Here is a 113,255-nt window from a genome sequence, read left to right as displayed (position 1 = left end):
CGGACGTGACCGGCGTGGGCCACGACCCGTACCCCGAGATCGTCACCCCGCCCACGCTAGTGCCTCGCCGGGGGACGTCGACATCGGATCGGCCGGGCAGCCGGGCGGGTCGGGCCGGGCTCACCGGCGCGCGGCGACCACGGTCTCGCGCAGCAACCGCAGCGCCGTCGGCAGCGCACCCGGGCGCAGCACCGGCGCGATCCCCAGCACCCCGCGCATCCCGGCCCACCAGCGCACCTGCCCGTCGGTGCGCAGCACACCGACCGCAGGCGCCCGGCAGGACCCGACGTCGGCCGGAAGGTTCGGGTAGATCTCGGCGAGGCGGGGTTCGCGGCAGGACCGCGCCCGGACCCGCACGGTCACGCAGCCGGGCAGCTCCTGCGCGATCCGCGAGCACGGCGCGCACGCCGCGTCGTGCACCACCACCAGCTCCCGGATCCGCGCGCGTGCCACCGGGACATCATCGCCGCCGTCCCCCGGCCGGTACGCCGGCGGTACCGCTCAGCCCGACAGGATCGTCCCGGCCAGCCGCGCCGGGTGCGACAGCATCGGGTGGTGCGACCCGGTGATCGCCTCGGGCACCGTCCCGCGCAGCCGCCGGGCCAGCATCGTCCGCACGAACGCCTTCGGGAAGAGCTTGTCCTCGCGGCAGAGCAGGTAGCGGGTGCGGACCTCCGGCCAGCTCTCCCGCGGCCAGGGCTGCTCGAACGCGGTGCCGGACTGGTCGAGCTCGTGGCGCAGCGCCTCGTTCGCGGTCTGCTCGGGGACGTCGTGGTAGAACAGCGCCACGATGTCGTCGGGGTCGCGGCCGTCCTTCGCGTCCTGCGCGGCGAGTGCCTGCGGGTGCCCGGTGGCCTCCCACCAGTCCGCGCCCGACTCCCCCGGCGCCGGGACCATCGCCGACACCAGCACCAGCTCCCGCACCGGCAGCCGGTCGCAGACCAGGGGCGCGGTGAACCCGCCGAACGAGTGCGCGACGACGACCAGGTCGTCCGGCTCGTGGCCGTCGCGGGTCACCGCCGCCACGACGGCGTCGGCGTAGTCCTCGAGACGGGCGTCGTCGTCGGTGCAGGGCAGGTCGACCGGGACGGCCCGGTGGCCGCGCCCGGTCAGCTCCCACGCCAGCGGACCCCAGTACCAGCTGTCGGCCCCGGCTCCGGGGACCAGCGCGAACGTCGTCATGTTCTATCCGACCGCTCCGCGCGGCCCTTCTCATCGCCTACGGTGGTAGGCGTCCCCACGAGGAGGCGTGATGAGCGAGCAGCCCACCGTCCCGGACCCGCTCGACCCGGGTCCCCCGCCCACCGGCTACACCGACGAGGGCGTGCCGACCTTCGAGCACGTCCGCGACCGGATCGAGGGCCGGGCGGCGACGGCCGCCGCCGCGGAGGAGCTGGCCGGGGGCGACACCCGCGCCCGGGAGGCCGAGGAGGCCTTCGCCCAGCGCGAGCGCAAGGCCGCCGACAAGCTGGCCGAGATCCGCCGCTCGATGGGCCGCTAGCCGGCGCTCCTCACGACCCCGGGCGCCGGAAGATCTTGTTCCCGAGCCAGACCAGCGGGTCGTACTTGCGGTCCACCGCCCGCTCCTTCATCGGGATCAACGCGTTGTCGGTGATCTTGATGTGCTCGGGGCAGACCTCGGTGCAGCACTTGGTGATGTTGCAGAAGCCCAGGCCGTGCTCCTCCTGCGACTCGACGGCCCGGTTGCCGTGCGCATCGAGCGGGTGCATGTCGAGTTCGGCCATCCGCATCAGGTAGCGCGGGCCGGCGAACTCCTGCTTGTTCTCCTCGTGGTCGCGGACCACGTGGCAGGTGTTCTGGCACAGGTAGCACTCGATGCACTTGCGGAACTCCTGGCTCCGCTCGACGTCGACCTGCTGCATCCGGTACTCGCCCGGCTCCACGCCCTCCGGCGGGGTGAACGACGGGATCTCACGGGCCTTGGTGTAGTTGAACGACACGTCGGTCACCAGGTCCCGGATCACCGGGAAGGTCCGCAACGGCGTGACCGTGACGACCTCGTTCTCCGCGAACGTGTTCATCCGGGTCATGCACAGCAGCCGCGGCCTGCCGTTGATCTCCGCAGAGCAGGAGCCGCACTTGCCGGCCTTGCAGTTCCAGCGCACCGCCAGGTCGTTGGCCTCGGTGGCCTGCAGCCGGTGGATGATGTCGAGGACGACCTCGCCCTCGTTCACCTCGACCGCGTAGTCGACCAGCTCGCCCTTGGTGTCGTCGCCCCGCCAGACCTTGAAGTGCTGCAGGTGGGTGCCGTTCTGGGTGCTAGTCATTGTGCTCCCTCCGCGCCGCCGGCGCTCGTGCTGATGCTCACTCCGCAAGCTCCGTTCGGTGCCCGCCGAGCTCCTCGCCGGTGTAGTACTTCTTCAGCTCGTCCATCTCGAACAGGTCGAACAGGTCCGCGCGCATCGCGATCTGGTCCTTGCGGGTCAGCTCGATGTCATCCTCGCCGAGCGCGCTGCACACGAGCAGCTGGTGCCGCCAGTCCGAGTCCATGACCGGGTAGTCGTCGCGGGTGTGCCCGCCGCGGGACTCCTGCCGCTCCAGCGCGGCCTTCCCGACGCACAGCGAGACCAGCAGCATGTTGCGCAGGTCCAGCGCGAGGTGCCAGCCCGGGTTGAACGTCCGGTGCCCCTCGACCGAGACGGTGCGGGTGCGGGTGGCGATGTCCTCCAGTTTCTTGAGGGCCATCTCCATCTCGTCTTCCTTGCGGATGATCCCGACGAGCTCGTGCATGGTCTTCTGCAGCTCCTGCTGCACCATGAACGGGTTCTCCCCGCCGTCGGTGGCGGTGGAGAACGGCAGCAGCGCCCGCTCGACCGCGTCCTGCACGTCGGACTCGGTGACGGCCGGGCGTCCCCGGTCGGCGTGCTGCGCGGCGTGCAGCCCGGCCCGGCGGCCGAACACCAGCAGGTCCGACAGCGAGTTGCCGCCCAGCCGGTTGGAGCCGTGCATGCCACCGGCGACCTCACCGGCCGCGAACAGGCCCGGCACGCTCGACATCGCGGAGTCCGGGTCGACCTCGACCCCGCCCATCACGTAGTGACAGGTCGGTCCGACCTCCATCGGCTCGGCGGTGATGTCGACGTCGGCCAGCTCCTTGAACTGGTGGTGCATCGACGGGAGCCGCTTGAGGATCTCCTCGGCCTTCAGCCGGGTGGAGACGTCGAGGAAGACGCCGCCGTGCGGGCTCCCCCGCCCGGCCTTCACCTCGGAGTTGATCGCCCGGGCGACCTCGTCACGGGGCAGCAGCTCCGGCGGGCGGCGGTTGTTGTCCGGGTCGGTGTACCAGCGGTCGCCCTCCTCCTCGGAGGTGGCGTACTGGTCCCGGAACACGTCCGGGACGTAGGAGAACATGAACCGCTCGCCGTCGGAGTTGCGCAGCACCCCGCCGTCACCGCGGACCGACTCGGTGACCAGGATCCCCTTCACCGACGGCGGCCAGACCATCCCGGTGGGATGGAACTGCAGGAACTCCATGTTGATCAGAGTGGCGCCGGCGCGCAGGGCCAGTGCGTGGCCGTCGCCGGTGTACTCCCAGGAGTTCGAGGTCACCGAGTAGCTCTTCCCGACCCCGCCGGTGGCCAGCACGATCGACGGGGCGTCGAACCGGACGAACCGGCCGTCGTCGCGGAAGTAGCCGAAGCAGCCCGAGATCGCGCCGCGTTCGCCCGGGCCCTCGCTGGTCGTGAACAGCTCGGTGATCGTGCACTCGGCGAACACCCGGATCCGGGACTCGTAGTCCCCGGTCTCGGCGAAGTCCTCCTGCTGCAGCGACACGACCTTCTGCTGCAGGGTGCGGATCAGCTCCAGCCCGGTGCGGTCGCCGACGTGGGCCAGCCGCGGGTAGGTGTGCCCGCCGAAGTTCCGCTGGCTGATCTTGCCCTCGGCCGTGCGGTCGAACAGGGCGCCGTAGGTCTCCAGCTCCCAGACCCGGTCCGGGGCCTCCCTGGCGTGCAGCTCGGCCATCCGCCAGTTGTTGAGGAACTTGCCGCCGCGCATGGTGTCGCGGAAGTGGACCTGCCAGTTGTCGTTCGGGTTGGCATTGCCCATCGACGCGGCGCAGCCACCCTCGGCCATCACGGTGTGCGCCTTGCCGAACAGCGACTTGGAGATGATCGCGGTCCGCTTGCCCTGCAGCCGCGCCTCGATCGCCGCCCGCAGGCCGGCCCCACCGGCCCCGATGACGACGACGTCGTAGCTGTGCTGCTCGATCTGTTCGGTCATCTCAGCTCACCCCACGATCCGCAGGTCGGAGATCCACCCGGCGGAGACGGCCATGACGTAGAAGTCGGTGATGGCCAGGCTGGCCAGCGTCGCCCACGCGTACTGGCTGTGCCGGGTGTTCAGCTTCGACACGAAGGTCCACATCTTGTAGCGGACCGGGTGCCGGGAGAAATGGTTGAGCCGCCCGCCGACGGCGCTGCGGCACGAGTGGCACGAGGCCGTGTAGCCCCAGAGCAGCACGACGTTCGCGACCAGGATGATGTTGCCCAGGCCCAGGCCGAACCCGCCGCCCGGCTTGGCGAAGGCGAGCACCGCGTCGTAGGTGTTGACCAGCGTGACGATCGCGGCGAGGTAGAAGAAGTAGCGGTGCGCGTTCTGCAGGATCAGCGGGAACCGCGTCTCCCCGGTGTAGCGCGCGTGCGGCTCGGCGACCGCGCAGGCCGGCGGCGACAACCAGAAGGCCCGGTAGTAGGCCTTGCGGTAGTAGTAGCAGGTCAGCCGGAACAGCAGCAGGAACGGCAGGGAGACCGCCGCGTAGGGCAGCCACCAGACGTCGGGCAGGAACGTCCCGAAGTGCGACGAGCCCTCGACGCAGCCGACCGAGACGCACGGCGAGTAGAACGGCGTGAGGTAGCCGTACTCGCTGACGAAGTAGTACTCCTGCATGAACGCCCGGACCGTCGCGTAGGCGACCCAGGCGACGAACGCCACGAACGTCGCGAGCGGCGGGAGCCACCATCGGTCGGTGCGCAGTGTGCGGGCGGCGATCGTGGCCCGGCCTGCGCCGGTCCGGCCGCTGGTGTCAGTGGTGGTTGACACGCGCGGGAGCTCCTGTCGTCTCACCGGCACCGCGGCCCCGTACGGGCCGGACACGGCGCCGTGTCTCGATGCTCTGTCGCCGGCCTGCAGGCACGGCGTCGGCAGAGCGTACGACGCACATCACATGTGATCTACGCGGACCTCGGGTCCGCAGCCGTATCGAGACACGGCTCACACCCGTCACAGGCGGTCGAGGGCCGGTGCGCGCAGCGTGACCCCGGCCCGGCCTGGGGGACGAGGCGTTCCGGACGACCCGGACACCACCCGGACGGGGCGGCGGCACGAGTCACATCCGCTCGACCCGATGGAGCGAGGAGTGTGCTCTACGACAAGTCGCTGCCATCCCGGTGGCGTCAGGCGGAACGGCTACCGGCCGGAGCGGGAAATAGACTGACCGAGGTGTCCGACCATTCCATGGGAAGGAACGTGAGCAGGGCCGATGCACGACAAGCTGGAGACGATCTACGAGCGGGTGCTGTCCCGCAACCCTGGTGAGACCGAGTTCCACCAGGCCGTCCGAGAGGTGCTCGAGAGCATCGGCCCGGCGATCGACAAGCACCCCGAGTACGCGCAGGCGCGGATCGTCGAGCGGATCTGCGAGCCCGAGCGCCAGGTGATCTTCCGGGTGCCCTGGGAGGACGACAGCGGCGACATCCACATCAACCGCGGTTTCCGGGTCGAGTTCAACAGCGCGCTCGGCCCGTTCAAGGGCGGGCTCCGTTTCCACCCGTCGGTGCTGCTGGGCACGGTCAAGTTCCTCGGGTTCGAGCAGGTGTTCAAGAACGCGCTGACCGGGCTCCCGATCGGCGGTGGCAAGGGCGGGTCGGACTTCGATCCGCGCGGACGCTCCGACCGCGAGGTCATGCGGTTCTGCCAGAGCTTCATGCTCGAGCTGTACCGCCACATCGGTGAGTACACCGACGTCCCGGCCGGTGACATGGGCGTCGGCTCCCGCGAGCTCGGCTACCTCTTCGGCCAGTACAAGCGGATCACCAACCGCTACGAGTCCGGCGTGCTGACCGGCAAGGACCTCGCCTACGGCGGCGCCCAGGTGCGCAAGGAGGCCACCGGCTACGGCTGCACCTACTTCGTCGACCAGGTCCTCAAGGCCCGGGGCGACTCGTTCGAGGGCAAGGACGTCGTGGTCTCCGGGTCCGGCAACGTCGCGCTCTACACGATCGAGAAGGTGCACCAGCTCGGCGGCCGCGTGGTCGCCGCGTCGGACTCCTCCGGGTTCGTCCACGACCCCAAGGGCATCGACCTCGAGCTCCTCAAGGACATCAAGGAGAACCGCCGCGAGCGGATCACCAGCTACACCGACGCGGTGCCGCACGCCGAGCTGGTCACCGACCGGTCGATCTGGCAGGTGCCCTGCCAGGTCGCGCTGCCCTCCGCCACCCAGAACGAGCTCGACGCCGACGACGCGGCCGCGCTGGCCCGCAACGGCTGCCTGGTCGTCGGCGAGGGCGCCAACATGCCGACCACCCCGGACGGCGTGCGGGTGCTCCGCGAGGCCGGTGTGCTCTTCGCGCCCGGCAAGGCCGCGAACGCCGGTGGTGTCGCCACCTCGGCGCTGGAGATGCAGCAGAACGCCTCCCGGGACTCCTGGAGCTTCCGCTACTCGGAGAACCGGCTGCGCGAGATCATGATCGACGTGCACGACCGGTGTCACGCCACCGCCGAGGAGTACGGCCGTCCGGGCGACTACGTCGCCGGGGCGAACATCGCCGGCTACTCGCGGGTCGCCGAGGCGATGCTGGCGCTCGGCCTGGTCTGAGCCGCCCGAGCCACGAAACGGCCGGGCCGGCCCGCCCCTTCGGGGAGCGGACCGGCCCGGCCGTTCTGTGCTGTGTGCGGGCTGCGGGTCAGCCCTTCTTCTTGCCGCCCACCGTCGCCGCGAGGTAGTCGCGGTTGAGCTGGGAGATCACGTCGAGCGGGATCTCCTTCGGGCAGGCGGTGGCGCAGGCGCCGGTGTTGGTGCAGCCGCCGAACCCGGCGTCCTCGTGGGTCTGCACCATCTCGACGACGCGCTGGTAGCGCTCCGGCTGACCCTGCGGCAGCTCACCGAGGTGGGTCAGCTTGGCCCCGAGGAACAGCGACGCGGAGCCGTTCGGGCAGGCCGCCACGCAGGCACCGCACCCGATGCAGTTCGCTGCGGCGAAGGCGCGGTCGGCGTGCTCCTTCTGGACGGCGTTGGCGTTGGCCTCCGGTGCCGACCCGGTGTTGGCCGAGATGTAGCCCCCGGCCTGGATGACCTTGTCGAACGCACCGCGGTCGACGATCAGGTCCTTGATCACCGGGAACGCGCCGGAGCGGAACGGCTCGATGACGATCGTGTCGCCGTCGTTGTAGTGCCGCATGTGCAGCTGGCAGGTGGTCGTCGCCCGCTGCGGACCGTGCGGCTGGCCGTCGATGACCATGCTGCAGGTACCGCAGATGCCCTCACGGCAGTCGTGGTCGAACGCGACCGGGTCCTCGCCGGAGGTGATCAGCTCCTCGTTCAGCACGTCGAGCATCTCGAGGAACGACATGTCCTCGTGCGCCTCGACGTCATAGGTGGCCAGGCGACCCTTGTCGATCGCGTCGCGCTGCCGCCAGACCTTCAGAGTCAGTTTCACGTCTGCTCGCCTTACTTGTAGCTGCGCTGGGTCGGGTGCACGTACTCGAAGACGAGCTCCTCCTGGTGCAGGACCGGTGCCTGCCCGCGGCCGGTGTACTCCCAGGCCGAGGTGAAGGAGAAGTTCTCGTCGTCGCGCTGCGCCTCGCCGTCCTCGGTCTGGCTCTCCGCACGGAAGTGACCACCGCAGGACTCGCGACGCACCAGCGCGTCCAGGCACATGAGCTCGCCGAGCTCGAGGAAGTCGGCCACCCGGCCGGCCTTCTCCAGGCTCTGGTTGAGCTCCGCACCCGTGCCGGGCACCTTCACGTTGCTCCAGAACTCGCGGCGCAGCTCGGGGATGCGGTCCAGCGCCTTGCGCAGGCCCTCCTCGGAGCGCTCCATGCCGCAGTAGTCCCACATGATCTGGCCCAGCTCGCGGTGGAAGGAGTCCACCGTGCGGGTGCCGTTGATCGACAGCAGCTGGTCGATCCGGTCGGTGACCGACTTGACCGCCTCCTGCACCTCGGGCGCGTCCTCGGGGACGTCGTCGAGGTTGTGCTTGGCGATGTAGTCGCCGATGGTCACCGGCAGGACGAAGTAGCCGTCGGCCAGGCCCTGCATCAGGGCGGAGGCGCCGAGCCGGTTCGCACCGTGGTCGGAGAAGTTCGCCTCGCCGCCGACGTAGAGCCCCGGGATCGTGGACTGCAGGTCGTAGTCGACCCACAGGCCACCCATCGTGTAGTGCACGGCGGGGTAGATCCGCATCGGGACCTCGTACGGGTTCTCGCCCGTGATCCGCTCGTACATCTCGAACAGGTTGCCGTACTTGGCCTCGACGGCCTTGCGGCCGAGCCGCTGGATGGCGTCGTCGAAGTCCAGGTAGACGCCGAGCCCGCCCGGGCCGACGCCGCGCTGCTCGTCGCAGACCTCCTTGGCGGCCCGGGACGCGATGTCGCGGGGCACCAGGTTGCCGAACGCGGGGTACTTGCGCTCGAGGAAGTAGTCACGCTCCTCGTGCGGGATCTCGTTCGGGCCACGGTCGTCGCCGAGCTTCGTCGGGACCCAGACACGGCCGTCGTTGCGCAGCGACTCCGACATCAGGGTCAGCTTCGACTGGTGGTCGCCGGAGACCGGGATGCAGGTCGGGTGGATCTGGGTGAAGCAGGGGTTCGCGAACAGCGCGCCCTTGCGGTGCGCCCGCCACCCGGCGGTGACGTTGCAGCCCTTGGCGTTCGTCGACAGGTAGAAGACGTTGCCGTAGCCACCCGAGCAGAGCACGACCGCGTCGGCGGTGTGCACCTCGATCTCGCCGGTGACCATGTCACGGGCGACGATGCCGCGGGCCCGGCCCTCGACCACGATCAGCTCGAGCATCTCGTGCCGGGTGAACATCTCGACGGTGCCGGCCTGCACCTGACGCTCGAGGGCCTGGTAGGCGCCGAGCAGCAGCTGCTGGCCGGTCTGGCCGCGGGCGTAGAAGGTGCGCGAGACCTGCACGCCACCGAACGACCGGGTGTCGAGCAGGCCGCCGTAGTCGCGGGCGAACGGGACGCCCTGCGCGACACACTGGTCGATGATCTGGCGGCTGATCTCGGCGAGCCGGTGCACGTTCGACTCGCGGGCGCGGAAGTCGCCGCCCTTCACGGTGTCGTAGAACAGCCGGTAGACGCTGTCGCCGTCGTTGCGGTAGTTCTTCGCCGCGTTGATGCCGCCCTGTGCCGCGATCGAGTGGGCGCGGCGCGGGCTGTCCTGGTAGCAGAACGTCTTGACCTGGTAGCCGGCCTCGCCGAGCGTGGCCGACGCGGCACCACCGGCCAGGCCGGAGCCGACGACGATGACCTTCTTCGACCGCTTGTTGGCCGGGTTGACCAGCTTCACGCCGAAGCGGCGGCGCTCCCAGCGGGTTTCGATCGGCCCGGACGGGACGGCCTTGTCGACGACCGGCTCACCGGTCGTGTAGTCCGAGTACAGGCCCGTCCCGCTGTCGGTGTCGCTGTGGTTCTGGTGGGAATTGGCGTCAGTCATGGGTCAGACCACTCCGAACGTGACGGCGAGGGGCACCGAGATGAAGCCCAGGGTGAGCACGACGGCGAACACGGTGGACACCACCTTGATGGTGCGTTCCCGGCTGTTGGAGGACCAGCCGAGGGTCTGGATGCCCGAGAAGATGCCGTGCTGGACGTGGAAGCCCAGCGCGACGACGGCCAGCACGTAGAACAGCGTCACGTACCAGCGCTCCGGGGCGAAGCCGGCGGCGATGTTGTCGTAGACCTCCAGGTGCACGCCGTTCGGGTTGGCGACACCGAAGGTCAGGTCGAGCAGGTGGTAGATGACGAACAGCGCGATGATGACGCCGCCCCAGCGCATGGTGCGGGCCGCGTAGCTGCCCTTCACCCGGTAGGAGCCACCCGCGTACTTGATCGGCCGGGCCCGGCGGGCGCGCAGGGTCAGCACCGTGGCCGACCAGATGTGCGCGATCACCGACACCAGCAGGACCACCCGGACGATCCACAGCATGCCCTCGTAGGGCAGTGCGGGCTCGAGGATGGTCCGCAGCCAGGACGCGTACTCGTCGATCGCCGCGGGACCGAAGAAGATCTTCAGGTTCCCGATCATGTGCAGGACGACGTAGAGCAGCAGGAAGACGCCGCTCACCGCCATCACGAACTTCAGCAGCGCACTCGGTGTGCGCGGGCGCCGGGGCGCGGCGGCGCCGCCGGCCCGGGACTTCTCGGACATGGTGACCACGGAGTCTAGTGGACATACCAAGGCTTGCGACCGTCCAATGCATCGAGCGGTCGAGTGCCATAGCACTAGGCTATGCCGGTGACACTTCAGCAGCTCATGTACTTCGTGGCTGTGGCCGACGTGCGCAGCTTCACTCGGGCGGCCGACCAGGTGGGTGTTACCCAGCCCACTCTCAGCCGCGCGCTGCGGTCGCTGGAGGACGAGCTGGGTGCCCCGTTGATCAACCGCGGTGCGGTGGTGACCCTGACCCCGGCCGGTGAGGCGGTGCTGCCCCTGGCCCAGCGGATGATCGCCGACTCCGACATGGTCCGGTCGACGGTCGCCGAGATGGTCGGGTTGCGCAGTGGCCGGGTGCGGGTCGGTGCGACGCCGTCGCTGTGCATCGGCGTGCTGGCGGACGTGCTGCGGGTGTTCCACGCGCGGCACCCGGAGATCGCGGTGGAGCTCGCCGAGGACGGCTCGCAGCCGCTGGAGACGTCCCTGGTGCGCAACGAGCTCGACGTGGCGCTGGTGATCGTTCCGCCGGACGGCGTGGACCCGGCGCTGCACTCCGCTCCCCTGCTGCGCGAACGGCTGTCGGTGGCGTCCCCGCGGGGCCGGCGGCCGCTGACCCCGCGCGGCTCGATCTCGGTGGCGGAGCTGGCCAAGCACGACCTGGTGATGGTGCGCCGGGGCTACGACCTGCGGGAGGTGACGCTGCGGGCGTACGCGGTGGCCGGGGTGACGCCGCGGATCGCGGTGGAGGGCGGCCAGATGGACGCCGTGCTGCGGATGGTGGAGGCGGGCACCGGGGTCGCGGTGGTGCCGGACCTGGTGTTCAGCGGGCGGCCCCGGCTGCGCCGGACCGTGCTGAACCCCGCCCTGCACCGGACCGTGGCGCTGGCCCGCCGCGCCGACATCGCGCCGACCCCGGCCGTCATCGCGTTCGCGGACACCCTGCTGGAGCACATGTCCGACACCTCGGCCACCCTGCGGGAGGGGACGAGCGACGTGCAGGTGCTGCACCGGCACCGCAGCGGTCGCGAGCTATTGGGGTGAGGGCGCGGGGCTCGCGGCTCCGGGGGCACCCCGGCGGGCGTTCGCTCGCCGGCGGTGGCCGTGCCGGTGCCGCGGCTCAGTCCTCGGGGGGATCCTCGCCGAGCTCCTCGGCGTCCGCGCCGGCGGCGGCGATCTCGTCCTTGACGACGCCGTAGGCGACGCCGGGACCGTAGCCCTTGCGCGCGAGCATCCCGACCAGCTTGCGGGCGCTCGCCTGCCGCTCCTCCCGGGTGCTGATCGGCAGGCCGCGCAGCCGCTTCGCGACGAGCTCGCGGGCACGCTCGCGCTCGTCGTCCTCGTCGATCCCGGTCAGCGCCTCGTCGGCGGTCTCCCGGTCGACTCCCTTGCGTTGCAGCTCGAGCGCGATCGCCCGTTTCCCGAGCCCGCGGAACCGGTGCCGGGAGCGGACCCACTGGTCGGCGAACGCCTTGTCGTCGACCAGGCCGACCTCGTCGAACCGCTCCAGGACGCGGTCCGCGACCTCGTCCGGGATCTCCTTGCGCCGCAGCGCGTCGCCGAGCTCCTTGACGGTGCGGGCCCGGTCGGTGAGCAGGCGCAGGCAGATCTCCTTCGCGCGTGCCTCCTGCTCCGCCGGGGTCTCGTCCCGCGGGGCGGTTGCCGCTCCGCCGCGGCGGCCACCGCGCCGGCGCCCGTCGCGTCCGGTGGCGCCGCGCCCGGTCTCGGGGTCGTCGCCGGGCCCGGTCGTGGGCAGCTCCTCCCCCGGGCTCGCGAGGGTGTCCGGCCCGGCCGTCCGCTCGCGGCGCCGGGTGCGGCCGCCGTCGGCCCGGCGTGGTGTGTCGCCGGTCCCGCGCGGGTGCCTGCCGCCGGTACGCGCGCCCCGGCCGGCTCCACCCGGGCGGCGCCGGGCGCCGGAGAGCTCGTCGAACGACACCGTGCGGGGTGCTTCCGGCCCGGCTCCGTCCTCGGTCCCCCTGTCGGTCCCACCTCCGGGCCCACTGTCAGGCCCACTGCCGGGCCCACTGTGGGTCCGGCTCCCGGTCCCGCGGCGGTCCCCGGTGCCGGGGACGGAGCGGTCCGGATCCGGGTCCGTGAGGGAGACGGTCCGCGGACCGTCCGCGGTGTCGGAGCGGTCCCCGGAATCGGTGCTCAGCTGCTCGAACGTGACCGTGCGCGAGGTGGGCCCCGGCCCGTCACCGGGTTCGCCGGCACCGACCGGTCCGTCGGACGCGGCGGTGGGGTCGACCGGCCGGTCCGTCCGGCCGGGGGCGTCGTGCGCTGCCTCGCCGGCGCGCGTCCCGTCGGTCCGGGCGCTGTCGGCCCAGCTCCCGGCCTCGACGTCCGCGCTCGCGCCGGCGTCGTCGGCGGCGCCGGCGGCCGGAGCGGGCTCGCCGAACAGCTCGTCCAGCGAGACGGCACGGGGTCCCGAGGTCTCCGTGCCGTCTGCGCCGTCCATGTCGGGTGTGCTCCGGGAGCCGCTGTGCGGGCCGGGCACACTCAGAAGTCGACCGGAGCCGGCAGCGGCTCGACCGGATCGGAGGTCTCCTCGGCATCGACGACCGCGCCGATCCCGAGCTTCTCCTTGATCCGCTTCTCGACCTCCGCGGCGACGTCGGGGTTCTCCTTGAGGAACTTGCGGGCGTTCTCCTTGCCCTGCCCCATCTGGTCGCCCTCGTAGGTGTACCAGGCCCCGGACTTGCGGATGATCCCCTGCTCGACGCCCACGTCGATCAACGAGCCCTCCCGGCTGATGCCGACGCCGTAGAGCACGTCGAACTCGGCCTGCTTGAAGGGCGGGGCCACCTTGTTCTTCACGACCTTGACCCGGGTCCGGCTGCCGACCATGTCGGTGCCGTCCTTCAGGGTCTCGATCCGGCGGATGTCCATCCGCACCGAGGCGTAGAACTTCAGCGCCTTGCCACCGGTCGTGGTCTCCGGTGACCCGAACATCACGCCGATCTTCTCGCGCAGCTGGTTGATGAAGATCGCGGTGGTGCCCGAGGTGCTCAGCGCGCCGGTGATCTTCCGCAGCGCCTGGCTCATCAGCCGGGCCTGCAGACCGACGTGGCTGTCACCCATCTCGCCCTCGATCTCGGCACGCGGCACGAGCGCGGCCACCGAGTCGATGACGATGACGTCGAGCGCGCCGGAGCGGATCAGCATGTCCGCGATCTCGAGCGCCTGCTCACCGGTGTCCGGCTGGGAGACCAGCAGGTCGTCGGTGTTCACCCCGAGCGCCTTGGCGTACTCCGGGTCGAGTGCGTGCTCGGCGTCGACGAACGCGGCCACGCCACCGGCGGCCTGCGCGTTCGCCACCGCGTGCAGCGCGACGGTGGTCTTACCGCTCGACTCCGGGCCGTAGATCTCCACGACCCGGCCACGGGGGATGCCGCCGACCCCGAGCGCCACGTCGAGCGCGATGGAGCCGGTGGAGATGGCACTGATCGGGACGCGGGTCTGGTCGCCCAGCCGCATCACCGATCCCTTGCCGTGGTTCTTCTCGATCTGGGCGAGGGCGAGTTCGAGCGCCTTCTCGCGGTCCGGAGCGGACATCTCTTGACTCCTCGCTGGTCGGCGATCGGGGCCTGCTGCTGTCTTTCGGGGGGGCACACCGCAACGGTATGGGGTCCCCCCGACAGTTTCGGCGACCGGATCGACGCCTGTGGACAACTCGTCGGGTTGTGCAGCGCCGTGTCCCACCCGGGACACTAGACGAACACGCGTTCGATCCGACAGCACGACACGCCGACCGGGCGTCGCGGGGAGCCGAGCGGTCGCCCCCCCGCCCCGCTCTCCCCGACCGCCCCCCGGTCAGCAGCCGGGTCAGCGGCGGGCGGGCGGGACCTCGTAGGCCTCGCAGACCGCGCGCCAGATCCGGCGCAGGTCGGCCCCGGACTCGATCGCCTCCTCGACGGTCTGCCCGTCCAGCTCGGCGAACACGTGGTCGCGAGACAGCGACGACGCCCGCATCGGTCCGAACTCGCCCTCCATCAGCTCCCGGAAGTGGCTCAGTCGCACGCCGCGAGGGTAGACGCCCCATCGGGGTGCGCGGTCCGGGCCCACAACCGCCCCGCGGTCGGTAGGATGGGGCATATGTCCGGACTGCTGGCCGCCGCGCCCGTCGACGTCGCCGACGAGGTCCTCGCGACCACCGGGATCGGGTCCCCGCTGGCCTGGCAGATCGTCTCGCTGCTGGCGCTGCTCTCCGCGCTGGCCGTGCTGGTGCGCTGGTGGTACCACCAGCGCAAGCGCTGAGCGGTCCCGGCCGCGACCGCCGCAGCACCGCCGGCTCCGCCGCAGGGCCGCCGGTCAGCCGGCCGGGCTCGCCGCGGGCCGGGAGCCCGCCGGACGGGCGAGCGGCAGCACCACCGGCAGGAACAACGCCGTGACCACCACCGCGACGACCCCGAGCACCGCGTAGGACGTCACCGTCACCAGCACCCCGGCCACGATGCCGGCCGCGGCGCCGCCGAGGTTCATCGCCACGTCCACCGTCCCCTGCACCCGTGGGCGGTCGGCCACCGGCACCGACGCCGTCAGCAGCGCGGACCCGCCCACCAGCGCGGCCGACCAGCCCAGCCCGAGCAGGACCAGCGCACAGGTGAGCAGCACGGTCGCGGTCGGCGCGGCCAGCGCGCAGAGCACGCCGGCCACGAGGAGCAGCACCGCCGCCGACGCCAGCACCCGGCCCGCGCCCACCCGGTCGGCCAGCCAGCCGAACACCGGGCTCAGCGCGTACATCCCGGCGATGTGCAGGCTGATGACCAGACCGACGACGGTCAGCGCGGCACCTCCGTGGTCCATGTGCACCGGCGTCATCGACATCAGCCCGACCATCACCGCGTGACCCAGCACGATCCCGGCCGCGCCGATCAGGGCGGGGCGGGAGCCGCGCAGCGTCGCCCACGGCCGTGCCGTCCCCTGCTCCGCCACGGCACCCGGCCCCGGGGCGGCCGCCCGTTCGCGGGCTCGGAATAGGGGGTCCGGCCGCAGGCCCAGCCAGCTGACCAGTACCGCGGCGGCGAAGGCACCCGCGCACAGCAGGTACGGGCCGGTCGCCGGGTCGAGTCCGAGCCCGGTCGCGGCGGACTGCAGCGGGCCGAGCAGGTTCGGTCCGGCCACCGCGCCCACGGTCGTCGCCCAGACCACCAGCGCCAGGGCACGCCCGGCCCGGTCCGGCGTCGCCAGATCGGTCGCGGCGTACCGCGCGGCCAGCCCCACCGCCGTCCCGGATCCGACCAGCAGCAACGCCGCGAGCAGCGCGAACGCACTGCCCGCCTCGGTCGCCAGGACGGCACCGAGCGCCCCGGCGAGCGCGAGCAGGTAGCCACCGGCCAGCGCCGGACGGCGGCCGCGGCGTTCGGCCACCCGGGCCACCACCGCGGCCGCGCCGGCGGCCCCGAGCACGATGGCCGTCGACGCGGCACCACCCACCGCCGGCGAGCCGGAGAGGCGCGCCGCGACCAGCGAGCTCACCGCGATCGAGGTCGCCACCGCCGTACCGCCGAGCACCTGGCCGGCGGCGAGCACGGCCAGCAGGCGGGGCTGGGCGGGATCCTGGACGTGCTGGTGCTCGGTCACGCCCGGATGCTGCCCCGGCCGGGCCCGGGACACCAGCGCGTTAGGCTGCCGGACCGATCACGAGGGAGGAGCGTCGATGGCGCGCAGGAAGGCCGAGGGCGGCCGTGGTGACGGTGCCGCCGACATCGAGGACGCCTACCGGCTGGTGTCCGACGTCCTCGAGGGTGCGGTCCGCGAGACGCTCGCCGCACCGGGGCCGGACCCGGCCCGGTTCGCCGTCGCCCAGCTGACCGCCGTCGATCAGGACGTGCCCGAGGACGCCACCCCGCCCGGCTGGTCGCTGGCGTTCCTGGTGCTCGCCGACTGGTACGACGCCGCCCGCACCGCGCTGGTCGAGCACGACGACCCGGCCGAGCGGGCACTGGCCTGGATCGCCGCCCACGTCGGGAAGCGCTTCGCCGCCCGCGCCCGCTACACGGTCACACCGCTGGTCGACCCGGAGAACGCCCGGGAGACCTCGCACTACGTCGAGGCGCTCGGCGAGGACTTCCTGGCCACCATGGTCTGGACCGTCGCGGGACTGGTCGCCGAGTTCCCCGCCGACGACCCGGACGAGATCTGGCCGCGCACCGGCGCCGACCGGGCCCGGACCGGGAGCTGAGCGCCCGCCGACGCGAAACTGTCGGTGCCCCGCCGCATGATGGTCGGCGTGAGCGCACTCGACGGCTTCTCGCCCGCCACCCGCCAGTGGTTCGAGGGCGCCTTCGCCGCGCCGACGGCCGCCCAGGAGGGCGCGTGGACGGCCACGCAGAACGGGCGCAACGCCCTGGTCGTGGCCCCGACAGGTTCCGGGAAGACGCTCGCGGCGTTCCTGTGGGCACTCGACCGGCTCGCCGCGGACCCGCCGCCGGAGGAACCGACGCGGCGCTGCCGGGTCCTCTACGTCTCGCCGCTCAAGGCGCTGGCCGTCGACGTGCAGCGCAACCTGCGCTCGCCGCTGACCGGAATCCGGCAGGCCGCCCAGCGCCTCGGTGAGCCGGTCCCCGACATCACCGTCGGGATGCGGACCGGCGACACCCCGGCCGACGAGCGCAGGCAGTTCCAGCGGACCCCGCCGGACGTGCTGGTCACGACCCCGGAGTCGCTGTTCCTGCTGCTCACCTCGGCGGCGCGGGAGTCGCTGCGCGGGGTGTCGACGGTCATCGTGGACGAGGTGCACGCCGTCGCAGGCACCAAGCGTGGCGCGCACCTGGCGCTGTCACTGGAGCGCCTGGAGGAGATCACCGGGTCCGCACCGCAGCGGATCGGGCTGTCCGCGACCGTCCGGCCGGTCGACGAGGTGTCGACGTTCCTGTCCGGCACCCGGCCGGTGGAGGTCGTCCAGCCGAGCACACCGAAGACGCTGCAGGTCGAGGTCCAGGTCCCGGTGCCGGACCTCGCCGCGCTCGACGAGCGGCCCGCGCCCGGTGGCACCGACGAGGAGGTCGTCGGGTCGGCCGCGGGTACCGCGCAGAGGCCGTCGATCTGGCCCGCGGTCGAGGAACGGCTGCTCGGGCTGGTCCGCGAGCACCGCTCGACGATCGTGTTCGCCAACTCCCGCCGGCTCGCGGAGCGGCTGACCTCCCGGCTCAACGAGCTGGCTGCCGACCAGGCCACCGCCGAGCAGGCCGCTGCCGAGCACGAGGCGGCCGAACACAAGGTGGCCGCCGAGGACGGGGCCGCGCCCACCGGACCGGCCGCGTTCCCGGCCGAGGCCGTCGGCCAGTCCGGGGTCGGCGGTGGCGCACCGGCCGCGGTGGCGAAGGCCCACCACGGGTCGATGTCGCGCGACCAGCGCACCCTGGTCGAGGAGGAGCTGAAGTCCGGGGTCCTGCCCTGTGTGATCGCCACGTCCAGTCTGGAACTCGGGATCGACATGGGCGCGGTCGACCTCGTGGTGCAGGTGGAGGCACCACCGTCGGTCGCGTCCGGGCTGCAGCGGGTCGGCCGGGCCGGGCACCAGGTCGGGGCGGTGTCCGAGGGCGTGGTGTTCCCGAAGTTCCGCGGTGACCTGGTATCCTGTGCGGTCGTCGCGGAGCGGATGACGGCCGGGTCGATCGAGTCGACCCGCTACCCGCGCAACCCGCTCGACGTCCTCGCTCAGCAGATCGTGGCCATGGTCGCGATGGAGCCGTGGTCGCTGCCGGAACTGGCCGCCACGGTCCGCCGGGCGGCGCCGTTCGCGGCGCTGCCGGACTCGGCGCTGCACTCGGTGCTCGACATGCTCGCCGGGCGCTACCCGTCGGAGGAGTTCGGCGAGCTGCGCGCCCGGATCACCTGGGACCGGGTGACCGACGAGCTGCGCGGCCGGCCCGGCGCGCAGCGGCTCGCGGTGACCTCCGGCGGGACGATCCCGGACCGCGGCCTGTTCACCGTGATGACGCCGGGCGGTGCCGACGGGGCGGGCTCGCGGGTCGGTGAGCTCGACGAGGAGATGGTTTACGAGTCCCGGGTCGGTGACACGTTCCTGCTGGGGACGTCGTCGTGGCGGGTCGAGGACATCACCCACGACCGCGTGATCGTCACCCCGGCGCCCGGGGTCCCGGCCCGGATGCCCTTCTGGAAGGGCGAGTCGATCGGCCGGCCGCTCGAGCTGGGTCGCGCGGTCGGCGCGTTCGTCCGGGAGATGTCCGGACTCGCCGAGGAGGCCGCGCGCGAGCGCGCCGCGGCCGCCGGGCTCGACGAGTGGGCCTGCGACAACCTGCTGTCCTACCTGCGCGAGCAGCGCGAGTCGACGCGGCACGTGCCGAGCGACCGGACGATCCTGGTGGAACGTTTCCGTGACGAGCTCGGTGACTGGCGCCTGGTGGTGCACTCGCCGTTCGGCGCGCAGGTCAACGGGCCGTGGGCGCTGGCGATCGCGGCCCGGATGCGGGAGCGGCGCGGCGTGGAGGTCAGCGCGTCCGGGGCCGACGACGGGATCGTGCTCCGGCTGCCCGACGCCGTCGACGACGCGGGGGCCGAGGTGGTCCCGACCGCCGAGGACGTGCTGCTCGAGCCGGGCGAGATCGAGCAGATCGTCGTGGCGGAGCTGGGGAACTCGGCGCTCTACGCGTCCCGGTTCCGCGAGTGCGCGGCCCGGGCGCTGCTGCTCCCCCGCCGCGACCCGCGCCGGCGCAGCCCGCTGTGGCAGCAGCGCCAGCGCTCGGCCCAGCTGCTGTCGGTGGCCGGGAAGTTCGAGCAGTTCCCGATCACGCTCGAGGCGATGCGCGAGTGCGTGCAGGACGTCTACGACCTGCCCGGACTGCGCGAGCTCATGAGCGACGTCGGCGCACGCCGGGTGAAGGTCACCGAGATCGAGACGCCGCAGCCGTCGCCGTTCGCGCGCAGCCTGCTGTTCGGCTACGTCGGGATGTTCCTGTACGAGGCCGACGCCCCGCTGGCCGAGCGGCGGGCGGCGGCACTCTCGCTGGACTCGACGCTGCTCGCCGAGCTGCTCGGCTCGGAGGCGATCCGGGAACTGCTCGATCCCGAGGTGCTCGCCGAGATCGAGGCCCAGCTGCAACGCACCGACCCGGAACGGCGCGCGCGGGACACGGAGGGGGCCGCCGACCTGCTCCGGTTCGTCGGCGACCTGTCCGAGGACGAGGGCCGGGCCCGGGGTGTCGACCCGGCCTGGTTCGCCGAGCTGGAACGCACCCGGCGGGCGCTGCGGGTCCGGATCGCCGGTGCCGAGCGGTTCATCGCGATCGAGGACGCCGGCCGCATCCGCGACGCGCTCGGCGCGGCACTGCCCGTCGGCGTGCCGGAGGCGTTCACCGAGCCGGTACCGGACCCGCTCGGGGACCTGGTGCTGCGCTACGGGCGCACGCACGGCCCGTTCACGGCGGCCGAGTGCGCCACCCGCTTCGGGCTCGGCGTCGCCGTGGTCACCGGCGTGCTGGACCGGCTCACCGGGACCGGCCGGCTCGTCAAGGGCGAGCTGCGCCCGCAGGTGGCGGTGCCGGCCGGGGTGCGCAGCGAGACCGAGTACTGCGACGCCGAGGTGCTGCGCCGGCTGCGGCGGGCGTCGCTGGCGAAACTGCGCCACGAGGTCGAGCCGGTGGAGCAGCGCGCACTGGGCCGGTTCCTGCCCGCCTGGCAGGGGGTGCAGGTGCACGCCGGTTCCGACCGTCGCGGGCGGGTCCGGCGGGCGCCCGGCGCCGACGACGTGCTGGGTGTGGTGGAGCAGCTGGCCGGGGCACCGCTGCCCGCGAGCGCCGTCGAGTCGCTGATCCTGCCCGCGCGGCTGCCCGGTTACACCCCGGCGCTGCTCGACGAGCTGACCGCGGCCGGTGAGGTGACCTGGGTCGGCTGCGGTGCACTCGCCGGCCAGGACGGCTGGCTGGCGCTGGCCCCGGCCGATGTCGCCGACCTGCTGCTGCCCGCGCCCGACCTGGACACCGCGGGCACCCCGCTGCACGCCGCGGTGCTCGCCGCGCTCGGGCTCACCGACCAGGCGGCGCTGACCGACCCGGATCTCGCCGCCGGGCAGGCGGGCGGGGCGCTGTTCTTCCGGGAGCTCGCCACCCGGGCCGGCCAGCTGCTCAAGGAGCAGGACGAACCCGTCCCCGGCGACGACGACGTGGTCGCCGCGGTCTGGGACCTGGTGTGGGCCGGGGCGCTGAGCAATGACACCCTCGGCCCGCTGCGGGCCCGGTTGTCCGGGGGCGGGAGCCGGCGCGGCGGCGCCGGCCGCCAGGGCGGGGCGCACCGCACGGGCCGCCGGGCGCCGCGCGGCCGCTACGCCCAGCTCCGGGCCGGTCGGCCGGCGATGCCGAGCCGGACCGGGCCGCCGTCGGTGGGCGGGCGCTGGTCGGTCGCGGTGCCGCGGGAGCCGGACCCCACGCGCCGGGCACACGCGGCGGCCGAGGCCTTCCTCGAACGGCACGGCGTCCTGACCCGCGGGGCGCTCGGCACCGAGCGGGTGACCGGCGGGTTCGCGGGCGTCTACAAGGTGCTGCGCGCGATGGAGGAGTCCGGGCGGTGCCGGCGCGGCTACATCGTCGACGGTCTCGGGGCCGCGCAGTTCGCGGTGCCCGGTGCGATCGACCGGGTCCGGGCGCTGGCCGGTACCGACGGCCCGGTACGCGACGACCGGTACGGCGACCGGCCGTACGGCGCCGTGTCCGACCGCGATGTGCCCGGTCACGCCGCGCCCGATCACGCCCTGCCCGAGGACGCCGTGCCCGAGGACGCCGTGCCCGAGGACGCCGTGCCCGACGACCTGCGCCGGCCCGGCATGTTCCCCGGCTCCGGTGCGGGCCGGCACGACGAGTTCGACGGCGGGGGCGCGGGCCGCGGGCCGCGCAGCGCCGGGGACGCCTGGCGGTCGCTGACTCGGGTCGTGCTCGCCGCTGCCGATCCGGCCCAGCCGTACGGCGCGGCGCTGCCCTGGCCCGACACCGTCGGTGAGACCCGGCACCGGCCCGGGCGGAAGGCCGGCGCGCTCGTGACCGTGGTGGACGGTGCACCTGCGCTGTACGTCGAGCGGGGCGGCAAGTCGCTGCTCTCGTTCACCACCGATCGCGACGAGCTGCGGGCCGGGGCCGAGGCCTTGGCCGGTGCCGTGCACGAGGGCTGGCTGGGTTCGCTCGCCGTGGAACGTGCCGACGGGCAGGACTCGCTGGCCTCGGAGCTGTCCGCGGTGCTCACCGAGGCCGGGTTCCGGGTGACGCCGAAGGGCCTGCGGTTGCGGGCCTGACGCCGGCGGGTCCGGCGGGCGGTGCGCCCGGCCCGGCACGGCGACACGCCCGGCGGGCCGGCACGGCGCCAGGCCCGGCGGGGCGGCGGGGCCGGGAGGCGTTCGGTGAGGCGGGGCGTCGGGTCGAGTGCCCGTGGCCGCCGACGCCCGGCGCTCGCCGCACCCGGATGGCACGATCCGGGGCATGATCCGCCGCTCCCCCGACCGCACCCGTCGCGACCGCCGTACGGCCCACGCCCTGGCCGGCCTGCTCGGCACCGCCGCCGTCCTGCACGTGGTGCGGCCGGAACCGTTCGACTCGATCGTGCCGGAGTCCCTGCCGGGTGAGCCGCGGTTCTGGACGTACGCGTCCGGTGCCGCCGAGGGCGCGGTGGCCGCGGCGCTCGCCTGGCCGCGGACCCGGCGGGCCGGCGGCTGGGCCGCGACCGCCCTGTTCGCGGCGGTGTTCCCGGCGAACGTGTCGATGGCACTGCAGTGGCAGCGCAAGCCGCCGGTGTACCGCGCGATCGCCTGGGGGCGGCTCCCGCTGCAGGTCCCGCTGGTGCTGTGGGCGCTGCGGATCGCGCGCGTCCGCCCGGCGCGATCGGCGGACCGGGTGCCCGCGCGCGGGTAGCGTCACCGGCGTGCCCGAGGGAGACACCGTGTACCTGGCCGGCAAGCGGCTGCACACGGCGCTGGCCGGGCAGCGGCTCGTCCGCGGGGAGCTCCGGCACCCGAGGCTGGTGCAGCACGACCTGGCCGGGTCCACCGTCGGTGCCGTGGTCCCGGTCGGCAAGCACCTGTTCACCCGCTTCGACGACGGTCGCAGCCTGCACAGCCACTTCCGCATGGACGGCGCCTGGCACCTCTACCGTCCCGGGATGCGCTGGCGCCGGCCCGCGCACGAGGCACGCGCCGTGCTGGAGACCGCGGACCGGGTCGCGGTCGGGTTCGCCCTGCACGACCTGGAGCTGCTGCCGACCGCCGACGAGCACACCCTCGTGGGTCACCTCGGGCCCGACCTGCTCGACCCGGCCTGGGGCGAGGAGCACGCGGCCGAGGCGCTGCGCCGCATGTCCGCCCGCGCCGACCACCAGCTCGGGCTCGTGCTGCTGGAACAGCGGGTCATGGCCGGGCTGGGGAACCTCTACCGCAACGACATCTGTTTCCTGCTCGGACTGACGCCGTGGGTCCCGGTGCGCGAGGCCGGGGATCTGCCGAGGGTGATCGCCTTGTCGCACCGGCTGCTGTCGTCCAACAAGGACCGTCCGGAGCAGACCACGACCGGGTCGCTCGCGGCCGGGGAGGCGCACTGGGTGTTCGAGCGGGCGGGGCGGCCGTGCCGGCGCTGCGGGGCCCGGATCCGGACCGCGGACCAGGGCGAACCGCCCTACGCGCGGGTGACCTACTGGTGCCCGCGCTGCCAGCAGGGCCCCGCACCCCGCCCGGTCCGCCGCAACACCGGCCCGCGGCGCGGTGCGCCGGGCCGCCCGCCCGCCGGTCGTTGAGCACGGCCGCCCGGCCGAGCTGCTGGAGAACGCCGGATTCGACACGGCGCGCCCGAGGGGACGAGCTCGTCGACCACATCCCGGAGCTGTCGGCGGGGCCGGCCCGGGCCTGGCGCACCGACCGGCCGGACGTGGTGCACGGCGGCACCTCGGATCGGTCCGCTCCGGCCTGCCGGCTCGTCCACCGCCGGTCCCCCACTGCCCGCCGCAGCGTACGGCTCGCCCGGAAGCGCGACGCAGCGGCGCCACCGGCCCCCGACATACGACGACGCCGCCGGACCGGGGTCCGGCGGCGTCGTTCGGTGCCCGGGTCGGGTCAGGCGGTACCGGGCTGCTGCTGGTTCTGCTGCGCCGGGTTCTGCTGCTGGGCCGGGGCCGGCGACGCCCCCAGCTGCTGGGTGCTCTGCTCACCCTGTCGGACCTGCGGGGCCTCCTGCCCGCCGGCGATCGGGGCGCCCGACATCGAGGCCCGGATCTGGTCGAGCCGGGACGCACCGGCCATGTCGGTGGTCGACTGCTGGACCTCGAGCATCCGGCCCTGCACGGAGTTCTGGGCGAGCTCGGCCGAACCGAGCGCGTTCGCGTACCGCTTCTCGATCTTGTCGCGGACCTCGTCCAGGGACGGGGCGTTGCGGGGCGCGGACAGCTCGCTCATCTGCTGCAGCGAGCTCGCGGCCTGCTCCTGCATCTTGGCCTGCTCGAGCTGGCTGAGCAGCTTGGTCCGCTCGGCGATCTTCTGCTGCAGCACCATCGAGTTGCGCTCGACGGCCTGCTTGGCCTGCTCGGCGGCACCGATCGACTGGTCGTGCAGCGTCTTGAGGTCCTCGACGCCCTGCTCGGCCGTCACGAGCTGGGTCGCGAACGACTGGGCGGACTGCTCGTACTGCTGGGCCTTCTGCTCGTCGCCCTGGGCGCGGGCCTGGTCGGCGAGGACGAGTGCCTGCCGGGCCGAGGACTGCAGCTTCTCGATCTCCCCCAGCTGCCGGTTCAGCTTCATCTCCAGCTGCCGCTGGTTGCCGATCACCGCCGCCGCCTGCTGCGACAGCTGCTGGTGCTGGCGCTGGGCGTCCTCGATGGCCTGCTGGATCTGAACCTTGGGGTCCGCGTGCTCGTCGACCTTCGACGAGAACAGGGCCATCAGGTAGCTCCAGGCCTTGGTGAATCCGTTGGCCATCTTCTCCGCCTACCTCCGCCAGCGCTCGCTTACGACTGAACCCGCTCGTCGAACGGGCGCACCGGGCACAACCGACTCCGCGATCCCCCCGCGGTCGGCGCTCGCGCTCCGGCCCTCTCCATCCTGACACCGCTGCCAGTACGAGCGCACCCTACCGTGACGATCCGGAGCGGTCCCCGGCGACGGCCGGGTGCCGGTCAGGCCGCGGACGCGACCGGACCGGAGGTGGCCGGGGCGGCCACCGGAGTGCCGGGACGACCGGCGAGGCGCAGCTCGGTGTGCCGCTGGCCGATCGGGACCAGGACGTCCTCACGGGCGGGCAGCGCGGCCTCGCTCGCCGCCGTCATCTCGACCGCCACCGAGGTCAGCAGGTCCGGGACCGTGATGCCGAGGGCCTCGCAGATCGAGGCGAGCAGCTCGCTGGAGGGTTCCTTGCGACCGCGCTCGACCTCCGAGAGGTACCCGAGGCTGATCCGCGCCGCCCGGGAGATGTCGCGCAGCGTGCGCCGGCGCGACGTACGCGCCTCCCGCAGCCGGCTGCCGATCGCTTCCCGCAGCAGCATGTGCCCTCCTCGACTCGTCCACCGGGTCACCGGCGCCGGGGCGCGGGGACCGGTGTGAATCACCGTACCGACTCGCGGGCCTGCCCTGCGCGGTCGAACACCCGTGAGCCTGTCCGCCCACGGCGAACATTCCAACGCGCGGACGCGCCGATCCCATCCCGCCGGCCGACGGTCAGGTGCTCGCCCGCACGGCCTTGACGACGTAGTCGGCACCGGTCACCACGGTCAGCACCAGCGCGATCACCATCGCGGTCCACTGCACGGCCAGGACGGCGACCGCGGCCCCGGGGAACAGCAGCACCAGCGGCAGCAGGAACAGCCCGATCGCGACCGTCTGCGCGACCGTCTTGGCCTTGCCGCCCCGGCTGGCCGGGATCACTCCCCGGCGGATGACGACGAACCGCAGCACCGTGATGCCGATCTCGCGGCCGAGGATCACGATCGTCACCCACCACGGGACGACGGCCAGGATCGACAGCCCGATCAGCGCGGCACCGGTCAGCGCCTTGTCCGCGATCGGGTCGGCGAGCGCGCCGAACCAGGTGACGAGACCGCGGCTGCGGGCCAGCTGGCCGTCGAGCCGGTCGGTCAGGGCGGCGACCGCGAACACGGCGAAGGCGGCCAGGCGCCAGGTCGTGTCGGTGCCGCCCTCGGTGAACAGGGCCGCGACGAACACCGGTACGAGGACCAGCCGCAGGCAGGTCAGCGCGTTCGCGATGTTCAGCAGCGGCGCCTGCCCGCCGACCGGGACGGTCTCCCCGGCCGGCTGCGACGAGCTCATCCGCTCCCCGCCAGGGCCGCCGCGGCGCCGGCCCGGGACACGATCTCCAGCGCCTCGACGACCAGGTCGACGCCCTCGGTGTCGACGACCCGGCACCGCACGAGGTCGCCCGGACGCAGGTCGGACGGCTCGGGCCCGCCGTCGGCGGCCGCGACGACGGTGGACTCGCCGTCGGCGTCCGGCCCCTGGTGGGCCGCCCGGCCCACGACGTCCTCGCCGGAGAAGTCCCCGTCACCGGAGTCGTCCGCGGCGCGCTCGACGAGCACCACCACGTCGGTGCCGACCCGCTCCTCGGCCCGCTGCTCCATCAGCTCGTCGACGAGCGCGGAGATCCGCTCGACCCGGGCCCGGACCTCGGCCGGGTCGACCTTGCCGTCGTAGCCCTCGGCCTCGGTGCCGTCCTCGTCGGAGTAGCCGAACACCCCGACCGCGTCGAGCCGGGCACCGATCAGGAACTGCTCCAGCTCGACCAGGTCCTCCTCGGTCTCACCGGGGAAGCCGACGATCACGTTGGAGCGGATCCCGGCCTCGGGTGCGTGCTCGCGGATCCGCGAGCACAGGTCGAGGAAGTCGGTGCGCGAGCCGAAGCGGCGCATCCGGCGCAGCACCGCCGCGCTGGCGTGCTGGAACGACAGGTCGAAGTACGGGGCGACACCAGGCGTGCCGGCGATCGCGGTCAGCAGGTCCGGCCGCAGCTCCGCGGGCTGCAGGTAGGACACCCGGATCCGCTCGATGCCCTCGATCGCCGCGAGGCCGGGCAGCAGGTCGACCAGGGAACGGGTGCCACCGGGCAGGTCCTTGCCGTACGACGTCGAGTTCTCGCTGACCAGCACCAGCTCCCGCACGCCGTCGGAGGCCAGCCAGGCGGCCTCGCCGAGGACGTCGGCCGGCGGGCGGGACACGAAGCTGCCGCGGAACGACGGGATCGCGCAGAACGCGCAGCGCCGGTCGCAGCCCGAGGCCAGCTTCAGCGACGCGACCGGCCCGCCGGACAGGCGCGTGCGCGCGACCCGCGCGATGTCGGGCACCCAGTCGTGCCCCGGCACCGAGACGTCCGCGGTCGCCGCGGGCCGCTCCACCGGCGAGATCGGCAGCAGCATGCGCCGGTCGGTGGGCACGTGCGGGGCGGGCGCGTGGCCGCCGATCACGTCCCCGAGCCGCTCGGCGAGTTCGGGGTAGGCGTCGAACCCGAGTACGGCGTCGGCCTCGGGCAGGTCGCGCGCCAGCTCCGCGCCGTACCGCTCGGCCAGGCAGCCGACGGCGACGACCTTCGCCCCGGCCGGGCGGGCCACGTCGGACGCGGCCAGCACGGTGTCGATCGAGTCCTTCTTGGCCTGCTCGACGAACCCGCAGGTGTTGACGACGATGACGTCGGCCGAGCCGTCCTCGGCGTCCACCAGCTCCCAGCCGGACCCGGCCAGCCGGCCGGCGAGCTCCTCGGAGTCGACCTCGTTGCGTGCGCAGCCCAGGGTCAGCAGGGCGGCGCGCCGGGGCGCGTTCTCGGGGGAAGCCACGACCTCCAGGATAGACGGCGGGCGGGACGGCCCCGGGCGCGGCGTCGGGACGGGGCGGGGCGACCCTCTAGGCTGAGCGGTCGTGGCCGATCCACTCCCCGCCGTGCACGTCCGCCGCGCCCGCACCCCGGACGTCCGCATGATCCGTGAGCTGGTCGACGAGTACGCCGGGCGGGTGCTGCTGGCCAAGGAGACGGTGACGCTCTACGAGGCCGTGCCGGAGTTCCTGGTCGCCGAGATCGACGGGACCGTCGTGGGCTGCGGCGCGCTGCACGTGCTGTGGGAGGACCTCGGCGAGATCCGGACGGTCGCGGTGTCGCCGTCCGTGCTGGGCCGCGGGGTGGGGCACCGGATCGTCGCCGCGCTGATCGAGGGGGCGCGCGAGCTCGGCCTCAAGCGGCTGTTCGTGCTGACCTTCGAGAAGCAGTTCTTCGCCCGGCACGGCTTCGCCGAGATCGACGGGACGCCGGTGTCGGCCGAGGTGTTCGCCGCGATGCTGCGCTCCTACGACGCGGGCGTCGCCGAGTTCCTGGACCTCGCGCACGTCAAGCCGAACACACTGGGCAACGTGCGGATGCTGCTGACACTGTAGGTCGCGGCACGGCGTGCGGAGCGAGCATCGGGGCGGGTCGGCGTGACGGAACCGGTCGGGGCGTGGCGGTGGCGGTCGTCGGCCGCGCTGCGCCCGCTCGTTCCCGAGATCTGGGCGTGGCGCAGCGCCGCCGGGCCCCCGGGGACCCACCAGGGCGTCGCCAGCGCGCACCTCACCGTGATCCTCTGCATCGACGGCCGAGTGGAGCTGCTGCGCAAACCCGGCGCGACGGGCGGGGGCGGCCCGTACGCGGCGTCGGCGGCCGGGCTGCACGCCAGCCCCGCGGTGATCGCGACCGGGCCGGAGCAGGCGGGGCTGCAGCTGGCGCTGACCTGGCGGGGCGCCCGGGTGCTGCTGGGCCTGCCCGCGGCCGAGCTGGCGTTCGACGTCGTCGACCTCGCCACCCTGCTCCCGGGGGTGGAGCCACTGCTGGACCGGCTGCACGCGGCCGGGTCGTGGGCCGAGCGGTGCGCGCTGCTCGACGCCGAGCTGTGCCGGATCGCGGCGTCGGCGCCGTCCGGAGTTCGCGGCCCCGCCGAGGTCGGCCGCGCCTGGGATCTGCTGATCCGCTCCGGTGGGACGCTGCGGGTCGCCGACCTGGCCGCGGACGTCGGCTGGTCACCCCGGCACCTCGGCGAGCGCATCCGGCGCGAGACCGGCCTCGGGACGAAGACCGCGGCCCGGGTGATCCGGTTCGAGCGGGCCTGCACCCTGCTGCGCTCCCCCGCCGCCCCCGCACTGGCCGAGGTGGCTGTGACCTGTGGTTACGCCGACCAGCAGCACCTGGCCCGGGACTTCCGGGAGCTCGCCGGGACCACGGCCGGGGGTTGGCTGACCGAACGTCCGCCCCCGCCCGGCTCGCCGTGACCGGGCACCATCGCTCAGCCCGCGATCGCCCGGACGGCGGCGACCACCGCCCACACCAGGGCCGCCACCACGGCCACGAGCAGCGCCACCACGAGCAGCACCGGGGCGAAGGCCAGCACGACGCCGGCCAGGATCCGGGCCGCGGTCCCCAGCGCGGCCCATCCGCCGCGCAGCGCGCCCCACAGCGGGCTGCGGCCCTGCAGCAGCGCCGATCCGGCCCCGAGTGCCGCGGAGGGACCGACGCCGGCGTCCGCCGCGACCCGTTCCAGCCCGGCGGCCAGCTCGTCGACCTTCTCCAGGGCGATCCCCGCGCACCGGTCGATCAGCGCGGCGAGCAGTCGCTCGCCGGCCTCGCGCACCCGGGTGCCCAGCTCGGCGACCGTGGGGTCGGCCCCCGCCGCGGCGGTCGGCGCGCTCATCGGTGCACCGCGCCCGGACCGCCGGCTCCCCGGCCGCAGGCGCCCCGCCCGGGCGCCTGCCGACCCGCCGCACCGCCACGGGTGTTCCGCGGCGGCCCCGGCGGGTAGGCGGTGCCCGGCCCCCTCGGAAGGAGGCGTTCGACCATGGTGCGGATCGAGGACCGGTCGCTGCTGGACCTGCTGCTCCTCGGCGCGGTGGCGACCGCTCCCGGGGACGGGGCCGCGGTGCTGCGCGCGGTGCACGAGCGCTCGGACCGGGCGGTCGAGCTGTCCCGGCGGGTCGGGTACCGGGCGCTGCACCGGCTCGAACGCAACCGGCTGGTGCACCGCCCCGACGGCAGCGGGTACCGCCTCACCGCAGCGGGGACCCGGTCGTTGCGGATCCGGCGCCGGGAGTACGACGAGCAGGTCCGCGCCGTCCGGGCCGTCACCAGCGGTCCCGGGGCAGCAGCGGACCGAGCGGGCCGAGTTCGAGGTTCAGGTCCCCGAGCGTGAGCCCGAACTGCTCGGTGAGCTCGTCCATCGCCTCTTCGAGGTGCATCAGCGAGGTCCCGAGGTCCTCGACCTGCTCGTCGTCGAGGTCGCCCTGGTCGACCCGGCGCAGCACCTGCCGTTCCATCAGCTGACGCAGCAGCTCGACGATGGTGAGCACGAGCTTCATCAGGTCCCGGCGGACGGCGTCCTTGTCGATGTCGACGCGTCCCGCGTTGTTGTCGATGTCGACGCGTCCCGCGTTGTCGGCGGCACCGTCGCGACCCGCGTTGTCGTGCAGGCCGACGCGGCTCGCCTCCGACCCGCTCACGACGGCTCCTCCTCCGCCGGGCCGACCGGGGTGATCGACGTGATCAACGCCCGCAACGAGATGCGGATCAGGTCGACCCCGGCCAGCGACACCGTCAGGTCACCGGCGAGCACGACGCCGCCGGCCAGCAGCCGGTCGAGCAGGTCGACCAGCGCGATCTCGCGGTTCGCGAGCCCGGACACCGGCTCAGCGCTCTCGACGGGCGCGACGGTCCCCGTCATCGGCCCTCCTCCGCCGGCTGCGCCGGCACCGCGACGAACGAGTACGGCACCCACGGCCCGGTGATCTCGACCGTCAGCCCGCCGTCGCCGCCATCGTCGACGGCGGCGCGCCAGCGGTCCTCGTCCCCGGCCGGGACGAGGTAGGCACCGTTGAGCACCATCCGGTCGGAGCGACCGGTCAGGGCCGGGGCGTGCAGCCGGTGCCGTCGGGTGTCGGCGGCATGCGTCGCGGCGGCCTCGTGCAACCGCTCCGCGGCGTCGTGCGCGACGCTGTCGGCGTCGGTGGCACGATCACGGGCCGCGCGCCGGCGGCGCAGGTAGTCCGCACCGGACGCCGCACGACCGGCCGGTTCGGGTTCCCGGGTGGCCTGCGGGGCCACGTAGGCCTTCACCCCCCACTCCGTGTGACCGCGGAACCGCCGCACGATCCCGGCCAGCTCGGTGCCGCGCTCGTCGAGCATCGCGCGCACCCGGTCGTCGTCGAGGTAGACGGTGGCCAGCGCCATCGGGGCCGGCGTGGTCCACCTGCCGAGCTCGTCGACGACGTCGTGGTGGGCGCGGGCGGTCGTGGCCAGCCAGGCGAGGTCCTCCAGCCGTTCCTGCAGGGCGTCCTGGGTGAAGTCGGTGGACGGCACGGTGCTCACCGCCGCCCACATGCCGTGTGCCTCGATCACCCGCAGCGGCCGGTCGGCGACGCCGGTGAGACCACCCGGCAGCTCGGGTGGGTCGCCCTCGCCGGCGGCGTAGACGTACGTCGGGTCGTCGGCCATGGTCACCGCCTCCGTTTCGGACGCGCGGACCGCTGCCGGCGCGGTCGCTCGTCGGTGTCCTCGTCGTCCCCGGACCGGCCGGTCTCCTCCGCCTCCGGATCGGTCCCGTCCTCGGACTCGGGGGCGTCCTCGGTCTCGGCCTGCTCACCGGGCTCGGCCTGCTCACCGGGCTCGGCCTGCTCATCGGGTTCGACCTGCTCACCGAGCCCGTCCTCGGACTCGGGCTGCTGCTCCTCGAACTCGTCCTCCGGCTCGAACCCGTCCTCCGGCTCGGGCTCGGAGCGGTCGTCGGGACGGCGCTCGGCCCGGGCGGCGGGCTCGCGCTCGCGCTCGGGACGGGTGCGGCTCACGTCGTCCCTGCCCTCGGGCAGTTCGGCGGTGTCGGGCCCCTGGCCGTCGCCGGACGCGGCGGCCTCCAACCGCTCGATCCGTTCCCGGAGCCGGGCGTTCTCGTCCTCCAGGTCACCGCGCCCGGCCGAGAGCGTCGGGTCACGCTCCCACCAGTCGATGCCCATCTCCTTGGCCCGGTCCACGGACGCCACCACCAGGCGGATCTTGATGGTGAGCAGCTCGACGTCGAGCAGGTTCACCTGGATGTCCCCGGCGATGACGATGCCCTTGTCCAGGACCCGCTCCAGGATGTCGGCCAGATCGGTGCCGGACTGCTGCGACTGCGGGCGGGCCGTGCGTTGGGGGCTCGTGGAACCGGTCCAGCGGACGGTGTCGGCCATGATCCTCCGTCGTCATGTCGTGCGGGTGGTGCGGACGCGCACCCTTCTGTCCTCCCGCGGCTCGGTCTTCCCGCGGCTCAGTCGTCCCCGCGGCCCCGGGGGTAGCGACGGACCCGGCGGTAGGACATCAGTTCGGTGTCGGCGTCCAGCTCTGCCTCGTAGATGGCGAGGACGTCGGAGGAATCCGGGATCCGGTGGGTCTCGACGACCTCGACGCCGACCAGCCAGCCGTCGTCCTGGCGGGTCACGGACGTGATGCCCTCCGGGGACTTCCCCGTCATCTCGACGACCTGCTCCACCGCGGCGCGGGCAGCGGTCCGGGCGCCGATCCGGCGGGGCGGGGGGTCGGATTCCTCCGCGTCCGCGTCTCCTCGGTCTCGGCCCCGGTCGCGGCGAGTGCCGGAACGCCCGGTTCTGCCCTTCCGCTCGTCGTCCCGGACGGCGTCGTCCGTGTCGGTGTCGTCGTCCATGCCGGCGCCCGCGTCCGGGTCGGGGTCGTCGTCCAGCTCGGGGTCGTCGTCGGGTTCGGGGTCGTCGTCGGGTTCGGTGTCGTCGTCGAGTTCGGTGTCGTCGTCGAGTTCGGTGTCGTCGTCCATGTCGGTGTCGTCGTCCGACCCGGGATCGTCGTCCGGAGCGGACTCGTCTCCGTCCTCGTCGTCGATCTCGCCGAGGTCGTCCTCGGCATCGCCCTCGGGCTGCTCACCGCCCGTGTCGTCGGCGTCGTCGACCTCCATGCCGGCGGCATCCTCGAGATCGACATCCTCGGCACCACGGTCATCGACGTCCATGTCCTCAGCGTCGGCGTCCTCAGCGTCCGTGTCCTCGGCGTCTGCGTCCTCGGCACCGAGGTCCTCAGCGTCCGCCTCGTCAGCATCCGCGTCGTCGGCGTCGGCATCCACGCCATCGGCGTCCGCGTCCTCGGCATCCCGGTCCCCGGAAGCCGCTTCGCCGGCGTCGGGGTTGGCGGTGTCCTCGGTGTCGGTGTCCCCGGTGTCGGTGTCCTCGGTGTCGTCGGGGGCCTCGCCCATCAGGTCGTCCGGCTCGTCATCCCGTGCGGGTCCCTTCCCCGCGCGCGTCCGGCGCGGTCGCGCGGTCTCCCGCTCGGTCCGCTCCGGACGCGTCCGGCGGGGCCGGTCGGTGTCCCGATCGGTGCGCGTCCGGCGCGACCCGCTCGTGGTGCGCCGCGCCGGCGCCTCCGTCGAACGGCGGCGCCGCGGACGCTCGGCACCCCCGTCGCGAATCTCCTTGTCACGGGCCTCCTTGTCACCGGTACCCTTGTCACGTGCCCCCGTGCCACGGGCCCCCTTGTCGCGGGCACCCGTGTTGCGGGACACGCCGTCACGGGACCCGTCGTCGGCCTGACGGCGCGGACGGCGCCCCTCACCACGTTCGCCGGGCTCCGCGCTGTCAGCGCGCCGGCGCCGGGGCCGCTCGGTGTCCGGCCGGTCCCTCGACTCGCCGGCCCGGCGCCGGACGGGCTTCTCGTCACGCTCGCGGTCAGCCACCGGTACCGCCCTCCGGGCCACCGCTCATGAGCCTGTCCAGCAGGACCTCCTGGCGCTCGTCCCGCTCCTCCTCTGAGATCTCGCCCCGTTCGTGGGCACGTTCGAGCTCCTCGACCTGCCTGCGGATCGCGGCGGGGTCGTACAGCTGCGCGTGGGCCTGGTCGCGCAGCTGCTCGCCGACCCAGACGACGCCACGCAGCGGCGCGAGCGGCAGGCCGAGCAGACCTGTGAACAGACCCACCGTCAGCCCTCCTCCCCGTCCGGGGCCTCGGGCAGGAAGTCGTACGGGGCGACCGGTCCGAGCAGCTGCAGCGTGACCCGGTCGGCCCACTCGTCGCCGAGGGCGTCGACCGCCTGCTCGAAGTCCGACCGGTGGTCCCGGTGCACCAGCGCCGCGACGTGGACGGCCCCGTCCTCGTCGGCGATCTCCTTGACCGCCAACGCCACCGCGAACGGCTCCAGCGCCGAGACCGCGTGCTCGGCGTCGGCCTGCCGGATCCGCTCGACCTGCTCGGAGATCCCCTCCCCGAGCCGGATGCGTTCGTAGTAGGTGGCATCCGGGTCCTTGCCCCGCAGGGAGTCGCCCAGCTCGGCCAGCTGCGGATCCGACTCGAGGACGCCCCGGACCAGCTCGTCCTGGTCGTAGCGCCCGTGCAGGACGAACTGGTGGCTCCCCTCCAGCTGTTCCAGCGCCCACACGAAGTAGTCGTGGTTCCCGGAGAGCAGTTCGTCGACGACCGCGCGGTCGTCGGAGACCACACCCCCGAACCGGATGGGGAGCACGGTCAGCTCCCGGGCCAGGGTGTTGACCACGGTCTCGTGGGCGATGAGGTCGGCCCGCTTGCCCAGCGGACGATCGCGCGCGACGTCGCTCACCACCGCGCCCAGCTTCCCGTGGTCGATCACGGCGACCTCGGTGCCGCCGCCGACCGCTTCGAGCCCCTCCGGCAGGTCGGTCCCGGCACCGACGACGGCGTAGACGTAGGTGGCGGAGTCCTCCCCGCTCACCGCTTGCGCTCCCGGCTGCCGCTGCGCTCGCCACGCATCTCGTCGACCTTCTCCTTGCCGGCGTCGAGCATGCCGCGGGCCGCGCCCTTCGTCTTGCCCTCGGCCGCGTTCTCGGTCATGCCCCCGACCATCTGCCCCAGGTCCTTGCCGCCCTTCTGGTGCAGGTCCAGGCGGTTGGTGGCCTCGGCGAACCGCAGATAGGTGTCGACGCTGGCGATCACGATCCGGGCATCGATGGTGATCAGCTCGATGCCGACCAGCGACACCTTCACGAACACGTCGATGACCAGTCCCTTGTCCAGGATCAGGTCGATGACCTGTGCGAGGTCACCCTGCGGGGCCCGCTCGACTCGGGACGGGCCCTGTCGTTGGCTCACAGTCATCGTCGGTCTCCTTCACGCTCGTGGGTCACCGGCGGTGGTGCGGTGCGGTCAGCCACGGACACCTGCCCCCGTCCGGCGGCGACGGCCGCTCGTGCGGCGTCCGCCTGCGTCGTCGTCCTCGTCGGCCTCGTCGGGGTCCTCGGCCGCTTCCTCGTAGTCGGTGTCGTCATCCCCGGTGTCGTCATCCCCGGTGTCGTCGGCCGGGTCCGCCTCGACGGCGTCGGCCTCGTAGTCCTCATCGGCGTCGGCCTCGTCGGCCGGCTCGTCCTCGTACTCGTCCGGCTCGTCATCGACCGGCTCGTCGTCGTAGTCGTCGTCGGCTGCGTAGCCCTCGTCGTCGGCGACCGCGTCGGGATCCTCGAGCTCGTGGTCCTCGGGGCCGTCGTCCTCGCCGTCTCCGGCGTAGTCGTCGTCCTCGGACTCGTCGTCCTCGGGGTCGTAGTCCTCGTCGTAGTCCTCGGGGTCGTACTCCTCGTCGTCGTAGTCCTGGGAGTCGTCGTAGTCCTCGGAGTCGTAGTCCTCGGCCTGCCGGCGTTCCTCCTCCAGCGCCTCCTCATGGGTCTTCACGACCTCGCTGTCGCGGATCTCGCCGCGCCAGCCCTCCAGCTCGTCCTGCTCCAGCAGGGTCTGGACCATCACGTGCCGCCGGTAGTGCTTGAACTCGAGGCGGGCCCGCCTGCCGACCGCGCGCCAGAGGTTTCCGGTCTTCTCGAAGAAGCCGACCGGGTAGTACTCCAGGACCAGAAGGACCTTGGTCAGGTTCGGGGCGAGTTCGTGGAAGGACACGATCCCGTTCACGTATCCCTTTGCACCCTGGGATCGCCAGATGATGTGCGTGTCCGGGATCTGTTCGAGGATCGTCGCGTTCCAGGTGCGTTTGGACCAGAACACCTGCGCGTGCCAATTCGTCTTCTCGTCGGACTCCTGATCGACCGTGTGGACCTTCTTCATGAAGGTCGGGAAGTCCGCGAACTGGGTCCACTGGTCATAGGCCACGCGCACCGGAACACCCACGTCGAGTTCCTCGACGATGTTCATGAACTTGAACTTGCCGCGGCCGCCGCCACCCGAGCCACCACCGCCCGAGCCGTCGCCGGACTCCTCGCCGGAATCACCGCCCAGACCGACCGCGCCGAGGACCTTGTCCTTGGCCGCGGACAGCCCGCCCTTGAGGGCACCCGTCACCGGGCTCCCGCCCTCCGCGGCCTCGGAGCCGCCGCGCAGCGCGGCCTGCAGCCCGACCCCGCCGTTCTCGGCGACGTCGGTGAGCCGGTCGCTCAGACCCTCCACCTGGTTCAGTGCCGCCTCGACCGCGCGCTGGGTCGCCGCGGTGAGCAGTTGCTGCGCGGCGTCCTTGAGCCGGTCGGTCGGGAGCTGGTCGAGCAGCCCGTTGCCCTGTTCGGTCTCCGCCATCGCTTCACGCCTCCGAACGTCCGCTGCCGCCACGTCGTGCCGTCCGGCCACCGGACGAGGACGACGAGGACCCGCGGCTCGACGAGGTGGAGCTCGAGGACTTCCGTGACGACCCGGAGCTCGAGCTCTTCGCACCACTCGAGCCCTTACCGGAGCCGGCGGACCGCCCCGAACCCGAGGAACTCGCCGTGCGCTTCGTGCCCGACGACCGTGTCCTTGACGACGAAGTTCCCGACGCCGAGGTGCCCGATGATGTGCCGGAACGTCGCCCGGACCCGGACGACCGCGTTCCCTTCGCGTCGGACCCGCTCGCACCTGCGGACTCGCTGCTCCGTGAACTCGCGGTCCGGCGCCGGACGGGTGCGTCCCCGCCGTCGCCGTCCGTTCCGGAGGAGCTGTCCGTGCCGGAAGAGCTGTCCGGGTCGGAGGAGCTGTCCGAGGAGCCGTCCGCATCGGATGACTTGCGGGACCGGGCGGTCGCCCCCGATGCCGCACGACCGGCGGCCCGGGTCGTGGAACCGGCCGCCTTCCCGGCCCGCCGGGTCGCGGTGCCCGCCGCAGCGCCGGCCGGACCACCCGCGGACTCCACCGCGTCCCCGGCCGCGTCGGTCGTCGACTCGGCGGCCTCTCCGGCGCCCTCGACGGCGGCACCGGCGGTCTCCCCGGCCTTCTCGACCCCGGCTCCGGCGGCGTCCCCGGCCGCGCCGGACACCTGCTCGACCGGCTTGCCGAAGTTCTCCACCCGCTCCACCAGCGAGTCGGTGAGCGACTCCAGCCGGTTACCGGCCGCCGCCACGGCGGCCTGCTTGCCGGCGTCGAACAACCGGCCCCGGACCGCATCGGACAACCGGGTCAGTTCGGGGGAGCTCGAGACCAGTTTGGACCCCTGGGAGAGCAGTTCGCCGGGGGTCAGCCGCAGCTTCCGTCCCGCGAGCGCGCCCCCGAGCATGATCGCCAATTTGGCCTTCTTCGTCCGTCCCAGGACATAGCCGCCCACGACGGCCATTCCGATCTTGGAGGCGTTACTCATCGTCCTCGGTTCCTCCCGACACGAGCGCGGTGCTCCGGACGAATGCCCGCGTTCTTCCGACGCCCGGGACTGTGACACATCGGATCCGATGCCGCCGGGCACGGCAATTGCCGATCAACATTCGCCACCACCATGGATCCGGAATTACCCGGAACGCGGCGCGGCAACCGCAGTTGGGCTTTCCGGGTGTAGGACTCGGGGTGAAACCCGACATTCGTTTGCACCTGTTGTTCGTGAATGGAGTAACGGGTGCTCCGACCGGTCCTGTCCGGGACGGGACGCCCGTCGAACGCCGCTCCGGCACCCGCGTGATATGCCCTGCGCGTGTTCCGCCTCGCCCTGCACACCCCGGAGATCCCGCCCAACACCGGCAACGTGATCCGGCTGGCCGCGAACACCGGCGCCGAACTCCACCTGGTCCGGCCACTGGGCTTCTCCCTCGACGACGCCGCCGTGCGCCGGGCCGGGCTGGACTACCGGGACCTGGCCGACGTCGTCGTCCACACCGGAACCGAGGCGTTCGCCGAGTGGGTCACCGACCGTGGCGCGCGGGTGTTCGCGTTCACCACGGACGCGCGGACCCGCTACACCGACGTCGCCTACGTCCCCGGCGACATGCTGCTGTTCGGCCGCGAGTCGACCGGACTACCGCCGCAGGTGGGGCGGGCGAGCTGGGTCACCGACCGGGTCGCCCTGCCGATGCGGCCGTCGAACCGCTCGCTCAACCTCGCCAACGCCGCCGCCGTCGCCGTCTACGAGGCGTGGCGCCAGCACGGGTTCAGCGGGACCTGACGATCCCGTCGAGCAGGGTCGCCAGCCCGGTGTCGAAGATCCGCTGCAGGTCGTAGGGGTAGTTCGCGATCCGGCCCAGTGCGGGACCGCCGTAGCGGCGCAGGGCGGTGTGCACGGCCGGGTCGTGGTCGACCCAGGTGTCGGCGTCGACGCCGGTGTCCGCCTCGGCGTCGCGCTCGGCGGCGAGGTCGAGGGCGGTGCTGCGGACGAAGCCGGTCAGCACCACGTGCAGGTCGAACCGTTCCACCGGATCCGGGACGACCTCCTCCAGCGCGGCCAGCTCGTACTCGGCCAGCCGCAGCAGCGCGGGCACCGCCTGCGGCCGGGACAGCGACAGCACGCGGGACAGCCACGGATGACGCCGGTGCACCCGCCACTGGGTGCGGGCCGCCGCCTCCAGCCGGGTCCGCCACGACCCGCGGGCGGGCGGCAGCACGATCTCGCCGAACACCGCATCGATCATGAGCAGCACCAGCTCGTCGCGGCTGCGCACGAGCCGGTACAGCGACATCGTCGGCACGCCGACCGCGGCCGCCAGGCGGCGCATCGACAGCGCGGACAGCCCCTCCTCGTCGGCGATCCGCACCGCCGTCGCCACCACCCGGGACCGTTCCGGCACGGACGTCGCCGCCGGGGCGGGGGCGCGGTCGGCGACGACCGACCCGACCCGCGCGACCGTGCGGACCCACCCGTCCTCGCGGAGCCGGGCCAGTGCCCGCGCCGCGGTCGACATCGCGACCCCGTGCTCGGCGACCAGCTCGCGGGTGGAGGGGACCCGGTCACCCGGCCGGAACTCACCGCCGGCGATCCGGGACCGCAGCTCCGCCGCGATCCGGTCCGACGGGCCGTCCGCCATGTCGTCCTCCTGTACCACCTGTTCCGGTACAGCAGTGGGATCGCTGCAGGCCCCCGGGACAGGCTCGGGCGTACACCGTACCGAGGAGGACGAGATGACCGAGATCCTGATCTGTGGCGCGGGCGTCGCCGGCACGACGACGGCGTGGTGGCTGCGCCGGCACGGGTTCGACCCGGTCGTGGTCGAGGCGGCTCCGGCGCCGCGGCCCGGCGGGCAGGCCGTGGACGTCCGCGGCCCCGCGCTCACCGTGGCCGACCGGATGGGGGTGGGCGTGGACCTGCGGGCCGCGCGCACCGACATGCGGGGCATGTCCGTGGTCGGCGAGGACGGCACCGAGTTGTTCCGCAGCACCGAGGTCACGCTCACCGGCGGACCGCTCGGCAACGACGACGTCGAGATCCTGCGCGACGATCTGACCCGCCTGCTGCTCGGTGCCGGTGCGGGGCTCGACGTCCGCTACGGCGACCGGCCCACCGCGCTGGAGCCCTCCGGGGACGGCGGCGTGCTCGTCACCTTCGCGAGCGGGGTGACCCGCCGGTTCGACCTGGTCGTCGGCGCCGACGGCCAGCACTCCGGGGTCCGCCGGCTGGCCTTCGGTCCCGACGACGACGGCCGGCTGCTCCCGCTCGGGCAGCACGTCGCCGTCTTCACCGTCCCGAACACGTTCGGCCTGGACCGCTGGCAGGTCTTCCTGCAGCGGCCCGACGCGATGGTCGGCCTCTACACCGCGCGGGACAACGCCGAGGCTCGGGTGATCATGGGCTGCACCGACCCGGACGCCGCCTACCACCATCGCGATCTCGACGCGCAACGCCGCCTGATCGAGAAGCACTTCGCCGGCGGGGGCTGGTGGATCCCCGAGCTGCTCGACGGCATGGCCGGCGCCGAGGACTTCTACCTGACCCCGACCACCCAGGTCCGCATGCCGTCGTGGTCGCGCGGGCCGGTGGCGCTGGTCGGCGACGCCGGGTACTGCGCGACGCTGCTGTCCGGGCAGGGCACGAGCCTGGCGATGGTCGGCGGGTACGTCCTGGCCGGCGAGCTGGCCCGGGCCCGCGGCGACCACGCGGCCGCGTTCGCGGCCTACGAGCGCCAGATGCGCGGGTTCGTGGCGGCGAACCAGGAGCTGGCGCTGACCAATGCCGCCCGGGTGCGCGAGATGACCGCGTCCGAGGCGGCGCCGGGGATCGAGGAGCACTGGGTGGCCTCGGCGGCGACCGCGATCGACCTGCCGGACTACGCCGCCGGCCGCCGGGCTCAGGACTGCCGGACGGCCTGAACGTCCAGCGCGATCCGGATCGTCGAGCCGACGACGGGCAGCCCCTTCGCGATCATCTGCTGCCAGTTGAGCGTGTAGTGCTCGCGGTGCAGCTCGGTGCCGGCGACGGCGCCGACCCGGTCCCCGTTCCACTCCGCGGAGCCGAGGAACGTGGTGTCGAGGGAGACGTCGCTGGTCAGGCCGTGCAGGCTCAGGTCACCGTCGACCCGCCAGCGGTTCCCGCCCAGCGCGGTGAACCGGACGCTGGAGAACCGCAGCTCCGGGAAGCGCTCCACGTCGAGGAAGTCGGGCGAGCGCAGGTGCGTGTCGCGGGCCTCGACGTTGGTGTCGACGCTCGCGGCGTCGATCACGACGTCGACCGAGGACTCCTCGAACGGTTCGGCGATCCGGATCCGCCCCTGGAACCGGTTGAACCGGCCGTACACCTTGGACATCCCGATGTGCCGGGCCACGAAGCGCACGGCGCTGTGGTCCGGGTCGATCTCGAACACGCCCGGCCGCGGCGGGCGCAGCGCCGGGTCCTCGCCCAGCACGAGCGACCCCATGTCCGTGTGCTCGCCCCAGGCGACCTCGACGACCTCGGTGAGCGGCTGGTACCCGCCGACCTCGACCCGGATCCGGTAGCGGCCCGGCATCACGGAGGCGGTGAAACGGCCGAAGGGGTCGGTGTCGAGGTGGACGACCCGGCGCTCGCCCGCGTCGATCACCGAGATCTCGGTGCCGGCGAGCGCTCCGCCCTGGCCGTCGCGGACCTGCCCCGAGAGCACGCCGCCGGTCAGCGGGACCGGGACCAGCGCGTGCCGGTCGGTGGTCCCCCGCGCCGGACGACGACGGTCCTTCTTCCTCCAGAACACCGGCCAGACCTCCTCCGCCCGGGTGCGGGCGGGACGACGTTCGGGGCACCGGGCGGTGACCCGTCCGCCACTCTGGCACGTTCGTGATCCGGTCGTTAACCCGCGCAAGCGAAAGAGTGACCGCACTTGGTGCGCGTCACACCGCCGCCGTCACCCGCGGGTGGCCCGGCCCACGGCCGGCCGGTCACTCGTCGTCGCCGGTCACTCGTCGTCGCCGGTCACTCGTCGTCGCCGGTCACTCGTCGTCGTCGCCGACCTCGCCGCCGTCGGCGGTCCCGCCGCCGCGGATCAGGTAGAGCGCGTTCTCCAGCTCGTCCGGCTTCACCAGCACGTCGCGGGCCTTGGAACCCTCCGAGGGCCCGACGATGTTGCGGGTCTCCAGCAGGTCCATCAGGCGGCCGGCCTTGGCGAAGCCGACGCGCAGCTTGCGCTGCAGCATCGACGTCGACCCGAACTGCGAGGTGACGATCAGCTCGGTGGCCTGCAGCAGCAGCTCGAGGTCGTCGCCGATGTCGGCGTCGATCTCCTTCTTCTCCCCGGCCTTGGCCGTGGTGACGCCCTCGGTGTAGCTCGGCTCGGCCTGTTCCTTGGTGAAGCCGACGACCTTGGCGATCTCGTCGTCGTCGACGAACGCGCCCTGCATGCGGACCGGCTTGCCCGCGCCCATGGGCAGGTAGAGCGCGTCGCCCATGCCGATCAGCTTCTCCGCGCCGGGCTGGTCGAGGATGACCCGGGAGTCGGTGAGCGACGAGGTGGCGAACGCCAGCCGGGACGGCACGTTGGTCTTGATCAGACCGGTGACGACGTCGACCGACGGCCGCTGGGTCGCCAGGATCAGGTGGATCCCGGCGGCACGGGCCTTCTGGGTGATCCGGACGATCGCGTCCTCGACGTCGCGCGGCGCGGTCATCATGAGGTCGGCGAGCTCGTCGACGATGCACATGATGTAGGGGTAGGGCCGGTACACCCGCTCCGACCCGGGCGGCGCGGTGATCTCCCCGGAGCGCACCTTGCGGTTGAAGTCGTCGATGTGGCGCACCCGGCTGGCCTGCATGTCCTGGTAGCGCTGCTCCATCTCCTCCACCAGCCATGCCAGCGCGGCGGCGGCCTTCTTCGGCTGGGTGATGATGGGCGTGATCAGGTGCGGGATGCCCTCGTAGGGGGTCAGCTCGACCATCTTGGGGTCGATCAGGATCATCCGGACCTCGTCCGGCGTCGCCCGCGTCAGCAGCGACACCAGCATCGAGTTGACGAAGCTCGACTTACCGGAACCGGTGGAGCCGGCCACCAGCAGGTGCGGCATCTTCGCCAGGTTCGCGACCAGGTAGTGGCCCTCGATGTCCTTGCCGAGCCCGATGCCCATCGGGTGCTGCTCGTTGCGCGCGCTGCTCGACCGCAGGACGTCGCCGAGCCGGACCATCTCGCGGTCGGTGTTGGGCACCTCGATGCCGACCGCGGACTTGCCGGGGATCGGTGCCAGCAGCCGGACGTTGTCGTTGGCGACGGCGTAGGCGAGGTTGCGCTGCAGCTGGGTGATCTTCTCGACCTTCACGCCCGCGCCGAGCTCGATCTCGTAGCGGGTGACCGTCGGCCCCCGGGTGAAGCCGGTGACCTGGGCGTCGATGTTGAACTGGTCGAGGACGCCGGTGATCGCCTCGATCATGGCGTCGTTCGCGGAGCTGCGCGACTTCGGCGGCGGACCGGACTCGAGGGCGTCCGGCGGCGGCAGGACGTACTCGGTCTCGCCGACCGGCTCCCGGATCGCCATCGAGAGCTGCTCGCCCTCGCTCGGCGGGGCCTCCTCGGCGGGCGGGGTCTCGACGACGGGCTTGCGCGGCTTCTTCGCCGCCGGCGTTGCGGTGCCGGCGGCCGGGGCGCCGGCGGCCGGGGTGGCCGACGCGGCCCCACCGTCCTCGGCCGGGGCGGGTGCGTGCTCGCCCTCCTCCAGCCGGAACGCGTCGGCCTCGCTGGCCCCCTGGCGGCGCCGCGCCGGGCGCCGGCGCTTCGGCTGTGTCCCGTCGGCTCCGTCGGCCCCGGCCGACTCCTTCTCGGCGACGGCGTCCGCGACCGTGCGCGGGGCGTCGGGGTCGGCATCGGGGTCGGCATCGTCCTCCGGTGGCAGCTGCCCGGTGAGCCGCCGGATACGGTCCGGCAGCTCCCGCACCGGGATGCCGGTCACCAGCAGCAGCGAGTACAGCGTCAGCAGCACCAGGACCGGGACGGCCGTCCACAGGGTCAGCCCGGCCTCCAGCGGGGTCCCGGCGACGTAGCCGATCGCCCCGCCCGCACCCCGCCAGGCATCCGGCTCGGACGGGGCGCCGTGGGCCAGGTGCACCAGCCCGAGCACCCCGAGGGCGAGCAGCAGCGTCCCGGCGACGATCCGCGGGCGGGCCTCCGGGTGCGGCGGGGCCGTCACCAGCACGACGCCGACGGCGAGCAGGATCACCGGCAGCAGCACCCCGGCCACGCCCATCACGGCCTGGACCACGAAGGTGAACCAGTAACCGACCGAGCCGCCGGCCTGCCACCACAGCCCGGCCGCGGCGATCACCGCCAGCACGAGCATCGCGAAGCCGACACCGTCGCGGCGGTGCGCCGGGTCGATGTCGCGGGTGCGCCCGACGGCACGGCCGGACGCGCGGAACGTCTTGGCGACCCCACGCCCGACCGCGTCGATCCCGCGGTCGATCAGGTCGGGGCCCTGGCGCTTCGGCGGCGTGCGGCGGGTGGCCGGTCGCTTGCGTGCCGACGACGCGCGCGAGCCGGACCGCCCCGAGCCGCGGCCCGCGGCCGCCCTCGTTCCGGTCCTGCCCGTACTCGTGCGTCCCGCCATGTCACCCACGGTAGCCCGGAGCGATGATCGAACCGCAGAGGCGCTCCGCGCCCGTGAGTGGCTGTCGCGGTCCCAGCCGCGACAACCACTCACAGCCCTATACGGCAATCACCGTCGGGACGATCATCGGCCGGCGCCGGTAGGTCTCGGACACCCAGCGCCCGACGACGCGGCGCACGCCCTGCGCGATGCGGTGCGGATCGGAGACGCCCTCGTTCTCCAGGCGGGACAGCTCGTCCTCGACCAGCGGCTGCGCGGCGTCGAGGGCCTTCGGGTCGTCGGAGAACCCGCGCCCGGCCAGGGTCGGGCGGGACAGCGCCCGACCGGACTTCTGGTCGATCGCGACGGTGATCGAGATGAACCCGCCCTCGCCGAGGGCGATCCGGTCGCCGAGGGTCGTCTCGCCGACGTCGCCGACGGCGAGGCCGTCGACGTAGACCTGGCCGACCTCGACCCGCCCGGTGATCGCCGCCCGGCCGTCGACGAGGTCGACGACCACGCCGTTCTCGGCGATGACCACCGACTCCTCGGGCACCCCGGTCCGGGTCGCCAGCTCGGCGTTCGCCCGCAGGTGGCGCCACTCGCCGTGCACCGGCATGACGTTCGAGGGCCGCACGGCGTTGTAGAGGAACAGCAGCTCACCGGCCGGCGCGTGCCCGGAGACGTGCACCTTGGCGTTGCCCTGGTGCACCACAGTCGCGCCGAGCCGGGTCAGGCCGTTGATCACGGCGAAGACCGCGGTCTCGTTGCCCGGGATCAGCGAGCTGGCCAGGATGATCGTGTCGTCCGGGCGGATGGTGATGCTGCGGTGGTCGCCGCGGGCCATCCGGGACAGCGCGGCGAGCGGTTCGCCCTGCGACCCGGTGGAGACCAGCACGAGCTGGTCGTCGGGCAGCTTCATGGCCTCGTCGAGCTCGACGAGCAGCCCGTCGGGGATCTTCAGCAGCGAGTGGTCGTCGGCCAGCCCCATGTTGCGCAGCATCGACCGGCCGGTCAGGCAGACCTTGCGGCCGTGCGCGTGCGCGGCGTCGAGCACCTGCTGGACGCGGTGCACGTGGCTGGCGAAGCAGGCCAGGATGATCCGCGAGGGGGCCCGTCGCACCAGGTCGGAGATGACCGGCCCGATCTCGGCCTCCGGGGTGACGAAGCCGGGGACCTCGGCGTTGGTGGAGTCGACCAGGAACAGGTCGACCCCCTCCTCGCCCAGCCGGGAGAACCCGGCCAGGTCGGTCAGCCGCCCGTCGAGCGGCAGCTGGTCGAGCTTGATGTCGCCGGTGTGCAGCAGCAGGCCCGCCGGGGTGCGGATCGCCACCGCGATCGCGTCCGGGATCGAGTGGTTCACCGCGAAGTACTCGCAGTCCCAGCCGCCGTGCCGGACCCGGTCGCCCTCCTTCACCTCCTGCAGGTGCGGGGTGAGCCGGTGCTCCTTGCACTTGGCCGCCACCAGGGCAAGCGTGAACCGGGAGCCGACGACGGGGATGTCCGGACGCAGCCGCAGCAGCCACGGCACGGCACCGATGTGGTCCTCGTGGCCGTGGGTCAGCACGAGCGCGTCGATGTCGTCGAGCCGGTCCTCGATGGCACGGAAGTCGGGCAGGATCAGGTCGACGCCGGGCGAGTCGTCGGACGGGAACAGCACGCCGCAGTCGACGACGAGCAGCCTGCCGTCGTACTCGAAGACGGTCATGTTCCGGCCGACCTCGCCGATGCCGCCGAGCGCGAACGTGCGCAGGCCGCCCTTGACGGGCGCGGGCGGCGGACCGTCCGGCAGCTCGGGGCGGTCGATCTTCTCCGGCGGGGCGCCGAGGGACCGTCCGGGTCGGTTCCGCCGGTCGTTGCGCTGGGGACTCACAGGGGTTCGCGCCTCACATTGGTTCGAGATTCGACAGGGATGCGTCGGTGGGGGCTGCCCGGTACGGGTGGCGGCTGCGCGGGGGACCACCCGGGCGCCGTCCGGCGCCGGGGTCCCGCTCCGCGCGCCGCGCCCGGTACCGGGGCTGCTCCGCAGGTCGTGCGCTCAGCGGTGGTAGGCGACCTCGGCCCCGATGTCGGTGGCGGTGCGGCCACCGAGGGCGCCGTGCCCGGCCTGCTGCACGGTCGCGTCCGGCCGGGCCTGCGGGTCGAGCGCGACACCGGCGACGGCCAGGTCCCCGGCGATCGCGGCGATCTGCTCCTCCGAGGCCGGCGGCAGCGGCAGCCGGGTGTCGCCGACGTCGAGGCCGCGCAGCCGCAGCGCCGTCTTCGCGAACACCGCACCGCCGACCCGGCCCATCGCCCGGATCACCGGCAGCATCGCGTAGTGCAGCGCACGGGCACGCTGGTGCTCGCCCGCGTGATAGGCGTCGATCATGGCGCGCAGCCGGTCGCCGACGACGTGGCCGATCACCGACACGAAGCCGACCGCACCGACGGAGAGCCACGGCAGGTTCACCGGGTCGTCGCCGGAGTAGTAGGCCAGCGTCGTCGTCGCGAGGACCTCGGTGCCGACGCGCAGGTCGTTGCGCGCGTCCTTGACGGCGACGATCCGCGGGTGCTGCGCGAGCCGCTGGAACGTCTCGACGTCGATGCCGATCACGCTGCGCGGCGGGATGTCGTAGAGCATCACCGGCAGCTCGGTGGCGTCCGCGACGGCGCCGAAGTGCGCGAGCAGGCCCTCCTGCGGTGGCCGCGAGTAGTACGGCGTCACCACCAGCAGGCCGTGCGCACCGGCCCGCTCGGCGTCGCGGGCGAGCTCGATCGAGTGCGCGGTGTCGTAGGTCCCCGCCCCGCTGACGACGGTCGCCCGGTCCCCCACCGCCGAGACCACGGCCCGGACCAGGTCCCGCTTCTCGGTGTCCGAGGTGGTCGGGCCCTCGCCCGTGGTGCCGTTGACGACGAGCCCGTCGTTACCCAGGTCCACGAGGTGGGACGCCAGCTCCTCGGCCTTCGCCAGGTCGAGCTCCCCGTCGGCGTCGAACGGGGTCACCATCGCCGTGAGGACCTCGCCGAACGGACGACGGGGCGGGTGCAGCGCCGCCGGGGTGGTCTGGGAGTCCATGGGTGCTGACGGTACCGCCCCGGGCGGGCCGGGACGCGACTCACGCGTCGTCACAAGCCGCCGGGCGTGGCGCGGTAGGCCTCCACGTCCGCGGGGCTCCCCTCGATCTCGACCCGCGCGGCGTCCCGGCCGAACGCGTGCAGCACCAGCTCCGCCGGTTCGCCGACCACCGTGACCAGGCCGAACCCGGTCGCGACCACCTGCTGGGTGCCCTCCGGGCGGCGCAGCGCGACCCCGACCGGGCTGCGCCGGAACAGCACCCGGGCCATCGACGACAGCAGGTGCCACAGCTGCCCGTCGCGCTCCGGCTCGGCCGGGCGCGGCTCCCAGCCCGGCTCACCGCGGCGCAGGTCCTCGTGGTGCACGAAGAACTCGCCGCCGTTGGCGATCTCGTCGACCTTGCCGAGCTTGAACGGCGACCACGAGGGCGGGCCCTTGCGCAGGTCGTCGATCATGTTCGGCCAGGCCTCGCCCGCGTAGGAGTCCATGGCCTTCTCGGTCACGCCGGACAGCGCGGGCACCAGGATGCCGGCCGCGTTCCACGGCTGCCGCTCCCGCACCAGCAGGTGGGTGAGCAGGTCACGGGCGTTCCAGCCCTCGCAGAGCGTCGGGCGGTCCGGGCCGGATCGCTCGAACTCGGCACAGATGGCGGCACGTTCGTCGGTCGCGAGGCTCACCGCGCCCAACCTAGTCGGCCCGCCCGGCGACCGCTCCCCGGCGCACCGCACGACGAACGGCGGACGAACGGTCGACAGAAAGCTGGTCGTCCGACAGCGATTTGTAGCCAGTGATACAGAACGCCGCCCGGCCCTGTCCCGATACTGCCCCGCGTCCCGACGCCCAGTGGCCCCCGACGGAGAGGACCCACCGTGACGAACGCTGCCCCCACGCAGCCGCCGAGGTCGATGCGCAGGATCGCGCTCGCGAGCATGACCGGCACCGTGATCGAGTTCTACGACTTCTTCATCTACGGCACCGCCGCCGCGCTGGTGTTCAACAAGGTCTTCTTCCCCGAGCTCGGAGCGGCGGCGGGCACCGCGCTGGCCCTGGCCACCTTCGGCGTCGCCTTCGTCGCCCGCCCGTTCGGATCGGTCCTGTTCGGGCACTTCGGTGACCGGCTCGGCCGCAAGGGCACGCTGGTGACGACGCTGCTGATGATGGGCCTCTCCACGCTGGCCATCGGCCTGCTCCCGACCACCGGGATGATCGGGATCCTGGCGCCGGTCCTGCTGGTCGTGCTGCGCGTCCTGCAGGGCCTCGCCGTCGGCGGTGAATGGGCGGGCGCCACCCTGCTCACCGCGGAGAACGCGCCGACGAAGGCCCGCGGCAAGTACGCGCTCTACCCGCAGCTCGGCCCGTCGGTGGCGTTCGCGCTCGCGTCGGCCACCTTCCTGGTCACCGCGCTGACCATGAGCAACGAGGCGTTCGTCGCCTGGGGCTGGCGGGTCCCGTTCATCGCGTCGGTCCTGCTGGTCGCCGTCGGGCTGTACGTGCGGCTCGCCCTGGAGGAGACCGCCACGTTCACGCAGTCCCGGACAGCGCAGTCCCGGACAGCGCAGTCGCGCACCACGGCCTCCCGCACCCCGGGCGCGGGCAAGCTGCCGATCGCCGAGGTCTTCACCACCCGCCCGGGCGCGGTGTTCCTGGGGGCCGGTTCGACGACGGCGGTGTTCGCGTTCTTCTACATCGGCGTCACCTACCTGACCAGCTACGGCACCCAGCAGCTCGGACTGCCGCGGCCGACCGTGCTGGCGATGGGCATCCTCGGTGGCCTGGTGTTCGCGCTGACCACGATCGCCTCGGCGATCCTGTCCGACCGGGTCGGACGCCGCCGGATGGTCGTCCTCGGCAACATCGCCTCGGTGGTCGGCGGCGTCGTCGTCTTCCCGATCATCGACATCGGGACCGCCTGGGCGTTCGGGCTCGGCATCTCGATCGTGCTCGGTGTCGTCGGCATCGCCTACGGCCCGATCGGCGCCCAGCTGCCCGAGCTGTTCCCGACCCGCTTCCGCTACACCGGCGCCGGGATCGCCTACAACCTGGCCGGGGTCATCGGCGGTGGCATCGTGCCGCTGTTCGCCGCGGCGCTGGCCGCCTCGACCCTCGGCAGCCTGGGGATCGGCCTGCTGCTCTCCGCGGTGTCGCTGCTGAGCCTGCTGTGCACGCTCGCGCTACCGCAGACACACGCGGACTCGCTCACCGAGCAGGACGCGCAGACCGTGTCGGCCTGAGCCGCACACCGGTCCCGGCCCGGCCGGGACCCGGCGCCCGCGAGCGGGGGTGGGCCGTTCGGCCCGCCCCCGCTCGACTTTTGGTGCCGGGCCGGTCGGGCTACCGTCGTCGTGCCGGGCGTCACAGCGGGCGCTCACGACCGAGGCGGGGTGCCACGTGACGGCGGGAGCGGCGGAACCGGGCGGGTGCCTCCCGGAGTCCGGCGCGGACGAGCCGCCGGTCTCCCCGTTCCTCACCGCACCGCCGAGCGCTGTCACCGCCCGGATCGGCGAGCTCGGCCCGGCGCGGCACTACGCCCGCCGCGAGTACGTCTACCGGCAGGGCGAGCTGTCGGCGCGCTTCCACCTCGTCGTGAGCGGCCGGGTACGGATCCACCTGCACCGTCCGGACGGCACCGAACGCACGCTGGCCTACGCCGAGGCCGGCGCCACCCTGGGCGAGGCGGCCTGCGTCGACGGCCGGCCGCGCCATCTCGCCTCGGTGTGCACGCAGCCGTCGACGATCGTCTCCGTCACCCGCGACGCCCTGCTCGACGCGGCCCGCAGCGACCCCGAGCTGCTGCTCGAGATCACCCGCCGGATCGCCTACAAGCAACGCGTCATGCAGCTGCACGTGCTGATCGAGGGGCTACCGGCCCGGGAACGGGTGATCCTGCTCCTCGGGCACCTCGTCGAGGCCTACGGCGAGGTCGCGCTCGACACCACCACGCGGCTCTCGATCCGGCCGGCGGTCGACGAGCTGGCCCTGCTCGTCGGGCTCACCCGGGTGACGATGAGCCGGGAGCTGTCCCGGCTCGTCGCCGAGGGCCTGGTCCAGAAGGAGGGGCGCAGCATCGTCGTCCGGGACCTGCCGGACCTGCGCCGGCGGGTGCACGCCGTCCTGGCGTGACCGGCGGCGCTCAGCCCTCGGTGACCAGCGGGCTGGAGGCGATCTCGGTGCCGTCCTCGAGCTCCTGGATCTCGAAGTCGGCGAAGACGTTGGGCACCTCGCGCTGCAGCTGGCGCAGGCACTCGACGGCCAGGGTGCGGATCTCGACGTCGGCGTGCTCGGACGCGCGCATCGCGACGAAGTGCCGCCAGGCCCGGTAGTTCCCGGTGACGACGATCCGGGTCTCGGTGGCGTTGGGCAGCACCGACCGCGCGGCCTGGCGGGCCTGCTTGCGGCGCAGCGTCCCGTTCGGCACGTCGGCGAAGCGCTTCTCCAGGCCCTCGAGCAGCTTCTCGTAGGAGGCGAGCGCGTCGGCGGACGCCTGCTGGAACAGCTCGTGCAGCTCCGGGTCGTCGGCGATGACCTCGGGCTCGACCATCGCCGCGTCGCGCTCGGGGACGTAGCGCTGCGACAGCTGGGAGTAGGAGAAGTGCCGGTGCCGGATCAGCTCGTGGGTCAGCGAGCGGGAGATCCCGGTCAGGTAGAAGCTCACGCTGCCGTGCTCGAGCACCGACAGGTGGCCGACCTCGAGGATGTGCCGGATGTAGCCGGCGTTGGTCGCCGTGCGCGGGTTCGGCTTGCTCCAGGACTGGTAGCAGGCACGTCCGGCGAACTCGGCGAGTGCCTGACCGCCGTCGGCGTCGGTCGACCACGGGACCTCGGCCGGGGGCGTGAACTCGGTCTTCGCCACCAGCTGCACGCTCAACGGGACGGTCTTCGGCGCGGTCTCCGACATGGCGACGAGGGTAACCACCGCCGGTTCCGCGCCCGCCGCCCGGATCGTCCCACCCACCTGACTGCACCCCTGACAGCATTTTTGGCTGCAATCTCCTTGAAGTGATGTCGACGGTGACGCCATAGTGACGTCATGGACCTCACGCCGTATGTCGCGCAGCTCCGCGACGACCTCGCTGCGGCCGCGGCCGCCGGCGACGAGCAGACCCGCAGGACGGCGGCCCTGCTCAGCTCCGCGATCGAACCCGCCGCCCGTCTCGCGATCATGAATGCCCTGTCCGACCTCGCCTCGGAGGCGACCGCCGCGCTCGGCGACCGTTCCGTGGAGGTGCGGCTGCACGGCCGGGAGGTGCGGGTGTCGGTCTCCGGCGCCGGCGCACCCGAGGAGCCGGTCACCGAGCCCGGCCCCGCGCCGTCCGGCACCGGTGCCGGCGCCGGCGCCGGCCGGCCCGGTTCGACCGATGTGCCCACCGGTCTGCCCTTCGGGGCCGACGCCGGAGACATCAGCCGCGTCACGCTGCGGATCGTCGAGCAGATCAAGGCGCAGGCCGAGAAGGCCGCGCAGACCCAGGGCGTCTCCCTCAACACCTGGGTCTCCCAGGCCGTGCAGGGCGCGCTGGCCGGGGCCGAGGGCCGGGTCCGCGGCGGGCAGGATCCGCGGGACGGCCGCCACCTCCGAGGATGGGTGCAGGGATGAGCGACGAGCGCGACCACACGACCGGCCCGACCGACCCGACCGGCGAGACCACGGCCGGGACTGGTCCCGCCGCCGGTGCCGGGTCCGCCGACGCCGAAGCCGGCGGTGGCGCCGCCGCCGACGGCGGGTCGGCCGGTGCCGGGGGCGCCGGCACCGCCGCCGGGGGCACTGCGCCGGACGCCGACGGTCCCGGAGGCGCCACACCGGCCGCCGACGGCCCGTCCAGCGGCTCGTCCAGCGGCTCGGCGGGCGGCTCGTCCGGCGGCTCGGCGGGCGGCTCGTCCGGCGGCTCGGCGGGCGGCTCGGACCGCGAGGCCGGCGACTCCGGCGACCTCACCCGCCGCAAGCAGTGGCCGTGCAGCGGCCCCGCCGAGCTGGAGGTCGCCGTCGGCGGCGGCCGGGTCCGCGTCGACCTGGTCGAGGACGCCACCGAGGTGCGCGTCGAGGTGACCGCGGACCGGGGTGGCGCCCCGTGGTCCGGCGGGCTGGGCGGGCTCCTGGACTGGATCGGCACGTCGATGGCCGGTGGCCCGTCGGGTGCGGCCGGCTGGTCCGGGCGCGGGTTCGACCCGATCGTCGGTGCGCCGTGGGAGCGTTCGGGGGATCCGTCCGCCGACGCCGTCGAGGCCGTGACGATCGACTGGTCGGCGGCGAGCCGCCGGCTGGTGCTCCGCGGGCCGGAGGAGCCGACGCTCGGCGCGGTCCCGCTGCTCGTGACGGTGTCCGCGCCGGCCGGGTCGCGCCCCGCGGTACGCACCGGGGCGGCCGGCGTCGAGCTGACCGGCCGGGCCGCGTGGGCCGCGGTGCGGACCGGCTCCGGGACCGCCCGGGTGGGCGAGGTGACCGGCGACGCCGACATCACCACCGGTTCCGGGGGCATCGACCTGGGTTCGTGCGGGGGCCGGGCGCGGCTGCGCACCGGCAGCGGCGAGGTCGAGGTCGGTTCCCTCGGCGGACCGTCGCGGGTACGGACCGGCAGCGGGGACATCCGGCTCGGCGAGCTGGCCGGAGAGCTCGAGGTGCGCACCGGTTCCGGTGACGTCGTACTAGCCGACGCGGTGCACGGTGACGTCCGGCTGAACACCGGATCGGGCAACGTCCGCGTCGGCGTGCACTCCGGCGTCGCCGCCGAGCTGGACCTGTCCACGGGATCGGGACGGGCGCGCAGCGAGCTCGACGTCCGGCAGGACGACCCCGCCACCGGCCCGCAGCTGCGCCTGTCCGGGCGCACGGGCAGCGGGGACGTCCTCGTGACCCGCGCGGCGACCATCGCGAGCTGAGCCGCTCGTCACCGCCGTGATCACCCGTTGGGGAGCGGCGCCCACGCCCGGCGTCCGCCATACTCCACAACGGGTGATCACCCGCCTATTGGCTTCACCATCAAGATGTTCCATGAGAGAACGATGCGCGTAGGCTGACGGCATGGACCGCACCGAGATCGCCGCGATGAACGCTTCCATGACCGAGCGCGTGCTCGGGATGCCCGCCGCCCCGGTCCCGGACAAGGGGTACGCCCTGCCCGTGCTGCGCACCCGGGGCCGGCGCAGCGGCGAGCCCCGCACCACCCCGCTCGGCGTGATCGGTCACGAGGGCGCCGAGTACGTCGTGTCCCCCAACGGGACCCGGGACTGGGTGCGCAACCTGCGCGGGGGCGCGGAGTGCGCCCTGGTCGCGAACGGGGAGACCAGCGAGCGGCGCGCCGTCGCCCCGGCGCCGGAGGAGGCGGCCGGTGCGGTCGTGACCTACCTGCGGGCCCTGGACCAGCCGTTCGCGCTGCAGGCGTTCCCGGTCTCGGCCGACGCGTCCCCCGAGGAGGTCGCCGCGCACCTGGACACGATCGCCGTCTTCCGCCTCGACCCGGCCTGATCCACACCGGTTCGACCGTCCGCCTCCTCAACGGTTAGCCTCCCGGCGCCAATCGGCCGATCCCGGGGGGACCGTTGAGCGCAACCGAGCAGGCCGTCACGGAACGGCCGACCCGGCTGGCCCGGGCGCTGACCGTCGTCGAACGGGTCGGCAACCGGCTGCCCGACCCGGTGATCCTGTTCGTGGTGCTGTCGGTGCTGCTGGCCGGCCTGTCCGCGGTGCTCGCCGCGGCCGGGCTGACCGCGCAGATCCCCGGCGAGGACCAGGTCACCCCGGTGCGCAGCCTGCTCACCGGCGAAGGCCTGCGGTTCGCGCTCACCGAGGCGGTCACGAACTTCGTCGAGTTCCCACCGCTCGGGACGATCATCGCGGTGCTGCTGGGCATCGCCGTCGCCGACCGCTCCGGGCTGCTCCCCACGTTGCTGCGGGTCACGGTGCTGCGCGCCCCGCGCCGGCTGGTCACCCCCGCGCTGATGTTCGCCGGTGTCTGCGGGTCGGTCGCCTCGGACGCGGCCTACATCGTGCTGATCCCGCTCGGCGCCATGGTCTTCCGGACGCTGGGGCGCAACCCGGCGGTCGGCGCGGTGGCCGCGTTCGTCTCGGTCGGTGCCGGTTACGACGCCAGCATCTTCGTCACCGCGACCGACGTCCTGCTGGCCGGCATCACGAACTCGGCGGCCGCGATCATCGACCCGTCGATCCAGCTGACGGCGCTGTCCAACTACTGGTTCAGCATCGTCAGCGCCGTCCTGATCGCGCTGACCGCGGCCGTCGTCGTCGACCGGGTCGTCGAGCCCACCGCCGTCCGCCCGTCCCCGGACGGCGACACGGACCGGGGCCGGGACGAGGGCACAGGCACAGGCACAGGCACGGACACAGGCACGGGCACGGGCACGGACGCCACCGGCGGTGTGACCGGCGGTGTGACCGGCGGTGTGACCGGCGGTGTGACCGGCGATGAGACCGCGGAGGCGCGGGCCGCCGAGGTCACCGGCGCCCAGCTCCGCGGCCTGCGCGACGCCGCGCTCACCCTGCTCGGGCTGCTCGTGTTCTACGCCGCGATCTGGCTCCCGCAGGGTTCGCCGCTGCGCGACCCGGACGACGGCTCCCTGGTGCCCTCCCCCTTCCTCGACGGCATCGCCGTCGTGCTGCTGCTGACGTTCCTGGTCGTCGGCATCGTCTACGGCCTGCGCGTCGGGACGGTCCGCACCCCGGCCGATGTGCCGCGGCTGATGCGCGAGGGCCTGGTCGAGATCGTCCCGATCCTGGTGCTGTTCTTCGTGATCGCCCAGTTCCTGGCCTGGTTCACCTGGACCGGGATCGGGCAGTGGATCGCCGTCTCCGGCGCGGCGGTGCTGCAGTCGCTCGGCGCGCCGGGCCCGGTGCTGCTGTTCCTGACCGTCGTGCTGGTGTTCGTGCTCGGCCTGGTGATCACCTCGGGGTCGGCGCAGTGGTCGCTGCTGGCCCCGGTGCTGGTCCCGATGCTGCTGCTGGTGGGGATCGACGCCGACCAGACCATGGCCGCGTTCCGGATCGGCGACTCGGTGGCGAACTCGCTGACCCCGATGAGCCCGTACTTCGCCGTGGCGCTCGGGTTCCTGCAGCGCTACCGGCGCGAGGCGGGCATCGGGACGCTGATCTCGATGACGCTGCCGATCTGCGCGACGATGTTCGTGGTCTGGACGGCGTTGTTCCTGGCCTGGGTCTCACTGGGCATTCCGCTCGGGATCTGAGCACCGCAGCGCCGCCGCGAGGGCGGTGGCGAGGTTGCCCCGCTCCCCCACCGCGACGCCGTCGAGCCCCAGCCAGCGCGCCATCGTCGACAGCTCGGCGGCGAGCTCGGCCGCGATCCGGCGCTCCGGGAAGGGGGCGCCGGGCTCGGCGAACGCGCCCGGCACCCGCAGCACCCCGGCGGACCGGTCGGCCTTGAGATCGACCCGGCCGGCCAGGGCTCCGTCGAGCAGGAACGGGAAGACGTAGTAGCCGTACTCGCGCTTCGGCTCGGGCACGTAGATCTCGATGCGGTAGCGGAACCCGAAGATCCGCTCGGTGCGCTCGCGTTCCCAGACCAGCGGGTCGAACGGGCACAGCAGGGCCCGCCCGGTCACCGTGCGCGGGACCGTCGCCGCCGGGTCGCGGTAGGCGGGCCGGGCCCAGCCCCGGACCGTGACCGGCTCCAGCTCGCCGGCCTCGACCAGCTCGGCGACGGCGGTCCGGGTGCGGTCGGGCCCGAGGCGGTAGTAGTCCCGCAGGTCGGTCTCGGTCCCGACACCGAGCGCCGAGGCCGCCTTCGCGACCAGGCACCGGGCCGCGTCGTCCGGGTCGGGGGCCGGCGCGTCGCGGATCCCGGGCGGGATCACCCGCTCCGGCAGGTCGTAGCGGCGCTCGAAGTGCCGCCGGGTGCCGACGGCGAGCTCGCCCACCGCGAACAGGTACTCGCAGACCCGCTTCACCTCGGACCGCTCCCACCAGGTCGCCCCCGGCGGACGCGGCCGGACGTCGCCGGCGCGGCCCTGCGGGGCGAGCGCCTGCTCGATCGCACCGGCCCCGATCGGGCCGCGCTCGGCGACGACGGCGCGGATGTCCCCCGCCAGCGACGGGTGCTTGTCCAGCAGCGGGCCGTAGTGCTGCCACCAGCGCCGGGGCAGGGTCCGGTGCCCGAGCAGCGGCCAGTCCGCCAGCGGCACCAGGCTGGCCTCGTGCGCCCAGGTCTCGACGAGCAGCCGGGGTTTGCGGGCGCTCGGGGACCACGCGGCCGCGTCGAGCAGCTCCGTCGGGTAGGCGCCGAGCCGGCTGAAGACGGGCATGTAGTGCGCGCGCACGGCGACGTTGACCGAGTCGAGCTGCAGCAGCCTGACCCGGTCGAGCACCCGTCCGAGGTGGCGCCGGGTCACCGCACCCGACGGCCGGGGGTCGGTGAAGCCCTGGGCCGCGAGGAAGGCCCGCCGGGCCACGTCAGCGCTGATCGTCCGCACGGCCCGGATGCTGCCACGCACCCCCGACAGGAACTCGCCGGCGGGCGGGGACCACCGGCGCCGTGCGGGCCGCTCAGTTCCCCGGCGGCGGGCCCGCGGGCCGTTCCCCGGCACCACCGGGCGGCGGACCACCGGGCCCGCCGGGAGCGCCGCCGCCGCTGGGTTCGGTCGTCGTGTCCACGGCCGCGGTCAGCGCGACCGTGTAGCCGGAAGCGACGTCACCGGTGACGGTCGCGAGCTGCAGCGCGCCCCCGTCGTCGCCGAAGACGTTGTCGGAGTCCAGCGTAATCCCGGACAGGTTGTGCACCGACTCCGCGTACCCGGGCGTCGCGTACACGGCTGTGCAGACGTCCTGCGGCAACGCGAGCTGGGAGGTCGCGATCGCGTTGCCGGCATCGGTGATGTCGGCCGCGTCCGGGTACACCTCGAAGTGCACGTGCGGCCAGCGGCCCGGGTAGCACGCCGGGACGACGCTGGTGAAGCGGACGGTGCCGCGGTCGTCGGCGACCTGCACGCCGCGCAGGTAGTTCTCGTTCTCCAGCCCCTCGGAGTACAGCGAGTACCGGCCCTCCCGGTCGCAGTGCCACACGTACACCGCGACGCCGGCCATCGCGGCACGGGCCATGTCGGTGACCGTGAGCTCCAGGGTCATCGGGACGCCCTGCGCCGTCGCGCTGCCGGTGCCGACGCTGGAGCGGATGTCGCTGCGCACCACGCCGGACTGCTCGAGCACGTCGGGACCGTTGGAGCCGTCGCCCGGGTACGGGCCCGCCGTCTCGTCCGGGATCTCGCCCGGACTCGTCGTGCTCGACGCCGACGCCCCGCACGCGGTCAGGCCCGCGGCCACCGCCCCGAGCCCCAGCACCGTCAGCATCCGGCGACGGCCGAGCAGGGTGCCGACGTCGAACCCGAGACCCTGGTCGACCACCTCGTCACCGGGGCGGGGCAGCGGGCGTCCCTCGTACCGGGGCCCCTCGTACCGGGAGTTCTGCATCGGTCCTCCTGCGCGTCGTCCGAACCGTGATCGACGGTAGGCGCGCCGGATGGGTGCGCGGTCACCGCGAGCTGTGCGTGCGCTGTGAAACGACCGAGGGGGTGGTCGCACACCTCACACGGGCGGCGCGGTAGGCATGACACATGGCCGTCGCGACCGTCCGCCCCGCCACCGACGACGACGTCGGGGCGATCATGGCGATCCAGGACCGCACCTGGCGCACCGCATACGCCGGGCTCCTGCCGGAGGAGGCGTTCGCGAGCCTCACCTCGGAGGCCGCCCGGGCGCACTGGACCGACGCCGTACACGCCGGGGACGACTTCCACCTGCTGGTCGCCGTCGAGGGCGGCGAGGTCGTCGGCTACTGCGCGGCCGCGCACTACCCCGGGGCGGACGACCGGTCGATCGCCGAGGTCAGCGCGTTGCTGGTGGAGCCGCGCTGGGGCCGGCGCGGGCACGGCGGACGACTGCTCGCCACCGCCGCGGCCGCGCTGCGGGCTGCCGGCCCGGAGTCCGGGCGGGCCTGGGTGCCCGAGGCCGACACGGCCTCGCGCCGCTTCTACGCCCGGGCCGGCTGGGAGCCCGACGGCGCCGCCCGCAGCCTGGACACCGGCTCCGGGACGGTCCGCGAGATCCGCGTCGGCGGGACCCTGGACCTGCAGCTGGTCGAGTAGGCCCTCAGGCCAGGCCGAGCAGCGGCTCGAGCCCGATCGTCAGTCCCGGCCGGGAACGCACCGCGCGCACCGCCATCAGCACGCCCGGCATGAACGACGTGCGGTTCATCGAGTCGTGGCGCATCGTGAAGACCTCCCCGTCGGTGCCGAGGATGACCTCCTGGTGCGCGATCATCCCGGGCATCCGCACCGCGTGCACGTGGACGCCGTCGACGACGGCGCCGCGGGCCCCGTCCGGGTCGGTGGTGGTGGCGTCCGGCACGGCGCCCAGTCCGGCCTCCGCACGGGCGGCCGCGACCACCGAGGCGGTGCGGGCCGCGGTGCCGGACGGCGCGTCGACCTTGCCGGGGTGGTGCAGCTCGACGATCTCGGCCGAGTCGAAGAACTTCGCGGCCTGACCGGCGAAGTGCATCATCAGGACCGCGCCGACACCGAAGTTCGGGGCGACCAGGACGCTGCCGGAACCGTGCGCCTCGAGGATCGCGCGGACCTCGTCGAACTTCGCGGCGTCGAACCCGCTGGTCCCGACCACGGGGGCCACGCCGTGCTGCACGCAGTAGCGCAGGTTGTCCATCGCCGCGCCGGGGTGGGTGAAGTCGACGGCGACGTCGGCTCCGTCCAGTGCGGACAGCTCGTCGCCCGCGTCGATGGCGGCCACCAGCTCGGTGTCCGGTGCCTCCTCGACCGCCCTGCAGACCTCGCTGCCCATCCGGCCCCTCGCGCCGAGCACCGCCACCCGGATCGTCCCGCTCACCGGCACACACCCTTCCGATCGTCGATTCCGGCCGGAGTCTAGGCGCCGCCCGCCGGACGGTCGGGAGGCCGGGAGCCGGGCCCGGTGCCGGCTACCCCAGCACGAGCCCGCCGATCCACACCGCGGTCGCCAGCATCCCGGCCGCGAGCTCGATCAGGATGCTCCAGCCGACCGCGGTGAGGGCCTCCCTGGCCGAGCGCCACGCCGTCGCCGCGTCGGGCAGCCGGATCAGCTCGGCCAGCCACACGCCCAGCACGAAGCCGAGGAACAGGCCGACCACGGGCACGACGAAGAAGCCGATCACGCCGAGAACCAGCCCGGCCAGCAACGTGCGGTTGGGCACCCCGGAGGCCTTGAGCCGCTTGCCCGGCAGCAGGTACTTCGCGACCTGGCCGACGACCGTCACCAGGACCGCGAGACCGAGCACCCACCAGCCGACGGCGTCACCGCGGGGGACCGCCCACACCGCCACGCCGCCGACGATCAGCAACGGCCCCGGCAGCACCGGGAGCACGATCCCGGCCAGCCCGACGGCGATCATCAAGCCGGCGAGGACAGCGAGCCACGTCATAGGACCATTGTGGCTTGTGAGTGGTTTTCGCGGCGTCAGCCGCGAAAACCACTCACAGGTCGCGGAGCGACGCGGGCAGGTCGGCGACGTCGTCGTAGGGGCCGACGACGGCGGCGGTGAGCGGCTGGGCCAGCAGGTCCGCCGCGAGGGTGCCGACCTGGTCGGGGGTGACGGCATCGATGCGGGTCAGGCTGTCGGCCAGCGAACGCTGGCGGCCGTGGTCGAGCTCGGCGCGGCCGAGCCGGTTCATCCGCGACGCGGTGTCCTCGCAGCCCAGGACCAGCCCCCCGCGCAGTGCGCCCTTCGCCCGGGCCACCTCGGCCTCGGTCAGCCCGTGCGCGGCGACCTCGCCCAGCACGTCGCGCACGACGGCGACGACCTCGCCGAGCCGCTCGGGCGCGCAGCCCGCGTAGACCGACAGCGCGCCGGCGTCGGCGTAGCGCACGGTCGAGGAGTACACCTGGTAGGCCAGTCCGCGCTGCTCGCGGACCTGCTGGAACAGCCGCGACGACAGGCCGCCGCCGAGGGCGGTGTTGAGCACCGCGAGCGCGGGGCGGCCGGGCGTGTGCCGGCCGGAGCCGGGCACGCCGAGCATCATGTGCGCCTGCTCGGACTCGTCGGGCTGCAGGCCGAGCGCGCCGGCGCGGGCGGGCCGGGCCCCGGTCGCGGCGCGCGGCGGGACCGCGCGGGCGTCGGTGTGCCCGTCGGCGGCCGGCCCGAGCGCGGCGGTCACCAGGTCGGCGACGTGGGCGTGGTCGAGGTTCCCGGCCGCGGCGACGACCATCCGCGGCGTCGTGTACTCGCCCCGCCAGAACGAGTGCAGCGTCTCCCGGCTCATCGCCCGGATCGACTCCTCGGACCCGATCACCGGGCTGCCCAGCGGGTGCTCGCCGAACAGGGTCTGGTCGAACAGGTCGCCGAGCAGGTCCTCCGGGTCGTCGTCGCGCATCGAGATCTCCTCGAGCACGACACCGCGCTCCAGCTCGACGTCGGTGTGCGCGAGCTCGGCGTCGGTGACGACGTCGGCGAGCAGGTCCACCGCGAGCGCCACGTCGGTGTCGAGGACGTGCGCGTAGTAGCAGGTGTGTTCCTTGGCGGTGAACGCGTTCAGCTCACCGCCGACCGCGTCCATCTCCTCGGCGATCCCGGCCGCGGTGCGCCGCCGGGTGCCCTTGAACAGCAGGTGTTCCAGGAAGTGCGCCGCACCGGCCTGCTCGGCGGTCTCGTCGACCGAGCCGATGCCGATCCAGATGCCGAGCGCCACCGACCGGACCCCGGGTACCGCCTCGGTGACCAGCCGGACGCCGCCGGGAAGCTCGCTGCGGCGGACGGCGTCGGGGAGCTCGTCCTGCGGGGCGCACACGCGGGCGACGGCCCGGGAGCTCGTGTGCTCCCGGGCCGCCGCCGCGTGGTCGTGCCGTTCGGCCAACCCGATCAGCTCGGGTTCGCGGCCTCGGCGGGGGCGTCGCCGGTGGCGCCACCCTCGGCGGCCTCACCGTCGGCGGGCGCCTCCTCCGAGCCCTCCTGCACCGGGACCAGGCTGATCTTGCCGCGGTTGTCGATGTCGGTGACCTCGACGCGGATCTTGTCGCCGACCTTGCAGACGTCCTCGACCTTGCCGATCCGCTTCCCGTTGCCGAGCTTCGAGATGTGGATCAGGCCGTCCTTGCCGGGGACCAGCGAGACGAAGGCACCGAACGCGGCCGCCTTGACCACCGTGCCCAGGAACCGCTCGCCGACCTTCGGCAGCTGCGGGTTGGCGATGGCGTTGATCATGCCGATCGCCTCCTCCGCGGAGGGGCCGTCGTTCGCACCGACGTAGATCGTGCCGTCGTCCTCGATCGAGATGTCGGCACCGGTCTTCTCGGTGATCGAGTTGATCATCTTGCCCTTCGGGCCGATGACCTCGCCGATCTTGTCGACCGGGACCTTCACCGCGGTGACCCGCGGCGCGTACTTCGACATCTCGTCCGGGCCGTCGATGGCCTCGCCGATGACCTCGAGGATCGTCAGGCGGGCGTCGCGGGCCTGGTTCAGCGCGGCGGCGAGCACCTCGGACGGGATGCCGTCCAGCTTGGTGTCGAGCTGCAGCGCGGTCACGAAGTCCTTGGTGCCGGCGACCTTGAAGTCCATGTCGCCGAACGCGTCCTCGGCGCCCAGGATGTCGGTCAGCGCCACGTACGAGGTCTGACCATCGACGACGTCGGAGACCAGGCCCATCGCGATGCCGGCGACCGGCGCCTTCAGCGGCACGCCGGCGTTGAGCAGCGACATCGTGGACGCGCAGACCGAGCCCATCGAGGTCGAGCCGTTCGAGCCCAGCGCCTCGGAGACCTGCCGGATCGCGTACGGGAACTCGTCGCGGTTCGGCAGCACCGGCATCAGCGCCCGCTCGGCCAGCGCGCCGTGCCCGATCTCGCGGCGCTTCGGCGAGCCGACCCGGCCGGTCTCACCGGTGGAGAACGGCGGGAAGTTGTAGTGGTGCAGGTAGCGCTTGGAGGTCTCCGGACCGAGCGAGTCGATCGTCTGCTCCATGCGCAGCATGTTCAGCGTGGTGACGCCCATGATCTGGGTCTCGCCGCGCTCGAACAGCGCCGAGCCGTGCGCCCGCGGCACGACTTCGACCTCGGCCGACAGCGGCCGGATGTCGGTCAGGCCACGGCCGTCGATGCGGACCTTGTCCCGCAGGATCCGCTGCCGCACCAGCTTCTTGTTCAGCGAGCGGAACGCGTTGCCCAGCTCGGCCTCGCGGCCCTCGAAACGCTCGCCCAGCTTCTCGACCACCGACGCCTTGATCTCGTCGGTGCGGGTCTCGCGCTCCTGCTTGCCCGCGATGGTCAGCGCCTGCGCCAGCTCCTGCTCGACGGCCTCGGAGACGGCGTCGAAGGCGTCCGGCTGGTAGGCCGGGAAGACCGGGTAGTCGGCGGTCGGCTTGGCCGCGACGTCGGCGAGCTGCTGCTGCGCGACGCAGAGGCTGCGGATGAACGGCTTCGCCGCCTCCAGGCCGTCCGCGACGACGCCCTCGGTCGGGGCGGAGGCGCCCTGGCCGACCAGCTCGATCGTCTGCTCGGTGGCCTCGGCCTCGACCATCATGATCGCGACGTCATCGCCCACGATGCGGCCCGCGACGACCATGTCGAACGCGGCACGCTCGAGCTGCTCGTGGGTCGGGAACGCCACCCACTGGGAGTCGGAACCCGTCTCGTTCGCGATCAGCGCGACACGGACACCTCCGACCGGGCCGGAGAACGGCAGGCCGGAGAGCTGGGTGGACGCCGACGCGGCGTTGATCGCCACGACGTCGTAGGGGTCCTTCGGGTCCAGCGACATGATCGTCACGACGACCTGGACCTCGTTGCGGAGGCCGTCGACGAACGACGGGCGCAGCGGCCGGTCGATCAGCCGGCAGGTCAGGATCGCGTCGGTGCCCGGGCGGCCCTCGCGGCGGAAGAACGAGCCGGGGATCCGGCCCGCCGCGTACATCCGCTCCTCGACGTCCACGGTGAGCGGGAAGAAGTCGAACTGGTCCTTCGGCCGCTTCGAGGCGGTCGTGGCGGACAGCAGCATGGTCTCGTCGTCCAGGTAGGCGACGACGGATCCGGCGGCCTGGCGGGCGAGGCGCCCGGTCTCGAACCGGACGGTGCGCGTGCCGTAGGCGCCGTTGTCGATGACGGCGGTGCTCTCGTGCACACCGTCCTCGGAGATGACGTCAGTCATACGGGGATGTCCCTCCTCGTCGTTGGGAGTGGTCTCTCGGTACCCACCACCGACGACGTCCGGGCCGATCCCCTGCTGGGCCGGTCTTCGATCGAAGCCCCCGGCACCGCGTCGCGTTCCCGGGGGCCACTACCGAGGACCGGCGGATGTCCGTCCGTCCCCCGTGGTGGAGGTGTTCAGTTGTGCAACGACCCGGTACCGGGATCCGGTACCGGGTCGCAGGGGCGGGTCAGCGGCGCAGACCCAGCTTCTCGATCAGCGCGCGGTAGCGAGCGACGTCGACCGCACGCAGGTACTTGAGCAGCCGGCGACGACGACCGACCAGCAGCAGCAGGCCGCGCCGGCTGTGGTGGTCGTGCTTGTGCTGCTTCAGGTGCTCGGTGAGGCCGATGATGCGCTGCGTCAGCAGCGCCACCTGGGCCTCGGGGGACCCGGTGTCGGTGGCGTGGGTGCCGTACTTCTCGAGCGTGCTCTTCTTCTCCGCGGTGGACAGTGCCACTGCTGCTCCTTCATCTTCAGACGGTCCGTGGGGCCGTGCCGCCTCGCCTCTGCCGGCCCGCTGCACGGGGCGAGGCGGGCCGATGGGACGGCAGGTAGTCGGTCCCGGCCACCACGGACTGCAGCCGGACCCGCAGGTAACGGTACCAGCGCGCCCCGGTGGGCCGCCGTCGCCCCGCCGGGCGAGGGTCACCGGCGGGACGCGGCCCGCCGCAGCACCTCGGCGATCTCCGGGAACGACGGCGCCAGCGCGGCTGCCGCCGCGACCAGCCGGGCGGGAGCGGTGACCGTCCGCAGCGCGTCGTCCGCGGTCGGGGCGGGCCTGAGCGCCGGGCGGGTCCGCGCCCGCGCCGGGGACACCGCGACCGGCGAGCCGGGCGGCCGTGCCCCGAGCGGGGACGACCCGGCCCCCGGCGACCCGGCTCCCGACGACACGGACATCGCCGGCCCGGACCTCACCGACCCGGACACTGCCGGCCCGGACATCGGCGCCCCGGCCCCCGACGACACGCCTCCCGACGGCCCGACCCCTGCCGGCACAGCCACGGACGAGCCGGTCGCGACCGAGCCGGTCCCCGTCGGTAGCGCCCCGGACGGCACGGGCGGCCCGACGGCCGCGGGACCCGCACCGCACCGGCACGCCCCTTCCGGACCCCACGGGGTGGGCGCCGTCCGGACCTCGTCCAGCAGCGCCGCGACCTCGCCGGACGGCACCGCCCCGCGTGCCAGCCGACGGTCCAGGGACAGCATCCGCCCCAGCACCGCCGGGTCACCGATCTTCACCCGCCGCGCACCGGCGAGCTGGGACAGCATCGCCGGGCTCAGCCCGAGCGCCGCCGCCAGCCGCACCTGGGTGATCCCCAGCCCGGCGGTCAGCCGACGCACCCGCTCCCCCAGCGGCTCGCCGTAGAGCTCGCGCTGGCGCGCGCGGTTCGCCGCGAGCCGGTCACGGGGCGCCCGGTCGGGGCAGGGTGCGTCCATGCCGGCGATCCTGCGCGGACCCGCTGGGCACCCGGAGCGCTTCGGCCCGGGTAGGGGGTTTCCACTCAACCGGTCCGCACTCGACGTGCCGGAGCTCGACCGGCCAGTACCCGACCGGCGAGGGCCCCACCGGCCAGTACCCGACCGGCGGGGGCCCGACCGACCGGTACTCGACCGGCGAGGGCCCGGCAGGTCAGTGTTCGCCCTCGGGGCCGGTCGCGTCCCCGGTGGCGGTGAGGATCTCCCGGCAGCGCGCGACGTCCCGGCCCATCTGGGCGACGAGCGCCTCGATGCCGTCGTAGTTCTCCTGCCCGCGCAGCCGGGCCACGAACTCGACCCCGACCTCGTGGCCGTAGAAGTCCTCGTCGACGTCGAGCACGTAGACCTCGACGGTGCGCACCCGGCCGGAGAAGGTCGGGTTCGTGCCGACCGAGACCGCTCCCATCAGCTTGCGGTCCCCGATCAGGAACCAGCCGGCGTAGACGCCGTCGGCGGGGACCGCGGTGTGCGGCGGGCACGCCACGTTCGCGGTCGGGAAGCCGAGATCGCGGCCCCGCTTGTGACCGTGCACGATCACGCCGTCCACCCGGTGCCAGCGACCGAGCGCGTGCGCGGCGTCGCGCACCGCACCGGCGTCGATGCAGGACCGGATGTAGGTGGAGGAGAAGGTCACCTCGTCGTCCGTCATCAGATCCACCGCCTCGCAGGAGAAACCGAACCGGCGGCCGAGCTCGGTGAGCATCTCGACGTCACCGGCCGCCTTGTGCCCGAAGGTGAAGTTGCTGCCCACCACGACCACCGCCGCGTGCAGCCGGTCGACCAGCACCTCGTGGGCGAAGCCGGCCGGCGCCATCCGGGAGAGCTGCTCGGTGAACGGGATGACGCAGAAGACGTCCGCACCGGCCTCGGCGACCAGCTCCGCACGGCGGTCCAGGGTGGACAGCCGCGCCGGGTGCGCCCCGGGCCGGACGAGCTCCGCGGGGTGCGGGTCGAACGTCACGACGACCGCGGGCAGCCCCCGCGCGCGGGCCCGCTCGACGGCCCGCGCGATGAGCTTCCGGTGGCCCCGGTGCACGCCGTCGAACACCCCGACGGTGACGACGCAGCGTCCCCAGCCGGGCGGGACGGCCTCCAGACCACGCCAGCGCTGCACGGCGGCGAGCCTACGGAACGGGCCCGTCCGCCCGGCCACCGGGCGTCCGCCCGCCGGGTCGCGGGTTCGGCCGGGCCGGCGCTCGGCCGGCCGGGTCGTGGGTTCAGCGGGGCCGCGGGCTCGGCCAGGTCACAGGCCTCGGCCGGATCACAGACTCGGCCGGGTCACAGACTCGGCCGGGTCTGCGCTCAGCCCGCCGGGTCGAGCACGACGACCGGGCGCGCGCTCCGGCCGCGGTCGGCCATCAGCGCGAGGGCGGCGCCGTCCGGGCCGAACACGCCGTAGGTGCCGGTGATCCCGGCCGGGGAAAGCGACCGGCCGATCCGGACGTCCGTGGCGGCGGTGGCGTCGACGTCGACCCGCGGGAACGCCGTCGCGACCGCCGCGGCCAGGTCCAGCGACAGCCCCGGGGACGCGGCCAGCTCCTCGACGGTGCGCGCGTGCTCGAGTGTGAACGGGCCGACCCGGGTACGCCGCAGCGCGGTGAGGTGCCCGCCCACACCCAGCTCCGCGCCCAGGTCACGGGCCAGCGCCCGGACGTAGGTGCCGGACGAGCAGTCGACGGCCACCTCGAGGTCGAGGAACGGCCCCTCCCGGCGCACCGCGAGCAGGTCGAACGCGGACACGGTGACCGGCCGGGCCGGGATCTCGACGGTCTCGCCGTCGCGCACCCGCTGGTAGGCCCGCTTCCCGTCGATCTTGACCGCGGAGACGGCGCTCGGCACCTGTTCGATGTCGCCGGTCAGCCCGGCCATCCCGGCGCGGACCCGGTCCTCGGTGGCCTCCACCGGCACCGGTTCGCCGAGCGGTTCGCCCTCGGCGTCGTCGGTCGTGGTCGCACCGCCCAGCCGGACGGTCGCGGTGTAGGCCTTGGTGTCCAGCGACAGGTGCCCGAGCAGCTTGGTGGCCCGCTCGATGCCGATCACGAGTACCCCGGTGGCCATCGGGTCGAGTGTCCCGGCGTGGCCGACCTTGCGGGTTCCCATGATCCGGCGCAGCTTGCCGACGACGTCGTGGCTGGTCGGCCCGCGGTCCTTGTCGACGATCACGAGACCGGGCGGCGGGGGCGGCTGACGGGGAGGCACGGCGGGAGATCGTACGAACGCGGGCTCAGCACGCCAGCCGGTACCCGACCCCGCGGACCGTGACGACGACCTCGCGGGCACCCAGCTTGGACCGCAACGACGCCACGTGTGCCTCCAGGGTGCGCGCCGCGGAGGCGTCGGCGATCCCCCAGACCTGCTCGAGGAGCTCCGGGCGCGGCACGACCGCGCCCTCGCGGCGGGCGAGCGTGGCGAGCAGGTCGAACTCCTTGCGGGTGAGCGCGACCTCGTCGCCGCCGGCGACGACGGACCGGCGTTCCAGGTCGACGACGACGTCGGCGATCGTCACGGTGCCGGCCACCGACCCGCCCGTGGAGCGGCGCAGCACGGCCTCGATCCGGGCCAGCAGCTCGTCGGTGGAGACCGGTTTGACGAGGTAGTCGTCGGCGCCGGAGCGCAGGCCCTGCACACGGGCGGCCACCTCGCCCCGCCCGGTGATGGCCAGGATCGGCACCCGGGACCGCTCCCGGATCTCCCGGCAGACGCCGATGCCGTCGCGGTCGGGCAGGCCCATGTCCAGCAGGACGACGTCCGGTTCGGCCCGGGCGACCGCGGCGAGCGCGGCGGTGCCGCTGCCGACCAGCTCCGCCGTGTGGCCGTGCTGCACGAGTGTGCGGCGCAACGCGTCGCCGAGAACCGGGTCGTCCTCGACCAGCAGAACTCGCACGCCGGTCAGCGTAGCCCGTTTCCTCAAGGCTTCCTCAAACCCGGTCCCGGCCCTGTTGCCGCAGCGCACGGCCTGCTTGCAGGGTGCACCGGACCGAACTCGTCGAGGAGGACGCGACATGGCCGACGCCGCCACAGCCGGCTCCGCGGGCACGGGCACGACACCCGTCCGGCCCCGGAAGAAGATCTACTCCCAGCTCTGGTTCTGGGTCATCGTCGGTATCGTCTCCGGCATCCTGGTCGGGCTCCTGGCCCCGGACTTCGCCGGCGAGACGAAGTGGCTCGCCGACACCTTCGTCCAGATGATCAAGGTCATCATCGGACCGGTCATCTTCTGCACCGTGGTGGTGGGCATCGCCTCGCTGGGCAACCTGGCCCGGGCGGGCGGGCTGGCCCTGCGGGCCCTCGGCTACTTCCTGGTCATGACGGTGATCGCGCTGACCCTGGGCCTGCTCGCGGGCAACCTCTTCCAGCCCGGCGCGGGCTTCGAGGCCCAGCCGGACCCGAGCGACCTCGCGAAGGCCGGCGAGGAGGCCGCGAGCGGTGGCGACGAGTCCGGCCTGATCCCGTTCATCCAGGACTCCCTGCTGCCGCACAGCTTCTTCGGCCCGTTCGTCGAGAACTCGGTCCTGCAGGTGCTGGTGCTGGCGATCCTCACCGCCTGCGCGATCTCGTCGCTGAACCCGGCCCTGCGGACCCGCCTGGTCGGCGGCGTCGAGTCGATCGCCCAGGTGATCTTCGGCATCATCAAGATCATCATGTGGGCGGCGCCGGTCGCCGCGTTCGGCGGGATGGCCTACACCGTCGGCCAGATGGGCCCCGAGTCCCTGGCCAACCTCGGCATGCTGATGCTGGTCTTCTGGGGCACCTGCGCGGTGTTCGTCCTGGGCGTGCTCGGCGTGGTCTCCTGGGCCGCCGGGTTCAACGTCCTCAAGGTCATCCGCCTGATCAAGGACGAGCTGCTGATCATCGTCGGCACCTCGTCGTCGGAGTCGGTGCTGCCGCGGTTCCTCACCAAGCTGCAGTCCGCAGGCGCCTCGAAGCAGACCGTCGGCATGGTGATCCCGACCGGCTACTCGTTCAACCTGGACGGGACCTGCATCTACCTGACCCTGGGCGCGCTGTTCATCATCCAGGCCGGTGGCGAGGTCCTGCCGCTCGGCGCGCAGATCGGGCTGGCGCTGCTGATGGTGCTGACCTCGAAGGGCGCCGCCGGCGTCACCGGGGCCGGCCTGGTGACCCTGGCCGCGTCGCTGCAGGCCTTCGGCGGGGAGTTCTTCACCCCCGAGGCGATCGTGGTCGGCCTGGCGCTGATCGTCGGCATCGACCGCGTGATGTCCGAGGGCCGGGCGCTGACCAACGCCATCGGCAACGTCGTCGCCACCCTGGTCATCGCCCGCTGGAACGGCGAGCTCGACCGGGAGCGCCTGGCCGCGGTCCTCGACGACCCGCAGCTGGTCGAGGCCGACATGGAGGCCGCGCACGGCAACAACGCCGACGACGAGGAAGCCGGCACCGAGGAGGCCGGCACCGAGGACGCCGACAGCGGGCAGGCCGGCACAGCGCACACCGAGACCGCCGGGTCCGGTGACCGGACCGACCGCCGCGACAAGGTCACCGCCGGGTCCTGACCCGGCGGCCCGACCCGATCCGCGTGCGGATCGACCCGGCCGGCGCCCGGTCCCCCCTGCCGTTCCCCCGGTGGCAGGGTGGGTCCGTGCGCCGGCCGTTCCGTTCTCCCTCCCTGCGGAGATCGAAGCTCGTCCGCCGCCTGTTCGTGCTGCAGGTGGTGACGGTGCTGCTCACCGTCGGAGGGCTCACCGCGCTCGGTGTCTACGGCGCCCGCGAGCTGGAGCACGACGCCGCCGGACGGCTCACCCGGGCCACCGCGCTCGGCCTGGCCACCGACCCCGCGGTGATCGGCGTGCTGCGCGGCGGGGGCGACGTGCCCGACCTGTCCGGACGCCTGCAGCCGATCGCGGAGCGGGTCCGGGTGGCCACCGGCACCAACTTCATCGTCGTCATGTCGCCGGAGGGTGTGCGCTACAGCCACTACAGCCCGGACCGGATCGGCGGCATCTACCAGGGCAGCATCGCGCCCGCCGTGGCGGGCCGCACCTACACCGAGCTCTACCCCGGCACGCTCGGCCCATCGGTGCGCACGGTGGCACCGGTGATCGTGGACGGCCGGGTCATCGCCGTCGTCTCGGTCGGGGTGCTGCAGACCCGGATCGGTGACCTGGCGTTCCGCTGGCTCCCGGGGATCGCCGCGGCGGCCGGGATCGCGCTGCTGCTCGGGCTGGGGCTCGCCGCGCTGCTGGCCCGGCGGTTGCGCCGCCAGACCCTGGGCCTGGAGCCGGACGAGATCACCGCCGCCTACACCCACCACGACGCCGTGCTGCACGCCGTGAGCGAGGGGCTGCTGGTGGTCGACGGCGACGGGCTGCTCGTGGTGGTCAACGCCGAGGCCCGGCGGTTGCTGGCGCCCGTCTCCCGCGCCGGTTCCGGTTCCGGCGGTGTCAACAGTGCCGGAACCGGCGGTGACAGCGGCGGTGCCGGTGGCCGTGCCGGCGGCGGTGGCGGTGGCGGTAGCCGCGCCGGTGGCGGTGACGGTGGCGGTAGCCGCGCCGGTGGCGGTGACGGTGGCGGTAGCCGCGCCGGTGGCGGTGGCGGTGGCGGTAGCCGTGCCGGTGCCGGTAGCCGTGCCGGCGACGATGCCGGTGGCGACCCGGCCGAGCCGGGGCACCCGCTGACCGGCATGGGCATCGACCCCGCCGTGCTGGCGGTGCTGGTGCGCGGGTTGCGGGAGAACCTGCACGACGAGCCCGCCCTCGCCGGGGAGCGGGTGCTGCTGGTCAACAGCCGGCACGCGGGCCCGGCGGCCGGGCCGGGCACGCGGGTGTTCACCCTGCGCGACCGGACCGAGCTCGCCGGCGCACTGCGGGAGCGCGACGACGCCCGCGGGAAGGTCGACGCCCTGTCCGGGCAGGCCCACGAGTTCGCCAACCGGCTCCAGACCGTGCTCACCCTGATCGAGCTCGGCGACACCGCCGACGCCGCGGCAGCGGGCACCGCGGCCCTCGACCGCACCCGCGGGCCCGGCTCCCGGGTCGTCACCGAGGTCCTCGACCCGGTGCTCGCCGCGCTGCTCGCCGCCAAGGCCTGGCTGGCCGCCGAGAGCGACGTGGCGTTCACCGTGACCGACACCTGCGACCCGGACGTGCTCCCCGAGCTGCGGCTGCCCTACGCGGCCGACGACCTGGTGTCGCTCGTCGGGAACCTGGTCGACAACGCCGTCGAGGTGGTGGCCGGCCGGCCCCGCGACACCGAACGCGCCGTGGCCGTCGCGCTGGGCACCGCCGACGGCTGCGCCGTGCTGGAGGTGGCCGACAGCGGTCCGGGCGTGCCGCCGGAGACCGCGCAGGAGCTGTTCACGTTCGGGTTCAGCACCCGCGCCGCGCCGGGCGGGCGGCCGCGCGGCATCGGCCTGGCGCTGGTGGACCGGATCACCCGCCGCCTCGGCGGGCGGGTCACCGTCGGCCCCCGCGACGACGGCTCGGGCACCGTCTTCACCGTGCGCCTGCCGCTCCCCGCCGAGCCGCAGGACGGGCCCGCCGGCCCCGCCGAGCCCGGAGAGCGCACGGCACACACCGAGCGCGCTGCGCACACCGAGCAGGCCGGCCCGTGACGGGCGGCGCGGTCAGGCCCGCACCTCGCCGGGGACGGCCCAGCGACCCGAGCGCGCCCGCCACCCCACCGACAGCAGCCGCACGACCATGAACGCGGACAGCCCGGTCCAGATCCCCGCCAGGCCCCAGCCGAACAGCAGGGACAGCCAGATCAGCGGCAGGAACCCGCCGACGGCGGCGAGCAGGGTCGCCGTCCGCAGGAACGCGGCGTCCCCCGCGCCGAGCAGCACACCGTCGAGGGCGAACACCACGCCGGCGATCGGCTGCAACGCCGTGAAGAACCACCAGGCGGCCGGGACCGTCGCGAGCACCGCGGCGTCGCCGGTGAACACCCCGGGCAGCACCGGGTACAGCGCGGCGAACACGACCGCGAACACGCAGCCCAGCAGCAGGCCGTAGCGGGTCACCCGGGCGGCGACCGCGCGGGCGTGCGCGGTGCCCTCCGGGTCGGCCGCGGCGGCGCCCAGCGCCGACCCGACGAGTGCCTGGGCCGCGATCGCGACCGCGTCGAGCACCAGCGACTGGAACACCCACAGCTGCAGCACGATCTGGTGCGCGGCCACCGACTCCGCGCCGAACCGGGCGGCGACCGCGGTCGCGGACAGGAAGCAGGCCTGGAACCCGAGCGAGCGGATGACCAGGTCGCGGCCCAGGGTCACCTGGGCACGCAGCACCGTGGTGTCCGGGCGCAGCCGGACCGGGTCCTCCGCCGGTGCGCGCCGCCGCTCGACCGCGAGCGCCGCCAGGAACAGCGACGCCGACACCGTCTGGGCGACGACGTTCGCCACCGCCGAGCCCTCCAGGCCCCAGCCGTCCCACGTCCCGGCCCCGTGCACCAGGAACGGGCACAGCAGCGCGGACAGCCCGTTGCCGGCGAGCACGTAGTACATCGGGCGCCGGGTGTCCTGCACGCCGCGCATCCAGCCGTTCCCGGCGAGCGTGACCAGCACCATCGGCGCGCCGAGCAGCGCGATCCGCAACCAGGACACCGCGCCGTCGGCGATCGCGTCGCCGCCGGCGAGCACGCCCGCGACCGGCGCGGCGAGCAGCTGCCCGAGCCCGATCACCACGACGCCGACGGCGAGGGCGAGCCAGGTCGCCTGCACGCCCTCGGTGACCGCCGCGGACCGGCGACCGGCCCCGTAGAACCGCGACGCCCGCGCGGTCGTCCCGTACGACAGGAACGTCAGCTGCGTGGTGACCTGCGCGAACAGCACCGCGGCGACGGCCAGCGAGGCCAGCGGCAGCGCCCCCAGCCGTCCGACGACGGCGGTGTCGACCAGCAGGTACAGCGGTTCGGCCGCCAGCACCGGCAGCGCCGGCACCGCCAGCCGCAGCACGTCCCGGGCCCCGCCCGGCGTGCGCACCGTCCGTGTCACGGTCTCAGCGCGGTGCGCCGGGCCGCGGGCCCCCGGGGCGCGGCCTGCGGCAGAGGAAGCAGAACGCCGGCGGCATGTTGCGCCAGACCGTCCGGGTCATGACGACCTCGTCGAACACCTCGTGCAGGGTCGCCTTGAACCGGCGTGCCGAGGGGATCGGGAGGGTGTGGGAGTAGGCGAACGTCGCGAAGGCGCCGGTGTCGCCGATGACGTCGACGACCTGCCCGAGGATCTCCCGCTGGGTCTGCGCGTCGAACAGCGACCACGGCAGCCCGGAGACCACCGCGTCCACGTGCTCGATACCGCGCTCGGCGAGCAGCTCGCCGAGCTTGCGGGCGTCCCCGTTGACGACCTCGACATCGGGGTGGCCGCGTTGCAGGTAGCGGGCCATCCCGGGGTCGAGCTCGACGGCGAGGTGGCGCGCCTGCGGGGGCAGCCGGCGGGAGACCTGGGCGGTCGTCGACCCCGTCCCGGGGCCCAGCTCCACCACGACCGGGCTCCCGTGGCCCGGTGCGACCCGCGCGAGCTTCTCCGACAGCCGCCGTGAGCTCGGCCAGACGGCACCGACCCGGGCGGGGTTGCGCACCCAGGCCCGGAGGAACTCGCGCCAACCGCTGGTGTCCCCACCGGGGACCGGAGCGGGCTCGGAACTCACACGTACCTCCTGTGCTGTCGGCGCCGGACACGCTACGACCCGCTGCGGTGCCGCAACGCAGGTACCCCGGGCGAGGTGGGGCGTGCCCACCACCGCGGTCAGGGCGAGAGGGCGGCGCGCAGCGCGGCGAGGATCTCGTCGCGGGTGCCGGGACGTTCGAAGCCGGCGGCGGCCGGGTGCCCGCCGCCACCGAGGGTCGTCGCGACCCGCGAGAGGTCCGGGGTCCCGGTGCCGCGCAACGACACCGACCACGCGCCGGGATCGGTCTCGGTGAGCAGCGCGGCGACGCCGTCGCCCGCGGTCGCGAGCAGCTGCCCGACGAGCGTGACCGTCTCGTCCCGGAACCGGGCCGTGGTGGCGGCGTCGACGGCCGCCCACACCAGCCCGGCGCCGCCGGCCGCGGCGGGCTCGGACCGGGCGCCGGCGAGTACATCCGCCTGCGCGGCGAGCCACGCGAACGGCCGGGTCCCGGAGAGCTCGCGCAGCAGCGTCCGCGGCTCGGCCCCGGCGTCGACGAGCTCGGCGCCCAGCCGCAACGCGTCCGCACCGCCCCACCGGAAGCCGCCGGTGTCGGTGTAGAGCCCGGCGAACAGCAACCGGGCCAGCACCGGGTCGAGCCGGGCACCGAGCTCGTCGAGGACTCCGCGGACCAGCAGCACGGTGGCCGGTGCCCCCGGGTCGACCAGGTGGTGGGTCGCGAACCCGGTGAACGACGCGTGGTGGTCGATCGCGAGCGAGGCGCCCGCCCGGTCCAGACGCCCGGCCAGGTCGCCGAGCCGCGGTGCGGCCGAGATGTCGCAGCAGACCAGCAGGTCCGGGGCGGCCGGCGCCTCGGCCGTCGGCACGACGATCCCGTCCCGGTCGAGGACCCCGACGGTGCCGGGCACCGGGTCCGGCCCGCCGAACGCCACGATCGCCTCGGTCCCCGCCCGGCGCAGCGCCGTGGCCAGGGCTATCGCACTGCCGGCGGCGTCGGCGTCCGGCCGGACGTGCCCGACGACCAGCACGTCGCGTGCCTGCCGCAGCAACGCCGCGGCCCCGGCCGGATCGACCGGGCCGGGGCCGGGCAGCGGATACGCGGGTGCGGCGTTCACTCCGCCTCGTCCTCCCGCGGGGTCTTGTAGGGGTCCGCCTCGCCGGCCGGTGACGCCGATGCGGCCAGCCGGGCGACCTCGGCGTCCGAGGCACGGGTCTGCGCCAGCAGCTCCTCCATCCGGCGGGCCTCGTCGGGCACCTGGTCCAGGACGAAGGCCAGGCTCGGGGTGTGCCGGACCCCGGTCTGCTGACCGACCCGGCTGCGCAGGACGCCGGCCGCGCTCTGCAGCGCGGCGGCCGCGCCGGCGGTGTCCGGCTCCTGGTCCAGCTTCGCGCCCATCACCGTGTAGTAGACGGTGGCCTCCCGCAGGTCGCCGGTGACCCGGGTGTCGGTGATCGTCACCATCGACAGGCGAGGGTCCTTCACCTCGTGCTCGAGCGCTTCCGCGACGATCTGCGAGATCCGCTTGGCGAGCTTGCGTGCGCGCGCCTGGTCGACCATGTCGTGCTCCTTCCACCGGCTTGCCGGTCCGAGTCTAGGCGTGGGCCGGGCCGGGGTCCGGTCCGACGCCCGGGCCGGCACCGGCGCCGTCAGTCCTCGTCGTCCGGGCCGAACAGGCGGATCCGGGCGGACAGCAGTTCCAGCTCGGGACGGGCGGCGACGAGCCGCTCGCACCGCTCCAGCAGTGCCTGCACGTGCCCGGCGTCGGCGGACACGCAGCTCACCCCGATCAGCGCGCGCCGGTACAGGTCCTGGTGCCCGGCCTCGGCCGCGGCGACCTCGAACCGGCGCAGCTCGGCGAGCAGCGGGCGCACCGCGGACCGCTTCTGCTTCAGCGAGCGGACGTCGCCGAGCAGGACGTCGCACTCCAGGGCACCGACGTACATGCCCACCTCCCGGGAGACGCCGACGGGGCGGCCGGTGCATCACCGACCGCCCCGTCGAGCCGAGCTCAGGCGCGCGGCTTCTCGCGCATCTCGAACGTCTCGATGACGTCGTCGACCTTGATGTCGGAGTAGCTGCCGAGCGTGATACCGCACTCGTAGCCCTCGCGGACCTCGACCACGTCGTCCTTGAACCGACGCAGCGAGGAGATCGGGAGGTTCTCGTGGATCACCGTCGAGTCGCGCAGCAGGCGCGCCCGGGCGTTCCGGCGGATCTCCCCACCCATCACGAGGCAACCGGCGATCGTGCCGAACTTGGAGGACTTGAAGACCTCGCGGACCTCGGCGCGGCCCAGCTCGACCTCCTCGTACTCCGGCTTCAGCATGCCCTTCAGGGCCGCCTCGATCTCCTCGATCGCCTGGTAGATCACCGAGTAGTAGCGGATCTCCACGCCCTCGCGGGTGGCCAGCTCGGTGGCCTTGCCCTCGGCACGGACGTTGAAGCCCATGACGATGACGTTGTCCGCGATGGCGAGGTTGATGTCGCCCTCGGTGATGCCACCGACGCCGCGGTGGATGACGCGCAGGTCGACCTCGTCCCCCACGTCCAGCTTCATCAGGGACTCCTCGAGCGCCTCCACGGTGCCCGAGTTGTCACCCTTGATGATCAGGTTGAGGGTGTTGGTCTCCTTGAGCGCGGCGTCCAGGTCCTCCAGGCTGACGCGCTTGCGCCGGCTCGCCAGCTCGGCGTTGCGCTCGCGGGCGCGCCGCCGGTCGGCGATCTGGCGGGCCACCCGGTCCTCGTCCACGACGAGGAACGTGTCGCCCGCACCCGGCACCGACGTCAGACCGATGACCTGCACCGGGCGCGACGGGAGCGCCTCGGTGACGTCCTCGCCGTGCTCGTCGATCATCCGCCGGACCCGGCCGGAGGCGTCGCCGGCGACGACCGAGTCGCCGACCTTCAGCGTGCCGCGCTGGACCAGGACGGTGGCCACCGGGCCGCGGCCGCGGTCCAGGTGCCCCTCGATCGTGACGCCCTGGGCCTCCATGTCCGGGTTGGCCCGCAGGTCGAGCGCCGCGTCCGCGGTCAGCAGGATCGCCTCGAGCAGCCCCTCGATGTTGGTGCCCTGCTTGGCGGAGATCTCGACGAACATCGTGTCGCCGCCGTACTCCTCGGCCACCAGGTTGTACTCGGTGAGCTGCTGACGGATCTTGTCCGGGTTCGCGCCCTCGACGTCGATCTTGTTGACCGCGACCACGATCGGCAGGTCCGCCGCCTGGGCGTGGTTGATCGACTCGACGGTCTGCGGCATCACGCCGTCGTCCGCCGCCACCACGATGACCGCGATGTCGGTGGACTTCGCACCGCGGGCACGCATGGCGGTGAACGCCTCGTGACCCGGGGTGTCGATCATCGTGATGAGCCGCTCCACGCCCTCGAGCTCGGTCGACACCTGGTACGCACCGATGTGCTGGGTGATGCCGCCCGACTCGCCCTCGCGGACGTTCGCCTTGCGGACCGTGTCCAGCAGTCGCGTCTTACCGTGGTCGACGTGACCCATGACGGTCACGACCGGCGGCCGGGCCGCCAGCGCGTCCTCGTCGCCCGGGTCACCGAACTCGATGTCGAACGACTCGAGCAGCGCGCGGTCCTCCTCCTCGGGGGAGACGACCTGCACCCGGTAGTTCATCTCCTGGCCGAGCAGCTCCAGGACCTCGTCGGACACCGACGCGGTCGCCGTCACCATCTCACCGAGATGGAACAACACCTGCACCAGCGAGGCCGGGTTGGCGTTGATCTTCTCGGCGAAGTCGGTCAGCGACGCGCCACGCGGCAGCCGGATCGTCTCGCCGTTACCCTTGGGCAGGCGGACGCCGCCCACCGAGGGCGCGGCCATCGAGTCGAACTCCTGGCGCTTCTGCCGCTTCGACTTGCGGCCACGACGGGCCGGGCCGCCGGGACGGCCGAACGCGCCCGCGGCACCGCCGCGACCACGACCGCCGCCGCCACCGGGACGACCACGGAAGCCACCGGCCGGGGGCGGACCACCCGGGCCGCCGCCACCGGGACGGAAACCGCCGCCGCCACCGGGACGACCGCCACCGGGACCGCCACGGCCGCCACCGGGGCCACCACGGCCACCGCCGGGACCGCCACGGCCACCGGGGCCGGGCCGGCCGGCCGCCGGACGCGCGGGCATCATGCCCGGGTTCGGGCGCGGGGGCATGTTGTTCGGCGACGGACGCGGTCCGCCGGCACCGGCGCCGCCACCCGGACGGGGCGGACGCGGCGGAGCCTCACCGGAGCGCGCCGCCGGCGCCTCCGGACGGCCGCCACCCTGCTGCTGGCCGCCACCCTGCTGGGCGGGCGGACCGGGGCGCGGTCCCGGCTTGGGCGAGCCCTGGCCGACACCGAACGGGTTGTTGCCGACGCGCGGCGGGCGCTGCCCCCCGGGCTTCGGGCCGCGCTGGCCCTCGCCACCGGGACGCGGCGCACCGCCACCCTGACCCTGACCACCCTGGCCCTGGCCACCCGGCTTGGGGCCGGGCTTCGGCGCGGCCGGGCCCGGCTTCGGGCCGGGCTTGGGCGCGGCGGGACCGGGCTTCGGCGCAGCCGGCGCGGACGCGTCGGCAGCCGGGGCCTGCGGCTGCGGACCGGGCTTCGGCGCGGCCGGGCCCGGCTTCGGGACGTCCGAACCGGCGGCCGGCTGGGACGGGGACGGGGCACCCGGGGCGGGTGCGGGCGGGCCCGGACGCGGACCCGGCTTCGGCGCCGGCCGGGACGGCGAGGCCGCACCGGGGGTCGGGCCGGGCTTGGGCGCGCTCGGGCGGGACGGCGACGGCGCGCCGGAACCGCCGCGCGGGGCGGCACCACCGGCACGCGGGCGGCCGCCACCGGGCGCACCGGAGCCACGCCGCTGGCCGTTGCCGCCACCGCCGCCGGAGGCCATGGCGTCGCGCAGCTTGCGCGCGACGGGGGCCTCCACGGTGGAGGAGGGAGACTTCACGTACTCCCCGAGGTCCTGCAGCTTGCTGAGGACCTGCTTACTGCTGAGTCCGAGCTCCTTCGCGAGCTCGTGCACGCGGGCCTTGCCTGCCACTGCTCTCCTTGTCCTGACCGGAGGCCGGGCGGCAGCATCCCGCTCGACCTCGAACCTAGTGTCGAAGCACGTTCATGGTGCGATCTTCACTGCTGGCTCATGACTGGTCGACCTAGCCTTCTTCCGATGACGGGCCCGGGAGGCTCCCGGGCCCCTGCTGATCCTGCAACCACCGCCGGAGGGCGTCGGTCCCCGGCTTGCCCCGGAGGCGCAACGCCCGGGCGAAGGCCGAGCGACGCTCGGCCTTGTCCAGGCACCCCGCCACGGGGTGCAACCACGCACCCCGGCCGGGGAGGCGGCGGCGCGGATCCGGGACGAGATGTCCGTTCTCCGCGACCACACGCAACAGTTCGTCGGCCCGTTCCCGGGTCCGGCAGCCCACACAGGTCCGGATCGGGATCGACCGGGAGCCGGTGGGCGACGGACCGCGTCCGCGGACCACATGTGAGTGTAGCGCAGGGTCGCCACCCGTCATTCCCTCGCCCGGCCACTCGCGGTGATCGTCACGCTGTTCCCCGATCACGCCTGGTTCCCGGCCTACGACGGCACCTCGACCGGGTCGCCGTCGGGCCCGACCGGGTGGCGCGGGTCCGCGTCGCTCCGGATGTCGATCTTCCAGCCGGTGAGCCGGGCGGCCAGCCGGGCGTTCTGCCCCTCCTTGCCGATGGCCAGCGACAGCTGGAAGTCCGGGACGACCACGCGGGCGATCCGGGCGCGCTCGTCCAGCACCGTCACCGACACCACCTTCGACGGGGACAGCGCGTTCCCGACGAACTCGGCCGGGTCCTCGGACCAGTCGATGATGTCGATCTTCTCGCCGGCGAGCTCGCCCATCACGCCACGGACCCGCGCGCCCATCGGGCCGATGCAGGCGCCCTTGGCGTTGAGGCCGGGCCGGGTCGACCGGACCGCGATCTTGGAGCGGAAGCCGGACTCGCGGGCCACCGAGACGATCTCGACCGAGCCGTCGACGAGCTCGGGCACCTCGAGCGCGAACAGCTTGCGCACCAGGTTGGGGTGCGTGCGGGAGAGCGTGATCGAGGTACCGCGCGGGCCCCGGGTGACCCCGATGACATAGCACCGGATCCGATCGCCGTGCGAGTACACCTCGCCGGGCACCTGCTCGGCAGCCGGGAGGACCGCCTCGGTGCCCCCGGAGCCGCCGAGCGCGACGACGACCACACCGCGGGCGTTGGCCCGGGCGTCGCGCTGCACGACGCCGGCGACGACCTCGCCCTCCTTCGTGGCGAACTCGCCGTAGGTGCGCTCGTGCTCGGCGTCGCGCAGCCGCTGGACGATCACCTGGCGGGCGGTGGTGGCCGCGATGCGGCCGAAGCCCTCCGGAGTGTCGTCGAACTCCGGGCCGGGGGTGCCGTCGTCGGCGGCGTCCTCGGGCGCCCGGGCCAGCACGCGGACGACCCCGGTCTTGCGGTCGATGTCGACCCGGGCGTCGTAGTAGCTGCCCTCGGTGTGCTTGTAGGCGGTGAGCAGCGCGGTCTCGATCGCCTCCAGCACCGTCTCGAACGGGATCTCCTTGTCCCGCTCGATGGCCCGCAGTGCGGGAATGTCGACGTTCACCGGTTCTCCTCGTCCGCGCTGGTCTCGCTGCTCGTGCTGCTCTCGCTGATGACACCGTCGGCGCCGGCCCCGTCCGCCCCCAGCAGGGCGGTCTCGGCCTTCGGCGCGGGCTTGAACTCCACCTGTACCTGGGCGTGCGCCACGTCGCTGTAGGCGATCTCGCGCAGCTCGGGCTCCTTGCGACCGGGCACCGCCACCTGCACCCGCTCGTCGTCGGCGCGCCCGATCCGGGCGTCGATGCTGTCGCCGCCGGCGAGGGTGATCCGGGCCAGCCGCAGGAAGTTCCGCCGCCAGTGCCGGGGCCGGGTGAGCGGCCGGTCGACACCCGGCGAGGTCACCTCGAGGGTGTAGGAACCCTCGATCAGGTGCTCGTGCGGGTCCAGCTCGGCGGCGGCGGTCCGGCTGAGCCGGGCGATGTCGTCGAGGTCGATGCCGGTGGCGGTGGAGCCCTCCGGCAGGTCGACGACGAGCTTCACCGCGTGCCGGCGGCCTGCGGTGCGGACCTCGACGGCGTCGATCTCCAGCCCGGCGCCGACGACGACGGGCTCGAGCACGCCGCGCAGCTGGTCGGCCAGCTGTGCGGGGTCCGGACTGCGCATCGGGTGTCTCTCCTCGTCGTTCGGCTTCGGTGTCGTTCAGCTTCGGTGGCGTTCGGCTTCGTCGTCGTTCAGCTTCGTCGTGCTCGGGTCGGTCGTGCCCGGCCGCCGTCGTGCCCGCGCCGGTCGTGATCACGTGCGTCGCCGGCCGTTCCCGCCCGGGCCCCGCCGCGGTGGCCGCTCCTGTCGTCGGCGTGACCGCACCCGGGCACGACCGCATCGCGGCTCGGCTCGGGAACGGGCACCGTCGCGGGCGGCGGGGCGCCGGACCGGATGACGGCAGGGACGGCCGACGAGCCTAGCGCGTTCGTCCCGGCCGCCGTCGGCCGCGGTCGGCAGGACGCGTGCCGTCCGGCAGCGGGCAGGTCGCCCGGTCGGTGACAGGACGCCCGGGACCGGCTGGCAGCATGACCGTTCGTGAGCGACCGGAGACGAGCCGTGCCGATGCCGGCCGGGACAGCCCGGCGACACCCGGCCCGCGCGTTCACCCGGCGCCGGATGCTCGCGACGACCGCGGCGACCGTCGCCCTCCCCCCGGTCCTCGCCGCCTGCGCACCGGGCGGGCAACGGCAGGACGACGCGACCGACGCGCTCCTGGCGCTGGCCGACGCCGCCCGGATGGACGCGGCCCTGGCGGTCGCGGCCGTCACCGCCGACCCGGCGCTGGCCGGACGGCTCGAGCCGCTGCGGGCGGCCCGGATGGAGCACGCCGCCGCGCTCGACCAGGCAGGCGGCCGCGCGCCCGGTTCGGCGCCCACCCCGGCGAGCCCGCCGGCGGCGGACCTCGCCGCGGTGCGCGACTCGGTCGCGGCCGCCGCACGGACCGCGGGCGAGGTCGTCCCGCAGGCGTCCGCCCTGCAGGTCGGGCTGGTCGCCGAGGTGGCCGCCTGCTGCGCGACCTACGCGGCGGTGCTGCAGTGAACCGGCCCTCCGCCGTCCGGGCCCCCGCGTCGCAGGAGCAGGACGACCAGAGCATCCCGCAGGTCACCGTGGAGGCCCTGCAGCGGGCGCTGGCCAGCGAGCACGCCGCGCTGTGGGCCTACAAGATGGCGCTGGCGTTCGTGCCACCCGACTGGGCCGACCGGGCCCGCAGTGACATCGAGGCGCACACGACGCTGCGCGGACAGATCACCCAGACCCTCTCCGTCGACGTCGGGGCACGCCCGGTCTCGGCGCAGCCCGCCTACACCCCGCCGCAGCCGGTCGTCGACGCACCGTCCGCGGGCGCGCTGCTGGTCTCGGCGGAGACCGACGCGATCGCGGCCTGGCGGTCGGTGACCGAGCGGTCCGCGCAGGTCCCGCTCCGCGAGGCGGGGCTGAAAGCCATGATCGAGTGCACCGGGCGGCTCGCGTTCTGGCGCCGGGTGACCGAGCGCTCCCCCGTCGTGCCGGTCTTCCCCGGGCGGTCCTGAGCTCCGCGACGGCCCGGTCAGGAGCGCAGCGCCCGGACGGCCAGGTCGACGTCGTCGGGGGTGTTGGCCAGGTGGAACGACAGCCGCGCGGCGCCGTCGCGGACTGCCGCGCGGATCCCGGCCGCGGCCAGCTTCCCGGCCGCGCCGTCGGCCCGCACGGACACGATCGCCGACCCGGTGGGTGCCATGCCGAGCCGCTCGCGCAGGTCGTCGGCGAGCCCGGCGCAGTGCGCCCGCAGCGCCGCCGGGTCGAGCGAGGCCAGCCACGGCACCGTCACCGCGGACCCGGCGTGGGCGATCCACACCGGTGCCTCCTCGGCACCGGCCGGGCCGGGGCGGGCCGGTGGGTCCGGGGTGTAGAGCCCGCCGCCCCAACGGTCCCGGGCGCCGTACCACCCTGCGCCGTGCCGGACGACCTCCGGCCACCGCTGCCCGCCCGGCGGACCCTCCACCCAGGACGGCCGCTGGGCCAGCCAGGCGGTGCCGCGCGGGCCGAGCAGCCACTTGTACCCCGCCCCGACGACGGCGTCGGCCCGGGCGTCGCGCAGCGGCAGCCAGCCCGCGGCCTGGGTCACGTCGAGCAGCAGCCGGACGCCGTGGCGCTCCCGGGCGGCCCGCAGCGCGCCGAGGTCGGCGAGGCGGCCGTCGGCGGACTGCACGGCCGAGACCGCGACGAGGTCGTGCCCGCCGGCCTGCGCGGCGAGTTCCTCCAGGGGTGCCTCGGTGACCCGCACCCCGCGGTGCGCCTGCGCCGCGAACGGCCGGGTGACGCTGGAGAACTCCCCGGCCGCGACCAGCACCCGGGTGCCGTCCGGGACCGACGCGGCCAGCGGGCCGATCAGCCCGGACGCCGTCGCGCCCTGCGCCACGTCGCCGACCGGGACCCCGGTGATCGCGGCGAACCCGGCGCGGGCGGTCTCCACGTCGGCGTCGAAGTCCGCGGGCGCGGTGTCGGCCTCCGCCCACCGCCGTACCACCTCGGCCACCGCCGCGGAGGCACACAGCGGCGGCACACCGATACTGGCGGTGTTGAGATAGCCCGGACGGTGCGGCAACTCCCGGCCGAAGGCCGTGACGGTGTCTTCCACGACGTCTCCCACGCTGCCCGAGCGTAGCGAGGGTCCTAGGTTGGGCCCGTGCACAGCGAGCTGATCGAGATCCGGACCGGCTCCGAGGAGACCGTGGTCGACCTGACGAGCCGGATCGAACGTTTCCTCACCGACGCGGGCGGCGGCGACGGCCTGCTCCACGTGTTCGTCCCGCACGCCACCGCCGGGATCGCGGTGATCGAGACCGGGGCGGGCAGCGACGCGGACCTGCTCGCCCAGCTCCGCGAGGTCCTGCCCGCCGACGACCGCTGGCGGCACCGGCACGGCAGCGCGGGCCACGGCCGCGACCACGTGCTGCCGGCGTTCGTGCCGCCGTCCATGACGGTCCCGGTGCTCGACGGGCGCCCGGCGCTCGGCACCTGGCAGTCGGTGTGCCTGATCGACACCAACGTGGACAACCCGACGCGCTCGGTGCGGCTGTCGCTGCTGCCCGGCTGACCGCTGCGGTCGTCCCGACGACCCGGCTCCCGCAGCCGCCGTCCGGCGCGGTTGCACCGCGTCGTACGCTGCGCCGGTGACCTCCGGCCGGGCGACGACCAGCCGTCCGGGCGCGCCACCGCAGGCTCGCCCGGCCGGGTCCCCTTCCCCCGACTCCCCGCCCGGTCCCGGGCGCCGGCTCCGGCCCGCGCTCGCCGCCGTCGTGGCGGTGCTGCTCGTGGCCGGCACGGCCGCGGCGCTGACGTCCGGCGGCTCCACCGGGCCGGAACCGGCCGCGGCGGCCCCGGCGACGTCGGAGGCGTTCGCGGTGACCCCGCCCTCGGGGTGGACCGTCGCACCTGCCGGGGCGCCGGGCCTGGACGTGTTCGGGGTCCCGTTCACCCGGCTCGCCGAGGTCCCACCGTTCGTCGCAGGCCACTGCCCCGCGGACGCCACCCCCCGCGGGGTCGCCGCGGCCGCGCTCGTCGCCGTACCGGCCGGGACGACGGTCGGGCAGGCGGCCGAGGCGTTCGCCCGCGGTGCCGCCGAGTCCGCCTACGCCGGGTCGGCACCCCAGGTGGCGGTCGGGCCGGCCGGCCCGCGGCCCGGCGGTGCGGGCCCCGAGGGCCCGGAGGGCTCGTGGGTGGAGGCGACCGTACGGACCGACGGCACGACCGCCGGGGCCGCCGGATGCCGTGCCACCGACGGGTCCGTCGGGGTGCTGGCGGTACCCCGCACCCAGGCGCAGGACGGCTCCACCGGCGTCGCGATGCTCGTCGTGGCCGCGGACACCGCGGGCGGACCGGGCGACGCCGTTCCGCAGCAGGACCTCACCGACCTCGCGGAGTCGGCGGTCGCGCCCGCCCGCTGACCCCGGCGTTCGCCGGTGCGCGGACCGGGGCAGTGCTCAGCCGCGGGCTCAGCCGCCCCGGACGACCCCCGCCACGTGCCCGGCCACGCCCTCGCGCGGGATCTCGGTCCGCTCACCGGTGGCCCGGTCCTTCAGCTCGACCGTGCCGTCGGCCAGCCCGCGCCCGACGACGACGATCGTGGGGACCCCGACCAGCTCGGCGTCGGCGAACTTGACGCCGGGGCTGGCCTTGCGGTCGTCGAGCAGCACCGACAGGCCCTGTGCCTCCAGCTCGGCCGCGACGGCCTCGCCGCCCTCGAGCAGCTCGGCGGACTTCCCGGCGACCACGACGTGCACGTCGAACGGCGCGACCGACCGCGGCCACACCAGCCCCGACTCGTCGTGGCACTGCTCGGCGACCGCGGCGACCAGCCGGGACACCCCGATGCCGTAGGACCCCATGGTGATCCGGATCGGCTTCGAGTCCGGGCCCAGCGCGTCGAGGGCGAACGCGTCGGCGTACTTGCGGCCCAGCTGGAAGATGTGCCCGATCTCGATGCCGCGGGCGGCCTCGAGCTCACCGCTGCCGTCGGGGGCGAGGTCGCCGGCACGCACCTCGGCGGCCTCGATGGTCCCGTCCGGGGTGAAGTCGCGCCCGCACACCAGGTCGACGACGTGGTGGTCGGCCTTGTCGGCGCCGGTCACCCAGGCGGTGCCGGGGACGATCCGCGGGTCGACGAGGTAGCGGACCCCGTTCGCGGCCAGCGCACCCGGCCCGATGTAGCCCTTGACCAGGAAGTCGTGCCGGGCGAAGTCGGCCTCCTCCAGCAGCTCCACCTGGGCGGGCTCGAGCCCCGCCTCGAGCCGCTTCATGTCGACCTCGCGGTCCCCGGGCACACCGACGCCGAGCAGCTCCCACTCGTCCGCCCCGGGCTGCTTGATCTTCACCAGGACGTTCTTCAGGGTGTCCGCCGCGGTGAACGTCCGGTCGGTGTGCGCGTTGAGGAACGCGACCAGCGACTCGATGGTCGGGGTGTCCGGGGTGTGGTGCACCTGGGCCGGGGCCAGCCCCTCGATCTCCCGCGCCGGGGGCGCCGGGGTGGTCACCGCCTCCACGTTCGCGGCGTACCCGCCCGCGCTGCGGACGAAGGTGTCCTCGCCGGTCGCGGACTCGGCCAGGAACTCCTCGGACGCCGAGCCGCCCATCGCGCCGGACGTGGCCGCCACGATCACGTACGTCAGCCCGAGCCGGTCGAAGATCTTGACGTAGGCCTCGCGGTGCTTGCGGTAGGACTCCGACAGCCCCTCGTCGGACAGGTCGAACGAGTAGGAGTCCTTCATCAGGAACTCGCGGCCGCGCAGGATGCCCGCGCGGGGCCGCTCCTCGTCGCGGTACTTGTTCTGGATCTGATACAGCACGACCGGGTAGTCCTTGTAGGACGAGTACTCGCCCTTCACCGCGAGCGTGAACAGCTCCTCGTGGGTGGGGCCGAGCAGGTAGTCGGCACCCTTGCGGTCCTTGATCCGGAACAGCGCGGGTCCGTACTCGGTCCACCGGTTCGTCGCCTGGTACGGCTCGCGCGGCAGCAGCGCCGGGAACTGGATCTCCTGGCCGCCCATGGCGTCCATCTCCTCGCGCACGACGTTCTCGATGCGGCGGAGCACCTTGAGACCGAGCGGCAGCCAGGAGTAGACGCCGGGGGCCACGCGACGGACGTAGCCGGCGCGGACCAGCAGCTTGTGGCTGGGTACCTCCGCGTCGGCCGGGTCCTCGCGCAGGGTGCGCAGGAACAGCGACGACATCCGGGTCAACACCCGGGTCAGGGTAGCCACAGCCGTCACGCGGCTTCATCCAGGTTCCCGCGGGAACACCCGGCGGGGCCCGGGAGTTGGCCCGGGCATGGGAGCCGAACAGCACGAGCTGCTCGAGAACGCACGGCAGGGCACGCTGGCGACGATCAAACGCAGCGGGATGCCGCAGCTGTCGCCGGTGACGCCGTACTACGACCGCGCCGCCGGGACGATCGGCGTCTCGATGACCGAGGGCCGGGCGAAGACGGCCAACCTGCGCCGCGACCCGCGGGCCGCGCTGTCGGTCGAGAGCGGCGACGGGCGGGCCTGGGCCACCGCCGAGGGCCCGGTCGAGCTGGTCGGGCCGGACGACTCCCCGGACGGCCCCGCGGTCCAGGCGCTGGTCGACTGGTACCGCGCCGCCGCGGGCGAGCACCCGGACTGGGACGACTTCCGTGCCGCCATGGTCCGCGACCGGCGGGTGCTCATGACGATGCGCGTGCAGCGCGTCTACGGCGAGCGCATCGGCTGAGCGGCGGCGCTCAGTGCCGATGCTCGCTCCGCGGGCTCCGCTCGGGGCTGATGTTCGCTCCGCAGGCTCCGCTCAGGGCTGATGTTCGCTCCGCAGGCTCCGCTCGGGGCTGATGTTCGCTCCGCAGGCTCCGCTCAGGGCTGATGTTCGCTCCGCAGGCTCCGCTCAGGGCTGATGTTCGCTCCGCAGGCTCCGCTCAGTTGCGAAGGGCTGATGTTCGCTCCGCAGGCTCCGCTCAGCCGATGGCGGGGCGGACCGCCCAGCGGCCGGGCAGGTCGTAGAGCCAGCCGGCCCGCAGCGCGGTCAGCGCCCGGTGCAGCGCCAGTGTCGCCACGACGGCGGCGGCGGTGACCGCGGCGACCAGCGCGTACTGCGCGGGTGCGGGCAGCTGCACCCCGGACAGCAGCGCGGTCAGCCCGCCGATCATCAGGATGTTCGTGAGGTAGATCGGCAGCGTGCGGCGGCCGAGCGCGACCGCGACCCGGCCGACCCGCCACCGGGCGAGTTGGGCGGCGGCCAGCACCCCGCCCGCGACCGCGATCAGGTTCAGCGCGAACGCGACGCCGGGGATCTCCCGCAGCCCGAACACCACCGAGGCGGCGGCGGTACCGCCGGCCAGGACGGCCACCGCGAGCACCCGCAGCGGCGACGTCGCCGCCGCCAGCCGCTCGACGAGCGCGCGCCCGTGCCAGCCGAGCACGAAGAAGAACGCGTACCGCGCCATGAACATCCAGGCGAACGAGTCGATCTCGATCGTGCCCGCGCCGACCAGCGCACTCAGGACCCCGGTCCCGACCAGCAGCACCGCGGCGGGGACCCGCTGCAGCAGTCGCGCCGCCACCGAGAAGAGCGCGAGTGCGTACAGGAACCACATCGACGGCGCCGGGAGCAGCGGGCTGAACAGCAGCCCGTTCGCGTCCTGGGTGGCGAGACCGGGGGCGGTACCGGCGGGCAGCGCCGCCATCACCCCGAACTGCACGGTCGTCCAGAGCAGGTAGAGCCAGGCGAACAGGGCGACCCGCTTGTGCAGCAGCGTCCGCCACGGCCGGGTCAGTGCCGCGGCGAGGAACAGCCCCGAGGCCAGGAAGAACAGCGGCATCCGCAGCGAGGCCAGTGCCGTGTTCAGCATCTCGAGCGGGCCGGGCACCAGCCCGTGCAGGCCCAGGAACATCACCGCGTGGTGCAGCACCACCAGCACGATGCAGATCCCCTTCGCGGCATCCACCCACGCGGTACGGGGGCGGGGACGGTCGTCCCCGGGCCGTCGCGGCGGGGGGAACGTCGCGGGGACCGTGCCGATCGGGGCGATCCGCACGGTGGATCGGCGCTCGGCTCGGTGGCGGGCCATGGGCTGCTCCGTCGTCGGGGCCACGGGCGTGCCGGACCGTAGAGCAGCGACCCTGAGACGACGCTGAGCGAGCTTGCGGAGCGAAACGTCAGACACTGAGCGAGCTTGCGGAGCGAAACAACCAGCACCAGCGAGATTGCGCAGCGAAGCAATTAGCGCCGTGCGAGCGTGCGGAGCGAACAACCGCCCCCGCCCGCTCGCCCAGCAGAACTCAGGCGGCCGGCCGGTCCAGCAGCTCCGCGAGCAGCCCCGCGACGACGGGCGTCTCGACCAGGAACCCGTCGTGCCCGTACGGCGAGTCGATCACCTTGACCGGGTCGGCGTGCGGGATCCCCGCGGCCAGCTCCTCCTGCTCGGCCACCGGGTACAGCCGGTCCGAGGTGACACCGGCGACGTAGGTCCGGGCCCGTACCCGGCTCAGCGCGGACTCCACGCCACCGCGGTCGCGACCCACGTCGTGATGGTTCATGAGCTGGGTCAGCCGGACGTAGGACGCGGCGTCGAACCGGCGCACGAGCTTGTTCGCGTGGTGGTCCAGGTACGACTCGATGGCGTACCGGCCGCCGGCGTAGGGGTCCTCGTCGTCCTGCGGGTCACGGCCGAACCGCGTCGCGAGCTCCTCACCGGACCGGTAGCTCAGGTGCGCGATCCGGCGGGCGATGCCGAGGCCGCGCCACGGGCCCTCGGGGGCGTCGTGGTAGTCGCCGCCGCGCCAGTGCGGGTCCGCCCGGATGGCCTCGATCTGCGGGTTGGCCCAGCCGATCTGGTCGGCCGACGAGGCCGCCGGGCCGGCCAGCATGAACAGCCGTTGCACCCGGTCGGGCTCGGTCGCGGCCCATTCCAGGGACCGCATCGAGCCCATCGACCCGCCGATCACGCACGCGAAGGCGTCGATGCCGAGGGCATCGGCGAGGTGCTGCTCCGCGGCCACCGTGTCCCGCACGGTGACCAGCGGGAACCGGCTCCCCCACGGGCGCCCGTCCGGCGCGGTGGACGCCGGCCCGGTGCTGCCCTGGCAGCCGCCGACCGCGTTCGGGGCGACGACGAACCAGTGGGCCGGGTCGAGCGGCCCGCCGGGCGTGATGAGCCCGGGCCACCACCCGGCGGTCGGGTGCCCGGGGCCGGCCGGCCCCTCGATGTGGGTGTCACCGGTGAGGGCGTGCAGCACCAGGACGGCGTTGGAGCCGTCCGGAGCGAGCTCGCCCCAGGTCTCGTACGACAGCCGGACGCCGGGCAGCTCGCCGCCGGCCTGCAGCTTCAGCGGGGCGGGCAGATCGAGGAACCGGCGTCGGCCGGGGTCGTCCCCCTCCCGCCAGGCACCGCTGGCGGGAGGGAGACGGTTCGTGCTGATCAACTTCTGGGCACCTTTCCCCTAGGCGCCCTTCGACGCCCGGAAACCCGCATCCAGGTCGGCCTTGATGTCCTCGATGCCCTCCAGCCCGACCGAGAGCCGGACCAGGCCCGGGGCGACACCGGCGGCCAGCTGCTCCTCACCGGAGAGCTGGCTGTGCGTGGTGGACGCGGGGTGGATCACGAGGCTGCGGACGTCACCGATGTTGGCGAGGTGGCTGTGCAGCTCGAGGGCGTCGACGAACTTACGGCCCGCCTCGAGGCCGCCGCGCAGCTCGAAGGACACGATCGCGCCGCCGCCCTTGGGCAGGTAGCGCTGCTGCAGCTGGTGCCACGGGCTCGACGGCAGGCCGGCGTAGTGCACCTTCTCGACCTCGTCGCGCTGCTCCAGCCACTCGGCGAGGGCCTGGGCGTTCTCGTTGTGGCGCTCGATCCGCAGCGACAGCGTCTCGATGCCCTGCAGCAGCAGGAAGCTGCTGTGCGGCGAGATGGCCGGGCCGAGGTCGCGCAGCAGCTGCACCCGCAGCTTGATCAGGTACGACTGGGCGCCGAGGGCCTCCCAGTAGTTCAGCCCGTGGTAGCTCGGGTCCGGCGTGGTGAGGCCCGGGTACCGCTCGGCGTGCGCGCCCCAGTCGAAGGTGCCGGAGTCGACGACGACGCCGCCGATCGTGGTGCCGTGGCCGCCGAGGAACTTGGTGGCCGAGTGGATGACGATGTCGGCGCCGTGCTCGATCGGACGCAGCAGGTACGGCGACGGGATCGTGTTGTCGACCAGCAGCGGGACGCCGTTGTCGTGGGCGACCTGCGCCACGGCGGCGATGTCGAGGACGTTGCCGCGCGGGTTGCCCAGCGTCTCGCCGTAGAAGGCCTTGGTGTTGGGCCGGACGGCGGCCTTCCACGCCTCGGGGTCGTCCGGGTCGTCGACGAACGAGACCTCGATCCCCATCTTCGGGAACGTGTAGTGGAACAGGTTGTAGGTGCCGCCGTAGAGCGAGGCCGAGGAGACCACGTGCGAGCCGGCCTCGGCGATGTTCAGCAGCGCCAGGGTCTGCGCCGCCTGCCCCGAGGCGAACGCGACCGCACCGAGACCGCCCTCGAGGGCCGCGACCCGCTGCTCCAGGACGTCCTGGGTCGGGTTCATGATCCGGGTGTAGATGTTCCCGAGCTCGGCCAGCCCGAACAGGTTCGCCGCGTGCTCGGTGTCCCGGAACGCGTACGACGTCGTCTGGTAGATCGGCGTCGCCCGGGCACCCGTGGTCGGGTCCGGGGACGCGCCCGCGTGCACCTGCTTGGTCTCGAAGGACCAGGAGGCGGTCGGGTCCGGGTCGGTCATGGGTAACTCCTCGGTGTCGGCCGGCACCATCGGCGGTCGGCGCCGATCACCTCGTGGATCGGCGGTGTGACGGCCCGCGGCGTCGGCGGTGTGGTCGGGGCGGATCGGGTGGCGCGGGGTGCGCGCAACCCGTGACGAGCGCGGGGTCAGCGACAGGGACGACAGGCCGCGCTCGTGATCCGCATACAGTCGACGTGGAGGCGCGCCACGAGGCAGGTCACGGGGTCGAACCTAGTCCGGCGATCCACACCACACAACGCCGGGTGGGTGTCACGCAGGAGTGAGCAGGTCTCGGACAGCGGCGACATTCCGGGCAGCCGGCGGCGACATTCCGGGCGGCCACTAGGCTGGCCCGCCGTGCTCGTGCTGCTGCCGCCCTCGGAGACCAAGCGTGGCGGAGGGGACGGCCCCCCGCTCGACCTGTCCGCGCTCTCCCACGACGCCGAGCTCGGCGCCGTCCGCAAGGAGCTCGTCGACGAGCTCGTCGCCCTGGCCGGGGACCGTCCGGCGGCGCGGCGGGCGCTCGGGGTCTCGGAACGGCAGGACGCCGAGATCGACCGCAACGCCGCGCTCGCGTCCGCCGCGACGATGCCGGCCCTCGACCGCTACACCGGCGTGCTCTACGACGCGCTCGACGCGGGCTCGTTCACCGCGGCCACCCGTGGCCGTGCCCGGTCCCGGCTCGCGGTCTGCTCGGCGCTGTTCGGGCTGCTCGGCGCCGACGACCCGATCCCGCCCTACCGGCTCTCCGCGTCCTCGAAGCTGCCCGGCTCCGGGACGCTGGCCGCGCGCTGGCGGCCGGCGCTGGACCCGCTGCTGGCCCGGATCGCGGCCGGGGAGCTCGTCGTCGACCTGCGCTCCGGCGGCTACGCGGCGCTCGGGGTGGTCCCCGGCGCCGTGACCGTCAACGTGCTCGCCGAGCGTGCCGACGGCAGCCGCTCGGTCGTCAGCCACCACAACAAGTCCCACAAGGGCGGGCTGGCACGGCTGCTGGCGACGTCGCGGGCCGAGCCGTCCGACGCGGCCGCGGTCGTGCGGATCGTCCGCCGGGCCGGGCACGTCGTGGAGCGCACCGGCGATCATCTCGACCTGGTGATCCCGGCCTGATACCGCTCGCCTGACGATCTCGGCCCGATGCCCCGGCCGGGGTGATCTGACATCTGTCACGGCTGCGCCGTGCACAGAACGGGGCAGGATCGTGACAACCGGGCGTTCCGGACAGACCGGCCGGACCGGCAGGATCGTCGTCATGATCGAGCAGCTCAACGCCCTGGTGGACACCCTGCACCCCGCGCTGCAGATCCTGGCCGTGCTGGTGATCGGGATCGTGCCGTTCCTCGAGTCCTACGTCGGTGCGGGCGTCGGGGCGCTGGCGGGCATGCCGGTGATCGTGGCCGTCGTGGCGGCGGTGGCCGGGAACCTGCTCGCGCTGGCCGCCGCGACCTGGCTGGGCACCCGGGCGCGGCGCGGGCTGACCCGGGGCCGGGAGAAGCCGCAGAGCGAGCGCCGGCGCAAGCTCGTCGCCCGGGTGGACCGCTACGGCGTCCCGGTCGCCTCGCTGCTCGCGCCGACGCTGATGGCGATCTCGTTCACCGCCTTCGCCATGGTCGCCGCCGGGCTCGACCGCCGGCAGGTCGTGGTGTGGCAGACGATCACGATCATCGTGTGGGGGGTGCTGTTCGGGGCGCTGGGGCTGGGAGCCCTCACCGCGTTGGGCTGAGCGGAGCCTGCGGAGCGCACCTCCGCACCGCGCGGAGCCTGCGGAGCGCACCTCCACACCGCGCGGAGCCTGCGGAGCGCACCTCCACACCGCGCGGAGCCTGCGGAGCGCACCTCCACACCGCGCGGAGCCTGCGGAGCGAACATCAGCACCGCGCGGAGCCTGCGGAGCGGTCGTCGGCACCGGCCGCCGAAAACCGGTGGCACCGGGCGCCGGGCCGCGGCAGGGTGTCGGTATCCGGAGGGACCGGCGCGCGGGCGACCGCGCAGGGCAGCGGGAGGTGCGTACCGATGGCCGTCACCCGTGCCCGGGTGCGCGCTGCGCACCCGCTCCGCCCGTCCCCGCCCCGCGGCTGACCCGGGCACGAGCGTGCCCGGAGCCGCGCGGCGTCCCTGCTGCCCTCCGGAGCCCGAGAGTGCATTCCTCCCGACGGACCGAACCCGTCCGCCGCCGTCGCCGCCGCTTCGACGACGACGATGTCGACACCTACCGCGCCCCCCACGACAGCGACTTCCACGACAGCGCCCCCCACGACAGCGACGTCGCCGACACCGACGACCGCCGCCGGTCCGGTTTCGGGCCGGCGCAGGCGCACGACGTCGACGGGCGTACCGGGCACGACCCGGACGCCCCACCCGAGGGTGACCGCTGGAGCACCTGGCCGTCGGTGACCGCCGGGGCGCGCGGCCCGCGCCCGTGGCCGGCGTGGCTGGTCACCGACGCCGGCGCCGTCGACCGCGAACACGGGATCCTCAAGACCGGCAAGGAGGCCGACGTCCACCTGGTCGAGCGGGGCCTGCCCGGCCGGCCGGGCGTGCTGCTCGCCGCCAAGCGCTACCGCGACCCGGCGCACCGCTCGTTCCATCGCGACGCCGGCTACCTGGAGGGACGCCGGGTGCGCCGGTCCCGGGAGACCCGGGCGATGGCCCGGCGCACCGCCGTCGGCCGCGACCTGATCGCCGGGCAGTGGGCGGGTGCCGAGTTCACGGCGCTGGCCCGGCTCACGAGGCCGGGGCGCCGGTCCCGTACCCGGTGTCGGTGGCGGGCACCGAGGTGTTGCTGGAGTTCCTCGGGACGCCGGACGGCACCGCCGCACCCCGGCTCGCCGCCACCCGCCCCGCGGCGGACGAGCGCGACGCGTGGTGGCACGAGCTGGCCGGCGCGCTGGGCATCCTCGCCGACCTGGGCTACACCCACGGCGACCTGTCCGCCTACAACGTCCTGGTGCACGACGGCCGTCCGGTGCTGATCGACCTGCCGCAGGTCGTCGACGTCGTCGGCAACCCGCAGGGCCCGGGATTCCTCGAGCGCGACGTCCGCCGACTCGGTGAGTGGTTCACCGCCCGCGGCCTCGACCCGGCCGCTCCGGAACGCCTGCTCACCGAGCTGCGCGAACGCTCGCGGCTCCGCCGCCCGTGAGTGGTTTTCGTGGTTGGGGCCGCGACAACCACTCACGGGCGGCCCGCCGCGGGTGGTCCCCCGTCCGGGGCGTATCGTGGATCAACGAGTGTTCGGCCCATCCGCCGGACCGATTTCCCATCACGGAGCGCGCGCCGCGAGGATGCAGAGCCGCGCCCGGGCCCGTCGGCGCAGCATTCCTCCTCCCCGAGGTCTCCGCAGGACGTGCCACGTCCTGCAAGGAGACCTGTGACCAGGCCCGAATCCCGTCGTCGTCGCGTGACCCGCCCGTCCGGGCCGGCCGGCGACCACGCCACCCGCCGCAGCGAGGGCGACCGCGGCCCCCGCCGGGGCACGGACGCCGGTCGCGGCCCGCGCCGCGACGACCGCTCCGCCCCCGGCCTGCCCGAACACGACCGCGGACGCCGGCCGGGCGCCCGCAGCGACGAGCACCCGAACGCACCCCGGCAGCGGGGCGAGTCCCACGACACCGCCGGCCGTCCCGCGAACGCCGGCGGCGAGCCCCGCCGCGCGGACCGGGACGGCAACGCCGGTGGCGGCCGGCCCCGGCCGGGCGGACGGCGCCGCGGCGGGCAGCGTGCCACCCAGGCGGCGCCCGGACAGCAGCAGAACCCCGCCGGCCCCCGCAAGGGCGGCGCGCGGAAGGGCGCCGGCCGCACCTCGTCGGCCCCGGCGGCGCAGTCGTCGCACGCCGGCGCGGACGTCGTGCAGTGGACTCCCCCGCCGTCGGGCATGCCGTCGTTCGCCGAGCTCGGCCTGCCCGAGCGCCTGGTGAAGGCGCTCGCCGACGAGGGCTTCACCGCGCCGTTCCCGGTGCAGGCCGCCACGCTGCCGGACACCCTCGCCGGCCGGGACCTGCTCGGCCGCGGCCAGACCGGTTCCGGGAAGACGCTCGCGTTCGGCCTGGCCCTGCTCGCCCGCCTCACCGGTGAGCGGGCCCGTCCGACCGCCCCGCGGGGCCTGGTGCTGGTGCCGACCCGGGAGCTCGCGACCCAGGTCGTCGACGTCCTCACCCCGCTGGCCGCGGCGGTGGACCTGCGGGTCACGGCCGTCGTCGGCGGGATGTCGATGAACCGTCAGATCTCCGAGCTGCGGCGGGGCATCGACCTGCTCGTCGCCACCCCCGGCCGGCTGACCGACCACATCCAGCAGGGCACCTGCGATCTGTCCGAGGTCACGGTCGCCGCGCTGGACGAGGCCGACCGGATGGCCGACATGGGCTTCCTGCCGCAGGTCCGCGCGATCCTGGACCGGACGCCGTCCGACGGCCAGCGGCTGCTGTTCTCCGCCACCCTCGACGGCGAGGTCGACACCCTCGTGCGCCGCCACCTCACCGACCCGGTCACGCGGTCGGTGGCACCGCCCACGGCGAGCGTCGACACGATGGAGCACCACGTGCTCGTCGTCCCCCGCGACGACCGGTCCCGGGTGATCGCGGAGATCGCCGCGCGGGAGGGCCGCACGATCCTGTTCGTGCGCACCAAGCACGGCGCCGACCGGATGGTGCGGGTACTGCGCCGCCAGGGGGTCGCGGCCGGCCCGCTGCACGGCGGTCGGTCGCAGAACCAGCGCAACCGCGCGCTCGACGAGTTCCGCACCGGCGAGGTCCCGGTGCTGGTCGCGACGGACGTGGCCGCCCGCGGCATCCACATCGACGACGTCGGCCTGGTCGTGCACGTCGACCCGCCCGCCGACCCGAAGGCCTACCTGCACCGGGCCGGGCGGACGGCGCGGGCCGGGGAGACCGGCGTCGTCGTGACGCTGTCCACCCCGGAGCAGAAGGCGGAGGTGGACACGCTCACCCGGCAGGCGGGCGTGCGTCCCGAGGTGGCGACCGTGGGCCCCGGCCACCCCGACCTGGTGCGCGTCACCGGGTCGCGGGAGCCGTCCGGGGAACCGATCGCGACGCCGAAGCGCCCGCAGCCGAAGCCGAAGCAGGGCCGCCGGCGCCGCTAGGCGGGCCGGTGGCCGGCACCGGCGGTCAGTGCCGCTTCGCCTGGCGGCGGAGCTGCAGGATCCGCCCGGTGCCGGGCACCGCGACGAGCAGGATCCCGGCGATCGCGGCGAACAGCAGCGCCACCCCGGTGGGCAGGGTCCCGGTCAGCCACAGGAAGCTGATCGAGACCGGCTCGCTGTTCTGCAGGATGAACACCAGCAGGAAGATCAGCACGACCGCCGAGAGGATCAGCGCGGCCCACAGCCCGCCGGTGCGGGTGTTTCCCACCCGGCGCTTGACCGTCGGCGTGTCGTCCGCGGACGGCTGCTCCTCGACGGGGACGGCCACGGTCGGCTGCTCCGACGGCTCCACCTCGGCCGACGGGACCCGCATCGCCGGACGGGTCGCCGGATCCGCGGTGGGGTCCTCCGGTCCGACCCGCCCCCACTCCGGTGCGTCGCCACTCCGTCGATCGTCGCTCATCCGAACCGCCTTCCCGGTCGCCGTCGCGCCGGGGAGTATCGCCTACGAACCCGCGGGGCGAGGCAGACGCGCGCGACATGTCGCCCGTGAGTGGTTATCGCGGTCAGGACCGCGATAACCACTCACGGGCGGCGGCGCCGCATCGGGACGTGCGCGATGCCGTCGTCGTCGAACGCCTCCCCCACGACCTCGAAGCCGTGCCGGGCGTAGAAGCCGGCCTGGTCCTGCTGCGCGTCGAGCACGCAGTGCCCGGCACCGACCTCGGCCAGCGCCGCCTCGAGCAGCCGGTGCCCGAGGCCGCGGCGGCGGACGTCGGCCCGGGTGCAGACCCGCCCGATCCGGTACCCGCCGTCGGGCTCCTTCAGCAGCCGCAGCGTCGCGAGCACCTCGGCCGTGTGGCCGTCGGTCAGCCAGTAGTGCCGGGTCCGCGGTTCCAGGTCCCGCCCGTCGAGCTCCTGGTAGGGGCAGCGCTGCTCGACGACGAAGACCTGCGTGCGCAGCGCCAGCAGGGCGTAGAAGGTCTCGAGGTCCAGGTCGGGGGCCCAGCTGCGGCGCACCGTCGCGCCCGGGGTCTGCGCGGCCATCCGCCGTGGGTACCAGAGGCCGGCGGCTCCGCGGAAGCGGTTAGCCTCGGGTGGTGGCCCACCATGATCTGGTCGTCATCGGCACCGGCTCCGGCAACACGTTCCTCGACGAACGGTTCGCCGGCCTCGACGTCGCGCTCGTCGAGCACGGCGTGTTCGGCGGGACCTGCCTGAACGTCGGCTGCATCCCCACCAAGATGTACGTCTACGCCGCCGACGTCGCGGAGATCGTCCGGCACGCCCACACCTACGGCGTCGACGCGAGCGTCGACAAGATCCGCTGGACCGACGTCCGGGACCGGGTGTTCGGCCGCATCGACCCCATCTCGGCCGGGGGCCGGGAGTACCGGGTGGACCGCAGCCCGAACGTGACCGTCTACTTCGGGCACGCCCGGTTCACCGGTGAGCGCGCGCTGGCGGTCGAGCGCACCGACGGCTCCGGCACCGACACGATCAGCGGCGACCGGGTGGTCGTCGCCGCGGGGTCGCGGCCGAGCGTGCCGCCGGCCGTCGCCGCCTCCGGGGTGCCGTTCGAGACCTCCGACACCGTCATGCGGATCGACTCGCTGCCGCGCCGGATGGCGATCCTGGGCGGCGGCTACATCGCGAGCGAGTTCGCGCACGTGTTCTCCGCGCTCGGCGTCGAGGTCACCATGATCGTGCGTGGGGAGAGGCTGCTGCGCCACCTCGACGGCACGATCGCGGACCGCTTCACCAAGGTCGCCACCGCACGCTGGGACTGCCGCCTCGGCCGTCAGGTCGCCGAGGTCTCCGGCGATGGCACCGGTGGTCCCGGCGAGGTACGGCTCACCCTCGACGACGGCTCGGAGGTCGTCGCCGACACGCTGCTCGTGGCGACCGGCCGTGTCCCGAACGGTGACCGCATGGACCTCGACCGGGCCGGGATCACCGTGCACGCCGACGGCCGTGTCGCGGTCGACGAGTACCAGCGCAGCGTCTCCGCCGACGGCGTCTGGGCGCTGGGCGACGTCTCGTCCCCGCACCAGCTCAAGCACGTCGCCAACCACGAGGCGAAGATCGTCGGCCACAACCTGGCGCGGCCGGACGACCTGCGGGCGACGAGCCACGAGCACGTCCCCGCGGCGGTGTTCACCGACCCGCAGATCGCCGCGGTCGGGCTGACCGAGGCGCAGGCCCGCGAGGCCGGGTTCGACATCACCGTGAAGGTCCAGGACTACGGCGACGTCGCCTACGGCTGGGCGATGGAGGACCGCACCGGACTCTGCAAGCTGATCGCCGAGAAGGGCACCGGACGGCTGCTGGGCGCGCACCTGCTGGGCCCGCAGGCGTCCACCCTGGTCCAGCAGCTCGTGCAGGCCATGGTGTTCGGCCAGACCGTCGGCGAGATCGCCACCGGGCAGTACTGGATCCACCCGGCGCTGCCCGAGGTGATCGAGAACGCGCTGCTCGGCCTGGAGGTCTGAGCGGCGCTCAGCCCGCCGCCCGCTCGACCGGCTCGCCCGGGGCCTCCGGGCGGGTCACGGCGTCGGGGTCGTACGGCGTCGCCGGCCGGGTCTCGTCCCGCAGGCCCTCGAGCAGGGTCGTGACCTCGTCCATGATCTTCTTCGTGGCCGCGTCCAGGGTGGTGCGCGTCAGCGGCCTGCCGGCGAACTCGGACAGGTCCACGGGCGGGCCGAGCGCGATCCCGACCCGCTTGCGCGGGCGGAACTGCGGCTTGCCGTCCGCCGGCAGGAACTCCTGGGTGCCCCAGTTGGCCATCGGGATCACCGGCGCTCCCGACTTCAGCGCGATCCGGGCGACGCCGTTCTTCGGCTTCATCGGCCAGCCGTCCGGGTCCGCGGTGTAGGTGCCCTCCGGGTAGACGGCGACGATCTCGCCGCGGCCCAGCGCGTCGATCGCGCCGGTGAACGACTCCCCCACCCGCTTGGACGCCCGGTAGACCGGGATGTGCCCGCCGTGGCCCAGGACCCACTTCACGACAGGGAGATCCCACAGCTCGGCCTTCGCCATGAACCGGGGCATGCGGCCGTGGGTGGTGCCGAACGCGATGTCGAACAGCGGGTCGGAGAACGAGACGTGATTGCCGACCAGCAGCGCGCCGCCCGTGCGCGGCAGGTGCTCACCGCCGCGCCAGCCGATCCGGGTGCCCCACAGCACGAACGGCCAGAGCGCCGAGATCGCCAGACCGAACCAGAACCCCGACCCGCGACGACGGCGGCACACCGTCGCCGCGATCCGCTGCCGCACCGTCAGCTCCGGTGGCATCCCCATCGTGTGCGTCCTCCTCGTCCCCTGGTCGCCGGACATCCTCGCCGGTCCCCGGACATCCTCGCCGGTCGCCGGCGACCGGCTCCACGTGCCCGCGGCACCCGTGACCGGCCCCGGCGCGGCCCGGCCATCCTCGGCGCCGGCCCGCAGGCACGGCCTCCGTGTTCCTACCGGCCGCACCGCATCTCACCGGCGCGAGTGCTCCGCGGTCCATCCTCGTGGCTGTGATACCGCTCGCACCGGCCGCCGGCCGGGCCGTCCGGCGCCCGGGCGTCCGCCGCGGTGTGCGGTGGTCTGCGACCGGGTCCCGCTGGGCAACCGGGTCCGCCCTCCGGCACGCGGGCTGCGCGCCCCGGTGTGACACCGGTCCACCGACCGGCCGCCGCCGGCCCGCCGGACGAACATGCGCGCAGAACCGTCCCGGTGCCGTCGCGCACCCGTCCCCGCGAGGTGTCCGTGCCCGACCCGCTGCCCCGCCTCGAGCGCTCCGGACGGGCCCACCCCGAGCCGGCCGCCGTCGTCCTCGTCGCCCACGGCGGCCGGGCCCGCTCGACGACGCCCGCCGACCGGCCCGGGCTCGCCCACGCGCGGATGCTGCCGTTCGCCCGCGCCCTGGAGCGGGCCGGGCGCGCGCACCGGAGCGGGCTCGGCACCGGCATCGCGGTCCACCTGCTCCGCTACCGCCTGCGCGGCTGGAACGGGCCCGCGATGGACGCGTTCCGCGACGTCGAGTGGGCCCTCGACACGCTCGCCCGGCGCCACCCGGGGCGACCGGTCGCGCTGGTCGGGCACTCGATGGGCGGCCGGGCGGTGCTGCGGGCGGCCGGGGCGCCGGATGTCGTCGCCGTCTGCGCCCTGGCCCCGTGGCTGGACGGCACGGACCCGGTCGGCCAGCTCGCCGGCCGTGCGGTCGTCGTGGCGCACGGTGACCGGGAGCGGATGACCGATCCGGCCGAGTCCTACGCCTACGCCCTGCGCGCCCGTGAGGTGAGCGACCGGGTCGCGCGGTTCGACGTGCTCGGCGACGGCCACGCCATGCTCCGCCGGGCCCGGGACTGGACCGGCCTGGTGCGCGGGTTCGTCCTCGGCGAGCTCGGGGCCGGACCGGCGCCCGAGTGGATCACCGACGCGATGCGGGCGCCCACCCCCGGCGGGCTGCGGGTTCCGCTGCCCGCCCGGCGCGGCGTCCGGCCGGCCACGCACGGGCGTGGCCGCCCCGGCACCCGCGAGCAGTAGGTCGCGAGCGGGCGCCGCCGCCCGCCCTGACCCGCATCGCCCGCGCCCGCTGCCCCGCGCCGCCCGCGCCGCTGACCGGCGCCGCACAGGCCGCGGGTGTGCCGCACAGCGTGTGAGCCCGCCGCACAGGACCGGGCCCGTGCGGCACGCACCGAACCTGTGCGACGCACACGCTGCGGGCCTGGCGTAGATCACACCGCCGTCGTCGATCACCGCCGAACCGCCCGCCCGGCTGCCCACGAACGTCGTGCAGAGCCAGGATCAGCCGGCACGGAACGGAGTGAGGCGATGAGCGGTCGACCGACCGTCGCGGTGGTGGGCAGCGGGGTGTCCGGCCTGACCGCCGCGTACCTGCTCTCCCGGACCCACGACGTCACGCTCTACGAGGCCGACGACCGCCCCGGCGGCCACGCGCACACCCACGAGCTGACCACATCGGATGGCCAGGTCAGCAACGTCGACACCGGGTTCATCGTCCACAACGACCGGACGTATCCGAACCTGCTGCGGCTCTTCGGTGAGCTGGGTGTGTCCACGCAGGACTCGGAGATGTCCATGTCGGTGCGGTGCGACGGCTGCGGGCTGGAGTACGCCGGTGCGCGCAAGTTGGGCGGGCTGTTCCCGCGGCTGTCGAACGTGACCAACCCGCGCTACCTGCGGATGCTCGGCGAGGTCGTGCGGTTCCACCGGCACGCCGGCCGGGTGCTGTCCGACGAGGCGGCGGGCGACGTCACCCTCGGCGCGTTCCTGGCGATCGGGGGCTACTCGCGCTACTTCGTCGAGCACTTCATGCTCCCGCTCGTCTCGTGCGTGTGGTCGGCGGGTGCCGCGGTGTCCACGACCTACCCCGCGCGCTACCTGTTCGCCTTCCTCGACCACCACGGCCTGCTCGGGATCGGCGGCTCGCCGCAGTGGCGCACCGTCACCGGTGGTTCGCGGTCCTATGTGGACCGGATCGTCAAGCAGCTGCCCGCGGTGCGCACCGGCACCCCGGTGCGGTCGGTGCTGCGCACCTCCGCGGGCGCCGAGGTCCGCGACGACGGCGACGCGGTCGCCGCGTTCGACCGGATCGTGATCGCGACCCATCCCGACCAGGCGCTGCGGCTGCTCGGCGACGACGCGACCACCGACGAGCGCGCGGTGCTGGGCGCCTTCGCGTACTCGCGCAACGAGACCTGGCTGCACCACGACACCTCGCTGCTGCCCCGCTCGCGCGGCGCCCGGGCATCGTGGAACTACCTCAAACCGGCCTGCACCGAGGGCCCCGACGCCCCGGTCCTGGTCAGCTACGACATGAACCGGCTGATGCGGCTCACCGACCCGGACGACCGCATCGTCACGCTGAACGGCACGGGCCGGGTCGACCCGGGCACCGTCGTCGCCCGGATGACCTACGAGCACCCGATCCACACCCCGGCGTCGGTGGCCGCCCAACGCAGGCTGCCCGGCCTCACCACACCGGTCACCGCGTTCGCCGGCGCCTACCACGGCTGGGGCTTCCACGAGGACGGCTGTGCCTCCGGCGTCCGCGCTGCCCGGGCCTTCGGCGCCGGATGGGGCTCCCCGTGACCGCACCCGCGCTCTACGACGCCGTCGTCCGGCACGCCCGCCGGCGGGACCTCGAGACGGCGTTCGCGCACCCGGTGTACCTGTGGCTGGTCGATCTCGACGAGCTGCCGCGGCTGCCCCGGTGGCTGCGCCCGTTCGCCGGGTTCCGCGCCGCCGACCATCTCGGCGACCCGGACCGCTCGATCCGGCAGAACGTCGATGCCTTCCTCGCCGCGCGCGGCATCGACCTCACCGGCGGGCGGGTGCTGATGCTCGCGCACGCCCGGGTGCTCGGCCACGTCTTCAACCCGATCTCGGTCTTCTGGTGCCGGTACGCCGACGGCTCACCGGCCTGCGTGATCGCCGAGGTGCACAACACCTACGGCGAGCGGCACTGCTACCTGGTGGGCTGGGCCGACGACGCGCAGGGCCCGCAGTGGGCGGAGATCACCAAGGAGTTCTACGTCTCCCCGTTCCTGACCGTCGAGGGGTACTACGCGATGCGGCTCCCGGAGCCCGGCGAGCGGCTGGCCATCGCGGTCACCCTGCACCAGGACGGCGCACCCGCGTTCGTCGCGACCCTGACCGGGCGGCACCGCCCCGCCACGGTGCGCACGGTTGCGCGCACCGTGCTGCGCAGGCCGCTGATGCCGCAGCGGACCTCGGCGCTCATCCGCAGGCACGGCATCGCGCTGTGGCTGCGCCGGTTGCCGATCGTGGCCCGACCCACCCGGCCCCCACAGCACCGGACGACGCAGACCCGTACCGCAGCTTTCTCAGAGGAAGGGGGCCCGCGATGACCATCCGGCACGCCCTGCCCCGCGACACCACACCGCACCCCGAGCCGCGCGGGCCGCGCGCCCGCGCCGTCCCGCGTCCGAACGAGGGGATCTGGCCGGGTCTGGCCACCCCGCCCGCGGCCCCGGTGCGGGCCCGGATCGCGGAGTCGCTGTTCCGCAACGCCGTCCGGCGGCTGCCGGTGCGCGTCGTGTTCGCCGGTGGCGAGCGGATCGGCGCCGGCGGGGCCGGCTCGCCGGTGATGCGGATCGAGCGGCCGGCCGCGTTCTTCGCCCGGCTCGGCGCCGGCTCGAAGATCGGGTTCGGGGAGTCCTACATGGCGGGCGACTGGACGACGACCGACCTGCCCGGCCTGCTCACCCCGTTCGCCGCGACCCTGTCGACGCTGGTGCCACCGGTGCTGCAGCGCCTGGCCCGTCGTCGGGTGGAGGCCCGCCGGCCACGCGAGGAGGTCAACTCGCTGGAGGGGTCGCGGGAGAACATCCACCGACACTACGACCTGTCCAACGACCTGTTCGCGCTGTTCCTCGACGAGACCATGTCCTACTCCGCGGGCTGGTTCGCCGACGGTTCCGACGACCTGGGGCTCGCCCAGGAGCGCAAGATCGACGGGATCCTGGACATGGCGGGCGTGCGGGACGGGATGCACGTGCTGGAGATCGGCACCGGCTGGGGCGGGCTCGCCACGCGGGCCGCACAGCGCGGCGCCCGGGTCACCACACTGACGATCTCCCAGGAGCAGCGGGCCCTGGCCGAGCAGCGGCTCGCCGAGGCGGGCGTCGCCGACCGGGTACAGGTGCTGCTGCGCGACTACCGCGAGGCCCGCGGCAGCTACGACGCCGTCGTCTCGGTGGAGATGGTCGAGGCGGTCGGCGAGGCGTACTGGAGCACCTACTTCGCCGCGCTGGACCGGCTGCTCGCCCCGGGTGGCCGCGTCGGCCTGCAGTCCATCACGATGCCGCACGACCGGATGGTCGTCGCCAAGGACGACCACACCTGGATCCACAAGTACGTCTTCCCCGGCGGCCTCATCCCGTCGGTCACCTCGATCGAGCAGAACCTCGCCGCCGACACCACGCTGCAGGTGACCGGGCGCCGCAGCCTGGGCCTCGACTACGCGCGGACCCTCGGCCACTGGCGCGAGCGGTTCCTGGACCGGTGGGACGACGTCGCCGCACTCGGGTTCGACGAGACCTTCCGCCGGATGTGGGAGTTCTACCTCGGCTACTGCGAGGCCGGCTTCCGGGTCGGCTACCTCGACGTCTACCAGTTCGCGCTGACGCGCCCGTGAGTGGTTTTCGCGGTCAGAGCCACGGAAACCACTCACGGCAGGAGGAGACGACCATGTCCACCACCCCCGCCCAACGGCTCGCGACCCTGCTGGAGGACGTCCTGGGCGCCCCGCTGCCGGTCCGGCTGCGCGCCTGGGACGGCAGCGAGGCCGGCCACCCCGGCTCCCCCGACGACCCGAACCCGCCGACGGTGATCGTCGAGCGCCGGCGCGCGCTGCGTCGCCTGCTGTGGTCGCCGGGCGAGCTGGGGCTGGCCCGCGCCTTCGTCTCCGGTGACCTGTCGGTCGACGGCGACGTCGCCGACGGGCTGTCCCGGTTCTGGACGCTCGCCCGCCCCGGCGCCGGGGCGGTGCGCCCGGACCTGCGGCAGGCGGTGCGCGCCCTGCGGACCGCGGCCCGGCTCGGGGCGATCGGCCCACCGCCGAAGGCCCCCACCTCGGAGGCCCGGCTCGGTGGTCGGCTGCACAGCCGTCGCCGGGACTCCGACGCGATCGGCCACCACTACGACCTGTCCAACGAGTTCTACGCGTTCCTGCTCGACCCGCGGATGGCGTACTCGTGCGGTTACTGGACCCGCGCCGAGGACCCGGACTACGGCCTGGCCGACGCCCAGCGCGACAAGCTGGACCTGATCTGCCGCAAGCTCGGCCTGGAGCCCGGGATGCGGTTGCTCGACGTCGGCTGCGGCTGGGCGTCGCTGCTGGTGCACGCCGCCGAGCACTACGGCGTGCACGCCACCGGGGTCACGCTGTCGGCGCAGCAGCGCGACTACGGCGTCGAACGGGTCCGCCGGGCCGGGCTGTCCGGCCGGGTCGAGATCCGGCTGCAGGACTACCGGGAGATCGCCGTCGAGGGTGCGGCCGGGGCGTTCGACGCGGTGGCCTCGATCGAGATGGGCGAGCACGTCGGCCAGGACAACTATCCCGTCTACGCCGCGCAGCTGCACCGGCTGCTGCGCCCGCACGGGCGGCTGCTGCTGCAGCAGATGTCGCGCGGGGCGTCCGGGGCGAACACCGCGCCCGGCGGCGGCGCGTTCATGGAGTCCTACGTCGCCCCCGACATGTACATGCGCCCGCTCGGCGAGACGCTGGGGTTCCTCGAGTGGGCCGGCCACGAGATCGTCGACGTGCACTCACTGCGGGAGCACTACGTCCGGACGGTCCGGCCCTGGCTGGATACCCTGCAGCAGCACCGCGAGATCGCCGTCGGCATGATCGGTGCGGAGCAGTGGCGGATCTGGCTGCTCTACCTCGCGGGCGCCGCGCTGGCGTTCGAGGAGAACCGGATGGGCGTGCACCAGATCCTGGCCGTGCGCCCCGGCCCCGACGGCACCTCCGGGCTGCCGCACAGCCGCGCCGCGATCCTGGGCCGCGACCCCGCCCTGGACCCCGCTCCGGCCCCGGCCGTCCGAGCGACGGACGCCCCGGTGCGCGAGCACGACCCGATCGCCGCAGGATGACCGCGTGAGCACCTTCCCCTGGGCCGCCTGGGCGGCGAACCTCGGCGTCACACTGCTCGCCGTCGCCGTGCTGATGGCCCTCGCCCTCGCCGTCGGGGTGCGCCGCGGCCGGCACGACGGCGTCGACGTCGTCTGGGGGCTCGGGTTCGTCCTGATCGCGCTGGTCAGCGCGGTGACGGCGATGGTGCTCGACCCGGCGGGTGACGTCTGGCGGCGCTGGCTGGTGGTCGTGCTCGTCGCGGTCTGGGGCGGGCGCCTGGCCCGCCACGTCGCCCGGCGCAACCACGGCAGGCCCGAGGACCGGCGCTACGCCGAGATGCGTGCCCGCGCACCCGGCCGGTTCCTGCTCAAGGTCTACCCGGTGCAGGGCGCGGTGATGTGGGTCGTGTCGCTGCCGGTGCAGAGCGTGCCGTACGGCACGGTCGGCACCTGGGGCGTCCTCGTCACCGTGCTCGGCGTGCTGGTCTGGGCGGTCGGGTTCGGCTTCGAGGCCGTCGGCGACGCCCAGCTGGCCCGGTTCACCGCCGATCCCGCGCACCGCGGCCAGGTGCTCGACTCCGGGCTGTGGCGCTACACACGGCACCCCAACTACTTCGGCGACGCCTGCGTCTGGTGGGGGCTGGGGCTACTCGCCCTGGCCCACCCGGCCGGCCTGATCGGGCTCGTCGGCGTCGTCGTGATCACCGTGAACCTGGTGAAGGGCACCGGCGCGGCCCTGCTCGAACGCGACATCGCCGAGCGTCGCCCGGGCTACGCCGACTACGTGCGCCGCACCAGCGGGTTCCTGCCGTGGCCGCCCCGCTCACCGCACCCGTGACCGCCCGCACCGCCTCGCTGCGCGATCATCGAACCGGGCACCGCGCGCGGACCGAACACCCGGGCGAGACCGTGCCCGTTCCCCGCCCGCCCCTTCCCCAGGAGACACCATGGCCGTCGGCGACCTCGCCACCGACTTCGAGCTGCCCGACGAGACCGGCACCCCGCGCCGGCTCACCGACCTGCTCACCCGCGGCCCCGTCGTCCTGTTCTTCTACCCGGCGGCGATGACCGGTGGCTGCACGGCCGAGGCCTGCCACTTCCGCGACCTCGCCACCGAGTTCGCCGCGCTCGGGGCGCAGCCGGTCGGCATCTCCAGCGACCCGGTCGCTAAGCAGGGCACGTTCGCCGCCGCCCACGGCTTCGGCTTCCCGCTGCTCTCCGACGCCGACCACACGGTCGCGCGGTCGTTCGGCGCGTGGCGGTCCTGGCTGCCGGGCAACTTCCACACCCGGCGCCGGACCTACGTCATCGGCACCGACCGGCGGATCCTCGCCGAGATCGGCTCCGAGACCACGATGACCCGCCACGCCGACGACGCGCTGGCCGTCCTGCAGGAGCCCCGCAGCGCCTGACCGCGCCGAACCGTCACGGCAGGGTGAGGATCTCCGCGCCCTCGTCGGTCACCACGATGGTGTGCTCGAACTGGGCCACCCAGGACTTGTCGCGGGTGACCACGGTCCAGTCGTCGTCCCAGGTGTCGTGGTCGATCCCGCCGAGCGTGATCATCGGCTCGATCGTGAACGTCATCCCCGGCTCGAGGGTGATGTGCACGTCGGGCTGGTCGTAGTGCAGCACGACCAGGCCCGAGTGGAACTCGTGGGCGATGCCGTGGCCGGTGAAGTCGCGGACGACGCCGTAGCCGAACCGCTTGGCGTAGGACTCGATGACCCGGCCGACCACGTTCAGCTCACGCCCCGGGCGGACCGCCTTGATCGCGCGCATCGTGGCCTCGCGGGTGCGCTCGACCAGCAGCCGCGGCTCCTCGGCGACGTCGCCGGCCAGGAACGTCGCGTTGGTGTCGCCGTGCACGCCGCCGACGAACGCGGTCACGTCGACGTTGAGGATGTCGCCGTCACCGATCTCCGTGGTGTCCGGGATCCCGTGGCAGATGACCTCGTTGAGGCTGGTGCAGCAGGACTTCGGGAAGCCGCGGTAGCCCAGCGTCGAGGGGTAGGCGTCGTGGTCGAGCAGGAACTCGTGGACGACCCGGTCGACCTCGTCGGTGGTGATCCCGGGCCGCACCGTCTCCCCGGCCACCTGCAGCGCCTGCGCGGCGATCTTCCCGGCGTGCCGCATGAGCTCGATGGTCTCGGAGGTCTGCACATCACCGTTGCGGCTGCGCGCCGGGGCCGGCTTGCCGACGTACTCCGGGCGCGGAATGTGCTGGGGCACCTCGCGGATCGGGGTCGGCGTGCCGGGGACGAGCAACGTGCGGGTGGCCATGCACCCCATGGTATGCCTCGTCCGGCCGTGCTAGCCGCGTGACGTCGCCCGCGCCGACCGGCCGCGCGACACCGCGGCGGAGAGCCCACGCCATCCCAGCAGGAGCACCGCCAGCGCGATCACCGTGACGAGCGCGAACGCCAGCGGCAGCCGGCCGAGGAAACCCCAGCGCAGCAGGAGCCCGAGCGCGGCGGTCACCGTCAGCACCACCGCGCCCGCCCGGAGCGACACCGGCGCGGCCCGCACCCACGGCGTCGCCCACGCCGCCAGGGCGCCGACGAGGAACGGCAGCGCGGTGCCGAGCAGCCCGGTGAGGCTGTCGGCCTCGGCGTGGCTGACCCGGCCGACGGCGGCGAACACCACGACCGCGACGAGGTCGGCGGCGAACGCCAGGGCGGGGATCCGGCGGGGATGCACGACGCCCAGGATAGGCCTCCGGGCCAGGGCCCGGTCGGCTCCGGTGTGCGCTCCGAAGCACTCCGCCGGCACCGGATGTTCGCTCCGCAGGCTCCGCCAGTGCGTAATGTTCGCTCCGCTCAGTCCCCGATCGCTCCGCACGCTCCGCCGGTGCCCGATGTTCGCTCCGCAAGCTCCGCTCAGTGCCCGATGTGCGCTCCGCAGGCTCCGCTCAGTCCGGGAGGTTGCCCAGGAACCGCGACGACAGCTGCACCGCCGGGCCGGACGAGCCGCCGTCGACGATCAGGGTCGCGAACGCGAGGTCACCGCGGTAGCCGGTGAACCAGCCGTGCGCGCGGTTGCTGCCGTCCGGCCCCGCGTACTCGGCGGTGCCGGTCTTGCCGAACACCTCGCCCTGGCCGCTCACCGCGGTCGCGGTCCCGGAGGTGACGACCTCCCGCATCATCGGCCGCAGCTGGTCCAGCACGGCCGGGTCCGGGGTGCCCGGCGCGACGGTGGCCTCGGTGGTCGTGCCGCGGATCAGCGACGGCGTGACGGGTGCGCCGTGCGCGACGGTCGCCGAGACCATCGCCATGCCGAACGGCGAGGCCAGCACGTCGCCCTGCCCCATGCCGTCGGAGGCGCGCTGCAGGTCGTCGGTGGCCGCGTCGACCGTCCCGGTGATCGAGGTCATGCCCGGGATGTTCCAGTCCGCGCCGAAGCCGAGCTCCTTCGCCGCGGTGGGCAGCGCGTCCGGCGGCAGGCCGAGCGCGAGCCGGGTGAAGGTGGTGTTGCAGGACTTCGCGAACGCCTGCTGCAGCGGGACGGTCCCGAGGGCGAACGAGTCCTCGTTGGGGATCGTGCGCCCGTCGATGACGGTCGTGCCCGGGCACTGCACCGGCGACTGCGGCGTCAGGTTCTCCACCGGCATCGCCCCGTACGCGGTGATGATCTTGAAGGTGGAGCCGGGCGGGTAGCGCCCGGTCAGTGCCACGGCGCCGTCCTGGTCGGCGGCCGCGTTCTGCGCGACGCCCAGCACCGCCCCCGTCGACGGCCGGACCGCCACGATCATGGCCTGGCGGGACTCACCGTCGACGGCGCTCTGCGCGGCCTCCTGGACACCGCGGTCCAGCTCCAGGGTGACCGGCTGGGCCGGCCCGGGCGGGACACCGGCGAGTGAGGTGACGGTCGCCCCGTCCCGTCCGACGGCGTCCACCGACCAGCCCGGCGTTCCCCCGGCCGCCTTGTCGATCTCGGCGCGGGCGCCCTGGATCACCTGGCTCGCGAAGCCGGAGTCCGGCGGCAGCAGCCGGGTCGAGGGCACCGACCGCACCCCGGGCAGGTCCTGGATCCGGTCCCGGACCTGCTGGAAGTCCGGATCGCGCAGAACGGCCACGGTGTAGGCCTGGCCCTCCGGCGTCGCGTTCGCGCCGTTGGTGATCGACTGCTGGGTGATCGCCGGGTCGACCGAGCCGAGCGCGGAGGCGAGCGGCCCCGCCGCCTCAGCGACGCTGCGCCGGTCGAGGGTGACCGTCATGACCGGGGTCGGCGCGAGCAGCGTGGCGCCGGTGGAGTCGAGGACGGGGGCGGGGTCGGCCGTCACCGTCCGGTTCACCGGCCGCTGCCCGTCGTCGAGGCCCGGGGCGAACGCCGACGGCGACCAGTCGACCGCCCAGCCCGTGTCGTTCGTGTCGGTCTCCGCGGCCGGCACCAGCGGCAGCTCCAGCGTGTAGTCCCAGACCCGGCCCTGGTCGAGCTCCCAGTGCACCTCGACCGTCGCGGTCGCCCGCTCCCCCTCGGTCCGGGTGTCGGCGACGCGTGCGGTCAGCGCCGTCGCCGACAGGTCGGTCCGGGCCCGCTCCAGGTATGCGGCCGCACCCGACGGGTCCGTGGTGAGCGCGGCCGCACCCGCCGCGTCCCCGGTCTCCCAGGCCTCGGCGTACCGGTCGGCCGTGGTGCCCGCGCCGCCCCAGGGACGCAGCAGCGCCACGACGACACCGGTCACGAGCAGCACGACGATCACGGCGACGAGCACGAGTGGACGGTTCCGCAGGGAGCGCAGCACGGTCGTCGAGTATGCCGCCCGGGAGATCACGTGGAGATGAAGCCCCGAGGCTCACCGCTCCCGGGCCGACAGCGACTCCCGCACGGTCCGCAGCATCGCGACGAGCTCAGCCGCCCGGTCGTCGTCGAGTCCGAGGGACTCGGCCGCGTTGAACGCCCGGACCAGCGGCCACGCCCGATCCAGCGCCACCCGCCCGTCGGCGGTCAGCTCCAGCCCGGCCCGGCGGCCGCGCCCACCGGGGCCGTCCCGGCGGACCAGCCCGCGCCCGACGAGGTCGCCGACCAGTTCGCCCACGCTCTGCGGGCGCAGCAGCACGACCCGGGCCAGCTCGGCCTGCGACGGCGACGGGGCCCCGGCGCGTTCCCGGTCGGCGATCTCGGCGAGCACCCCGAACTGGGTCGGCGTCAGCCCCGCCTCGGCGAACACCCGGTGGAAACCCCGCGCGACGACGTGGGCGGTGCGCACGAGCTCCCAGAGCGGGACGGCGTCGTCTTGCACGATCCGCAGACTATCAGGCACCTTGTAGTGAATCAGGCACCTGTTACGTACTGGTGGGGGAACGTGATGCGGATCGTCGTGGCGGGCGGTGGGATCGGCGGGCTGGCCCTCGCCCAGGGCCTGCAGCGGGCCGGGGTCGAGGTGGTGGTCCTCGAGCCCGACGCCCGGCCGGAGGACACCGGCGGCTACCGGCTGCACCTGGACGACCACGCCTGCGCGGCACTGGCGCGGCTGCTCCCGCCGGGGGTGCTGCAGGCGGTGTCGGCGTCGGCGGCGGGCGAGCAGGCGTTCCGCAGGTTCTCGATCTGCGACCACCGGATGCGGGTCCTGGCGTCCGAGACGATGCCGCCCGGGCCCCGGTTGATGATCGGCCGGATCCCGCTGCGCACACTGCTGGCGCACGGTCTCGACGTCCGGTGGGGTTCGGCGTACCGCAACCACACGCTCGCCCCCGACGGTCGGCCGCGGGTCGAGCACGACGGCGGCACGGAGATCGCGGACGTGCTCGTCGGAGCGGACGGCACGGCCTCGGTGGTGGCCCGCGCGCTCGCCGGCAGGCCGTTGGCCCGGCCGGTCGGCGTCGACGGGCTCGCCGGGAAGGTCCCGCTCGACGCCGCCGCCCGCGCGCTGCTCCCGGCCGCGCTCGAGGCCGGACCGGCGCTCGCGGTCGCCGCCGGCGGCCTGGGAGTGTTCCTGAGCGTGCACGACCCGGCCCGCAGCGCGGTTGACCCGCTGACCTGCACCGAGCCGACGGCCGTCCGGGAGCCCGCCTCGCTGGTGCTCGGGCCGATGGCGGCCACCGGCAGCTTCCCGTGCGACCCCGCCGGCCTCGACGGCCCCGGTCTCGTCGCGCTCCTCGGCGACCTGCTGCACAACTGGCACCCGAACCTGCGGGAGCTGGCCCGGCGGGCGGACCCGGCGAGCGCCGCGCACTTCCGGTTCCGGGCCGCCGATCCCGGCGCCGACCCGGCGCCGTGGCCCTCCGGCACGGTGACCGCGATCGGCGACGCGGTCCACGCGATGCCGCCGACCGGTGGACAGGGCGCGGCGACCGCGATCCGGGACGCCGACGTCCTCGTCCGGCATCTGCTCCGGGCCCGGGACGGCGCGACGACCGTCCCGCTCGCGCTGCACGACTACGAGCGAGAGATGGCGACCTACGCCCCGGCCGCGGTCCGGGAGTCGCTGGGCCCGCTCACCGTCCAGCGACGGCTGTCGGGTCCGGTGGGTGGGCTACTGCTCCGGGCGGCCGGCGGGATCGCAGCCCTCCGGCCCACAGCCGTCCGGGCAGTCGCCCGCTCGCGAACCGGAGTGCGGAGCACCGGGTTCAGAACAGCACGGTCGCGAACTGCGCGACCTGCGTGAACCCCACCCGCTGGTACGCGGCGCGGGCGGGGGTGTTGAAGGCGTTGACGTAGAGGCTGGCGCGGCGTCCCATCGACGCCAGCGCGACCGCGACCGACGCGGTCCCGGCCGTCCCGAGCCCGTGCCCGCGCCACGACGGGTTCACCCACACGCCCTGGATCTGGCCGACCGTGCGCGACATCGCGCCGACCTCGGCCTTGAACACGACCTCGCCGTCGTGGAAGCGGGCGAAGGCCCGCCCGGAGTTGATCAGCTCGGCGACCCGGGCCCGGTAGCCGGCGCCACCGTCTCCCTCGCGGGGGTCGACGCCGACCTCCTCGGTGAACATGGCGACGGCCGCGGGCAGGTAACGGTCGAGCTCCTCGATCCGCACCGGACGCACCTGTGGATCCGGCGCGACCGCGGGGGTGTCGTCCAGCGTCATCAGCGGCTGGTCGGCCCGGATCTCACGGGCCGGCCCCCAGACCGGGGCCAGCTCCTCCCAGAGCGGCATGACCAGCTCGGCCCGGCCGACCAGCGACGAGCAGACCCGCCCGGCACGGCGGGCACGGTCGGCGAAGGCACGCAGCGCGGCACGCTCACCGCGCAGCGGGACGAGGTTGGCACCGGAAAAGCAGAGCCCGCCCAGGCCGCTGCCCGCCCCGCCGCCGTAGGACCAGAGCTCACCGCCGAGGCGCCACGGGTCCAGCCCGACGGCCTCGACCCGCGCGGCGACCATGCAGGAGGCGACCGGATCTGCATCGAGCGCATCGTGCACCGCGCACCGGTGACGATCGTCGAGAAGCCGCGCTCCGGCCACCCTCAGCACGGAAACCATCATGCCACGCGCATGCCGGGCCGGGATCAGCCGACAGTGACCTGGGGCTCGCCGGTCGCGCCGTCGATCGGCTCGCCCATGTCCTCGGCGATCCGCATGGCCTCCTCGATGAGGGTCTCCACGATCTTGTGCTCGGGCACGGTCTTGATGACCTCGCCCTTGACGAAGATCTGGCCCTTGCCGTTGCCGGAGGCGACCCCGAGGTCGGCCTCGCGGGCCTCGCCGGGGCCGTTCACGACGCAGCCCATGACGGCCACCCGCAGCGGGACCTCCATGCCGCTCAGCCCCGCGGTGACCTCGTCGGCCAGCTTGTAGACGTCGACCTGGGCCCGGCCGCAGGACGGGCACGAGACGATCTCCAGCCGGCGCGGACGCAGGTTCAGCGACTCGAGGATCTGCTGGCCGACCTTGATCTCCTCGACCGGCGGGGCCGACAGCGAGACGCGGATCGTGTCGCCGATCCCCTGGCGCAGCAGCGCACCGAACGCGACGGCGGACTTGATCGTGCCCTGGAACGCCGGTCCGGCCTCGGTGACGCCGAGGTGCAGCGGGTAGTCGCACTGCTCGGCGAGCAGCTCGTAGGCACGCACCATGACGACCGGGTCGTTGTGCTTCACCGAGATCTTGATGTCGTGGAAGTCGTGCTCGGCGAACAGGCTCGCCTCCCACAGCGCGGACTCGGCCAGCGCCTCGGGAGTCGCCTTGCCGTGCTTCTCCATCAGCCGCTTGTCCAGCGACCCCGCATTGACCCCGATCCGGATCGGCGTGCCGTGGTCCTTCGCGGCCTGCGCGATCTCGCGGACCTGGTCGTCGAACTTGCGGATGTTGCCGGGGTTCACCCGGACCGCGGCGCAGCCGGCCTCGATCGCGGCGAACACGTACTTCGGCTGGAAGTGGATGTCCGCGATCACCGGGATCTGCGACTTCTGCGCGATCGCGGGCAGCGCCTCGGCGTCGTCGGCG

Annotated in this window: 109 protein-coding genes (2 of these 109 cut by a window edge); 41 read left to right on the top strand and 68 right to left on the bottom strand. The window is 74.0% G+C overall.

Annotated features, from left to right (window positions below; genetic code table 11):
• The 3 genes from BM093_RS04110 to BM093_RS04100 all read right to left on the bottom strand — a co-directional run.
• Positions 1-46 carry the 5' portion of a dipeptidyl-peptidase 5 gene (locus tag BM093_RS04110; protein WP_245773285.1) on the bottom strand. Its footprint begins 1,973 nt before the window's first position, so 46 of the gene's 2,019 nt are visible here — the first part of the coding sequence; its start codon is at positions 44-46; its stop codon lies beyond the left edge, outside the window.
• Positions 47-120: 74 nt separating this feature from the next.
• A complete protein-coding gene (locus tag BM093_RS04105) occupies positions 121-453 on the bottom strand; it encodes a hypothetical protein (RefSeq protein ID WP_093337299.1) in 333 nt (110 codons plus the stop codon).
• 48 nt (positions 454-501) lie between these two features.
• Entirely contained in the window at positions 502-1,182 is a 681-nt protein-coding gene (locus BM093_RS04100) for an alpha/beta fold hydrolase (protein ID WP_093337296.1), read from the bottom strand.
• Positions 1,183-1,252: 70 nt separating this feature from the next.
• Here BM093_RS04100 and BM093_RS04095 point away from each other — a divergent pair, with 70 nt between their 5' ends.
• On the top strand, positions 1,253-1,501 hold the full coding sequence (locus BM093_RS04095) for a hypothetical protein (RefSeq protein ID WP_093337293.1): 249 nt from the start codon (positions 1,253-1,255) through the stop codon (positions 1,499-1,501).
• Between the two features lie 10 nt (positions 1,502-1,511).
• On the opposite strand, the gene BM093_RS04090 is transcribed toward BM093_RS04095, so the two are convergent.
• The 3 genes from BM093_RS04090 to BM093_RS04080 are packed head-to-tail and all read right to left on the bottom strand — an operon-like array spanning position 1,512 to position 5,061.
• Positions 1,512-2,288 (bottom strand): succinate dehydrogenase/fumarate reductase iron-sulfur subunit, encoded by a 777-nt coding sequence (locus BM093_RS04090; RefSeq protein WP_093337290.1) that lies wholly within the window; start codon positions 2,286-2,288, stop codon positions 1,512-1,514.
• A 37-nt stretch (positions 2,289-2,325) separates the two neighbouring features.
• Entirely contained in the window at positions 2,326-4,242 is a 1,917-nt protein-coding gene (locus BM093_RS04085; protein ID WP_093337287.1) for a fumarate reductase/succinate dehydrogenase flavoprotein subunit, read from the bottom strand.
• Positions 4,243-4,248: 6 nt separating this feature from the next.
• Entirely contained in the window at positions 4,249-5,061 is an 813-nt protein-coding gene (locus BM093_RS04080) for a hypothetical protein (protein WP_093337284.1), read from the bottom strand.
• A gap of 439 nt (positions 5,062-5,500) precedes the next feature.
• On the opposite strand from BM093_RS04080, the gene gdhA reads away from it, so the two are divergent.
• Positions 5,501-6,838 (top strand): NADP-specific glutamate dehydrogenase, encoded by a 1,338-nt coding sequence (gene gdhA / locus BM093_RS04075; RefSeq protein WP_093337281.1) that lies wholly within the window; start codon positions 5,501-5,503, stop codon positions 6,836-6,838.
• Positions 6,839-6,926: 88 nt separating this feature from the next.
• Here the strand turns inward: gdhA and BM093_RS04070 are convergent, their stop codons facing one another.
• Genes BM093_RS04070 through BM093_RS04060 form a run of 3 tightly spaced genes read right to left on the bottom strand, consistent with a single transcriptional unit; the run spans position 6,927 to position 10,399 of the window.
• Positions 6,927-7,679 carry a succinate dehydrogenase/fumarate reductase iron-sulfur subunit gene (locus BM093_RS04070; protein WP_093337278.1) on the bottom strand — a complete coding sequence of 251 codons (753 nt, stop codon included), beginning with the start codon at positions 7,677-7,679 and terminating at the stop codon, positions 6,927-6,929.
• Positions 7,680-7,690: 11 nt separating this feature from the next.
• Positions 7,691-9,685 carry a fumarate reductase/succinate dehydrogenase flavoprotein subunit gene (locus BM093_RS04065; protein ID WP_218162648.1) on the bottom strand — a complete coding sequence of 665 codons (1,995 nt, stop codon included), beginning with the start codon at positions 9,683-9,685 and terminating at the stop codon, positions 7,691-7,693.
• 3 nt (positions 9,686-9,688) lie between these two features.
• Positions 9,689-10,399 carry a succinate dehydrogenase cytochrome b subunit gene (locus tag BM093_RS04060; protein WP_093337549.1) on the bottom strand — a complete coding sequence of 237 codons (711 nt, stop codon included), beginning with the start codon at positions 10,397-10,399 and terminating at the stop codon, positions 9,689-9,691.
• Between the two features lie 87 nt (positions 10,400-10,486).
• On the opposite strand from BM093_RS04060, the gene BM093_RS04055 reads away from it, so the two are divergent.
• A complete protein-coding gene (locus tag BM093_RS04055) occupies positions 10,487-11,446 on the top strand; it encodes a LysR family transcriptional regulator (protein ID WP_093337551.1) in 960 nt (319 codons plus the stop codon).
• Between the two features lie 76 nt (positions 11,447-11,522).
• Here BM093_RS04055 and BM093_RS38115 read toward each other — a convergent pair whose 3' ends face one another.
• The 3 genes from BM093_RS38115 to BM093_RS04040 form a co-directional block, all read right to left on the bottom strand.
• Positions 11,523-12,860, bottom strand: a complete 1,338-nt coding sequence (locus tag BM093_RS38115; RefSeq protein ID WP_218162646.1) for a regulatory protein RecX — start codon at positions 12,858-12,860, stop codon at positions 11,523-11,525.
• A gap of 41 nt (positions 12,861-12,901) precedes the next feature.
• Positions 12,902-13,957: a recombinase RecA gene (recA, locus tag BM093_RS04045; protein WP_093337274.1), complete on the bottom strand. Its 1,056-nt coding sequence runs from the start codon at positions 13,955-13,957 to the stop codon at positions 12,902-12,904.
• 270 nt (positions 13,958-14,227) lie between these two features.
• Positions 14,228-14,422 (bottom strand): DUF3046 domain-containing protein, encoded by a 195-nt coding sequence (locus BM093_RS04040; RefSeq protein WP_093337271.1) that lies wholly within the window; start codon positions 14,420-14,422, stop codon positions 14,228-14,230.
• Positions 14,423-14,497: 75 nt separating this feature from the next.
• Here BM093_RS04040 and BM093_RS35740 point away from each other — a divergent pair, with 75 nt between their 5' ends.
• Positions 14,498-14,659, top strand: coding sequence for a hypothetical protein (locus tag BM093_RS35740; protein ID WP_177238246.1), 162 nt, complete (start codon positions 14,498-14,500; stop codon positions 14,657-14,659).
• A 54-nt stretch (positions 14,660-14,713) separates the two neighbouring features.
• On the opposite strand, the gene BM093_RS04035 is transcribed toward BM093_RS35740, so the two are convergent.
• Positions 14,714-15,985, bottom strand: a complete 1,272-nt coding sequence (locus BM093_RS04035; RefSeq protein WP_093337269.1) for an MFS transporter — start codon at positions 15,983-15,985, stop codon at positions 14,714-14,716.
• A gap of 76 nt (positions 15,986-16,061) precedes the next feature.
• Between BM093_RS04035 and BM093_RS04030 the strand changes: the two genes are divergently transcribed.
• The 4 genes from BM093_RS04030 to BM093_RS04015 all read left to right on the top strand — a co-directional run bounded on the left by BM093_RS04030 (position 16,062) and on the right by BM093_RS04015 (position 23,134).
• Complete coding sequence (locus BM093_RS04030; RefSeq protein WP_093337267.1) at positions 16,062-16,586, top strand: hypothetical protein; 525 nt, start codon at positions 16,062-16,064, stop codon at positions 16,584-16,586.
• Between the two features lie 36 nt (positions 16,587-16,622).
• Complete coding sequence (locus BM093_RS04025) at positions 16,623-21,647, top strand: ATP-dependent helicase (protein ID WP_093337264.1); 5,025 nt, start codon at positions 16,623-16,625, stop codon at positions 21,645-21,647.
• Positions 21,648-21,831: 184 nt separating this feature from the next.
• Complete coding sequence (locus BM093_RS04020) at positions 21,832-22,260, top strand: DoxX family protein (RefSeq protein WP_093337545.1); 429 nt, start codon at positions 21,832-21,834, stop codon at positions 22,258-22,260.
• Between the two features lie 10 nt (positions 22,261-22,270).
• On the top strand, positions 22,271-23,134 hold the full coding sequence (locus BM093_RS04015; RefSeq protein ID WP_093337262.1) for a DNA-formamidopyrimidine glycosylase family protein: 864 nt from the start codon (positions 22,271-22,273) through the stop codon (positions 23,132-23,134).
• A 316-nt stretch (positions 23,135-23,450) separates the two neighbouring features.
• Here BM093_RS04015 and BM093_RS04010 read toward each other — a convergent pair whose 3' ends face one another.
• The 4 genes from BM093_RS04010 to rimO form a co-directional block, all read right to left on the bottom strand.
• The gene (locus BM093_RS04010) at positions 23,451-24,308 is read right to left on the bottom strand and encodes a PspA/IM30 family protein (RefSeq protein WP_093337260.1); all 858 of its coding nucleotides are present in this window, start codon (positions 24,306-24,308) and stop codon (positions 23,451-23,453) included.
• A gap of 197 nt (positions 24,309-24,505) precedes the next feature.
• Positions 24,506-24,871, bottom strand: a complete 366-nt coding sequence (locus BM093_RS04005) for a helix-turn-helix domain-containing protein (protein ID WP_093337258.1) — start codon at positions 24,869-24,871, stop codon at positions 24,506-24,508.
• Between the two features lie 172 nt (positions 24,872-25,043).
• A complete protein-coding gene (gene pgsA / locus BM093_RS04000) occupies positions 25,044-25,652 on the bottom strand; it encodes a CDP-diacylglycerol--glycerol-3-phosphate 3-phosphatidyltransferase (protein WP_093337256.1) in 609 nt (202 codons plus the stop codon).
• Complete coding sequence (gene rimO, locus BM093_RS03995; protein WP_245773284.1) at positions 25,649-27,166, bottom strand: 30S ribosomal protein S12 methylthiotransferase RimO; 1,518 nt, start codon at positions 27,164-27,166, stop codon at positions 25,649-25,651. The genes pgsA and rimO overlap by 4 nt, the downstream gene beginning before the upstream one ends.
• Before the next feature lie 82 nt (positions 27,167-27,248).
• Here rimO and BM093_RS03990 point away from each other — a divergent pair, with 82 nt between their 5' ends.
• Both BM093_RS03990 and BM093_RS03985 read left to right on the top strand, forming a co-directional pair.
• Positions 27,249-27,758, top strand: a complete 510-nt coding sequence (locus BM093_RS03990; RefSeq protein ID WP_218162645.1) for an amino-acid N-acetyltransferase — start codon at positions 27,249-27,251, stop codon at positions 27,756-27,758.
• Positions 27,759-27,800: 42 nt separating this feature from the next.
• Positions 27,801-28,625: a helix-turn-helix domain-containing protein gene (locus tag BM093_RS03985; protein ID WP_093337252.1), complete on the top strand. Its 825-nt coding sequence runs from the start codon at positions 27,801-27,803 to the stop codon at positions 28,623-28,625.
• A gap of 14 nt (positions 28,626-28,639) precedes the next feature.
• Here BM093_RS03985 and BM093_RS03980 read toward each other — a convergent pair whose 3' ends face one another.
• A complete protein-coding gene (locus BM093_RS03980) occupies positions 28,640-29,044 on the bottom strand; it encodes a hypothetical protein (RefSeq protein ID WP_093337249.1) in 405 nt (134 codons plus the stop codon).
• Between the two features lie 144 nt (positions 29,045-29,188).
• On the opposite strand from BM093_RS03980, the gene BM093_RS03975 reads away from it, so the two are divergent.
• On the top strand, positions 29,189-29,539 hold the full coding sequence (locus BM093_RS03975) for a helix-turn-helix domain-containing protein (RefSeq protein ID WP_093337246.1): 351 nt from the start codon (positions 29,189-29,191) through the stop codon (positions 29,537-29,539).
• Here BM093_RS03975 and BM093_RS03970 read toward each other — a convergent pair.
• From BM093_RS03970 to BM093_RS03930, 9 genes are all read right to left on the bottom strand, one after another.
• Positions 29,472-29,705, bottom strand: coding sequence for a gas vesicle protein K (locus BM093_RS03970; RefSeq protein ID WP_218162653.1), 234 nt, complete (start codon positions 29,703-29,705; stop codon positions 29,472-29,474). The two genes, BM093_RS03975 and BM093_RS03970, sit on opposite strands and share 68 nt — an antisense overlap.
• Positions 29,706-29,842: 137 nt before the next feature.
• Positions 29,843-30,067, bottom strand: a complete 225-nt coding sequence (locus BM093_RS03965; RefSeq protein WP_093337244.1) for a gas vesicle protein — start codon at positions 30,065-30,067, stop codon at positions 29,843-29,845.
• Positions 30,064-30,837 carry a GvpL/GvpF family gas vesicle protein gene (locus BM093_RS03960; RefSeq protein WP_093337241.1) on the bottom strand — a complete coding sequence of 258 codons (774 nt, stop codon included), beginning with the start codon at positions 30,835-30,837 and terminating at the stop codon, positions 30,064-30,066. Before BM093_RS03960 ends, BM093_RS03965 begins: the two co-directional genes overlap by 4 nt.
• 2 nt (positions 30,838-30,839) lie before the next feature.
• Positions 30,840-31,568, bottom strand: coding sequence for a gas vesicle protein (locus tag BM093_RS38300; RefSeq protein ID WP_425439098.1), 729 nt, complete (start codon positions 31,566-31,568; stop codon positions 30,840-30,842).
• A 77-nt stretch (positions 31,569-31,645) separates the two neighbouring features.
• A complete protein-coding gene (gene gvpO / locus BM093_RS36970) occupies positions 31,646-32,596 on the bottom strand; it encodes a gas vesicle protein GvpO (protein WP_245773283.1) in 951 nt (316 codons plus the stop codon).
• A 469-nt stretch (positions 32,597-33,065) separates the two neighbouring features.
• A complete protein-coding gene (locus BM093_RS03945) occupies positions 33,066-33,314 on the bottom strand; it encodes a gas vesicle protein GvpG (RefSeq protein ID WP_093337239.1) in 249 nt (82 codons plus the stop codon).
• A 2-nt stretch (positions 33,315-33,316) separates the two neighbouring features.
• Positions 33,317-34,081: a GvpL/GvpF family gas vesicle protein gene (locus BM093_RS03940; protein ID WP_093337236.1), complete on the bottom strand. Its 765-nt coding sequence runs from the start codon at positions 34,079-34,081 to the stop codon at positions 33,317-33,319.
• Complete coding sequence (gene gvpJ / locus BM093_RS03935; RefSeq protein WP_093337233.1) at positions 34,078-34,464, bottom strand: gas vesicle protein GvpJ; 387 nt, start codon at positions 34,462-34,464, stop codon at positions 34,078-34,080. The genes BM093_RS03940 and gvpJ overlap by 4 nt, the downstream gene beginning before the upstream one ends.
• Positions 34,465-34,512: 48 nt before the next feature.
• A complete protein-coding gene (locus BM093_RS03930; protein ID WP_093337230.1) occupies positions 34,513-35,877 on the bottom strand; it encodes an SRPBCC family protein in 1,365 nt (454 codons plus the stop codon).
• Between the two features lie 86 nt (positions 35,878-35,963).
• Here BM093_RS03930 and BM093_RS03925 point away from each other — a divergent pair, with 86 nt between their 5' ends.
• Both BM093_RS03925 and BM093_RS03920 read left to right on the top strand, forming a co-directional pair.
• Positions 35,964-36,866 carry a hypothetical protein gene (locus BM093_RS03925; RefSeq protein WP_093337228.1) on the top strand — a complete coding sequence of 301 codons (903 nt, stop codon included), beginning with the start codon at positions 35,964-35,966 and terminating at the stop codon, positions 36,864-36,866.
• 365 nt (positions 36,867-37,231) lie between these two features.
• Entirely contained in the window at positions 37,232-37,699 is a 468-nt protein-coding gene (locus tag BM093_RS03920; protein ID WP_093337225.1) for a tRNA (cytidine(34)-2'-O)-methyltransferase, read from the top strand.
• Here BM093_RS03920 and BM093_RS03915 read toward each other — a convergent pair.
• Positions 37,686-38,555: a GntR family transcriptional regulator gene (locus BM093_RS03915; RefSeq protein WP_093337223.1), complete on the bottom strand. Its 870-nt coding sequence runs from the start codon at positions 38,553-38,555 to the stop codon at positions 37,686-37,688. The genes BM093_RS03920 and BM093_RS03915 overlap by 14 nt on opposite strands.
• Positions 38,556-38,649: 94 nt before the next feature.
• Between BM093_RS03915 and BM093_RS03910 the strand changes: the two genes are divergently transcribed.
• The gene (locus tag BM093_RS03910) at positions 38,650-39,834 is read left to right on the top strand and encodes an FAD-dependent monooxygenase (protein WP_093337220.1); all 1,185 of its coding nucleotides are present in this window, start codon (positions 38,650-38,652) and stop codon (positions 39,832-39,834) included.
• On the opposite strand, the gene BM093_RS03905 is transcribed toward BM093_RS03910, so the two are convergent.
• From BM093_RS03905 to BM093_RS03885, 5 genes are all read right to left on the bottom strand, one after another.
• Complete coding sequence (locus BM093_RS03905) at positions 39,813-40,688, bottom strand: YceI family protein (RefSeq protein ID WP_177238245.1); 876 nt, start codon at positions 40,686-40,688, stop codon at positions 39,813-39,815. The genes BM093_RS03910 and BM093_RS03905 overlap by 22 nt on opposite strands.
• A 235-nt stretch (positions 40,689-40,923) precedes the next feature.
• On the bottom strand, positions 40,924-43,521 hold the full coding sequence (locus BM093_RS03900; protein ID WP_093337216.1) for a DNA translocase FtsK: 2,598 nt from the start codon (positions 43,519-43,521) through the stop codon (positions 40,924-40,926).
• 97 nt (positions 43,522-43,618) lie between these two features.
• Positions 43,619-45,307, bottom strand: a complete 1,689-nt coding sequence (locus BM093_RS03895; RefSeq protein ID WP_093337535.1) for a ribonuclease J — start codon at positions 45,305-45,307, stop codon at positions 43,619-43,621.
• 231 nt (positions 45,308-45,538) lie between these two features.
• On the bottom strand, positions 45,539-46,558 hold the full coding sequence (dapA, locus tag BM093_RS03890; RefSeq protein ID WP_093337214.1) for a 4-hydroxy-tetrahydrodipicolinate synthase: 1,020 nt from the start codon (positions 46,556-46,558) through the stop codon (positions 45,539-45,541).
• 50 nt (positions 46,559-46,608) lie between these two features.
• On the bottom strand, positions 46,609-47,235 hold the full coding sequence (locus BM093_RS03885; protein WP_093337212.1) for a TIGR03085 family metal-binding protein: 627 nt from the start codon (positions 47,233-47,235) through the stop codon (positions 46,609-46,611).
• A gap of 192 nt (positions 47,236-47,427) precedes the next feature.
• Here BM093_RS03885 and BM093_RS03880 point away from each other — a divergent pair, with 192 nt between their 5' ends.
• Both BM093_RS03880 and BM093_RS03875 read left to right on the top strand, forming a co-directional pair.
• Entirely contained in the window at positions 47,428-48,789 is a 1,362-nt protein-coding gene (locus BM093_RS03880; protein ID WP_093337210.1) for an MFS transporter, read from the top strand.
• A 157-nt stretch (positions 48,790-48,946) separates the two neighbouring features.
• Positions 48,947-49,678, top strand: a complete 732-nt coding sequence (locus tag BM093_RS03875; protein WP_143105248.1) for a Crp/Fnr family transcriptional regulator — start codon at positions 48,947-48,949, stop codon at positions 49,676-49,678.
• A 10-nt stretch (positions 49,679-49,688) separates the two neighbouring features.
• Here BM093_RS03875 and thyX read toward each other — a convergent pair whose 3' ends face one another.
• Entirely contained in the window at positions 49,689-50,453 is a 765-nt protein-coding gene (gene thyX / locus BM093_RS03870) for an FAD-dependent thymidylate synthase (RefSeq protein ID WP_093337532.1), read from the bottom strand.
• 132 nt (positions 50,454-50,585) lie between these two features.
• On the opposite strand from thyX, the gene BM093_RS03865 reads away from it, so the two are divergent.
• The 4 genes from BM093_RS03865 to BM093_RS36965 all read left to right on the top strand — a co-directional run bounded on the left by BM093_RS03865 (position 50,586) and on the right by BM093_RS36965 (position 54,748).
• A complete protein-coding gene (locus BM093_RS03865; RefSeq protein WP_093337204.1) occupies positions 50,586-51,149 on the top strand; it encodes a toxin-antitoxin system HicB family antitoxin in 564 nt (187 codons plus the stop codon).
• On the top strand, positions 51,146-52,429 hold the full coding sequence (locus BM093_RS03860; protein ID WP_093337201.1) for a DUF4097 family beta strand repeat-containing protein: 1,284 nt from the start codon (positions 51,146-51,148) through the stop codon (positions 52,427-52,429). The genes BM093_RS03865 and BM093_RS03860 overlap by 4 nt, the downstream gene beginning before the upstream one ends.
• A 142-nt stretch (positions 52,430-52,571) precedes the next feature.
• Positions 52,572-53,015: a nitroreductase/quinone reductase family protein gene (locus BM093_RS03855; protein WP_093337198.1), complete on the top strand. Its 444-nt coding sequence runs from the start codon at positions 52,572-52,574 to the stop codon at positions 53,013-53,015.
• A 74-nt stretch (positions 53,016-53,089) separates the two neighbouring features.
• A complete protein-coding gene (locus BM093_RS36965) occupies positions 53,090-54,748 on the top strand; it encodes an AbgT family transporter (protein ID WP_245773282.1) in 1,659 nt (552 codons plus the stop codon).
• Here the strand turns inward: BM093_RS36965 and BM093_RS03840 are convergent.
• Positions 54,722-55,990, bottom strand: a complete 1,269-nt coding sequence (locus BM093_RS03840; protein WP_093337530.1) for a winged helix-turn-helix domain-containing protein — start codon at positions 55,988-55,990, stop codon at positions 54,722-54,724. The genes BM093_RS36965 and BM093_RS03840 overlap by 27 nt on opposite strands.
• 73 nt (positions 55,991-56,063) lie before the next feature.
• Complete coding sequence (locus tag BM093_RS03835; protein ID WP_093337195.1) at positions 56,064-56,984, bottom strand: intradiol ring-cleavage dioxygenase; 921 nt, start codon at positions 56,982-56,984, stop codon at positions 56,064-56,066.
• Between the two features lie 143 nt (positions 56,985-57,127).
• Here BM093_RS03835 and BM093_RS03830 point away from each other — a divergent pair, with 143 nt between their 5' ends.
• On the top strand, positions 57,128-57,658 hold the full coding sequence (locus BM093_RS03830; protein WP_093337192.1) for a GNAT family N-acetyltransferase: 531 nt from the start codon (positions 57,128-57,130) through the stop codon (positions 57,656-57,658).
• Positions 57,659-57,662: 4 nt separating this feature from the next.
• On the opposite strand, the gene dapB is transcribed toward BM093_RS03830, so the two are convergent.
• The 9 genes from dapB to BM093_RS03785 form a co-directional block, all read right to left on the bottom strand.
• Positions 57,663-58,412: a 4-hydroxy-tetrahydrodipicolinate reductase gene (gene dapB / locus BM093_RS03825; protein WP_218162644.1), complete on the bottom strand. Its 750-nt coding sequence runs from the start codon at positions 58,410-58,412 to the stop codon at positions 57,663-57,665.
• A 91-nt stretch (positions 58,413-58,503) separates the two neighbouring features.
• Positions 58,504-58,983, bottom strand: a complete 480-nt coding sequence (locus BM093_RS03820; RefSeq protein WP_093337186.1) for a DUF456 domain-containing protein — start codon at positions 58,981-58,983, stop codon at positions 58,504-58,506.
• A 52-nt stretch (positions 58,984-59,035) separates the two neighbouring features.
• Positions 59,036-60,346, bottom strand: coding sequence for a M16 family metallopeptidase (locus BM093_RS03815; protein ID WP_093337527.1), 1,311 nt, complete (start codon positions 60,344-60,346; stop codon positions 59,036-59,038).
• 71 nt (positions 60,347-60,417) lie between these two features.
• Positions 60,418-62,700 (bottom strand): polyribonucleotide nucleotidyltransferase, encoded by a 2,283-nt coding sequence (locus BM093_RS03810; protein ID WP_093337184.1) that lies wholly within the window; start codon positions 62,698-62,700, stop codon positions 60,418-60,420.
• A 229-nt stretch (positions 62,701-62,929) separates the two neighbouring features.
• Positions 62,930-63,199, bottom strand: a complete 270-nt coding sequence (gene rpsO / locus BM093_RS03805; RefSeq protein ID WP_093337181.1) for a 30S ribosomal protein S15 — start codon at positions 63,197-63,199, stop codon at positions 62,930-62,932.
• 188 nt (positions 63,200-63,387) lie between these two features.
• Positions 63,388-64,179 (bottom strand): helix-turn-helix domain-containing protein, encoded by a 792-nt coding sequence (locus BM093_RS03800; protein WP_093337178.1) that lies wholly within the window; start codon positions 64,177-64,179, stop codon positions 63,388-63,390.
• Positions 64,180-64,372: 193 nt separating this feature from the next.
• Complete coding sequence (locus BM093_RS03795; RefSeq protein WP_093337525.1) at positions 64,373-65,332, bottom strand: bifunctional riboflavin kinase/FAD synthetase; 960 nt, start codon at positions 65,330-65,332, stop codon at positions 64,373-64,375.
• A 188-nt stretch (positions 65,333-65,520) separates the two neighbouring features.
• Positions 65,521-66,417, bottom strand: coding sequence for a tRNA pseudouridine(55) synthase TruB (gene truB / locus BM093_RS03790; protein ID WP_093337174.1), 897 nt, complete (start codon positions 66,415-66,417; stop codon positions 65,521-65,523).
• Positions 66,418-66,442: 25 nt separating this feature from the next.
• Positions 66,443-67,102, bottom strand: coding sequence for a response regulator transcription factor (locus BM093_RS03785; protein ID WP_177238244.1), 660 nt, complete (start codon positions 67,100-67,102; stop codon positions 66,443-66,445).
• Between the two features lie 118 nt (positions 67,103-67,220).
• Here BM093_RS03785 and BM093_RS03780 point away from each other — a divergent pair, with 118 nt between their 5' ends.
• Together BM093_RS03780 and BM093_RS03775 are read left to right on the top strand one after the other, a co-directional pair.
• The gene (locus tag BM093_RS03780) at positions 67,221-68,732 is read left to right on the top strand and encodes a cation:dicarboxylate symporter family transporter (RefSeq protein WP_093337171.1); all 1,512 of its coding nucleotides are present in this window, start codon (positions 67,221-67,223) and stop codon (positions 68,730-68,732) included.
• Between the two features lie 86 nt (positions 68,733-68,818).
• A complete protein-coding gene (locus BM093_RS03775) occupies positions 68,819-70,789 on the top strand; it encodes a sensor histidine kinase (protein ID WP_143105247.1) in 1,971 nt (656 codons plus the stop codon).
• Between the two features lie 12 nt (positions 70,790-70,801).
• Here the strand turns inward: BM093_RS03775 and BM093_RS03770 are convergent, their stop codons facing one another.
• The 9 genes from BM093_RS03770 to rimP all read right to left on the bottom strand — a co-directional run bounded on the left by BM093_RS03770 (position 70,802) and on the right by rimP (position 80,025).
• Positions 70,802-72,169, bottom strand: a complete 1,368-nt coding sequence (locus tag BM093_RS03770) for an MATE family efflux transporter (RefSeq protein WP_093337165.1) — start codon at positions 72,167-72,169, stop codon at positions 70,802-70,804.
• 4 nt (positions 72,170-72,173) lie between these two features.
• Positions 72,174-72,824, bottom strand: a complete 651-nt coding sequence (locus tag BM093_RS03765; protein WP_093337162.1) for a class I SAM-dependent methyltransferase — start codon at positions 72,822-72,824, stop codon at positions 72,174-72,176.
• Positions 72,825-72,922: 98 nt separating this feature from the next.
• Entirely contained in the window at positions 72,923-73,918 is a 996-nt protein-coding gene (locus BM093_RS35735) for a DHH family phosphoesterase (RefSeq protein ID WP_177238243.1), read from the bottom strand.
• Positions 73,915-74,361, bottom strand: coding sequence for a 30S ribosome-binding factor RbfA (rbfA, locus tag BM093_RS03755; protein WP_093337159.1), 447 nt, complete (start codon positions 74,359-74,361; stop codon positions 73,915-73,917). Before rbfA ends, BM093_RS35735 begins: the two co-directional genes overlap by 4 nt.
• An 89-nt stretch (positions 74,362-74,450) precedes the next feature.
• A complete protein-coding gene (locus tag BM093_RS03750) occupies positions 74,451-74,747 on the bottom strand; it encodes a DUF503 domain-containing protein (protein ID WP_093337155.1) in 297 nt (98 codons plus the stop codon).
• Positions 74,748-74,812: 65 nt separating this feature from the next.
• Positions 74,813-77,848, bottom strand: a complete 3,036-nt coding sequence (gene infB / locus BM093_RS03745) for a translation initiation factor IF-2 (RefSeq protein WP_093337153.1) — start codon at positions 77,846-77,848, stop codon at positions 74,813-74,815.
• A gap of 112 nt (positions 77,849-77,960) precedes the next feature.
• Positions 77,961-78,323: a YlxR family protein gene (locus tag BM093_RS03740; protein ID WP_093337520.1), complete on the bottom strand. Its 363-nt coding sequence runs from the start codon at positions 78,321-78,323 to the stop codon at positions 77,961-77,963.
• Between the two features lie 62 nt (positions 78,324-78,385).
• On the bottom strand, positions 78,386-79,426 hold the full coding sequence (gene nusA, locus BM093_RS03735; RefSeq protein ID WP_093337150.1) for a transcription termination factor NusA: 1,041 nt from the start codon (positions 79,424-79,426) through the stop codon (positions 78,386-78,388).
• Positions 79,423-80,025 (bottom strand): ribosome maturation factor RimP, encoded by a 603-nt coding sequence (rimP, locus tag BM093_RS03730; RefSeq protein WP_093337147.1) that lies wholly within the window; start codon positions 80,023-80,025, stop codon positions 79,423-79,425. The genes nusA and rimP overlap by 4 nt, the downstream gene beginning before the upstream one ends.
• 441 nt (positions 80,026-80,466) lie before the next feature.
• Between rimP and BM093_RS03725 the strand changes: the two genes are divergently transcribed.
• Both BM093_RS03725 and BM093_RS03720 read left to right on the top strand, forming a co-directional pair.
• Positions 80,467-80,943: a hypothetical protein gene (locus BM093_RS03725; RefSeq protein WP_093337144.1), complete on the top strand. Its 477-nt coding sequence runs from the start codon at positions 80,467-80,469 to the stop codon at positions 80,941-80,943.
• On the top strand, positions 80,940-81,434 hold the full coding sequence (locus BM093_RS03720) for a ferritin-like domain-containing protein (RefSeq protein WP_093337141.1): 495 nt from the start codon (positions 80,940-80,942) through the stop codon (positions 81,432-81,434). The genes BM093_RS03725 and BM093_RS03720 overlap by 4 nt, the downstream gene beginning before the upstream one ends.
• Positions 81,435-81,451: 17 nt before the next feature.
• On the opposite strand, the gene BM093_RS03715 is transcribed toward BM093_RS03720, so the two are convergent.
• Positions 81,452-82,534, bottom strand: a complete 1,083-nt coding sequence (locus BM093_RS03715) for an aminotransferase class V-fold PLP-dependent enzyme (RefSeq protein WP_245773281.1) — start codon at positions 82,532-82,534, stop codon at positions 81,452-81,454.
• Positions 82,535-82,570: 36 nt separating this feature from the next.
• Here BM093_RS03715 and BM093_RS03710 point away from each other — a divergent pair, with 36 nt between their 5' ends.
• Positions 82,571-82,981: a secondary thiamine-phosphate synthase enzyme YjbQ gene (locus BM093_RS03710; protein ID WP_093337138.1), complete on the top strand. Its 411-nt coding sequence runs from the start codon at positions 82,571-82,573 to the stop codon at positions 82,979-82,981.
• 76 nt (positions 82,982-83,057) lie between these two features.
• Entirely contained in the window at positions 83,058-83,831 is a 774-nt protein-coding gene (locus tag BM093_RS03705) for a hypothetical protein (RefSeq protein WP_143105246.1), read from the top strand.
• A gap of 48 nt (positions 83,832-83,879) precedes the next feature.
• Here the strand turns inward: BM093_RS03705 and BM093_RS03700 are convergent, their stop codons facing one another.
• Positions 83,880-85,625, bottom strand: a complete 1,746-nt coding sequence (locus BM093_RS03700) for a proline--tRNA ligase (protein ID WP_093337514.1) — start codon at positions 85,623-85,625, stop codon at positions 83,880-83,882.
• A gap of 85 nt (positions 85,626-85,710) precedes the next feature.
• Between BM093_RS03700 and BM093_RS03695 the strand changes: the two genes are divergently transcribed.
• The gene (locus BM093_RS03695; protein ID WP_093337133.1) at positions 85,711-86,133 is read left to right on the top strand and encodes a PPOX class F420-dependent oxidoreductase; all 423 of its coding nucleotides are present in this window, start codon (positions 85,711-85,713) and stop codon (positions 86,131-86,133) included.
• A 235-nt stretch (positions 86,134-86,368) separates the two neighbouring features.
• On the opposite strand, the gene BM093_RS03690 is transcribed toward BM093_RS03695, so the two are convergent.
• The 3 genes from BM093_RS03690 to BM093_RS03680 all read right to left on the bottom strand — a co-directional run bounded on the left by BM093_RS03690 (position 86,369) and on the right by BM093_RS03680 (position 90,164).
• Positions 86,369-87,481: an acyltransferase family protein gene (locus BM093_RS03690; RefSeq protein ID WP_093337130.1), complete on the bottom strand. Its 1,113-nt coding sequence runs from the start codon at positions 87,479-87,481 to the stop codon at positions 86,369-86,371.
• A gap of 211 nt (positions 87,482-87,692) precedes the next feature.
• Positions 87,693-88,835, bottom strand: a complete 1,143-nt coding sequence (gene metX, locus BM093_RS03685) for a homoserine O-acetyltransferase MetX (protein ID WP_425439097.1) — start codon at positions 88,833-88,835, stop codon at positions 87,693-87,695.
• Between the two features lie 18 nt (positions 88,836-88,853).
• Positions 88,854-90,164 carry a bifunctional o-acetylhomoserine/o-acetylserine sulfhydrylase gene (locus BM093_RS03680; RefSeq protein WP_093337509.1) on the bottom strand — a complete coding sequence of 437 codons (1,311 nt, stop codon included), beginning with the start codon at positions 90,162-90,164 and terminating at the stop codon, positions 88,854-88,856.
• Positions 90,165-90,521: 357 nt separating this feature from the next.
• Between BM093_RS03680 and yaaA the strand changes: the two genes are divergently transcribed.
• From yaaA to BM093_RS03660, 4 genes are all read left to right on the top strand, one after another.
• Positions 90,522-91,271, top strand: coding sequence for a peroxide stress protein YaaA (gene yaaA / locus BM093_RS03675; RefSeq protein ID WP_093337127.1), 750 nt, complete (start codon positions 90,522-90,524; stop codon positions 91,269-91,271).
• A 142-nt stretch (positions 91,272-91,413) separates the two neighbouring features.
• The gene (locus BM093_RS03670) at positions 91,414-91,884 is read left to right on the top strand and encodes a hypothetical protein (RefSeq protein WP_093337124.1); all 471 of its coding nucleotides are present in this window, start codon (positions 91,414-91,416) and stop codon (positions 91,882-91,884) included.
• 1,038 nt (positions 91,885-92,922) lie between these two features.
• Positions 92,923-93,303 (top strand): RIO1 family regulatory kinase/ATPase domain-containing protein, encoded by a 381-nt coding sequence (locus BM093_RS38295; protein WP_425439096.1) that lies wholly within the window; start codon positions 92,923-92,925, stop codon positions 93,301-93,303.
• A gap of 258 nt (positions 93,304-93,561) precedes the next feature.
• Positions 93,562-95,259 (top strand): DEAD/DEAH box helicase, encoded by a 1,698-nt coding sequence (locus BM093_RS03660; RefSeq protein WP_245773280.1) that lies wholly within the window; start codon positions 93,562-93,564, stop codon positions 95,257-95,259.
• A 25-nt stretch (positions 95,260-95,284) separates the two neighbouring features.
• Here the strand turns inward: BM093_RS03660 and BM093_RS03655 are convergent, their stop codons facing one another.
• Positions 95,285-95,722 (bottom strand): LapA family protein, encoded by a 438-nt coding sequence (locus BM093_RS03655; RefSeq protein WP_245773279.1) that lies wholly within the window; start codon positions 95,720-95,722, stop codon positions 95,285-95,287.
• Positions 95,723-95,844: 122 nt separating this feature from the next.
• Positions 95,845-96,306, bottom strand: coding sequence for a GNAT family N-acetyltransferase (locus tag BM093_RS03650; protein WP_093337122.1), 462 nt, complete (start codon positions 96,304-96,306; stop codon positions 95,845-95,847).
• A 53-nt stretch (positions 96,307-96,359) separates the two neighbouring features.
• Here BM093_RS03650 and BM093_RS03645 point away from each other — a divergent pair, with 53 nt between their 5' ends.
• On the top strand, positions 96,360-97,751 hold the full coding sequence (locus BM093_RS03645) for a mycothione reductase (protein ID WP_093337502.1): 1,392 nt from the start codon (positions 96,360-96,362) through the stop codon (positions 97,749-97,751).
• Between the two features lie 7 nt (positions 97,752-97,758).
• Here BM093_RS03645 and BM093_RS03640 read toward each other — a convergent pair whose 3' ends face one another.
• The gene (locus tag BM093_RS03640; RefSeq protein WP_245773278.1) at positions 97,759-98,559 is read right to left on the bottom strand and encodes a lysophospholipid acyltransferase family protein; all 801 of its coding nucleotides are present in this window, start codon (positions 98,557-98,559) and stop codon (positions 97,759-97,761) included.
• A 453-nt stretch (positions 98,560-99,012) separates the two neighbouring features.
• Here BM093_RS03640 and BM093_RS03635 point away from each other — a divergent pair, with 453 nt between their 5' ends.
• From BM093_RS03635 to BM093_RS03605, 7 genes are all read left to right on the top strand, one after another.
• Entirely contained in the window at positions 99,013-99,792 is a 780-nt protein-coding gene (locus BM093_RS03635; RefSeq protein WP_245773277.1) for an alpha/beta hydrolase, read from the top strand.
• Between the two features lie 288 nt (positions 99,793-100,080).
• Positions 100,081-101,361, top strand: coding sequence for an NAD(P)/FAD-dependent oxidoreductase (locus BM093_RS03630; protein WP_093337119.1), 1,281 nt, complete (start codon positions 100,081-100,083; stop codon positions 101,359-101,361).
• Entirely contained in the window at positions 101,358-102,140 is a 783-nt protein-coding gene (locus BM093_RS03625; RefSeq protein ID WP_218162643.1) for a DUF1365 domain-containing protein, read from the top strand. Before BM093_RS03630 ends, BM093_RS03625 begins: the two co-directional genes overlap by 4 nt.
• On the top strand, positions 102,137-103,429 hold the full coding sequence (locus BM093_RS03620; protein WP_093337112.1) for an SAM-dependent methyltransferase: 1,293 nt from the start codon (positions 102,137-102,139) through the stop codon (positions 103,427-103,429). Before BM093_RS03625 ends, BM093_RS03620 begins: the two co-directional genes overlap by 4 nt.
• Positions 103,430-103,482: 53 nt before the next feature.
• The gene (locus tag BM093_RS03615; protein ID WP_093337109.1) at positions 103,483-104,889 is read left to right on the top strand and encodes an SAM-dependent methyltransferase; all 1,407 of its coding nucleotides are present in this window, start codon (positions 103,483-103,485) and stop codon (positions 104,887-104,889) included.
• 73 nt (positions 104,890-104,962) lie between these two features.
• On the top strand, positions 104,963-105,706 hold the full coding sequence (locus BM093_RS03610; RefSeq protein WP_093337496.1) for a DUF1295 domain-containing protein: 744 nt from the start codon (positions 104,963-104,965) through the stop codon (positions 105,704-105,706).
• Positions 105,707-105,815: 109 nt separating this feature from the next.
• The gene (locus BM093_RS03605) at positions 105,816-106,280 is read left to right on the top strand and encodes a peroxiredoxin (RefSeq protein ID WP_093337106.1); all 465 of its coding nucleotides are present in this window, start codon (positions 105,816-105,818) and stop codon (positions 106,278-106,280) included.
• A 13-nt stretch (positions 106,281-106,293) separates the two neighbouring features.
• On the opposite strand, the gene map is transcribed toward BM093_RS03605, so the two are convergent.
• From map to BM093_RS34990, 4 genes are all read right to left on the bottom strand, one after another.
• The gene (map, locus tag BM093_RS03600; protein ID WP_093337103.1) at positions 106,294-107,151 is read right to left on the bottom strand and encodes a type I methionyl aminopeptidase; all 858 of its coding nucleotides are present in this window, start codon (positions 107,149-107,151) and stop codon (positions 106,294-106,296) included.
• 30 nt (positions 107,152-107,181) lie between these two features.
• Positions 107,182-107,568, bottom strand: coding sequence for a DUF3054 domain-containing protein (locus BM093_RS03595; protein WP_245773276.1), 387 nt, complete (start codon positions 107,566-107,568; stop codon positions 107,182-107,184).
• 211 nt (positions 107,569-107,779) lie between these two features.
• Positions 107,780-109,612 (bottom strand): penicillin-binding transpeptidase domain-containing protein, encoded by a 1,833-nt coding sequence (locus BM093_RS03590; RefSeq protein ID WP_177238241.1) that lies wholly within the window; start codon positions 109,610-109,612, stop codon positions 107,780-107,782.
• 51 nt (positions 109,613-109,663) lie between these two features.
• Positions 109,664-110,110 (bottom strand): MarR family winged helix-turn-helix transcriptional regulator, encoded by a 447-nt coding sequence (locus BM093_RS34990; protein ID WP_177238240.1) that lies wholly within the window; start codon positions 110,108-110,110, stop codon positions 109,664-109,666.
• A 66-nt stretch (positions 110,111-110,176) separates the two neighbouring features.
• On the opposite strand from BM093_RS34990, the gene BM093_RS03585 reads away from it, so the two are divergent.
• Complete coding sequence (locus tag BM093_RS03585) at positions 110,177-111,475, top strand: FAD-dependent oxidoreductase (protein WP_143105244.1); 1,299 nt, start codon at positions 110,177-110,179, stop codon at positions 111,473-111,475.
• On the opposite strand, the gene BM093_RS03580 is transcribed toward BM093_RS03585, so the two are convergent.
• The gene (locus BM093_RS03580; protein ID WP_177238239.1) at positions 111,438-112,283 is read right to left on the bottom strand and encodes a GNAT family N-acetyltransferase; all 846 of its coding nucleotides are present in this window, start codon (positions 112,281-112,283) and stop codon (positions 111,438-111,440) included. The two genes, BM093_RS03585 and BM093_RS03580, sit on opposite strands and share 38 nt — an antisense overlap.
• A gap of 35 nt (positions 112,284-112,318) precedes the next feature.
• Positions 112,319-113,255, bottom strand: the 3' portion of a protein-coding gene (ispG, locus tag BM093_RS03575; protein WP_177238238.1) for a flavodoxin-dependent (E)-4-hydroxy-3-methylbut-2-enyl-diphosphate synthase. It continues 221 nt past the right edge of the window; only the last 937 of its 1,158 coding nucleotides appear in the window; its start codon lies beyond the right edge, outside the window; its stop codon occupies positions 112,319-112,321.

This window comes from Pseudonocardia ammonioxydans (genome assembly GCF_900115005.1).
Classification (GTDB): domain Bacteria; phylum Actinomycetota; class Actinomycetes; order Mycobacteriales; family Pseudonocardiaceae; genus Pseudonocardia; species Pseudonocardia ammonioxydans.
The sequence above is the reverse complement of the archived record's forward strand: the minus strand, read 5'-3'. Positions and strand labels throughout refer to the sequence as shown.

Bases quoted from the DNA above. Each gene is read 5' to 3' on its own strand.
- BM093_RS04100 (WP_093337296.1), bottom strand. From the start codon at position 1,182: ATGACGACGTTCGCGCTGGTCCCCGGAGCCGGGGCCGACAGCTGGTAC.
- BM093_RS04095 (WP_093337293.1), top strand. From the start codon at position 1,253: ATGAGCGAGCAGCCCACCGTCCCGGACCCGCTCGACCCGGGTCCCCCG.
- BM093_RS04090 (WP_093337290.1), bottom strand. From the start codon at position 2,288: ATGACTAGCACCCAGAACGGCACCCACCTGCAGCACTTCAAGGTCTGG.
- BM093_RS04085 (WP_093337287.1), bottom strand. From the start codon at position 4,242: ATGACCGAACAGATCGAGCAGCACAGCTACGACGTCGTCGTCATCGGG.
- gdhA (WP_093337281.1), top strand. From the start codon at position 5,501: ATGCACGACAAGCTGGAGACGATCTACGAGCGGGTGCTGTCCCGCAAC.
- BM093_RS04065 (WP_218162648.1), bottom strand. From the start codon at position 9,685: ATGACTGACGCCAATTCCCACCAGAACCACAGCGACACCGACAGCGGG.
- BM093_RS04060 (WP_093337549.1), bottom strand. From the start codon at position 10,399: ATGTCCGAGAAGTCCCGGGCCGGCGGCGCCGCCGCGCCCCGGCGCCCG.
- BM093_RS38115 (WP_218162646.1), bottom strand. From the start codon at position 12,860: ATGGACGGCGCAGACGGCACGGAGACCTCGGGACCCCGTGCCGTCTCG.
- recA (WP_093337274.1), bottom strand. From the start codon at position 13,957: ATGTCCGCTCCGGACCGCGAGAAGGCGCTCGAACTCGCCCTCGCCCAG.
- BM093_RS35740 (WP_177238246.1), top strand. From the start codon at position 14,498: ATGTCCGGACTGCTGGCCGCCGCGCCCGTCGACGTCGCCGACGAGGTC.
- BM093_RS04030 (WP_093337267.1), top strand. From the start codon at position 16,062: ATGGCGCGCAGGAAGGCCGAGGGCGGCCGTGGTGACGGTGCCGCCGAC.
- BM093_RS04025 (WP_093337264.1), top strand. From the start codon at position 16,623: ATGATGGTCGGCGTGAGCGCACTCGACGGCTTCTCGCCCGCCACCCGC.
- BM093_RS04020 (WP_093337545.1), top strand. From the start codon at position 21,832: ATGATCCGCCGCTCCCCCGACCGCACCCGTCGCGACCGCCGTACGGCC.
- BM093_RS04010 (WP_093337260.1), bottom strand. From the start codon at position 24,308: ATGGCCAACGGATTCACCAAGGCCTGGAGCTACCTGATGGCCCTGTTC.
- BM093_RS04005 (WP_093337258.1), bottom strand. From the start codon at position 24,871: ATGCTGCTGCGGGAAGCGATCGGCAGCCGGCTGCGGGAGGCGCGTACG.
- pgsA (WP_093337256.1), bottom strand. From the start codon at position 25,652: ATGAGCTCGTCGCAGCCGGCCGGGGAGACCGTCCCGGTCGGCGGGCAG.
- BM093_RS03980 (WP_093337249.1), bottom strand. From the start codon at position 29,044: ATGAGCGCGCCGACCGCCGCGGCGGGGGCCGACCCCACGGTCGCCGAG.
- BM093_RS03975 (WP_093337246.1), top strand. From the start codon at position 29,189: ATGGTGCGGATCGAGGACCGGTCGCTGCTGGACCTGCTGCTCCTCGGC.
- BM093_RS03970 (WP_218162653.1), bottom strand. From the start codon at position 29,705: ATGAAGCTCGTGCTCACCATCGTCGAGCTGCTGCGTCAGCTGATGGAA.
- BM093_RS03965 (WP_093337244.1), bottom strand. From the start codon at position 30,067: ATGACGGGGACCGTCGCGCCCGTCGAGAGCGCTGAGCCGGTGTCCGGG.
- BM093_RS03960 (WP_093337241.1), bottom strand. From the start codon at position 30,837: ATGGCCGACGACCCGACGTACGTCTACGCCGCCGGCGAGGGCGACCCA.
- BM093_RS38300 (WP_425439098.1), bottom strand. From the start codon at position 31,568: ATGGCCGACACCGTCCGCTGGACCGGTTCCACGAGCCCCCAACGCACG.
- gvpO (WP_245773283.1), bottom strand. From the start codon at position 32,596: ATGGGCGAGGCCCCCGACGACACCGAGGACACCGACACCGGGGACACC.
- gvpJ (WP_093337233.1), bottom strand. From the start codon at position 34,464: ATGACTGTGAGCCAACGACAGGGCCCGTCCCGAGTCGAGCGGGCCCCG.
- BM093_RS03930 (WP_093337230.1), bottom strand. From the start codon at position 35,877: ATGGCGGAGACCGAACAGGGCAACGGGCTGCTCGACCAGCTCCCGACC.
- BM093_RS03915 (WP_093337223.1), bottom strand. From the start codon at position 38,555: ATGGCGGACGGCCCGTCGGACCGGATCGCGGCGGAGCTGCGGTCCCGG.
- BM093_RS03910 (WP_093337220.1), top strand. From the start codon at position 38,650: ATGACCGAGATCCTGATCTGTGGCGCGGGCGTCGCCGGCACGACGACG.
- BM093_RS03900 (WP_093337216.1), bottom strand. From the start codon at position 43,521: ATGGCGGGACGCACGAGTACGGGCAGGACCGGAACGAGGGCGGCCGCG.
- dapA (WP_093337214.1), bottom strand. From the start codon at position 46,558: ATGGACTCCCAGACCACCCCGGCGGCGCTGCACCCGCCCCGTCGTCCG.
- thyX (WP_093337532.1), bottom strand. From the start codon at position 50,453: ATGTCGGAGACCGCGCCGAAGACCGTCCCGTTGAGCGTGCAGCTGGTG.
- BM093_RS03865 (WP_093337204.1), top strand. From the start codon at position 50,586: ATGGACCTCACGCCGTATGTCGCGCAGCTCCGCGACGACCTCGCTGCG.
- BM093_RS03860 (WP_093337201.1), top strand. From the start codon at position 51,146: ATGAGCGACGAGCGCGACCACACGACCGGCCCGACCGACCCGACCGGC.
- BM093_RS03855 (WP_093337198.1), top strand. From the start codon at position 52,572: ATGGACCGCACCGAGATCGCCGCGATGAACGCTTCCATGACCGAGCGC.
- BM093_RS03835 (WP_093337195.1), bottom strand. From the start codon at position 56,984: ATGCAGAACTCCCGGTACGAGGGGCCCCGGTACGAGGGACGCCCGCTG.
- BM093_RS03830 (WP_093337192.1), top strand. From the start codon at position 57,128: ATGGCCGTCGCGACCGTCCGCCCCGCCACCGACGACGACGTCGGGGCG.
- BM093_RS03820 (WP_093337186.1), bottom strand. From the start codon at position 58,983: ATGACGTGGCTCGCTGTCCTCGCCGGCTTGATGATCGCCGTCGGGCTG.
- BM093_RS03810 (WP_093337184.1), bottom strand. From the start codon at position 62,700: ATGACTGACGTCATCTCCGAGGACGGTGTGCACGAGAGCACCGCCGTC.
- BM093_RS03800 (WP_093337178.1), bottom strand. From the start codon at position 64,179: ATGGACGCACCCTGCCCCGACCGGGCGCCCCGTGACCGGCTCGCGGCG.
- BM093_RS03780 (WP_093337171.1), top strand. From the start codon at position 67,221: ATGGCCGACGCCGCCACAGCCGGCTCCGCGGGCACGGGCACGACACCC.
- rbfA (WP_093337159.1), bottom strand. From the start codon at position 74,361: ATGGTCGACCAGGCGCGCGCACGCAAGCTCGCCAAGCGGATCTCGCAG.
- BM093_RS03750 (WP_093337155.1), bottom strand. From the start codon at position 74,747: ATGTACGTCGGTGCCCTGGAGTGCGACGTCCTGCTCGGCGACGTCCGC.
- BM093_RS03740 (WP_093337520.1), bottom strand. From the start codon at position 78,323: ATGACGGGTGGCGACCCTGCGCTACACTCACATGTGGTCCGCGGACGC.
- rimP (WP_093337147.1), bottom strand. From the start codon at position 80,025: ATGCGCAGTCCGGACCCCGCACAGCTGGCCGACCAGCTGCGCGGCGTG.
- BM093_RS03725 (WP_093337144.1), top strand. From the start codon at position 80,467: ATGCCGGCCGGGACAGCCCGGCGACACCCGGCCCGCGCGTTCACCCGG.
- BM093_RS03695 (WP_093337133.1), top strand. From the start codon at position 85,711: ATGGGAGCCGAACAGCACGAGCTGCTCGAGAACGCACGGCAGGGCACG.
- BM093_RS03690 (WP_093337130.1), bottom strand. From the start codon at position 87,481: ATGGCCCGCCACCGAGCCGAGCGCCGATCCACCGTGCGGATCGCCCCG.
- BM093_RS03680 (WP_093337509.1), bottom strand. From the start codon at position 90,164: ATGACCGACCCGGACCCGACCGCCTCCTGGTCCTTCGAGACCAAGCAG.
- BM093_RS03670 (WP_093337124.1), top strand. From the start codon at position 91,414: ATGATCGAGCAGCTCAACGCCCTGGTGGACACCCTGCACCCCGCGCTG.
- BM093_RS03655 (WP_245773279.1), bottom strand. From the start codon at position 95,722: ATGAGCGACGATCGACGGAGTGGCGACGCACCGGAGTGGGGGCGGGTC.
- BM093_RS03650 (WP_093337122.1), bottom strand. From the start codon at position 96,306: ATGGCCGCGCAGACCCCGGGCGCGACGGTGCGCCGCAGCTGGGCCCCC.
- BM093_RS03640 (WP_245773278.1), bottom strand. From the start codon at position 98,559: ATGGGGATGCCACCGGAGCTGACGGTGCGGCAGCGGATCGCGGCGACG.
- BM093_RS03630 (WP_093337119.1), top strand. From the start codon at position 100,081: ATGAGCGGTCGACCGACCGTCGCGGTGGTGGGCAGCGGGGTGTCCGGC.
- BM093_RS03620 (WP_093337112.1), top strand. From the start codon at position 102,137: ATGACCATCCGGCACGCCCTGCCCCGCGACACCACACCGCACCCCGAG.
- BM093_RS03615 (WP_093337109.1), top strand. From the start codon at position 103,483: ATGTCCACCACCCCCGCCCAACGGCTCGCGACCCTGCTGGAGGACGTC.
- BM093_RS03610 (WP_093337496.1), top strand. From the start codon at position 104,963: ATGGCCCTCGCCCTCGCCGTCGGGGTGCGCCGCGGCCGGCACGACGGC.
- BM093_RS03605 (WP_093337106.1), top strand. From the start codon at position 105,816: ATGGCCGTCGGCGACCTCGCCACCGACTTCGAGCTGCCCGACGAGACC.
- map (WP_093337103.1), bottom strand. From the start codon at position 107,151: ATGGCCACCCGCACGTTGCTCGTCCCCGGCACGCCGACCCCGATCCGC.
- BM093_RS03585 (WP_143105244.1), top strand. From the start codon at position 110,177: ATGCGGATCGTCGTGGCGGGCGGTGGGATCGGCGGGCTGGCCCTCGCC.